General features: G+C 71.6%; 96 protein-coding genes and 2 tRNA genes (1 of these 98 running past the window's edge). 59 read left to right on the top strand and 39 right to left on the bottom strand.

The annotated features are described in order from the left end of the window. Nucleotides 1-216: the end of a tetratricopeptide repeat protein gene (locus AB0P24_RS02760; RefSeq protein ID WP_365790343.1), read on the top strand. Its footprint begins 2,337 nt before the window's first position; 216 of the gene's 2,553 nt are visible here — the last part of the coding sequence; its start codon lies beyond the left edge, outside the window; the stop codon is at nt 214-216. Nucleotides 217-360: 144 nt separating this feature from the next. Here the strand turns inward: AB0P24_RS02760 and AB0P24_RS02755 are convergent, their stop codons facing one another. Continuing rightward, nucleotides 361-675: a hypothetical protein gene (locus AB0P24_RS02755; RefSeq protein ID WP_365790665.1), complete on the bottom strand. Its 315-nt coding sequence runs from the start codon at nt 673-675 to the stop codon at nt 361-363. A gap of 593 nt (nt 676-1,268) precedes the next feature. After that, the gene (locus AB0P24_RS02750) at nt 1,269-1,547 is read right to left on the bottom strand and encodes a hypothetical protein (protein WP_365790342.1); all 279 of its coding nucleotides are present in this window, start codon (nt 1,545-1,547) and stop codon (nt 1,269-1,271) included. Between the two features lie 78 nt (nt 1,548-1,625). On the opposite strand from AB0P24_RS02750, the gene AB0P24_RS02745 reads away from it, so the two are divergent. The 4 genes from AB0P24_RS02745 to AB0P24_RS02730 all read left to right on the top strand — a co-directional run bounded on the left by AB0P24_RS02745 (nt 1,626) and on the right by AB0P24_RS02730 (nt 5,719). Then, nucleotides 1,626-2,381, top strand: a complete 756-nt coding sequence (locus AB0P24_RS02745) for a GntR family transcriptional regulator (protein WP_365790340.1) — start codon at nt 1,626-1,628, stop codon at nt 2,379-2,381. Nucleotides 2,382-2,969: 588 nt separating this feature from the next. Beyond that, nucleotides 2,970-4,634, top strand: coding sequence for an energy-dependent translational throttle protein EttA (gene ettA, locus AB0P24_RS02740; protein ID WP_365790338.1), 1,665 nt, complete (start codon nt 2,970-2,972; stop codon nt 4,632-4,634). Between the two features lie 6 nt (nt 4,635-4,640). Beyond that, nucleotides 4,641-5,054, top strand: coding sequence for a thioesterase family protein (locus AB0P24_RS02735; RefSeq protein WP_365790336.1), 414 nt, complete (start codon nt 4,641-4,643; stop codon nt 5,052-5,054). Beyond that, complete coding sequence (locus tag AB0P24_RS02730) at nt 5,051-5,719, top strand: hypothetical protein (protein WP_365790334.1); 669 nt, start codon at nt 5,051-5,053, stop codon at nt 5,717-5,719. Before AB0P24_RS02735 ends, AB0P24_RS02730 begins: the two co-directional genes overlap by 4 nt. Nucleotides 5,720-5,732: 13 nt before the next feature. Here the strand turns inward: AB0P24_RS02730 and AB0P24_RS02725 are convergent, their stop codons facing one another. Continuing rightward, on the bottom strand, nt 5,733-6,137 hold the full coding sequence (locus AB0P24_RS02725; RefSeq protein ID WP_365790332.1) for a globin: 405 nt from the start codon (nt 6,135-6,137) through the stop codon (nt 5,733-5,735). Between the two features lie 83 nt (nt 6,138-6,220). Here AB0P24_RS02725 and AB0P24_RS02720 point away from each other — a divergent pair, with 83 nt between their 5' ends. Next, complete coding sequence (locus tag AB0P24_RS02720; RefSeq protein WP_365790330.1) at nt 6,221-7,198, top strand: methyltransferase domain-containing protein; 978 nt, start codon at nt 6,221-6,223, stop codon at nt 7,196-7,198. Nucleotides 7,199-7,314: 116 nt separating this feature from the next. Here AB0P24_RS02720 and AB0P24_RS02715 read toward each other — a convergent pair whose 3' ends face one another. The 15 genes from AB0P24_RS02715 to AB0P24_RS02645 all read right to left on the bottom strand — a co-directional run bounded on the left by AB0P24_RS02715 (nt 7,315) and on the right by AB0P24_RS02645 (nt 27,553). Continuing rightward, nucleotides 7,315-8,952, bottom strand: a complete 1,638-nt coding sequence (locus tag AB0P24_RS02715) for an FHA domain-containing protein (protein WP_365790328.1) — start codon at nt 8,950-8,952, stop codon at nt 7,315-7,317. A 68-nt stretch (nt 8,953-9,020) separates the two neighbouring features. Beyond that, entirely contained in the window at nt 9,021-10,361 is a 1,341-nt protein-coding gene (locus tag AB0P24_RS02710) for a VWA domain-containing protein (RefSeq protein WP_365790326.1), read from the bottom strand. 168 nt (nt 10,362-10,529) lie between these two features. Continuing rightward, nucleotides 10,530-11,933, bottom strand: a complete 1,404-nt coding sequence (locus tag AB0P24_RS02705) for a protein phosphatase 2C domain-containing protein (RefSeq protein WP_365790324.1) — start codon at nt 11,931-11,933, stop codon at nt 10,530-10,532. A 3-nt stretch (nt 11,934-11,936) separates the two neighbouring features. Further along, nucleotides 11,937-14,456, bottom strand: a complete 2,520-nt coding sequence (locus AB0P24_RS02700; protein WP_365790322.1) for a tetratricopeptide repeat protein — start codon at nt 14,454-14,456, stop codon at nt 11,937-11,939. A gap of 2 nt (nt 14,457-14,458) precedes the next feature. After that, complete coding sequence (locus tag AB0P24_RS02695) at nt 14,459-15,784, bottom strand: hypothetical protein (protein ID WP_365790320.1); 1,326 nt, start codon at nt 15,782-15,784, stop codon at nt 14,459-14,461. Nucleotides 15,785-15,830: 46 nt separating this feature from the next. Beyond that, nucleotides 15,831-16,871: a glutamate ABC transporter substrate-binding protein gene (locus tag AB0P24_RS02690; protein ID WP_365790318.1), complete on the bottom strand. Its 1,041-nt coding sequence runs from the start codon at nt 16,869-16,871 to the stop codon at nt 15,831-15,833. A 14-nt stretch (nt 16,872-16,885) separates the two neighbouring features. Next, nucleotides 16,886-18,241 (bottom strand): hypothetical protein, encoded by a 1,356-nt coding sequence (locus AB0P24_RS02685; RefSeq protein ID WP_365790664.1) that lies wholly within the window; start codon nt 18,239-18,241, stop codon nt 16,886-16,888. Between the two features lie 459 nt (nt 18,242-18,700). Continuing rightward, entirely contained in the window at nt 18,701-19,672 is a 972-nt protein-coding gene (locus AB0P24_RS02680) for a BadF/BadG/BcrA/BcrD ATPase family protein (protein ID WP_365790316.1), read from the bottom strand. Continuing rightward, nucleotides 19,663-20,931, bottom strand: coding sequence for a 6-phospho-beta-glucosidase (locus AB0P24_RS02675; protein WP_365790314.1), 1,269 nt, complete (start codon nt 20,929-20,931; stop codon nt 19,663-19,665). The genes AB0P24_RS02680 and AB0P24_RS02675 overlap by 10 nt, the downstream gene beginning before the upstream one ends. Nucleotides 20,932-21,045: 114 nt before the next feature. Further along, on the bottom strand, nt 21,046-21,939 hold the full coding sequence (locus AB0P24_RS02670) for a carbohydrate ABC transporter permease (protein WP_365790312.1): 894 nt from the start codon (nt 21,937-21,939) through the stop codon (nt 21,046-21,048). Between the two features lie 2 nt (nt 21,940-21,941). Then, nucleotides 21,942-22,883, bottom strand: coding sequence for a sugar ABC transporter permease (locus tag AB0P24_RS02665; protein WP_365790310.1), 942 nt, complete (start codon nt 22,881-22,883; stop codon nt 21,942-21,944). Nucleotides 22,884-22,890: 7 nt separating this feature from the next. After that, nucleotides 22,891-24,234: an ABC transporter substrate-binding protein gene (locus AB0P24_RS02660; RefSeq protein ID WP_365790308.1), complete on the bottom strand. Its 1,344-nt coding sequence runs from the start codon at nt 24,232-24,234 to the stop codon at nt 22,891-22,893. 66 nt (nt 24,235-24,300) lie between these two features. Next, a complete protein-coding gene (locus tag AB0P24_RS02655) occupies nt 24,301-25,512 on the bottom strand; it encodes an ROK family transcriptional regulator (protein WP_365790306.1) in 1,212 nt (403 codons plus the stop codon). Nucleotides 25,513-25,970: 458 nt separating this feature from the next. After that, nucleotides 25,971-26,312, bottom strand: coding sequence for a hypothetical protein (locus tag AB0P24_RS02650; protein WP_365790304.1), 342 nt, complete (start codon nt 26,310-26,312; stop codon nt 25,971-25,973). Between the two features lie 137 nt (nt 26,313-26,449). Next, entirely contained in the window at nt 26,450-27,553 is a 1,104-nt protein-coding gene (locus AB0P24_RS02645; protein WP_365790302.1) for a mechanosensitive ion channel family protein, read from the bottom strand. Nucleotides 27,554-27,931: 378 nt separating this feature from the next. On the opposite strand from AB0P24_RS02645, the gene AB0P24_RS02640 reads away from it, so the two are divergent. Then, on the top strand, nt 27,932-28,468 hold the full coding sequence (locus AB0P24_RS02640) for an HNH endonuclease (RefSeq protein WP_181805740.1): 537 nt from the start codon (nt 27,932-27,934) through the stop codon (nt 28,466-28,468). Nucleotides 28,469-28,667: 199 nt separating this feature from the next. On the opposite strand, the gene AB0P24_RS02635 is transcribed toward AB0P24_RS02640, so the two are convergent. Continuing rightward, nucleotides 28,668-29,366 (bottom strand): TetR/AcrR family transcriptional regulator, encoded by a 699-nt coding sequence (locus AB0P24_RS02635; protein WP_365790300.1) that lies wholly within the window; start codon nt 29,364-29,366, stop codon nt 28,668-28,670. A 119-nt stretch (nt 29,367-29,485) separates the two neighbouring features. Between AB0P24_RS02635 and AB0P24_RS02630 the strand changes: the two genes are divergently transcribed. Continuing rightward, nucleotides 29,486-30,052, top strand: a complete 567-nt coding sequence (locus tag AB0P24_RS02630; RefSeq protein WP_365790298.1) for a hypothetical protein — start codon at nt 29,486-29,488, stop codon at nt 30,050-30,052. Between the two features lie 358 nt (nt 30,053-30,410). Here AB0P24_RS02630 and AB0P24_RS02625 read toward each other — a convergent pair whose 3' ends face one another. The 5 genes from AB0P24_RS02625 to AB0P24_RS02605 are packed head-to-tail and all read right to left on the bottom strand — an operon-like array spanning nt 30,411 to nt 34,555. After that, nucleotides 30,411-31,025, bottom strand: a complete 615-nt coding sequence (locus tag AB0P24_RS02625; protein ID WP_365790296.1) for a hypothetical protein — start codon at nt 31,023-31,025, stop codon at nt 30,411-30,413. Then, entirely contained in the window at nt 31,022-32,320 is a 1,299-nt protein-coding gene (locus tag AB0P24_RS02620) for a hypothetical protein (protein ID WP_365790294.1), read from the bottom strand. Before AB0P24_RS02620 ends, AB0P24_RS02625 begins: the two co-directional genes overlap by 4 nt. After that, a complete protein-coding gene (locus AB0P24_RS02615; protein ID WP_365790663.1) occupies nt 32,317-33,066 on the bottom strand; it encodes an ABC transporter ATP-binding protein in 750 nt (249 codons plus the stop codon). The genes AB0P24_RS02620 and AB0P24_RS02615 overlap by 4 nt, the downstream gene beginning before the upstream one ends. Nucleotides 33,067-33,074: 8 nt before the next feature. After that, complete coding sequence (locus AB0P24_RS02610; protein WP_365790292.1) at nt 33,075-33,977, bottom strand: zf-HC2 domain-containing protein; 903 nt, start codon at nt 33,975-33,977, stop codon at nt 33,075-33,077. Continuing rightward, nucleotides 33,974-34,555 carry an RNA polymerase sigma factor gene (locus AB0P24_RS02605; RefSeq protein ID WP_365790662.1) on the bottom strand — a complete coding sequence of 194 codons (582 nt, stop codon included), beginning with the start codon at nt 34,553-34,555 and terminating at the stop codon, nt 33,974-33,976. Before AB0P24_RS02605 ends, AB0P24_RS02610 begins: the two co-directional genes overlap by 4 nt. A 180-nt stretch (nt 34,556-34,735) precedes the next feature. Here AB0P24_RS02605 and AB0P24_RS02600 point away from each other — a divergent pair, with 180 nt between their 5' ends. From AB0P24_RS02600 to AB0P24_RS02590, 3 genes are all read left to right on the top strand, one after another. Continuing rightward, nucleotides 34,736-34,921 carry a hypothetical protein gene (locus AB0P24_RS02600; protein ID WP_365790661.1) on the top strand — a complete coding sequence of 62 codons (186 nt, stop codon included), beginning with the start codon at nt 34,736-34,738 and terminating at the stop codon, nt 34,919-34,921. Further along, entirely contained in the window at nt 34,922-36,967 is a 2,046-nt protein-coding gene (malQ, locus tag AB0P24_RS02595) for a 4-alpha-glucanotransferase (protein ID WP_365790290.1), read from the top strand. 346 nt (nt 36,968-37,313) lie between these two features. Then, nucleotides 37,314-38,354, top strand: coding sequence for a WYL domain-containing protein (locus AB0P24_RS02590; protein WP_365790288.1), 1,041 nt, complete (start codon nt 37,314-37,316; stop codon nt 38,352-38,354). Here the strand turns inward: AB0P24_RS02590 and AB0P24_RS02585 are convergent. Further along, a complete protein-coding gene (locus AB0P24_RS02585; protein ID WP_365790286.1) occupies nt 38,345-39,379 on the bottom strand; it encodes an SDR family oxidoreductase in 1,035 nt (344 codons plus the stop codon). The genes AB0P24_RS02590 and AB0P24_RS02585 overlap by 10 nt on opposite strands. 133 nt (nt 39,380-39,512) lie before the next feature. Here AB0P24_RS02585 and AB0P24_RS02580 point away from each other — a divergent pair, with 133 nt between their 5' ends. Next, nucleotides 39,513-39,764 carry a hypothetical protein gene (locus tag AB0P24_RS02580; RefSeq protein WP_181808968.1) on the top strand — a complete coding sequence of 84 codons (252 nt, stop codon included), beginning with the start codon at nt 39,513-39,515 and terminating at the stop codon, nt 39,762-39,764. Nucleotides 39,765-39,853: 89 nt separating this feature from the next. Here AB0P24_RS02580 and AB0P24_RS02575 read toward each other — a convergent pair whose 3' ends face one another. Continuing rightward, complete coding sequence (locus AB0P24_RS02575; protein WP_365790284.1) at nt 39,854-40,453, bottom strand: TetR family transcriptional regulator; 600 nt, start codon at nt 40,451-40,453, stop codon at nt 39,854-39,856. Between the two features lie 187 nt (nt 40,454-40,640). Between AB0P24_RS02575 and AB0P24_RS02570 the strand changes: the two genes are divergently transcribed. Next, the gene (locus AB0P24_RS02570) at nt 40,641-42,164 is read left to right on the top strand and encodes an FAD-dependent monooxygenase (RefSeq protein WP_365790282.1); all 1,524 of its coding nucleotides are present in this window, start codon (nt 40,641-40,643) and stop codon (nt 42,162-42,164) included. A gap of 5 nt (nt 42,165-42,169) precedes the next feature. On the opposite strand, the gene AB0P24_RS02565 is transcribed toward AB0P24_RS02570, so the two are convergent. From AB0P24_RS02565 to AB0P24_RS02550, 4 genes are all read right to left on the bottom strand, one after another. Beyond that, complete coding sequence (locus AB0P24_RS02565; protein WP_365790280.1) at nt 42,170-42,628, bottom strand: DUF5707 domain-containing protein; 459 nt, start codon at nt 42,626-42,628, stop codon at nt 42,170-42,172. Between the two features lie 234 nt (nt 42,629-42,862). Beyond that, nucleotides 42,863-45,436: an aminopeptidase N gene (gene pepN, locus AB0P24_RS02560; RefSeq protein WP_365790278.1), complete on the bottom strand. Its 2,574-nt coding sequence runs from the start codon at nt 45,434-45,436 to the stop codon at nt 42,863-42,865. Between the two features lie 98 nt (nt 45,437-45,534). Continuing rightward, nucleotides 45,535-46,323, bottom strand: a complete 789-nt coding sequence (locus AB0P24_RS02555) for a glucose 1-dehydrogenase (protein WP_365790276.1) — start codon at nt 46,321-46,323, stop codon at nt 45,535-45,537. A 113-nt stretch (nt 46,324-46,436) separates the two neighbouring features. Then, nucleotides 46,437-47,456 (bottom strand): aspartate-semialdehyde dehydrogenase, encoded by a 1,020-nt coding sequence (locus tag AB0P24_RS02550; protein WP_365790274.1) that lies wholly within the window; start codon nt 47,454-47,456, stop codon nt 46,437-46,439. A gap of 307 nt (nt 47,457-47,763) precedes the next feature. On the opposite strand from AB0P24_RS02550, the gene AB0P24_RS02545 reads away from it, so the two are divergent. Together AB0P24_RS02545 and AB0P24_RS02540 are read left to right on the top strand one after the other, a co-directional pair. Further along, nucleotides 47,764-48,291: a sigma-70 family RNA polymerase sigma factor gene (locus AB0P24_RS02545; protein ID WP_365790660.1), complete on the top strand. Its 528-nt coding sequence runs from the start codon at nt 47,764-47,766 to the stop codon at nt 48,289-48,291. A 1-nt stretch (nt 48,292) separates the two neighbouring features. After that, on the top strand, nt 48,293-49,183 hold the full coding sequence (locus AB0P24_RS02540) for a hypothetical protein (RefSeq protein WP_365790272.1): 891 nt from the start codon (nt 48,293-48,295) through the stop codon (nt 49,181-49,183). A gap of 46 nt (nt 49,184-49,229) precedes the next feature. On the opposite strand, the gene AB0P24_RS02535 is transcribed toward AB0P24_RS02540, so the two are convergent. Continuing rightward, nucleotides 49,230-52,544 carry a S8 family serine peptidase gene (locus tag AB0P24_RS02535; protein ID WP_365790270.1) on the bottom strand — a complete coding sequence of 1,105 codons (3,315 nt, stop codon included), beginning with the start codon at nt 52,542-52,544 and terminating at the stop codon, nt 49,230-49,232. A 240-nt stretch (nt 52,545-52,784) separates the two neighbouring features. Between AB0P24_RS02535 and AB0P24_RS02530 the strand changes: the two genes are divergently transcribed. The 5 genes from AB0P24_RS02530 (at nt 52,785) to AB0P24_RS02510 (ending at nt 58,508) form a co-directional block, all read left to right on the top strand. Next, nucleotides 52,785-53,249, top strand: a complete 465-nt coding sequence (locus AB0P24_RS02530; RefSeq protein WP_365790268.1) for an NUDIX hydrolase — start codon at nt 52,785-52,787, stop codon at nt 53,247-53,249. A 244-nt stretch (nt 53,250-53,493) separates the two neighbouring features. Next, nucleotides 53,494-55,272 carry a TIGR03767 family metallophosphoesterase gene (locus AB0P24_RS02525; protein ID WP_365790266.1) on the top strand — a complete coding sequence of 593 codons (1,779 nt, stop codon included), beginning with the start codon at nt 53,494-53,496 and terminating at the stop codon, nt 55,270-55,272. A gap of 144 nt (nt 55,273-55,416) precedes the next feature. Next, entirely contained in the window at nt 55,417-55,839 is a 423-nt protein-coding gene (locus AB0P24_RS02520) for a YciI family protein (RefSeq protein ID WP_365790264.1), read from the top strand. Continuing rightward, nucleotides 55,832-56,977, top strand: coding sequence for a DUF6596 domain-containing protein (locus AB0P24_RS02515; protein ID WP_365790262.1), 1,146 nt, complete (start codon nt 55,832-55,834; stop codon nt 56,975-56,977). Before AB0P24_RS02520 ends, AB0P24_RS02515 begins: the two co-directional genes overlap by 8 nt. A 310-nt stretch (nt 56,978-57,287) precedes the next feature. Next, nucleotides 57,288-58,508, top strand: a complete 1,221-nt coding sequence (locus AB0P24_RS02510) for a glycosyltransferase (protein WP_365790659.1) — start codon at nt 57,288-57,290, stop codon at nt 58,506-58,508. 123 nt (nt 58,509-58,631) lie between these two features. On the opposite strand, the gene AB0P24_RS02505 is transcribed toward AB0P24_RS02510, so the two are convergent. Then, a complete protein-coding gene (locus tag AB0P24_RS02505; RefSeq protein WP_365790260.1) occupies nt 58,632-59,681 on the bottom strand; it encodes a hypothetical protein in 1,050 nt (349 codons plus the stop codon). A gap of 207 nt (nt 59,682-59,888) precedes the next feature. Continuing rightward, complete coding sequence (pepN, locus tag AB0P24_RS02500) at nt 59,889-62,474, bottom strand: aminopeptidase N (RefSeq protein ID WP_365790258.1); 2,586 nt, start codon at nt 62,472-62,474, stop codon at nt 59,889-59,891. Nucleotides 62,475-62,622: 148 nt separating this feature from the next. Between pepN (AB0P24_RS02500) and AB0P24_RS02495 the strand changes: the two genes are divergently transcribed. From AB0P24_RS02495 to AB0P24_RS02480, 4 genes are all read left to right on the top strand, one after another. Then, on the top strand, nt 62,623-63,285 hold the full coding sequence (locus AB0P24_RS02495) for a DsbA family protein (protein WP_365790256.1): 663 nt from the start codon (nt 62,623-62,625) through the stop codon (nt 63,283-63,285). A 441-nt stretch (nt 63,286-63,726) separates the two neighbouring features. After that, a complete protein-coding gene (locus tag AB0P24_RS02490) occupies nt 63,727-64,305 on the top strand; it encodes a biotin transporter BioY (RefSeq protein ID WP_365790254.1) in 579 nt (192 codons plus the stop codon). 446 nt (nt 64,306-64,751) lie between these two features. Then, entirely contained in the window at nt 64,752-65,246 is a 495-nt protein-coding gene (locus tag AB0P24_RS02485) for a ribose-5-phosphate isomerase (protein ID WP_365790252.1), read from the top strand. A 151-nt stretch (nt 65,247-65,397) separates the two neighbouring features. Further along, nucleotides 65,398-66,201, top strand: a complete 804-nt coding sequence (locus AB0P24_RS02480) for a DNA-formamidopyrimidine glycosylase family protein (protein ID WP_365790250.1) — start codon at nt 65,398-65,400, stop codon at nt 66,199-66,201. A gap of 12 nt (nt 66,202-66,213) precedes the next feature. Here the strand turns inward: AB0P24_RS02480 and AB0P24_RS02475 are convergent, their stop codons facing one another. Continuing rightward, nucleotides 66,214-67,455 (bottom strand): GNAT family N-acetyltransferase, encoded by a 1,242-nt coding sequence (locus AB0P24_RS02475; protein WP_365790248.1) that lies wholly within the window; start codon nt 67,453-67,455, stop codon nt 66,214-66,216. A gap of 175 nt (nt 67,456-67,630) precedes the next feature. Between AB0P24_RS02475 and AB0P24_RS02470 the strand changes: the two genes are divergently transcribed. Further along, a complete protein-coding gene (locus tag AB0P24_RS02470) occupies nt 67,631-68,794 on the top strand; it encodes a PP2C family protein-serine/threonine phosphatase (protein WP_365790246.1) in 1,164 nt (387 codons plus the stop codon). A 321-nt stretch (nt 68,795-69,115) separates the two neighbouring features. Then, nucleotides 69,116-69,571 carry an HD domain-containing protein gene (locus tag AB0P24_RS02465; RefSeq protein ID WP_365790244.1) on the top strand — a complete coding sequence of 152 codons (456 nt, stop codon included), beginning with the start codon at nt 69,116-69,118 and terminating at the stop codon, nt 69,569-69,571. A gap of 15 nt (nt 69,572-69,586) precedes the next feature. Here AB0P24_RS02465 and AB0P24_RS02460 read toward each other — a convergent pair whose 3' ends face one another. Beyond that, complete coding sequence (locus AB0P24_RS02460) at nt 69,587-70,711, bottom strand: acyltransferase family protein (protein ID WP_365790242.1); 1,125 nt, start codon at nt 70,709-70,711, stop codon at nt 69,587-69,589. Nucleotides 70,712-71,171: 460 nt separating this feature from the next. Here AB0P24_RS02460 and AB0P24_RS02455 point away from each other — a divergent pair, with 460 nt between their 5' ends. Continuing rightward, nucleotides 71,172-71,366: a hypothetical protein gene (locus AB0P24_RS02455; RefSeq protein WP_093503029.1), complete on the top strand. Its 195-nt coding sequence runs from the start codon at nt 71,172-71,174 to the stop codon at nt 71,364-71,366. Between the two features lie 111 nt (nt 71,367-71,477). Here AB0P24_RS02455 and AB0P24_RS02450 read toward each other — a convergent pair. Further along, nucleotides 71,478-71,548: transfer RNA gene (locus tag AB0P24_RS02450), tRNA-Gly, on the bottom strand. A 174-nt stretch (nt 71,549-71,722) separates the two neighbouring features. Between AB0P24_RS02450 and AB0P24_RS02445 the strand changes: the two genes are divergently transcribed. The 5 genes from AB0P24_RS02445 to clpX all read left to right on the top strand — a co-directional run bounded on the left by AB0P24_RS02445 (nt 71,723) and on the right by clpX (nt 76,583). Beyond that, a tRNA-Pro gene (locus AB0P24_RS02445) sits at nt 71,723-71,799 on the top strand. 187 nt (nt 71,800-71,986) lie between these two features. Then, a complete protein-coding gene (tig, locus tag AB0P24_RS02440; protein WP_365790240.1) occupies nt 71,987-73,381 on the top strand; it encodes a trigger factor in 1,395 nt (464 codons plus the stop codon). A gap of 368 nt (nt 73,382-73,749) precedes the next feature. Beyond that, a complete protein-coding gene (locus tag AB0P24_RS02435; protein WP_365790658.1) occupies nt 73,750-74,355 on the top strand; it encodes an ATP-dependent Clp protease proteolytic subunit in 606 nt (201 codons plus the stop codon). A gap of 73 nt (nt 74,356-74,428) precedes the next feature. Continuing rightward, nucleotides 74,429-75,094: an ATP-dependent Clp protease proteolytic subunit gene (locus AB0P24_RS02430; RefSeq protein ID WP_365790237.1), complete on the top strand. Its 666-nt coding sequence runs from the start codon at nt 74,429-74,431 to the stop codon at nt 75,092-75,094. A 202-nt stretch (nt 75,095-75,296) separates the two neighbouring features. After that, complete coding sequence (gene clpX / locus AB0P24_RS02425) at nt 75,297-76,583, top strand: ATP-dependent Clp protease ATP-binding subunit ClpX (protein WP_234535950.1); 1,287 nt, start codon at nt 75,297-75,299, stop codon at nt 76,581-76,583. Nucleotides 76,584-76,674: 91 nt separating this feature from the next. Here clpX and AB0P24_RS02420 read toward each other — a convergent pair whose 3' ends face one another. After that, nucleotides 76,675-77,673, bottom strand: a complete 999-nt coding sequence (locus tag AB0P24_RS02420) for a hypothetical protein (protein WP_365790235.1) — start codon at nt 77,671-77,673, stop codon at nt 76,675-76,677. 137 nt (nt 77,674-77,810) lie between these two features. Between AB0P24_RS02420 and AB0P24_RS02415 the strand changes: the two genes are divergently transcribed. The 12 genes from AB0P24_RS02415 to AB0P24_RS02360 all read left to right on the top strand — a co-directional run bounded on the left by AB0P24_RS02415 (nt 77,811) and on the right by AB0P24_RS02360 (nt 96,035). Beyond that, complete coding sequence (locus AB0P24_RS02415; protein WP_365790233.1) at nt 77,811-80,441, top strand: valine--tRNA ligase; 2,631 nt, start codon at nt 77,811-77,813, stop codon at nt 80,439-80,441. Nucleotides 80,442-80,609: 168 nt separating this feature from the next. Next, on the top strand, nt 80,610-83,108 hold the full coding sequence (locus AB0P24_RS02410; protein WP_365790230.1) for a SpoIIE family protein phosphatase: 2,499 nt from the start codon (nt 80,610-80,612) through the stop codon (nt 83,106-83,108). A 49-nt stretch (nt 83,109-83,157) separates the two neighbouring features. Then, the gene (locus tag AB0P24_RS02405) at nt 83,158-84,639 is read left to right on the top strand and encodes a folylpolyglutamate synthase/dihydrofolate synthase family protein (protein ID WP_365790657.1); all 1,482 of its coding nucleotides are present in this window, start codon (nt 83,158-83,160) and stop codon (nt 84,637-84,639) included. A 2-nt stretch (nt 84,640-84,641) separates the two neighbouring features. Continuing rightward, nucleotides 84,642-85,001: a DUF4233 domain-containing protein gene (locus AB0P24_RS02400; protein ID WP_365790228.1), complete on the top strand. Its 360-nt coding sequence runs from the start codon at nt 84,642-84,644 to the stop codon at nt 84,999-85,001. A 151-nt stretch (nt 85,002-85,152) separates the two neighbouring features. Further along, nucleotides 85,153-85,566: a nucleoside-diphosphate kinase gene (gene ndk / locus AB0P24_RS02395; protein WP_181802096.1), complete on the top strand. Its 414-nt coding sequence runs from the start codon at nt 85,153-85,155 to the stop codon at nt 85,564-85,566. Nucleotides 85,567-85,896: 330 nt separating this feature from the next. After that, the gene (locus tag AB0P24_RS02390) at nt 85,897-86,916 is read left to right on the top strand and encodes a rod shape-determining protein (protein ID WP_046734341.1); all 1,020 of its coding nucleotides are present in this window, start codon (nt 85,897-85,899) and stop codon (nt 86,914-86,916) included. 183 nt (nt 86,917-87,099) lie between these two features. Then, nucleotides 87,100-88,059: a rod shape-determining protein MreC gene (gene mreC / locus AB0P24_RS02385; RefSeq protein ID WP_365790225.1), complete on the top strand. Its 960-nt coding sequence runs from the start codon at nt 87,100-87,102 to the stop codon at nt 88,057-88,059. 13 nt (nt 88,060-88,072) lie between these two features. After that, nucleotides 88,073-88,750, top strand: a complete 678-nt coding sequence (gene mreD / locus AB0P24_RS02380) for a rod shape-determining protein MreD (RefSeq protein ID WP_365790223.1) — start codon at nt 88,073-88,075, stop codon at nt 88,748-88,750. Between the two features lie 115 nt (nt 88,751-88,865). Then, nucleotides 88,866-91,121, top strand: a complete 2,256-nt coding sequence (gene mrdA / locus AB0P24_RS02375) for a penicillin-binding protein 2 (protein WP_365790221.1) — start codon at nt 88,866-88,868, stop codon at nt 91,119-91,121. Then, nucleotides 91,118-92,317, top strand: a complete 1,200-nt coding sequence (gene rodA / locus AB0P24_RS02370) for a rod shape-determining protein RodA (protein ID WP_365790219.1) — start codon at nt 91,118-91,120, stop codon at nt 92,315-92,317. The genes mrdA and rodA overlap by 4 nt, the downstream gene beginning before the upstream one ends. 134 nt (nt 92,318-92,451) lie before the next feature. Continuing rightward, entirely contained in the window at nt 92,452-93,957 is a 1,506-nt protein-coding gene (locus AB0P24_RS02365) for a CYTH and CHAD domain-containing protein (protein ID WP_365790217.1), read from the top strand. 104 nt (nt 93,958-94,061) lie between these two features. Further along, nucleotides 94,062-96,035 (top strand): TIGR03960 family B12-binding radical SAM protein, encoded by a 1,974-nt coding sequence (locus tag AB0P24_RS02360; RefSeq protein ID WP_365790215.1) that lies wholly within the window; start codon nt 94,062-94,064, stop codon nt 96,033-96,035. 300 nt (nt 96,036-96,335) lie between these two features. Here AB0P24_RS02360 and AB0P24_RS02355 read toward each other — a convergent pair whose 3' ends face one another. Further along, complete coding sequence (locus tag AB0P24_RS02355; RefSeq protein WP_365790213.1) at nt 96,336-97,013, bottom strand: GAP family protein; 678 nt, start codon at nt 97,011-97,013, stop codon at nt 96,336-96,338. A gap of 900 nt (nt 97,014-97,913) precedes the next feature. On the opposite strand from AB0P24_RS02355, the gene AB0P24_RS02350 reads away from it, so the two are divergent. The 9 genes from AB0P24_RS02350 to AB0P24_RS02310 all read left to right on the top strand — a co-directional run bounded on the left by AB0P24_RS02350 (nt 97,914) and on the right by AB0P24_RS02310 (nt 105,971). Continuing rightward, nucleotides 97,914-98,504: a hypothetical protein gene (locus AB0P24_RS02350; protein WP_365790211.1), complete on the top strand. Its 591-nt coding sequence runs from the start codon at nt 97,914-97,916 to the stop codon at nt 98,502-98,504. A gap of 117 nt (nt 98,505-98,621) precedes the next feature. Beyond that, a complete protein-coding gene (locus AB0P24_RS02345; protein ID WP_365790208.1) occupies nt 98,622-99,974 on the top strand; it encodes a Dyp-type peroxidase in 1,353 nt (450 codons plus the stop codon). 55 nt (nt 99,975-100,029) lie between these two features. After that, nucleotides 100,030-101,160, top strand: a complete 1,131-nt coding sequence (locus AB0P24_RS02340) for a catalase family protein (RefSeq protein ID WP_365790206.1) — start codon at nt 100,030-100,032, stop codon at nt 101,158-101,160. Nucleotides 101,161-101,965: 805 nt separating this feature from the next. Then, complete coding sequence (locus AB0P24_RS02335; protein WP_365790204.1) at nt 101,966-102,661, top strand: alpha/beta hydrolase; 696 nt, start codon at nt 101,966-101,968, stop codon at nt 102,659-102,661. A 212-nt stretch (nt 102,662-102,873) separates the two neighbouring features. Further along, nucleotides 102,874-103,521 carry an isochorismatase family cysteine hydrolase gene (locus AB0P24_RS02330; RefSeq protein WP_365790202.1) on the top strand — a complete coding sequence of 216 codons (648 nt, stop codon included), beginning with the start codon at nt 102,874-102,876 and terminating at the stop codon, nt 103,519-103,521. A 51-nt stretch (nt 103,522-103,572) separates the two neighbouring features. Next, nucleotides 103,573-104,322: an SDR family oxidoreductase gene (locus tag AB0P24_RS02325; RefSeq protein WP_365790200.1), complete on the top strand. Its 750-nt coding sequence runs from the start codon at nt 103,573-103,575 to the stop codon at nt 104,320-104,322. A gap of 44 nt (nt 104,323-104,366) precedes the next feature. Then, on the top strand, nt 104,367-104,969 hold the full coding sequence (locus AB0P24_RS02320) for a VOC family protein (protein ID WP_365790198.1): 603 nt from the start codon (nt 104,367-104,369) through the stop codon (nt 104,967-104,969). A gap of 95 nt (nt 104,970-105,064) precedes the next feature. After that, entirely contained in the window at nt 105,065-105,328 is a 264-nt protein-coding gene (locus AB0P24_RS02315; RefSeq protein WP_365790196.1) for a DUF6400 family protein, read from the top strand. A gap of 175 nt (nt 105,329-105,503) precedes the next feature. Further along, nucleotides 105,504-105,971: a hypothetical protein gene (locus AB0P24_RS02310; protein WP_365790194.1), complete on the top strand. Its 468-nt coding sequence runs from the start codon at nt 105,504-105,506 to the stop codon at nt 105,969-105,971. 117 nt (nt 105,972-106,088) lie between these two features. On the opposite strand, the gene AB0P24_RS02305 is transcribed toward AB0P24_RS02310, so the two are convergent. Continuing rightward, the gene (locus AB0P24_RS02305; RefSeq protein ID WP_365790191.1) at nt 106,089-106,442 is read right to left on the bottom strand and encodes a DUF805 domain-containing protein; all 354 of its coding nucleotides are present in this window, start codon (nt 106,440-106,442) and stop codon (nt 106,089-106,091) included. 177 nt (nt 106,443-106,619) lie between these two features. Between AB0P24_RS02305 and AB0P24_RS02300 the strand changes: the two genes are divergently transcribed. From AB0P24_RS02300 to obgE, 6 genes are all read left to right on the top strand, one after another. Then, nucleotides 106,620-107,483 (top strand): hypothetical protein, encoded by an 864-nt coding sequence (locus AB0P24_RS02300; RefSeq protein WP_365790656.1) that lies wholly within the window; start codon nt 106,620-106,622, stop codon nt 107,481-107,483. A gap of 167 nt (nt 107,484-107,650) precedes the next feature. Then, nucleotides 107,651-108,415, top strand: a complete 765-nt coding sequence (locus AB0P24_RS02295) for a TIGR03936 family radical SAM-associated protein (RefSeq protein WP_365790189.1) — start codon at nt 107,651-107,653, stop codon at nt 108,413-108,415. Between the two features lie 276 nt (nt 108,416-108,691). Next, complete coding sequence (locus AB0P24_RS02290; protein ID WP_365790187.1) at nt 108,692-112,813, top strand: Rne/Rng family ribonuclease; 4,122 nt, start codon at nt 108,692-108,694, stop codon at nt 112,811-112,813. A 269-nt stretch (nt 112,814-113,082) separates the two neighbouring features. Then, nucleotides 113,083-113,403 carry a 50S ribosomal protein L21 gene (gene rplU / locus AB0P24_RS02285; RefSeq protein ID WP_004931419.1) on the top strand — a complete coding sequence of 107 codons (321 nt, stop codon included), beginning with the start codon at nt 113,083-113,085 and terminating at the stop codon, nt 113,401-113,403. Nucleotides 113,404-113,417: 14 nt separating this feature from the next. Further along, the gene (gene rpmA, locus AB0P24_RS02280; RefSeq protein ID WP_010041940.1) at nt 113,418-113,672 is read left to right on the top strand and encodes a 50S ribosomal protein L27; all 255 of its coding nucleotides are present in this window, start codon (nt 113,418-113,420) and stop codon (nt 113,670-113,672) included. A 137-nt stretch (nt 113,673-113,809) separates the two neighbouring features. Then, on the top strand, nt 113,810-115,249 hold the full coding sequence (obgE, locus tag AB0P24_RS02275) for a GTPase ObgE (protein ID WP_365790185.1): 1,440 nt from the start codon (nt 113,810-113,812) through the stop codon (nt 115,247-115,249). Nucleotides 115,250-115,343: the final 94 nt, after the last annotated feature.

Raw genomic sequence — 115,343 nt, 5'->3', positions numbered from 1 at the left:
TACAGCGATGCCGGGCGGGTCCAGGATGCCCTCGACCTGCGCGAGCGGGTCCTGGCCGACCGGGAGCGCATCCTGGGCGACGACCACCCCATGACCATCGACGCGCGCCACAACCTCGCCCGCGCCCGTGATGCTGCGGCGGCTGTACAGCAACTCGATACAGCAACCCCAGCAACCGCCGCCGACCTTCAACCCCCTTCAGACGCTCCCGAGTAACCGGTATGCCCCTCCCCGACCGATCTCTGCAGAGCTACGGATCAAAAGCTGTGCTGAGCGCGACGCCCCAGCCTCTTACGAGTCGTCGCGCTCAGCTCCCAGTTCTGTCTGTCCGGTCAGCGATAGGGCCTCTACGCTGCTGTACTACAGGCCGAAGTCCGCATCCGTTTCCAGTCCCTCCGGGTGACAGTGTCCGCGGCTGGTAGCTACACCGAGCACGTCCCGCAAGGCGCCGGCCAACTGCGCGGCGAGAAGGCGCAACTCCTCCCCGTTCGCGGTCTCATCGTCGAGTGCCGGTGCCGCCTGCTCCAGAAGTTGGGACGCCATGCCGAGCTGAATCGACTCGATATGGTCCGCGAGGCGGGACATGAAGCCTTCCGGGTCATCGGTGTTCAGGTAGCAGGGCTTACCCCCCGGCCCCGCCCACGGCAGAAGCCTCAGCCCGCTGTGTGCCGTCATCTCTGCGCCCGCCTCTCGATAATCCATGTTGGCTACCGGCCGACCGCCGGAGTCCCGGACGCTCACTGCTTCAACGCCCCGGGAGTCGTGGCGGCAGACGCTGAGTGGCACGAGCAGTCGCACGCCTCGTAGATCAGCGGGACGTCGATCGGTGCCGAAGCAGGAGAAGACTCCGCGCACGCGTGGTGCGTGCCGACGCGGCAGGCAGTTGACCGGTATGGGGCGGCCGACGCGCCCAGGTCGCCCGGTTGCTGTTGTGGGGACATCAGCCGACCCCCAGAAGGAAGGACCTCGCGTCGGCCCGCGCGTCACCGGCCACGACATCCACCGAGTGCTGTCGTACGCGCCTCTCCCATGCCAGCAAGTAGGGGCGGACAAGCGGGGTGTACTTGCCTCTGAGCAAGTCGCGGTGGCCCGTCCGATCGGAGACCACTCCGAGAGCGACCGTCGACCCGTCAACAGGCGCGGAGGACGCACAAGCAGCTGGCAGCCGAGGCGGCGCTAAGCAGCGGCGGTGCCTGCCTCTGGGGACGTACCGCGCCCTGGTGCGGGCGACGGCGCGGCGGATACGGTTGAGCACGCTGAATCAGCTCCTATCGCTGATGGCTCGGTCCCCCGGCATCGCCCGCCGTGGGGACCGCTTTGCGTACGACCGCCCAGAGGGTGCGGCCGTTCAGGCTGGTGGCGTGGAGCCCGAACCGGTCGGCCTCGGCCACCACATCCAGGACCTCCCTCCACGACTCGGTGGAGAGCGATTCCGGTAACTCCGCTTCGACCGACGTGAAGCCGGCGCGTTCCTCCACGCGCGTGGGGAGCCCGACGGCGGACAGCCGGGCGGCGATGGCCGCCGCGCTAACTCCCGAAGCGGGCACAGGGCAGCCTCCGTCACCAGCGCTCACTTTCAGTGAAGCTAGTTAACTAAATTAGAGCTAGTGGACTAGATTTTCCACATGTCTGAGCAGCCGCCTTACCTCCGCATCGCCGACGAACTCCGGCGGCGGATCGCGGAGCACGTGTGGGAGCCGGGGGACCGCCTTCCCTCCCGGGCGCAGATCGGCCAGGAGTACGGCGTGGGGGAGAACGTCGTCCGTCGCGCGCAGGAACTGCTGATCTCACAAGGTGTGCTGGAGGGGCGAGCCGGATCGGGCACGTATGTCGCCGAGCCACGGCAACGCGTGCGGGTCGTCCGGTCCTCGGCGCGCGAGCAACCCCACGGGTCGCCGTTCCGCGCGGACATGAAGGCCCTTGGCAAGCAAGGGGAGTGGGAGAGCCGGACCGACGCCAAGGTGCCCGCCCCCGCCGATATCGCCGCGCGGCTGGGCATCGCCGAAGGCGGCCTGTGCGTGCGGACCGCGTACGAGTTCCTGGCCGACGGCAGGCCCGTGCAGCTCTCCACGAGCTGGGAGCCCTACGACCTCACCGCCGGCACCCTCGTCGTCCTCCCCGAGGGAGGCCCGCACGCTGGGACGGGCGTCGTGAACCGCATGGCCGCCATCGGGATCACTGTCAGCCATGCCGTGGAGCAGCCGGAGCCCCGGCAGGCGACCGCCGAGGAAGCCTCACTCCTCGGCATCCAGAAGGCCGCTCTCGTCACCCACATCCGGCGGACCTACTACAGCGACCAGGGACGGCCCGTGGAGACCGCGGACATCATCGTGCCCGCCGCCCACTGCGAGATCGTCTACGAGATTCCCATCAACCGGTAGGCGACAGCCCCCTCAGGCCATGATCCAAGGCCCAGACGCCGTGCCCCGGTCGTGCCCCTCGCGTGCCCGATAGAGCGGGAAACCAGGGGGAACAGCGGTGCCCCACGGGCACCTCACACGCCAACGGCCCCCGACCGTCTTGCCTGGTCAGGGGCCGTCCACGTCACCCGGTGGGTGTGGGAATCGAACACGCGATGACTCGCGCCACGACGGTTTTCAGGATTGTTCGTGTGGCGGTCCCTGACTTCCCCGCTTCCACAACACCGTGCCCGATGTCCGCCTCCGCCGGGGAGACGCCAGCTGGAGGAGCAAGGCATCCTCGCCAGGAACCGCCACAGTCCCGACGATATCGAACAGGCCCCGTCACCTGGCCCACGAGTCGGCTGGCTCCTGGGCCGTCCCTGGGCCGTCCGAGGCTCCCCGAGGTCACTCAACAGCGACCGGCACTGACAGACTGGCTGTCGCGACCACCAGCGAAACCCCAGGTCACAGCCCCCCAGTCAAACGGGTTAACACCCAAGGCTGGACGTCAGGCAAGATGGGGTGTATCTGCTCACTGCCAGATTTCAAGCTGCCGGACGGTTTCTCTTGGCTGAGTTCATTTACACCATGCGCAAGGCGCGCAAGGCGCACGGCGACAAGGTGATTCTCGACGACGTCACCCTGAACTTCCTGCCGGGTGCCAAGATCGGCGTCGTCGGTCCGAACGGTGCCGGTAAGTCGACCGTGCTGAAGATCATGGCGGGGATCGAGCAGCCGTCCAACGGCGACGCCTTCATCTCGCCCGGTTACAGCGTCGGCATCCTCATGCAGGAGCCCGAGCTCGACGAGGAGAAGACCGTCCTGGAGAACGTCCAGGAGGGTGTCGCCGAGATCAAGGGCAAGCTCGACCGGTTCAACGAGATCGCCGAGCTGATGGCCACGGACTACTCCGACGCCCTGCTCGACGAGATGGGCAAGCTTCAGGAGGAGCTCGACCACGCCAACGCGTGGGACCTCGACGCTCAGCTGGAGCAGGCCATGGACGCCCTCGGCTGCCCGCCCGGCGACTGGCCCGTCACCACCCTCTCCGGTGGCGAGAAGCGCCGTGTCGCGCTCTGCAAGCTGCTGCTCGAAGCCCCCGACCTGCTGCTGCTCGACGAGCCCACCAACCACCTCGACGCCGAGTCGGTGAACTGGCTGGAGCAGCACCTCGCCAAGTACGAGGGAACCGTCGTGGCCATCACCCACGACCGGTACTTCCTCGACAACGTGGCCCAGTGGATCCTTGAGCTCGACCGCGGGCGCGCGTACCCGTACGAGGGCAACTACTCCACCTACCTGGAGACCAAGGCCACCCGCCTCAAGGTCGAGGGCCAGAAGGACGCCAAGCGGCAGAAGCGGCTCAAGGAAGAGCTGGAGTGGGTGCGGTCGAACGCCAAGGGGCGCCAGGCCAAGTCCAAGGCCCGTCTCGCGCGGTACGAGGAGATGGCCGCGGAAGCCGACAAGATGCGGAAGCTGGACTTCGAGGAGATCCAGATCCCGCCGGGCCCCCGGCTCGGCAACGTCGTCGTCGAGGTCGACAAGCTGAACAAGGCCTTCGGGGAGAAGGTTCTCGTCGACGGGCTGTCGTTCACGCTGCCGCGGAACGGGATCGTCGGGGTCATCGGGCCGAACGGTGCCGGCAAGACCACCCTGTTCAAGATGATCCAGGGGCTGGAGGCGCCGGACTCCGGCGACATCAAGGTCGGCGAGACCGTCAAGATCTCGTACGTCGACCAGGGGCGCGCCAACATCGACCCCAAGAAGACGCTCTGGGAGGTCGTGTCCGACGGGCTCGACTACATCAACGTCGGCCAGGTCGAGATGCCGAGCCGGGCGTACGTGTCCGCGTTCGGGTTCAAGGGGCCGGACCAGCAGAAGCCGGCCGGTGTCCTCTCCGGCGGTGAGCGCAACCGCCTCAACCTCGCGCTCACCCTCAAGCAGGGCGGCAACCTGCTGCTCCTCGACGAGCCGACCAACGACCTGGACGTGGAGACCCTCTCCAGCCTGGAGAACGCGCTGCTGGAGTTCCCCGGCTGCGCCGTCGTCGTCTCCCACGACCGGTGGTTCCTCGACCGGGTCGCCACGCACATCCTCGCCTACGAGGGCGAGTCCAAGTGGTTCTGGTTCGAGGGCAACTTCGAGTCGTACGAGAAGAACAAGATCGAGCGGCTGGGTGCGGACGCCGCGCGCCCGCACCGTGCCACCTACAAGAAGCTGACCCGGGGCTGATCGATCTTGCGCCATCTCTACCGCTGCCCCCTGCGCTGGTCCGACATGGACGCGTACGGCCATGTCAACAACGTGGTCTTCATCCGCTACCTGGAGGAAGCCCGCATCGACTTCCTGTTCCGCCCGGACAAGGAGTTCAAGCAGGGGTCCGTGGTGGCGCGCCACGAGATCGACTACAAGCGGCAGCTCGTCCACCGGCACCACCCGGTCGACATCGAGCTGTGGATCACCGAGATCAGGGCCGCGTCCTTCACCATCACCTATGAGGTGAAGGACGACGACCTGATCTACGTGCGGGCCTCCACGGTGGTCGTGCCGTTCGACTTCGAGACCGGCCGGCCGCGCCGGATCACCGCCGAGGAGCGGGACTTCCTGGAGGAGTACCGCGACGACGACAAGGAGGAGGCCGTCGCCGCATGACGGTGCTCCACCTCGCTGACGACGGGGAGGCGGCGGATCTCGCGGCCTTCCTCTCCCGGCTGCTCCACTACGACCGCTCGGCCGCGGTGCGGCTCCAGGCGGCCGGTACCGCGCTCGCCGTCTTCGGGCGGCCGCCGTCCTTCGAGGTGCTGGCGATCCGCACGGTGCGGCTCGCCAAGCCGTACGAGGACGGCCTGGACGTCACCCTCGACGTGACCGTGTCGGCGGGGGAGCTGCTGGAGTCGGTGGACGAGCGGGCCGCCACGGCCGCCGTACCGATGCCGGTGACCGGCCCGCCGTGGGCCGGGGTGCTCCCGCCGCGGGGCGGCTGGCAGGCCGAGCCCGGACTGCCCGCGCCGCGCGCACTGCGGGCCATGGTCGCCGCCGCGGTCGGTGAATTCCGGTCCCGTACCGAGGAACTGGCCCCGGACGGCCGTACCCGGGCCGAACTCGACCGGATCGGGCGGGACATCTGGTCCCGGACGGTCGGCGGCACCCCGCTGCCGGTCCGGGCCGTCCACGCGGCGCAGTCACTGGGCTTCCTGCGACCGAGCGACGAGGCCGTGCTGTTCTCGGCGGGGGCATGGCTGCGGCTGCGGACCCCGTTCGGGTCGATCGCCGTACGACGGGCGGGACTCGGGGCCCTGAACGTCAGCGTCCGCTGAGCGCCGACGGCGGTCAGTCAGGGGTGTTGATCATCGAGGCGGCTGCGTAGGTGAGATAGTTCCAGAGCTGTTCGCGGTGCTCCTCGGTCAGGCCGAGCTCGTCCACGGCCACCCGCATGTGCCGCAGCCAGGCGTCGTGCGCCGCCCGGTCCACGGTGAACGGGGCGTGCCGCATCCGCAGCCGGGGGTGGCCGCGGTTGTCGCTGTACGTCGTGGGACCGCCCCAGTACTGGATGAGGAACAGGGTGAGCCGCTCCTCGGCCGGTCCCAGGTCCTCCTCCGGGTACATCGCCCGCAGGACCGGGTCCTCGGCGACGCCCTCGTAGAAACGGTGGACCAGTCGGCGGAAGGTCTCCTCCCCGCCGACCTGCTCGTAGAAGGTCTTCTCCTGCAGCGTGCCGCGCCGAATCTCTCTCACCCGTACATGGTCTCAGACGGGGCGACCCAGGACTCAAGGCCTAGGACCCGGGCTGCGGCACGGCACGCGCCTAGGGTGGGGACATGGGCGCCTACGACAGCGAGACCGAGGGGATCGCCGCCATGGCACGGGCCGCGCTGGTGCGGGAGATCGACGCCGAGGGGGTCTGGGCGGCGGAGCCGGTGTGGCGGGAGGCGTTCGCACAGGTGCCCCGGCACCTGTTCGTGCCCTACTACGTCGCCGGGGCGCGCGGCTATGAGCGCCGGTGGGGCGAGAGCCCGGATCCGGCGGCCCGGGAACGGTGGGTGCGCGGCGCCTACGAGGACGTACCGCTGGCCACCCGGCTGCGCGACGGCGAGCTGATCTCCTCCAGCAGCCAGCCCTCGCTGATGGCGCGGATGCTGGTCGCGCTGGGGGTCGCGGATGGCGACCGGGTCCTTGAGATCGGCGCGGGGACCGGCTACAACGCGGCGCTGCTGGCGCATCGGCTGGGCGACGACGACCTGGTCACCACCGTCGACCTGGAGCCGGAGATCACCGAGTCCGCGCGGTGCCACCTGGCCGCGGCGGGGTACCGGCCGGCCGTGGTCACGGGGGACGGAGCGCGCGGGGTGCCGGAGCGGGCACCGTACGACCGGATCATCGCGACGTGTGCGCTGCCGAGCGTGCCGCGGGCGTGGGTCGCGCAGTGCACGGAGGGGGCGCGGATCCTGACGCCGGTGGCCACGGGGCTGCTGACGCTGACCGTGCGGGGCGGGGGGTGCGCCGAGGGGAGGTTCCTGCCGTCCGCGGCGTTCTTCGTGCCGTTGCGGGGCGTGGCGAGGGCGGGGGTGGGGGCGGGGGAGCTGGGCGGGGTGCCGTCCCAGGCTCTTGAGGACGAGCTGTTCCAGTTCCTGGTCGAGCTGACCCGGGGGGTGCTCAGTCCGCGGGAGGCGTATGAGGTGTGGGCGCGGGAGGGGATGCCCGGGCGGGAGCGGTTCGGGGTGAGCGTCGAGAAGGACAGGGAGTGGGTGTGGCTGGACGACCGGGAGGGGCCGTTCGCCTGGCCTCTCCCGGTCTGAGCGGTACGCGTGTTCGGGTGTGCGTGTTCGGGTGCGGGTGATTCGTGCTGGTCGCGTCCACGCGGCCAAGCCGCGCAGCGATACGGGACCGCGCCCCCGGAGGGGCGCGCTACGCCTCAGCCCCGTCGGACAGTGATCGTCGTCCAGGCCCCGACGTGCACCCGGTCCCCGTCCTGTAGCGGCACCGGGACGAACGGCTGGATCGGCTCCTCGCCGCCGTTGACCGTGGTCCCGTTGGTCGAGTTCTGGTCGACGATCGCCCAGCCGCCGTCCGGCTGCTGGACCAGGACCGCGTGCTGGTGGGAGACGCCCGGGTCCTCCGGCGGCACCGACAGGTCGATGTCGGGGGTGTCGCCGGTGGAGTGCCGGCGGCGGCCGATGGTGACCTGGTTGCCGGTGAGCGTGCGCTGCTGCTCCGGGGAGTACGCCGGCAGGTTGAGGCCGGCCGCCTCCGGGCCCGAGCGCTGCATCATCGCCATGAAGTACTCGCGGTCCGGGCCGATCGTCGCCGTCCAGGTCGCCGGGGCCTGCGGGGCCTGCGGGAAGGCGGGACCGGGCGGGGCCTGGGTGGAGCCGGGCTGCGGGTAGCCGTAACCGCCGGGGCGGGCGGGCGCGCCGGGGCCGGCGGCCTGCCCCGGAGGGGAGATCACCCAGTCGTCGTCCCCGCCGCCGAAGGACGGGCCGCCGGCCGGCGGTCGGGTCTCCTGCGGGAAGCCGGGCGGCGCGGTCGGCGCCGACTGCTGGAAGGCTCCGGGCGCGCCACCGCTGGTCGCGCCGGGGCCGCCGGGCGACGGCGGGACGGGCGGCCGGGACGGGTCCGAGCCGCCGAAGGGACCGGCGGCGGGGCCGCCGGACGGATCACGGGTGTAGGGACCGGAGGCCTGGCCGGCACCGGGCGGGACGCCGAAAGCGGACGCGCCGCCGGCGTTCTGGCCCGGGGCACCGCCGTACGGCGGAGGCGGCGCGGCGGGACCGCGCTCACCACCGAAGGGCGCGGGACCGGACTGGCCGCGGTCGCCGCCGAAGGCTGGCGGACCCGACTGCTGGCCGCGGTCGCCGCCGCCGAACGCGGGCGGACCCGACTGCTGGCTGCGGTCGCCGCCGCCGAACGCGGGCGGACCCGACTGCTGGCTGCGGTCGCCGCCGCCGAACGCCGGCGGACCGGACTGCTGGCCACGGTCAGCGCCGCCGAACCCCGACGGGCCGGGCTGGCCGGGTCGTCCGCGGTCGGTGCCGAACGCGGCCGGACCGCCGCCGCGCTCGCCCGCGAACGGTGTCGGGCCCGAGGGCTCGCTGCCGAAGGACGGGATCGGCTCGGCCGGGCGGTTCACCTGCGAGGGGCGCGAACCCTGGTACTCGAACGAGTCGCCGCCGCCGAACGACGGCGGGGCCGGCGGCCGGAAGGTGGGCGCGGCCGGGCCGCCGCCCGCCGGCGGGCGCGGGGCGGCCGGGGTGTACGAGGTGGCCGTGTTGGTCAGGAAGTTCCACCGGCACTCCTCGCAGAACGGCGCACCGCCCTCACGGGGCGTACGGCACTGCGGGCACAGCTCCGGCTCGGGCCCGTTCGGCACGGCCGACAGGTGGCGGCCGCCGCCCATCGGGCCGCCGGCCGGGGCGCCGGGCGCGGGCGGCGGGAAGCCGTAGCCGCCGGCGGTCGGCGGGGGCGGCGGAGGTACGGCACCGGCCATGCGGTGACCGCACACCTCGCACCAGTCGTCGGAACCCGACTGGTGTCCGTTCGGGCAGGTCGGCATGGCGGGCTTCCCTCTCTGTCAGGTTCGTCCTGAGCCTGTCTGGGTGATCCTGCGTGTGGACTGTCAGGTCACTTCTTTACACGAACAGTCTTTGTGGACCGTGTCTCGAGAGTCATCTCGTCGGCCTCCTCGACCTTCGCCTTCAGTCGCACAGTACCTGTCGTGGCATCGACCACGTCCACCACCTTCGCAAGCAGTTTCGCAGTATCCGCGTTCCCGGAAGCGCTTGCCAACTGAACGGCCCGACCCAGTTTGGCCGTTGCCCCATCCATATCGCCCGCTTTGCGGAGATCGAGACCCTGCTGGATGGCCTGAGCCAGTTCGGCCTGACCCGTGTAGTGGGCGACCTGGGGGTTGATGGAGGTCGAGGCGACCATGTCGTCCGTCCAGACCGCCCTGATCAGCCCCTGTGCGCCGAGGTTCTGGACGCTGCCGTCGGGCTGCGGGACGACCAATGAGACACGCGCGGCGAGCATTTCCTGGCCGAGGCCGGCCGCGGGGACCTCCACGCAGACGTGGTAGTCGCGGGACTCGTCGCCCCAGGAGCCGGTCGGGTAGTCCCCGGCGCGCGGCCCCGTCTCGGTGCGCCGTTCGGTCAACTCCTCGACGGTGGGCGCCACTTGCTTGACGAACTTGATGGTCGTGCCGACCGGGGTCCACAGCCGCAGCGCGACGTCCGCGACCTCCTTGCCCATCGCCGTCTCCATCATCTGCGTGAAGTCGGCGGCCAGACCCGTGGGATCGGCGACTATGTCGGCGGTGCCGAGGAGCGCGGAGGCGATCCCTGTGACTTCTTTCACTTCCCAGTCGGTGCCGACCCCGCGCGCGTCACAGGTGAACCGTCCCGCGCAGGAGTCCAGGGCGGCCTTGAGGTCCTGCGGCGACTCGTGCTCGTTGCGGCCGTCGGTGAGCAGGATGCCGTGCCGGATGGTGACGTCCGCGGAGGACAGGAGACGGTCGGCGAGCCGGAGCCACGTGCCGATCGCCGTCCCGCCGCCCGCGCTGAGTCTGCGCAGTGCCTGCCTGGCCTGCTCCCGGGTGGCGCGGTCGGCCACCGCGAGCCGGCCGCCGCCCGGATAGACCTCCTTGGCGACGTGCGTGCCGCCGATCACCGCGAAGTGGGTGCCGTCGCGCAGGGTGTCGATGGCGGCCGCCGTGGCGTCCCGGGCGTTGCGCATCTTGGTGGGCGGGTAGTCCATGGAGCCCGAGCAGTCGACCATGATCGCCACGCCGGCCGACGGCCCCTGCCCGGGGGCGTACGACGCCCCGACCGCGGTCCCGACGGTGCCGCCGCCGGTCGCCGTCACCGTGACGATCGCGTTGACCTCACGGCCGCCGTCCGGCAGGTACTCGTTCTGGTACACGTCCACCGAGAACTGCGGCACGCTCGACTTCGAGAAATTGGCCATGACTGCTCTGCTCCCCCTCCACCCCACGCGTGGTGGGTGCTGACGGTGTGCGGACCGGTCCCCTCCGGTCCGCCGGTGCTTCCCCGTACGTCTGTCGCCGTACGCCCTGTCGCCGTACGCCTCGTCCCCGTACGTCTCTCTCCCGTTTGCGGCCGTTTTGCGGTGGCCTCAGGCGGATCCTGCCCCCTGCGGCGGTTCCGGGAACGGCAGCAGCGCCACTGTTACGTTGTCGTGGCCCCCGCCGTCCAGGGCGTGGCCGACCAGCACCCGGGCCGCGTGCAGCGGCCGCTGGGCCGCGTCGGCGGGCACGACCTCGGACATCTCCTCGGCCGTCTCCGCGTAGTTCCACAGGCCGTCCGTGCACACCACCACCACACCGGACCGGTCCGGCTTGAAGGAAGCGGTGTGCGGCTCCAGCTCGTAGGCGTCCGCGCCGAGCCAGCCGGTGATCGCGTGGGCGCGCTCGTCGGCGTACGCCTCCGCCTCGCTCATCAGGCCCGCGGCGACCATCTGCGCCGCCCAGGAGTCGTCCTCGGTGAGGCGGGCCGTCGGCGCGCTCCGGTCCACCGGCACCCAGTAGACGCGGCTGTCGCCGACCCAGCCGACCACCAGCAGGCCCGAGGCCACGACCGAGCCGACGATCGTGCACGCCGGGGCGTTCTGGTGCGGGGCGTGCTCACGGGCCGAGGGGGGTTCCTCCGCGAGGGCGTTGACGGCCTGGGAGGCGGCGACGATCGCGTCGTGCATCGCCTGCTGCGGATGGGTGCCCTGCTCCAGCGCGGCCAGCAGCGACTCGATCGCGGCCCGGGAGGCGGCCATGGAGGCCTCGTCGGGGCGGGTCGCCGAGGAGACGCCGTCGCAGACGACCGCCACCGAGGCCGGGGTGCCGTCGGGCAGCGCGGTGTGGCCGACGGCGAACGCGTCCTCGTTGCGGTGGTGGCGCAGCCCGCGGTCGCTGACGGCGGCCACCGGGCCCGCCTCCTGCTCCATGTGGTCGCGTTCGCGGGGCTGGGCGTGCCCGCAGTTCTCGCAGTAGCCGTCGTCGTCGACCCGGCCCGCGCGGCAGGCCACGCACACCTTGGGCAGCTCGGCGGTCTCACTGTTCTCGGCGGTCTCGGCCGTCTCGGCGGAAGAAGCGGAGGCGGCCACCCGCGGGTCCGGCGCCTGGAGCGGGTACTCCTCTGGCTCCGGCGGCCGGTCGAACCGCACCCCGGAGGCCGGCGACACCGGCGAGCCGTGCGCCGGTGAACCGTGCGGCGCCGGAGAGGCCGGCGAGCCGTGCGGCGGCGTCGACCCCGGCAGCGGCTTGCCGCCCGAGTCGGTGCCGGCCAGGTCGGTCGGCAGATGCGGGGCAGCGGGGTTGCCGGAGCCCTCCGGCTCGGGCGGTGGCCATTCCACACCCGAGGGTCCCACACCGGCGGCGCCCATGGTGAGGGTCGGGTGGTCCGGCGGCGCGGCGGGCACGGCCGACAGGTCGTACCCGCACGCACCACAGAACAGGTCGCCCGATTCGAGCGGCTCCGCGCAGCTCGGGCACTTCGCCGGTGCGGCCTGCTGGGGCATCTGCGACATCAACTACACCCACGTCCGGGGGCGGTAACGGTTGGCCCGTTCCACCAGGTCGATCCTCTCCTCACCGCCGGTCGCCAGCCTGGCCAGCGTGCGGTACGAGCGTTCCAGGCCGAAGCGGAGGCCCCGCTCGTCCAGACCGCTGCCGAGCAGCACCCGGCCGCCGACGGCGGGCTGGGAGCCCTGGCCCCCGGAGAGTATCCAGTCCAGCGCGCAGCCGAGGACTTCCGCCGACAACTGCTCGCGCCGGGCCGGATCCAGACCGTACGCGTCCAGCGCCTCGATCTGCCCGGCGGCGGCCGTCAGATCGTCCAGGAACGGCGTGTCGTCGGCCGCGGCGGTCCGGTGCCGCAGCCGCGCCCGTACGGCCGCCACCCGGGCCGCCGTGTAGTGGATCGAGGCCTCCGGCACCGACTCCAGCGTCCGTACGGCACCCCGCCGGTCCCCGGCCGCCAGCTGCACCCGGGCCAGGCCGAACGCGGAGCTGACGAAGCCCGGGTCGGTCGCCCACACCAGCCGGTAGTACTCGGCCGCGTTGTCCAGCTGGCCGAGCACCTCCGCGCACAGGCCGAGCGCCAGCTTGGGCGCGGTCTCGCCGGGGAAGGCGTCGTAGACCGCGTCGAAGGACAGCGCCGCGCCCTCGTGGTCGCCGGTGACCAGGGCGGCCACGCCCCGGTACCAGACCACCCGCCAGTCGTCGGGCCGCTCGTCCTCCAGCCGGCCGAGGCCCACCAGCGCGGCCTCGAAGTCGCCGTTCTCCAGCCGGGCGCGGATCTGCCGCAGCTGGGTCTCGACCGTCTGGGCCGGCGCCGCGGCCAGCGCGCTGAGCAGGCTGACCTCGCCGACCAGCGAGGTCGACAGGCCGGCCAGGAACCCGGCGTTCGGGTCGTTCTGGTCGACCAGCGGGACCGGCAGGGCGAGCGCGGCGGCCGGGACGGCGATGGGCTTGACCAGGGCCGGGCCGGCCGGAGCCGCTCCCGACGGCTCCAGGGCGAGCGTTCGGGACGCCACCCTCCGCGCCCCCAGCCGGGACACGTCCCCGTCCAGCTTCGGGAACAGCTCGGTGTCCGTGACCTTCACCTCGGGCCCGAAGAGCGTCGACAGGGCGGGCCGGGCGGTGCCGGTCTGCACCGAGACGACCTCGCGCAGAACGCCGGTCAGCTGCTCGGCCATCTCCTGCGCGGAGGCGAACCGGCGGGCCGGATCGGGGTCGGTGGCCCGGACCAGCAGCCGGTAGAACGACTCGTACTGCCGGAAGACCTCGATGGTGTCCGGGTCGGGCAGCGAGTCCACGAAGACGGTCGTGTAGCCCTGGAAGTCGAACGTGAGGACGGCGAGGGTCCGGCCGACCGTGTACAGGTCGGAGGCGACGGACGGGCCGGCCTCGGCGACCTCCGGCGCCTGGTAGCCGACCGTGCCGTAGATGGCCGACTCCTCGTCGTCCATCCGGCGCACCGCGCCCATGTCGATCAGCTTGAGCTGGTCCTCGCTCTGGATGGCGTTGTCGACCTTGAAGTCGCAGTACAGCAGGTTGCGGCTGTGCAGGTGGCCGAGGGCCTCAAGAGCCTCGATGCCATAGGCACAGGCCTGCTCCACCGGGAGCGGGTCGCGGCGCCCCTCCGGCGTACGGCGGGCGTTGGCGATCTCCTTCAGGGACTTGCCGCCGACGTACTCCATGACGATGTAGCCGTCGAGGGAGCCGGTGCGCTGGTCCAGGTGCTCGACGAAGTTGTAGATCCGCACGATGTTGGCGTGCTCGATCTCCGCGAGGAACCGCCGCTCGGAGATCGCGGCCGCCATCGCGTCCTGGTCGCCGGTGTCCAGCAGACCCTTGAGGACCACCCAGCGGTCGGAGACGGCCCGGTCCACCGCGAGGTAGATCCAGCCCAGGCCGCCGTGCGCCAGACAGCCCACGACCTCGTACTGGCCGTGCACCACGTCGCCGCCCTTGAGCTTGGGCATGAACGAGTACGGGTTGCCGCACTTGGTGCAGAACCCCTCGGTCCGCCCCGGCCGCTCCCCGCGGGCCCGGCCCACCGGCGCCCCGCAGTCCGACCGCGAGCAGAACCGCTTCCGCTCCGGGACCTCGGGGTTCTCCAGGACCATCTCGCGCGGGTCCGGCTTGGGCACCCGCTCCACCGTGACCAGGCCCGCGCCCAGCCGGCTGCGCCCGGACGTGCTCGTCGACGAACCGGAGCTGCGCACCGACACCGAACGGCCCGACGACCTGCCCGACACGGACCGCGACAGCCGCCCGGAGACCGACCGCCGCGACTTCGACGACTGGGACGACGTACGCGAACTGCTCCGGCTGCCCGTCCCCGAACTCCCGCTGTCCGCCGAGCCCTTGCCGCCGGCCGTGATCCCGGTGGGCGGCGAGCCGAGCATCCCTCCCGCGGCGGGGGCACCCCCGGCCGCGACGACCGGCGCCAGACCGCAGGTGTCGCAGTACAGCTCACCGCCGCCCACGTCCTCGTACGACCCCTCGCAGCCCGGCCGCTGGCAGGTCTGTCCCGCCTGACTCACGACTACTCCCCCCTCCGGTCCTCGGGCCCGCCCTGCCGCGGCACCCGAGGCGCCCCCAGCGCCTCGGCCACCGACTGCTGATAGCGCAGCACCGCCTGCTCCGCGACCCGGAGATCGCAGGGCGCACTCCACAGCATCCGCCGGGCCGCGTCGTACCGCTCGGTCAGGAACGGGTCCTCCGCCAGCCCGTGCCGGGCCACCTTCGCCTTGTACGCGTCCAGCCGGCCGCGCAGCTCCGCACGCACCGCGAGCGGCGCGGTGACCGCCGTCAACGACTCGCGGGCGCGCAGCAGTTCGTCCTCCGCCTTCTGCTCCAGCGATTCGAGCAGCGGCGACAGACGGTGCCACTGGGCCCCTCTGCGGTACTCGGCCGCCGTCGCCAGCTGCTCCTGCAACGCGGTCGGCGGGCCGCTGACCACCGGCACCTCGGTCGCCGCGATCTTCGCCAGCACCTCACCCCGTGCCGTGCGCGCCTCGGCGAGGGTGCGGTCCGCGCGGGACAGCACGTCCCGCAGCCTGATCAGCCGGGCCTCGGCGTCCTGCCGTACCGTCAGCACGGCGTCGATCTCCCGCCGCACCTCCTCCAGCGCCCGCGCCTCCCGGTCGTACACCGTGGTGTCGGGACGGCCGCCGCCCGGCGCCGAACTCCCCTGCGCGGGAACCCAGAAGGCCAGCGGGTCCGAGACGACGTCCGCGCGGAGCCTCGTCAGCGTCCGGGTGATCCGCTCCAGGTCGTCGCCCGCCGGGTGCTCGCCGGGGCGCACGCCCACGGAGTGCGCCAGCTTGCGGGTGCGCTGCAACTCGGCGGCGAGTAAATCGATCCGCGCGGGCAGCGCCGACCACACCGCGTCGGCGGTGACGACCATGTCCAGCGAGGTCGCGTACAGCTCGTTCATCCGGTCGACCAGGGCCGCCAGCGAGAACCGCTCGCTGAGCCGGCCGGCCGCCGACAGCAGGGTCGGCGCGTTCGCCGTGGCGGTCGCGCTGCCCGCCACCGTCACCGACTCGCCGCGCAGCAGCTCGGTCAGCTCCGCCAGGTCCTCACGGCTGGACCAGCGGCGCCGGGCCCGGATCTCCCGGGCGGAGCGCAGCGCGTCCGTGTAGGCGTCGAAATAGGCCCACAGCAGGGTGATCGAGGCCTCGGTGGCCGTCCACCGCTCCCGGGTGGTCCCGGTCAGCTCGGCGCCTTCGAGGAGTCTGCGGCCCGCGTGGTCCTGCAGGGCGAGCAGCGAGGTCTCGATCGCCTCGTGCTCCGCGCCGAGCCGCGCCAGCGCACGGTCCACCTCGTCCCGGTCCATCACCGGCCCGGCGGGGTCCGTGACGCCCATCGATCACCTCTCGCTTGCTAGTCGGGGCTGGGCCGGCGGATGCGGGTCAGCTCTTGCGCAGGTACTGCGGCGCGGGCGGTTCCGACGCCGACGAGTCCGCTCCCAGTGTCGCCGACAACCACTTGCCGTACGACGCCTGCCAGCCGTCGGACCGGTACTCCACCAGGATCTGGTTGACCCGGCGCACCAGATCGGTCGCGTCCTTCTTCATCGCCACCCCGTAGTACTCGGTAGTGAAGGCGGCACCCTTGAGCTCGACCGTCGGGTCCTGGGCGGCCTGGCTGGCGGCCAGCGCGCCGTCGGTGACCACCGCGTCGACCTCACCGAGCTGCAACCGCACCAGGCAGTCGAGCTGGTTGGGGACGGTGGTGGAGATGTCCGCCGAGGCGGCGAGCTTCCCGGACTTCCTGTCGGCGTCCAGCTTGGTGTACGCCGTCGAACCGGCCGCCGTGCAGATCCTCTTGTGCGCCAGCGTGCCGTTGTACCCGGTGATCGACGACGACTTGGGGGCGAGGACCTGCTGCCCGGTCTTGAAGTACGGCGCGGAGAACGCGACGTCCTTCAGCCGGTCGCAGTTGATGGTCATCGTGCGCACCACCATGTCGACGCGGCCGTCCTGGATCGCCGGTATCCGCTGGCTCGTCGGAATCGCCTTGAACTGCACCGCGTTCGGGTCGCCGAGGATGTCCTGGGCGATCCGGTGCACGAGGTCGATGTCGAAGCCCTCCAGCTCCGCGTCCGAGGTGTTCGGGTTGCGGTAGCCCCAGCGGTAGCTGTTCTGGTCGACGCCGACGACCAGCTTCCGCTTGGCGCCCGTACGGGACTTGATGGCCGCTATGGTCGGGCCGTCCACGCTCGACGGCGACCAGGTCTCGTCCTGCGCCTGGGAGTCGACGCAGGTGTCGGCCTTGGCCGGGCTGCCGGTGGCCAGCCCCGGGCCGCCGAGCCCCTCGCCGTGCCCGCCCGCGCCGCCGGACTGGGTGAGCGGCAGCAGCAGGACGAACGCCAGCGCCAGGACGCAGCCGACCGCCATCGCGCCCACTCCGCCCCAGCCGCGCAGGGAGGCCCGCATCTTCCGCACGAACATCGCCGCGCCCCCTCTCACCGGTACTCCGAAAGCCTGCGCCCGATGCCGAACAGCGCGCCGGCCGCCGCCGCGACCCCCAGCATGGCGGCACCGATCGGCAGTCCGGACATGGCGTCCCGGCCATGGGTGGCCTGCTCCTTGAACTCGGCCTCTTCATGGGCCAAGGCGTTCTTCAAGTTCGTGTCGACGCTGTCGAAGCACTCGGCGGTCGCGTCCTTCGTGCCGATCACCTTGTCCAGCGCCGCCTGGTAGTCGCCGTTCTCGTCCGCGGCGCGGGCGTCGGCGTGCCACTCCTTCCACACCTTCATGTTCCCCTCGGCCGCCACGACGGGCTTGCTGCCCGCCGAGTCGTCCGCGAGCGCCGCGGCGTCGGTGAGGCTCTTGCCGAGCGCGGTCATGTCCTTGTCGAAGTCGTAGTAGTACGCGTCGTACGTCTGCCCGCCGACCGTGACCGTCTCCGCGCCGCGCGCCACCAGGCTCAGGTTCTCGTTGCCCCGCGCCTTCAGGGAGGCGATCCGCGCGTCGTGCAGCACGTTCAGCGAGCGGACGCCGTGGTCGTAGGAGCCGTCCAGGCCGGCCCGGGCGACGGTGTGGCCGACCACCAGCCACAGCAGCGTGACGACGGTGGCCGCCGAGGCCGCGACCAGGCCGCGGTTCAGCAGGCGGTTCGTCCGGCGGTAGTGGCGCAGCTGGGCCCAGGCGAGCGCGGCGAGCGCGAGGAGACCGAGGACGATCGCCGCCCACGGGTACGGCGTCGCGTCCGAGTAGTCGGAGGCGAGGCGCGCGTTCTCCTTCGTGTAGAGATCCTCCGCGGCCGGGAGCATCTCCTGCTGCATCTTCTCGTTCGCGTACCGCAGATACGCGCCGCCGACCGGGTAACCCTGCCGGTTGTACACGCGGGCCCGCTCCACCAGCCCCTTGTACTCCGGCAGCAGCGTGTTCAGCTTCGCCACGGCCGCCTCCGAGGGCGAACCGGGCTCGGAGTTGGCGGCGGCGGTGACCAGCTTGGCGGCGGCGGTCCGGATGTCCTTCTCGTACCGCGCGCGGGAGGCGGCCGTCTCCTGACCGCCCGCCAGGAAGCCGCTGGAGGCGGCGGTGTTGGCGTCCGCCAGCGAGCGGTAGATGTCGGCGGCGCCCGAACTCAGCGGCTGGCTGCGGTGCAGCACGTCGTCGGCGGCGGCCGCGCGGTCGGTCATCTGCCAGGCGGTGACGGCGCCGAACGCGACGATCAGCACGGCCAGGACGGCGCCGATGAGGCGGAGCCGGCCGGGTTCGGTGGTGGCGGCGGCGCGGAGCCGGTCGGCGCCCTCGGCGAACGCGGTGCGGCGGGAAGGCGTGGGGGTGCCGGGCCGTGTCCGCTGCGCGGGCAGAGCGGTGCCTGTGCCTGGCGGTGCCGCGCTCTTCGTCGGCGGGTGTGTCACTTGACCTCCCCCATGGTCATCCGGTCGCCGCCCAGTATCGCCGCCTGGACTGACATTGGGCACCGGCCTTCACTGGATCTTGATCGGATCGCAGCGGAACCCCTGCTCATGAATACGCCGGGGGGATCGGTTCGGTTCCGGAGGGGTGGTGACGGTGCGTTTTCGGGGCGCGGGCCGGCGGGGGGGCTGCTCGCGCAGTTCCCCGCGCCCCTGAAGGGGCGCTCCAGCCAGCGCCCCTTTCCAGCCGCGGGCAGTCGTGCCGCTGGGGCGATGGGGGTCCCCCCGCGCGAGCGAAGCCGAGCGTGGGGGAGGGTGGGCGCTGGGGGTCCCCCCGGCCGAAGGCTGGGGGAGGCACCCTGCAAGCGCCGGTGAGCGTCCCCACCCCCGGCCCCAGCCCCCAACCCACCGTCACCCTTCGAAGTACCGCCGCACCCTCTCCTGCACTCCCGCCCCCGCCCCCACCCCGTCCAGCCCCAGCAACGCCGCCCCCAGCACCGGCCGCGCCGTCACCACCCTCGGCACCGCCTTCGGCGCCCGCGCGGCCAGCAGCTCCCGTACCCCGTCGTCCAGTTGCGGATGCCCGCCCGCCAGCACCCCGCCCCCCAGCACCACCGGCGTCTCCTCCTCCAGCAGCTCAAGGCGCGTCAGCGCGACCACCGCCATGGCCACCACCTCCTGTGCCAGCCGGTCCACGACCGCCCGCGCCACCGGGTCGCCGTCGGCCGCCGTCGCGAACAGCACCGGCGTCAACTCGTGCCGGCGGGCGGGCTCGACCTCCTCCCGGTGCAGTGCCTCGATCAGCGCGAGCATGCTGCCGTAGCCGAAGTACGCCGGAAGCGCGCGGGCCAGGGCGGTCCGCTCCCCGCGGCCGTCCTCGGCCCGTGCCGCGTGCCACAGTGCCTCCTCCGCCAGCCCCCAACCGCCGCCCCAGTCACCGGAGATGCGGCCGAGGGCGGGGAAGCGGGCGGTGCGGCCGTCGGGGCGCATGCCGACGCAGTTGATGCCGGCGCCGCACACGACGGCGACCCCGCGCGGCTCGGTGACGCCGGCCCGGAGGATCGCGAAGGTGTCGTTGCGGACCGCCACCGTCGTCCCCCACGCGCGCGTGGCCAGCGCGGCGGCCAGCTGCTCCTCCTCGAAGGGGAAGTCGGCGTTGGCCAGGCACGCCGAGACGTGGGCGGCCGAGGTGACCCCGGCGGCGCCGTACGCCTCGGCGACCGCCGTGGCCACCTCGTCCACGGCCTGCTCCACACCCACCACCGGCGGCCGGAAGCCGCCGGCCCGGGCCGTGGCGAGGATCTCGCCGTCCGCCGCCACCACCGCGACGTCGGTCTTGCTGTTGCCCGCGTCGATGGCGAGGACACTTGCTGTCAGGCCCACGCGAGGTGCTCCCGGTTGTGCGCGACCAGTCGGTCGGTCAGGGCGTCGGCGTACTCGTACTGGCCGATCAGGGGGTGGGCCAGGAGGGCCCGGAAGACGCGGTCCCGGCCGCCGCGCAGGGCCGCCTCCAGGGCCAGCTCCTCGTATGCCGTCACGTTCGCGACGAGCCCGGCGAACAGCGGGTCGACGTCCGGGATCGGCAGCGGCCTCGGCCCGGCCGGGCCCACCGCCGCCTGGACCTCGATCACCGCGTCGTCGGGGAGGAAGGGCAGCGTGCCGCCGTTGTAGGTGTTCACCACCTGGTAGGGGTTGCCGGCGCTGCCCAGCAGCGCCGCCGCCAGGTCCACGGCCGCCTCCGAGTAGTAGGCGCCGCCCCGCCTGGAGAGCAGCTCCGGCTTCTCGTCCAGGGCCGGGTCGCCGTACATCTCCAGCAACTGCTTCTCCATCGCGGCCACTTCGGCCGCCCTCGACGGCTTGGTGCGCAGCTCCCGCACCACCTCGTCGTGCGCGTAGTAGTAGCGCAGGTAGTAGGAGGGGATGACGCCGCCGAGGCGGTCGAGGAGCGCGGGGGGCAGTTTCAGGTCGGCGGCGATGGTGTCGCCGTGCTCCCCGAGCAGCTTGGGCAGGACGTTCTCGCCCTCGGGGCCGCCGAGGCGCACGGCCGTCTCCCAGGTGAGGTGGTTGAGGCCGAGGTGGTCCAGGTGGATCTCGGACGGCGTGACATCCAGCAGGTGCGCGAACTTCCGCTGGAAGCCGATCGCCACGTTGCACAGCCCGACCGCCTTGTGGCCGGCCTGGAGCAGGGCGCGGGTCACGATCCCCACCGGGTTGGTGAAGTCGATGATCCAGGCGTTCGGGTTGGTACGGCGGACGCGCTCGGCGATGTCCAGGACGACGGGCACCGTGCGCAGGGCCTTGGCCAGGCCGCCGGCGCCGGTGGTCTCCTGGCCGACGCAGCCGCACTCCAGGGGCCAGGTCTCGTCCTGCTGCCGGGCCGCCTGGCCGCCGACGCGCAGCTGGAGCAGCACCGCGTCGGCGCCCTCGACGCCCGCGTCCAGGTCCGAGGTGGTGACGATACGGCCGCCGTGTCCCTGCCTGGCGAAGATCCGGCGGGCCAGTCCGCCCACCAGTTCCAGGCGCTCGGCGGCCGGGTCCACCAGCACCAGTTCCTCGACGGGCAGGGTGTCCCGCAGGCGTGCGAAGCCGTCGATGAGTTCGGGGGTGTAGGTCGAGCCTCCACCGACCACGGTGAGTTTCACTGGAGAGTGCCTCGCTTCCGAATGCCGGAGACGTTGATCAACGGTTGGGGGTCCGGCCCGCCGCACAGCGGCGATCGGGAACCGCGCTCCCCGGGGAGATGCTGCATAAAAGGGTTAACCCTTCACTCCGGTGAGCGTGACGCCCTCGACGAACGCCTTCTGGGCGAAAAAGAAGACGAGGATCACGGGCGCCATGACCAGCACGGTCGCGGCCATGGTCAGGTTCCAGTCGGTGTGGTGCATGCCCTTGAACGACTCCAGGCCGTAGGAGAGGGTCCAGGCGCCCGGGTTCTCCGAGGCGTAGATCTGGGGGCCGAAGTAGTCGTTCCAGGCGTAGAAGAACTGGAACAACGCCACCGCGGCGATGCCCGGTCGCGCCATCGGGACGACCACCCTGAGCAGGGTTCTCAGGTCGCCGCAGCCGTCCACCCTGGCCGCGTCCAGGTACTCGTTGGGGATCGTCATCAGGAACTGGCGCAGCAGGAAGATGGAGAACGCGTCGCCGAACGCCATCGGCACGATCAGCGGCCACAGGGTGCCGGAGAGGTCCAGCTGTTTCGCCCAGAAGAGGTACATCGGGATGATGACGACCTGCGGTGGCAGCATCATCATCGAGATCACCAGCATCAGGGACAGACTGCGGCCGCGGAAGCGGAACTTGGCGAGCGCGTACGCCACCGGGAGCGACGACACGACGGTCAGGACGGTGCCGAGGCCCGCGTAGACCAGGGTGTTCCTCCACCACGTCAGGAAGCCCGGGGTGTCGAACACCTTCCGGTAGTTGCCCCACTCCCAGGTGTGCGGGATCAGGTCCCGGCTCAGTGCCTGGCTGTCGCTCATCAGCGAGGTCAGGAACACGAAGACGAAGGGGAGGGTGAAGAACAGGGCGGCGGCGACGCCGAGGGAGTGGACCGCCACCCAGTTCAGCAACTCCTTCCGGCGGGCGGTGCGTTCGGCCTCCGACACCGGGGCCTTCAGCTCCGCCGGCCGGTCCAGCACTTGGGTCATCGTCAGTCACCTGCCTGGATGAGACCGCCCCGGCGCCGCATCAGGAACGCGGTGAACACCATGGACAGGGCGAAGAGCACGAGGGCGACGACACACGCGGAGCCGTAGTCGAAGCGCTGGAAACCGAGGTTGTAGACGAGCTGGGGGAGGGTGAGCGTCGACTTCTCCGGATAGCCGGGCTCGAACTGCGTGCCCGCGCCCTGGATGACACCCGAGGCGACTTTTCCGGCGATGAGCGGCTGCGTGTAGTACTGCATCGTCTGGATGACGCCCGTGACGACCGCGAACATCACGATCGGTGAGATGTTCGGCAGCGTCACGTACCTGAACCGCTGCCACGCGGAGGCGCCGTCCAGTTCCGCCGCCTCGTACTGCTCCGTCGGCACGTCGAGCAGCGCGGCCATGAAGATGACCATCAGGTCGCCGACGCCCCACAGGGCCAGCAGGGTCAGGGCCGGCTTGGACCAGGCCGGGTCGTTGAACCAGCCCGGGGCCGGGATGCCGGCCTTTTCGAGGATCGAGTTGACCGGGCCCGTACCGGGGTTGAGGAGGAACGCGAAGGCCATGGTCGCCGCGACCGGCGGGGCCAGGTAGGGCAGGTAGAAGAGGGTGCGGAAGACCCCCGTACCCGTCCTGATCTTCGTGATGAGCATGCCGACGCCGAGTCCGAAGACGACCCGGAGCGACACCATCACGAGCACCAGCCACAGGGTGTTGCGCAGCGCCGGCCAGAAGTACGGGTAGTGCTCGAAGACGTACGTCCAGTTCTTCGTGCCGCTCCACGTCGGCGCCTTGAAGCCGTCGTAGTGCATGAAGGAGAAATAGACCGTGGAGATCAGCGGGTAGGCGAAGAACACCGCGAAACCGATCAGCCAGGGCGACATGAAAGCGACCGTGCGCAGTGCCGACCTGCGGCGTTTCGAAGCCAGCGTGAGGGTGCTCATCGCGGTCCTACTTCGCCTGCGCGATGTCGGTGTCGATCTGCTTGGCCGTGGCCTCCAGACCGGACTTGAGATCCTTGACCTTGCCGCTCTCGTAGTCGTACCCGAAGTTCTGGATCGTCGTCAGGTACACACCGCCGTTGATGGAGGCCGGAGACGTCGTGGAATCCGGGTCGGCGGCGATGTCCAGGAAGGTCTTGAAACGCGGGTCGTACATCAGCTTCGGCGACTTCAGGGCGGCCAGCGTGGAGGGCACGTTGTGGATGGCGTTGGAGAAGTTCACCACCGCGTCCGTGTCCGTGGTGATGTACTTGACGAACTCCCAGGCCGCGTTCTGCTTCTTGCTGGTCGCGGCGATACCGGCGATGGTGCCGGTGATGTAGCCCTTGCCGTACTGGGCGACCTGGTCGTCGGGTACGGGCAGCGGGGCGACGCCGATGTCGAACTTCGGCTTGGTGGCAAGGGCCATGCCGAGCCGCCACTCGCCGTCGAGCTGCATGGCGACCTGACCGGTCTGGAAGGGGTGCTTGTCGCCCCACTCGTCGCCGAGGGTCGCCCGGTACTTCTCCAGCTTCTGGAATCCGCCGAGTTCGTCGACGAGGTCCTTCTGTAGCGTGAACGCCTCGGTGAAAGCGGGGTCCTTGGCGATGTTCGACTTTCCGTCGGCGGTGAAGTACGTCGGCGAGAACTGGGCCGCGTAGTGCTCGGTCGTGGTCTCCCAGCCGTGGTAGTCCGGCATGAAACCGAGCTGCTTGTAGCCGTCGCCCTGGGTGATCGTCAGTTTCTTCGCGTCCGCCTTGAATTCGGTCCACGTCTTCGGCGGACTGGTGATACCGGCCTTCTTGAACGCCGTCTTGTTGTAGTAGAGGCCGTACGCGTCACCGAGCAGCGGAGCCGTGCAGCGGTTGCCGTCGTACTCGGTGTACTGGTTCATCGCCTTCGGGAACGTCGTCTCCGGGTCGATGCCGGACTTCTTGAAGAACGGGTTCAGGTCGACCAGCGCGCCCGAGGAGCAGAACTTGCCCACGTTGTTGGTGGTGAACGACGAGATGACGTCCGGGGCCTTGTCGCCGCCGCTGCGCAGCGCCTGGTTGATCTTGTCGTCGGTCATGTTGCTGACGACGTTGACGTGGATGTTGGGGTGTGCCTTCTCGAAGCCGGCGATCAGCGCGTTGACCGCCTTCACCTCGTTCGGGGCGCTCCAGGCGTGCCAGAAGTTGATGGTGGTGTTCGCGGAGGCGTCGTCGTCGGCTCCGGAGGAGGACTGGCCGGTACAGGCGGTGAGCAGGGCCAGCGAACTGGCTGCCGCGGTCAGGGCGAAAGCCGTCTTTCGGGCAGCGGAGGGTATGCGCATGGCGAGATCTCCCGGGGGCGGGCGGTGAGCGAGGAAAGGTGTGGCTGTGCGGGGGTCTGCGGGGGCTCAGCGCGAGGTGTCGAAGACCTCGTCGCGGGTGGTCGCGAGCGCGCTCTCCAGCGCGCCGCGCAGCACGGGGTGTTCACGGACGTCGCCGACGACGAGCCGCGGCCGGGCGGCCGCCAGCTCCTCCAGCTCGGCCTGGACGAGGGCGCGCAGCACCTCGCCGCCGGCGGTCAGGACGGTGCCGCTGAGGACGACGAGTTCGGGGTCGAGGACGGAGACGAGGGAGGCCAGACCGGTGGCGAGCCGGGTCGCGTAGGTCCGCAGCAACTGGTGGTAGGGCCCGGTGGCGTGGTCGGCGGCGCGGGCGACGAGTTCGGCGGCCGCCGCGTCGTACGGCCCGTCCGGCAGGTCCTCGATGCCGAGCTCGCGGGCCAGCCGGGGCACGGCCTGCGAACCGGCGAGTTCCTGGTAGCCACCGCTGTTGGCCCTGGTGACCTGGCGGACCAGCGGGGTCCCCGGCACCGGCAGGAAGCCGACCTCGCCGGCGCCGCCGGTCCAGCCCCGGTGCAGCCGGCCGCCGAGGACCAGGGCGGCGCCGAGGCCCTCCTGGTTCCACAGCAGCACGAAGTCGCCGTGGCCGCGGGCCGCGCCGAGCCGCTGTTCGGCGATGGCGGCGAGGTTGACGTCGTTCTCGTACTCGACGGGCATCGGCAGCGCGGCGGCGAGGTCGTCGAGCAGCGCGGGGGAGTGCCAGCCGGGCAGGTGCGAGGCGTACCGCAGCCGGCCGGTGTTGGGGTCGAAGGCGCCGGGCGTGCCGATGACGACCCGGTGGACGTCGTCCCGGGCCAGCCCGGCTGCCTTCACGGCGCCGTCCAGGGCGTCGGTGACCTGCCGTACGACGGACTGCGCGGAGCGCCGGCCGGGGGTCGGCAGTTCGTACTCGCCGACGGTACGGCCGGTGACGTCCGCGACGGCGGCCCGGATCCGGCCCGGGTTGACGTCCAGTCCGGCGGCGTGGGCGGCGGCCGGATTCACCGAGTACAGCTGGGCGTTGGGGCCCGGCCGGCCCTCGCTGGTGCCGGTCGCCAGCACCAGCCCGGCCGCCTCCAGACGGGCCAGCAGCTGGGAGGCGGTCGGCTTGGAGAGGCCGGTGAGCTTGCCGATCCTGGTGCGCGACAGCGGGCCGTGCTCCAGCAGCAGGTCCAGTGCGGCGCGGTCGTTCATGGCGCGGAGCACGCGCGGGGTGCCCGGCGTACCGGCGGTTCCTGCCATGGGGTTCGACACCTGCCTTTCCAGCCGCTCAGTTTCCCAGTGACCTGGGCGATCGGTCCACCCGGGTGACCTACTTGAGGCGTCACCTTGATCACTGTTAGGAAAGTTTCCTGTTGGCTGGAAAACGTAGGCCGCCGGAAGGGGAGCGTCAATAGCCCGCCGGGGCGGCAACCCAGTCGTTACCTGGGCTCGGCCATGCGAAGGGGCATGTGAGGGGTCATGCGAGGGGCATGCAAAGGGCCCGCCCGGAAGATCCGAGGATCCGGGCGGGCCCTGCCGGGTCACGCGGTGGCGATGTGCCGTCACTCCACCTTGACGTGGTCACCGGTGGCCGTCGCCGCCGCGGTGGTCGTCGTACCCGCGAAGACGTACCGGTAGTAGCCGCTCCTCGACGCCTTCACCGTGGTGGACAGGGCGCCGCCGGTGCCGGAGGTGATGCGCCCGCGCCCGCTCCGGGATCACGGCACCGGCCGCTCAGTCGCCGCGGAAGGGGGCCGTGTCGAGGTGCGGCGGCAGACGTAGAAGTCCGGGACGACCAGAGCCATCGTCCGACCGTCTGGGTGGGGCACTCGGAAGCCGTCGTTCACCCCAGCCGTGTCCAGTCCGGCCAGGTGAAACTGGACGATGATCTTCACGGCACCCGCGTTGTGCTGGTGTTCTGGCCGAGGTGGCACGTAGCCCGTCCCCTCGACGAACTCCGCTCGAATTGGCATCGGCGACGCTGCCTTTTCGAGTGCGATCAACAGGTCGATGGGGTCCACCTGCGGCCTGACCGGTTCCATGATCGGCTCCGCGCTCATCGCTGGGTCTCCTTGTCGCACTGGTGCCAGGCTAAAGCCCGCGCCGGGCGCCCCGGGAGAACGACGGGGCACCCCGCGCGCGCCCGGCGCCGGAATGCCCCGCCCGTTCACCCGAACGAGTGTGCTGAACCGTTCCGCTACCGTCCGCCCGTGGCCGACCGCTGCGGAGCGATCGGGGTCGTCGCCGCCACCTGCGGGGAGTCCGAGTCGGAGAACGCCGACGGCGCCGTCACCTGGGCCGCGCGGTCGGTGGTCTCCTCGTCCAGGAGTACGGCCGTCTCGCCGCCCACGATGCGGATGTGCGCCGCGTCGAACGCGCGCTTGATCCGCCAGCGCAGCTCGCGTTCCACGGTCAGGGCCTTGCCCGGCATGGTCTTCGCGGAGACGCGGACCACCATGGAGTCGATGAGCACGGAGTCCAGGCCGAGCACCTCGATGGGGCTCCACAGGACCTCGTTCCAGGGCTCTTCCTTGGCCATCTTCTCGGCGACCTCGCCGAGGGTGGCCCGGACCTTGTCCAGGTCCTCGCTGGCCCGCACGGTGACGTCGACGCCCGCCGTGGCCCAGCCCTGCGAGAGGTTGCCGATGCGCTTGATCTCGCCGTTGCGGACGTACCAGATCTCGCCGCTCGCGCCGCGCAGCTTGGTCACCCGCAGACCGACCTCGACCACCTCGCCGGAGGCCACCCCCGAGTCGATGGTGTCACCGACGCCGTACTGGTCCTCCAGGATCATGAACACGCCCGACAGGAAGTCCGTGACCAGGTTCCGGGCGCCGAAACCGATCGCGACACCCGCGACACCGGCGGAGGCCAGCAGCGGCGCCAGGTCGATCTGGAAGCTGCTCAGCACCATCAGCGCGGCCGTGCCGAGGATCAGGAAGCTCGCCACCGACCGCAGCACCGACCCGATCGCCTGCGAGCGCTGCCGCCGCCGCTCGGCGTTGACCAGCAGCCCGCCGAGGGTGGTGCCCTCCGCCGACTCCACGGTCCGGTTCATCCGGTCGATGAACTTGGTTATCGCCCGCAGCACGATCTTTCTGAGCACCACGGCGATCACCACGACCAGCAGGACCTTCAGCCCGATCGCCAGCCACGTCGACCAGTTCTGCTCGACCCAGCTGGCCGTGTGCACGGCGCTCTCCTGGGCGTCCTGGAGCGTGGGGACGGTCGTGGTCGCCGACTCCGAGGGGGTCGGCGACGGCGACGAACCGGCGGCCGTGAGGACGGCGGGCAAGGACACGGCGGGTACCTCCAGGTGGTGCGCTACTGCCCTCCGGTACGGCTGACAAGGTCGGGTACGGCGTTCAAGGTCACGGGAAGGTCACCGGACGGGCAGGAACACCACACTAACGGGGCATTGTGTGTGGGCCCGGCCGTTGGGAGAAGGAGAGACCGTGCTCACGCCTGTTTCTCACCACCGGTTCTCGCCGCCCCGGAACAGGCCTGCTGGAACAGGCCCGCTTGAAAAGGGGGGCGACCGGGGGATGAATGCCGTGTGGTCGAAAACACTCCCAGCCCGTTACCGGGAGATGGTGGCGCGTCCACCAGGCATGAGGGGAGACTGGCCACAGATCGTCCCGGCGCGAGCCACGCGCCGCCGACGCCCAAGGAGGCACCCGTGCCGCATGTCCTGGTCCTCAACGCGTCGTACGAGCCGCTCGGCGTCGTACCGCTCCGCCGCGCGCTCGTCCTCGTCCTGGAGAACAAGGCAGTCGCCTTGGAGGAATCCGGCGCCTATATGCACAGCGCAACCGTCACAGTCCCCGCACCCAGCGTGGTCCGGCTCAAGCGATTCGTACGGGTTCCCTACCGGGGGCCCGTTCCTCTCACCCGAAGGGCGCTCTTCGCGCGCGACGGGGGCCGGTGCATGTACTGCGGTGGCGTCGCAACCAGCGTCGACCACGTCATCCCGCGCAGTCGCGGGGGTCAGCACGTCTGGGACAACGTGGTGGCGTCCTGCCGCCGCTGCAACCACGTCAAGGCCGACCGCCATCTCTTCGAGATCGGCTGGCGGCTGCGGCACAAACCAGCCCCGCCCACCGGCCTGGCCTGGCGCATCATCGGGACCGGCCATCGGGACCCGCGCTGGCTGCCGTACTTGCAGCCGTACGGCGCGGACGACGCCCTGGCCCGGATCGACGGCATCTCCGCCTGACGATCCGGGCCTTCGCATACCCCGTGGCTGCCGGTTCGGCCACGGGGCCCTTCGCCGTGCACGGGGTGCCCCGGCCGGGCCTGCTCACCTGGACGATCGCGACGCGCTCACCTCGGACGCGGGCGGACAGGCCGGCATCGGCGGGCCCCGGCTCTCGCCGCCCGGCGCGTGACCGCGGCCGGTCGCGCCTCGGCCGCGGTCAGGTGCCGGGCGGCGAGCACTCGATGCCGGAGATCGCAGTGGCCGCCGGGGAGGCCTGGCCGGGCGCGGGGGCGGCGTGCTCGTCGAGCCCCCGTGCGGTGTGGATCCGCAGCAGTCCCTCGATGCCGCGCAGCAGGGTCTCGCCGGCCAGGACGGGGTCGCCGAGGTAGCCGGCGCTCATCGCGCCGTCGCGGAGCATGACGAAGTGCCGCCCGGCGTGGTCGGCCTGGGCGGCCGAGATCTCGGCGAACAGTCCGGTGATCGTTTGCAGGAACCATGCGCGGTGCTGCACGACGGCACGGTGGACCGGGTGGTCGGGGTCGGGGAACTCCGCCGCCGCGTTGAGGAAGGCGCATCCGCGGTAACCGGGGGAGCGGATCTGCTCCACCAGGGACGCGCCTATGCCCCGCAGGATGCCGTCGGGCGGCGTGTCCGTGGCCGTCAGGGAGCCGATCTGGGCGCGGATCGCCTGGTCGACGCTGCCGAGGTAGGCGACGGCGAGGTCTTCCTTGCTGCGGAAGTGGCGGTAGAAGGTGGCGTTGGTGACCTTCGACTCGGCGACCAGGCGGTCGACGCCCACCGTGTGGATGCCCTCCGCGTAGAAGAGCCGCCCGGCGGTCCTCAGGAGCCGTTCCCGGGCCTCGGAGACCCGCCTGCCGGTGCCTGTGCCGGCTTCCGTCCTTGTCATGTCACCCATGGTAGCGGGTAGAACGCTCTCTCTTGTCTTCGTGGAGAAGGTGTGCCAGGGTCGGACAGGAAAGAAGAAAGAGCGTTCTATCTATCCCCTCTTTCCGTCCACAGTCACTGGAGAACCCCATGGCATCCCCCGCATCCACCGCATCCGCCGAGTCCGTCGGCGCCACGCCCGCCCTGCGCCGGCTGTACGTCATCCGCTTCGTCTTCGCCGTCGCGTGGGCCGCGCTCCTGCTGGTGTCCGGCTCCGGGCTCACCGCCGGGGCCAGGCTGCTGCTGTTCCTCTATCCCGCCTTCGACGTGGCCGCGGCCGTCGTCGACGCCAGGTCGGCGCGCGCCGCCGGGCCGCTCAAGGGCCTGTACGCCAACATGGCCGTCAGCGTGCTCGCCGCCGTCGGCGTCGCGGTCGCCGGCACCTCGGGCGTCGCCGACGTGCTGCGTGTCTGGGGCGCGTGGGCGGTCGTCTCCGGCCTCATCCAGCTCCTCGTGGGCGTCGCGCGCCGGCCGATGGGCGGCCAGTGGGCCATGATCCTCAGCGGCGGCATCTCCGTCCTCGCCGGCGCGTCCTTCATCCGGAGCGCCGCCCAGGACGACCCCTCGCTGACCGCCCTCGCCGGCTACGCCGCCTTCGGCGGGATCTTCTTCCTCGTCTCGGCGGTCCGCCTGTCCCGCCCGGCCTCCCGGAGCTGACCCGTAACGACCGGGGACCGAGGCGACCAGGCGCGGCGCGCGAGTCGTCACGTGGCCGCCGAGGCCCGCCTCGGCGACAGACCGGTGCCGCGGACGGCGCTCGGTGCCATGAAGCCGGATGGGCCGGGGATCGCGTCGGTGATCGCATCGACAGACCTGCGCAAGGACACCTGCCCCGGTTCGAGTTCCGCAGGTCCGGCCACGGCGACGCTGCGAACGACTGCCACGAAGCCGTCGGCGGCATCCCATCCCCCACACCGTCGTCGTCCGCGCCCCCGCCCCCGTCCCCCCGACCGCCCGGTACTCCGGTTCGCCCCGAGAGCCGGGGCGCGGTGCGCCGCGTCGCGTCACCGATCGGTCAGCCGCCGCTGCGGGGGCCCTCAGGACGCGCGCCGTGTACGACGTACAGCGCGCCGCCCACCGCGAACGCGCTCAGCGCCGCCGCCCAGGCGGCCGGCTGTGCCCACGGTTGCACGGGCCACGCCCACAGCGCCGTCCAGCGACCGTGCGGCCCCGCCGAAGCCAGGTACACGGCACTGACGTAACCGAAGGCCGGCAGCCAGCTCGGCCGGGCGCCCAGCAGGACGGCCGCCGCCGCCGTGACACCCGTGCAGCCCAGGGTGTTGCGGATCACGGCCGGTGGTCCGAAGATCTCCGGATGCCCCAGCACGGCCAGCGGCAGCAGTGCCGCCGCCAGGGCGGTGAGCCCGGCCAGCTGCGCCAGCCGGCGCGGCCACCACGGGCGTACCGCGGTACGGTCCAGTTCCTCGGACGGGGAGGACAGGCCCACCCCGATCACCGCGGCCGCCAGCAACGGGGCCAGCGCGACGACCGGCACGCGCCGCCAGGGGTCCAGGTAGCTGTCCAGGCGGGCCGCCGCCCAGACGGCGAGGACGGTCGTACCGGCGAGCGCGACGAGAGTGCCGGGGACCGCGCGGGAGCGGGCGTACAGAAACAGGCGGCTCGTGGTCACAGGGCCGGCACCCCGCTCGGGTCGCAGGCCGCCCAGGCGGCGAAGTACGCCGACAGCCAGGTCCGGCGCCGCTGCTCGCCCATCGCCGCCAGCCGGGCCCGGGCGGCGCGGCGGTCGGCCGTCTCGGCGCGGCGTCGCGCGTCCCCCTGGGCATCCGCACCGTCGAACCCGTGCCGCGCGGGACGGGGTGCGAGGTAGTCCTGCACCGCGTCGTCGGCCACGCCCACCCGGTCGTCCGGACAGTCACCGCGCACCATCAGCGCCCCCGCCGCCTCCCGCGCGAACTCCTCCGGGTCGGTCAGCCGCCCCCGCACGAACGACCAGCCGAGCGGCGTCAGCGACGGCAGCTCCGCCTCGTCGTCGCGCGGCCCGCCGGCCCGGTCCTCCCAGCGCGACGGCAGATTCCGTACGCCCTTCAGCCTGCCCGTGACACCCGACAGCGCCTCGGTGATCTGCGGGAGCGCACCCGCGTACCGGGCGTTGACACACACGGCCGGGGTGACGGACGTCTCGCACACCTGCCGCCGGGCCAGCGGGTCGGTGTGCCACAGCCCGTCCCCGGTCTGCGCGAGCAGCGCGCCCGCGGCGGTCGCGGCGGCCAGGGGCAGCAGGGCCGTCCACCGGCGCCGGGCCGCGTACGCCAGGACGGCCGCTCCCGCCAGGCCCCCGACCCACACCGCCATCGCCATCGGCTGCCACCACACCGGCACCGAGGTCTCCGTGACCGGGAACGCCGGGTCGAGATGGCTCCCGGCCCCCTCGTGCGCGGCCGCCGTCACCCCCAGCCCCGCGTACCCGGCCATCGCCAGCAGCGGAGCCGCGAGCCGGGACGGCACCAGCCGCCCCACCGCATGGCCGGCGAGCACCGCGGCCCCCGACACGAACGCGTCCGTCGGCACCAGCGCCGGACGCGGTCCGTCCCCCGGGGCGTACGGCCAGGTCGCGAGCAGCGCCAGTCCCGCCGCGCCCGCGTACCCGGCGGCCACCCACAGGGCCGTCGGCAGCGCGGACACCAGGAACCGGGCCAACGGCGGCCGTACGACCGTCCCCCACAGCTCCTCCGTTCCGCGCCGCCGCTCCCGTCCGCCCTGCCAGCAGCCCGCCGCCGCGGCCGCCGGAACCGTGATCAGCACGGCGTTGTGCAGCCGCGCGGCCGTCTCCGCCCAGCCGCCCTGCCACCTGTCGGCCGACGCGGCGAGCAGCACCCCGAGCGTCAGCAGCACGGTGAGCCCGGCCCAGGGGGCGAATCCCCGGCGGGCCTCGGTGACCAGCGGGGTCCGTGTCACGACGCTCATCGCGGCGCCTCCGTCGCGCGGTGGGCGCGCAGGGCCGCCGTGTAGCCGCGTTCGATGGGGTGGTCGCCGGGGCCGTCGGAGGTCTCGCCGAGGGCGGCGAGCGCGTCGGGTGTACCCCGGTAGGCGACCCGGCCCGCGTCGAGGAGGGTGACCTCCGTGCAGGCCGCCGCCACGTCCTCCACCAGATGGGTGGAGACCATCACGGTCGCCGAGGCGCCCAACTCGCGCAGCAACTCCCGGAACTGCACGCGCTGTTCGGGATCCAGCCCGGCGGTCGGTTCGTCGAGCAGCAGGAGGTCCGGTTCGTTGACGATCGCCTGCGCGACACCGAGCCGGCGGACCATGCCGCCGGACAGCGTCCGGACCTTCGCGTCGGCGCGGTCGGCGAGCCCCACCCGGGCCACCGCCCGCTCGACGGCGGCGGGGGCCTCGGCCGCGGGCAGCTCCTTGAGCCAGGCCACATACGCCACGAACTCCCGCACGGTGAACCCCGGGTAGTAGCCGAACTCCTGCGGCAGGTACCCCAGGTGAGCGCGGATCTCGCCGAGGGCGCGCCGCCCGGCGGTGTCCCGGCCGAGCAGCTCCACCCGGCCGGCGGACGGCCGGGCGACGGTCGCCAGCACCCTGATCAGCGAGGTCTTCCCGGCGCCGTTGGGGCCCAGCAGTCCGTGCACCCCGGTGCCGAGCGCGAGATCGACCGAGTCGAGGGCGACGGTCCTGCGGTGCCGGACGCGCAGACCGGTCACTCGTATGCTCAACGGTTCTCCAGATGGTCGTAGGCGCTGCGGCGGGCGGCCAGCAGCGCGGCGCAGACGGCGGCGGCCGCGGCCCAGCCGGGCTGGGCGCCGTCGAAACAGGTGGTCAGCTGTCCGGCCAGCCGTGTGGTGAGCGGCCCGCCGTGGGCGGCGAGGGCCGGGACGAGGACGGCGGCCAGCCAGCCGCCGGCGACCACGGCGGTCGCGGTGCGGCAGCCGACGCAGGACGCGAGCGTCAGGGAGCCGAGGGTCAGCGCCAGCCCCGGCAGCAGCCAGGCGGCGGCGCCGGGCGCGCCCGAGGCGGGCAGGGCGGCGCCGGTGAGGGTCAGGGCGGGCAGGCTGACGCCGAGGACGGCGGCGGTGCGGGTGAGGGCGAGGCGCAGGCCGCCGGAGGGGGTGGCCGCGGTGATCTCGTGCAGGGGGTCGGCCTGCGGGCCGTAGGAGAGGGCGACGCCGGACACCGGGATGACCGGGGCGATGGTGAGGAGGAGGGTGCGGGTCGACGCGTAGCCCGCGGCGCGATCGAGGAGGAGGGCGCCGAGGGTCACGGAGAGGAGGGCGAGGAGCCAGGTGCCTCGCAGGGCGGGGCCGAAGGACCAGAGGGCGGGTCTGAGGCGGGGGGTTCGCCGCGCGCCGGTGGGGGCCGGTCGCGCCCCCGCGGCGGAGCCGCACAGGCCGGAGCCCCGCGCCTCTGAGGTGCGCGGCGCGGCCGTCAGCACCACGTCACGTACCTCGTCGAGCACGGCTCCCGCCCATGTGTTCCGTACCGCCGCCGACACCCGGGTCGCGCAGGCGGTGCAGGTCTCCAGGTGTTTCTCCAGGGACCAGGCGTCAGCTTCCGGCAGGGAGCCGTCGGCGTAGCGCAGGGCCAGGTCCTCGGAGGCGTGCCAGGCCGTCGTCATGCCGGGCCTCCCGTCGGTGAGGGGTTCAGCCGGGCCAGGGCGGCGCGGAGTTCGGCCCTCGCGCGGACGGCGCGGGACTTGACCGTGCCTTCGGGTATGCCGAGCAGACGGGCGGCCTCGCGGGTGGTCAGGCCGTCCACGACGGTGGCCCGGAGCACCTCGCGGAGTTCGGGGGAGATGCGGTCCAGGGCGGTGCCGACGTCGCCGTACTCCAGGGCGGCCAGGACCCGGTCCTCCGCCGAGGGCGCCACGGCGGGCGGGGCGGGCAGCGTCTGCGCGCGGGCCGCGCGCTCCTGGACCCGGCCGGCGTCCACCAGGCGGCGGGCCGCGATCGTCCAGAGCCAGCCGCCGGCCTCCTGCCCGCGGTGCCCGGCCGCCGACCGCCACACCGTGACGAAGGTGTCCTGGAGCACCTCCCGCACCACCTCGGGGTCGGCACAGCGCCGGCTCAGCCGGGCGTGCAGCCAGCCCGCGTGCCGGTCGTAGAGGACGGCCAGCGCCGAGGCGTCCCCGGCCGCGACCGAGCGCAGCAGTGCCGCGTCCCCGTCCGCGTCGTCGTTCTCGCGGTGGCCCCCCATGGGGCGGAACAGTCTCACACCGTCTCTATCGATCACCCGGACGCGGTCGGTTCGCGGGGCGGGGCCGGCCGCCACGCGTGCCCTCGCGACGACGGGGTAGGGCTCCTCTGACCCGGCATTCGCCGCCGTACCCGACGACATGACGAGGAGGCCGCCGTGGCCGCAACGGTTCATCATCCGATCCCGGCCCAGTTCAAACCCCCGGTGCGGACCGAGGAGGAGCCCCGCCTGTACGTGTTCAGCGCCGAGAGCGCGGCCGCCGAGGCCCCGCTGACCAGTGAGCCGCCGCTGCCCGACGCCGAGCCCCTCACCAGCGAACCGCCGCTGGCCGACGCGGTCCCGCTGACCAGCGAGCCGGGGTTGTAGATGAACGAAGCCCTGGACCCGGGGCTGTGCCGGCTCGCGGAGCTGCACGGCGTCGCCACCTCCTACAGCCCCGCCCCGGACCGTACGGTCGCCGCCTCCGCCGGTGCCGTGACCGCCGCGCTGGGCGCCCTGGGCGTCGACGCGAGCGGCCCGGAGGCCGTCCGCGCCGCCCTCGCCGACCGGGAGCGGGAACTCGCCGGACGGCTGCTGCCGCCGACGGTCGTCCACTGGGCGGGCACCGGCGAGATCGCCCTCGGCCTGCCCGACGGCACCCGCCTTCAGGTGCGGACGGAGGACGGGGAGAGCCGGGACACCGTGCGGGACCTGCCGCCCGGGGTGCATCTGCTGACCGCAGCCGCGCCCGACGGCCGCACCGCCCGCGCCCACCTGATCGTCGCCCCCGACCGGCTGCCCACCCCCGCCACCCGCTCGTACGGCATCCTCGTCCAGCTCTACTCGCTGCTGTCCCGCCGCTCCTGGGGCATGGGCGACCTCGGGGACCTCGCCGAGCTGGCCGACTGGGCCGGACGCACGGCCGGAGCGGGGTTCGTGCAGGTCAACCCCTTGCACGCGGCCGTACCCGGAGCCCCGACCGACCCCTCCCCCTACCGCCCCTCCTCCCGCCGGTTCCCCGACCCGGTGCACCTGCGGCCGGAGGCCGTCCCCGAGTACACCGCCGCCCCTTCCGTCACGGACCGTGCCGGGCGGCTGCGCTCCGCCGTCCTCGACCAGGGCGCCCTCATCGACCGGGACGCGGTGTGGGAGCTGAAGCGCGAGGCGCTGGAGACGGCGGCCGCCGCACCGCTGCCCCCCGATCGGCAGGCCGCCTACGACGCGTTCCGCGCCGCGGAGGGGCAGGCCCTGGAGGACCACGCCACCTGGTACGCGCTCGCCGAGCGGCACGGCTCCGACTGGCACCGGTGGCCCGAGGCCCTGCGCGACCCCCGCTCGCCGCAGACCGCCCGCGCCCGCGCCGAGCTGGCCGACCGCGTCGGCTTCCACGCCCGCCTCGCCTGGCTCACCGTCACCCAGCTCACCGCGGCCCAGCACGCCGCCCGCGAGGCCGGCATGCCGGTCGGGATCGTGCACGACCTCGCCGTCGGCGTGCACCCCGCCGGCGCCGACGCCTGGGCCCAGCAGGACCACTTCGCCGCCGGGATGTCCGTCGGCGCCCCGCCCGACGCCTTCAACGCCCGCGGCCAGGACTGGGGCCTGCCGCCCTGGCGCCCCGACCGCCTCGCCGCCTCCGGCCACGCGCCCTTCCGGGAGCTCCTGCGCGCCCTCTTCCGCTACGCCGGCGCCCTGCGCATCGACCACGTGATGGGCCTGTTCCGGCTCTGGTGGGTGCCGCAGGGCAGCCCGCCCACCGAGGGCACCTACGTCCGCTACGACGCCGAGGCCATGCTGGCCCTGCTGGCCCTGGAGGCGACCCGGGCCGGGGCGGTGGTGATCGGGGAGGACCTGGGCACGGTGGAGCCGGGGGTGCGCGAGACGCTCCAGCGGCACGGGGTGCTCGGCACGTCCGTGCTCTGGTTCGAACGGGACTGGGCGGGCGACGGCCGCCCCCTGCCCCCGGACCGCTGGCGTGCCGACTGCCTCGCCACCGCCACCACCCACGACCTGCCGCCCACTGCCGCCCGCCTCACCGGCGAACACGTCGAACTCCGCGACCGCCTCGGCCTGCTCACCCGACCGCTCGCGGTGGAACGGGCCGAAGCGGCGGCCGACACCGCGGAGTGGCTGGCCCTGCTGACCCGCCTCGGCCTGCTCGCCGCGTCCGACTCCGGCGACGAGGAGGCCGAGATCCGTGCCGTCCACCGCTTCCTGCTGCGCACCCCGGCCCGCATGATCGGCGTCTGGCTCCCGGACACCGTCGGCGACCGCCGCCCCCAGAACCTCCCCGGCACCTGGGACCAGTACCCGAACTGGCGCCTCCCCGTCGCCGACACGAAGGGCCGCCCGGTGACCCTGGAGGAGCTGACGGCCTCGGAGCGGGTACGGGCGCTGTTCCGGACCCTGCACACGGACAGCCCGTCCACGGCGTGACGACCACCGCCCGGCCCGTGACCGCCCGGCCCGTGACCGCCCGCCGCGGCCGGGCGGACCTGGATCGGGCCGACCTGGGACTGGGTGGACCTGGGGCCGGGCGGACCTGGACCGGCAGACCTCGACCGGGCTGGCGCGGGGCGGTCCGTCGCCGCGGACTAGCGGACCTGGGATCGGGCGGACGCGGGCGGGTCCGTCGCCGCGGACGGGCGGACCTGGATCGGGCGGACCTGGATCGGGCGGACCTCGGCCGGGCGGACCTCGGCCGGGCGGGTGCGGGCGGGTCCGTGACTCCGGGAAGGTGGCCGGGAGCCGTGCCGGGGCGCCGGTCCGCGATCCTTGGGTCATGCGTGCCGCCCGTCTGATCCGCATGGCGCTTCTCGTCCAGTCGAGCCCAGGGATGACCGCCGACGCCCTCGCCCGCGAGCTGGACGTCTCCAGGCGCACGGTGATCCGCGACGCCCAGGCCCTCCAGGAGGCGGGCGTCCCCCTCCGCGCCGAGCGCGGCCGGGCGGGCGGCTACCGGCTGGCGCCGGGCCACCGGACCCGGCTCACCACGCTCCACCCCACCGAGGCGGAGACGCTCTACCTCTCCGGTCTGCCCACGGCCCTGCGCGATCTGGGACTGTCCGACGCGGCGGACACGGCCCGGCTGAAGCTGTCGGCCACCCTGCTCCCCTCGCTGCGCGCGGCCGCCGAGTCGTCGGCGCGCCGCTTCCACCTGGACGCCCCGGCCTGGTTCCGCGAACCGTCGGCCCCGGAACTGCTCCCGGAGCTGGCCCGCGCCGTCTGGTCCGACCGCACCGTCGAGCTGGACTACGCGCGGCCGGCCCGCGACGGCGCGCCGCCCCGCACGGTGACCCGCCTGCTGGAGCCGTACGGACTCGTTCTGAAAGCAGGCGTCTGGTACGTCGTGGGCCGGATCCCGGCCGAGCGGACGACGGGCCGGGACGGCGTCTGGCGCACCTACCGCGTCGACCGCGTCACGGCCCTGTCGCCCGCGCCCGCCGGTGACCCCTTCGTCCGTGACCCGTCCTTCGACCTGGCCGCGCACTGGCAGGCCCAGGCCGCCGGGTTCGCCCGGGCGCTGCTGCGCACGACCGTCACCGTTCGGCTGACCGGCCGCGGCCTGCGGCGCCTGCCCTCCGTGATGGACCCGGCGGGGGTGGCGGAGACCCTGGCGTCCGCGACGGCGACCGCGCCGGACGCCGCCGGGCGGGTCACGCTCGACCTGCCGGCGGAGTCGGAGGAGGTCGCCTTCGGCCAGCTGACCGCCCTCGGCGCGGACGTCGAGGTGCTGGCCCCGGCGGGCCTGCGCGCCCGCTTCCGCGAGCACGCGCGGGCCCTGGCCGCGCTGTACGACGCGGCGCCGGAGGATCAGCGGTAGTCGTCCGGCGAGCCGGCCCTCCCGCCGAACCTGACCTCCTCGAAGTACGCCAGGGCGTCCGGCCGGCTGCCGTCCACGTCCCGTACGCCGTAGGCCCTGGCGAGCTCCGCGCTGGAGGTGGACCTGCCGTTCCAGCGGGCGGCCCGGTCCGGGTCGGCCGCGAGCGCGGCGACCCCGCGGGCGAGGTAGTACGGCGACTCGGCGACCGCGAAGTCCGGTTCCCGGGCGACGGCGTCCCGCCAGTTCTCCTCTCGCACGCCGAAATGGGTGAGCATCTGCTCCGAGCGCAGGTAGCCCGGCGTGACGGCGACCGCCGTGCCGCCGTACTCCGCCAGCTCCTCGCCCAGCCCGAACGCGATGCGGATCGGGGCGGTCTTCGCGAGGTCGTAGTAGAGGTTCTCGCGGTAGCGGCGGTTGAAGGCCGCCGTGCCGTCGGTGACCTCCACGTGCAGCGGCGCGTCCGAGCGGACCAGGAGCGGGAGGGCGAGTGCCGCGGTGATGACGTGCGAGCGCACCCCGAGGTCCAGGATGCGCAGGCCGTCGGCGAGCGGGGTCTCCCAGCTCTTCTTGCCGAAGACGGAGCCGACGAGCAGGTGCTCGCCGCCCCAGAGGTCGTTGACGAGGATGTCGAGCCGCCCCTGTTCCCGGCCGATCCGCTCGACGAGGACCCGGACCCGGTCCGGGTCCAGATGGTCGGTGGGGACGGCGACACCGGTGCCGCCGGCCGCTGTGACCAGCTCCGCGGTCTCCTCGATGGTCTCCGTGGTCCGGCCGACCTCGCTGGCGTGGTCGCGGGTGGTGCGGCCGGTGACGTAGACGGTGGCGCCGGCCCGGCCGAGTTCGACGGCGAGGGCACGTCCGGCGCCGCGGGTGGCCCCGGCGACGAGCGCGATCCGGCCGGCGAGCCGCGTGCCGGTGCCCGGGGAGCCGATGCCATGGGTGCTGGGGTCTTGGTCGCTGGGGTCGCCTTGGTTGCTGGGGTCGCCTTGGTTGCTGAGGTCCTGGTTGCAGGTGTCCTGGTCCATGGCACCACGGTGCCCGCCAAAGGTGACAATTCCCGTCACCTTTTTACGGGGATCCTCCCGGGTGGGGGGTGATGGCGGCTTACGGGTACCCCCGGACGCGCGCCCCCCAGGTCGGCCCGCTAACTTTGGCTTCGTGGACAAGAAGAACGCCCTGCGCGCCGGCGCCCTGGCTGCCGGTACGACGCTGATGATGCTGCTCATGTCGTCGCCCGCCCTCGCGCTCGCGCGTGACGACGGTGACGACCCCGGCAAGGGCCTGAGCGTCATTCAGACGCTGGGCCTCTACGTCCTGATCCCGCTCGTGCTGTTCGCGGTCATCGCCGGTCTCGTGATGGTGCTGGACAGGTCCAAGGTCCGGGTCACCAAGCCGAAGGCCAAGGCGTAGGACCGGGGCCTTCCGATCCACCGAGGGCGCCGGCCGGCCTCCGTACGTGCCGCACGTACGGGAGCCGACCGGCGCCCTCGGCGTGTCTCTCAGGGGATCGGCGCGGTCAGATACCGCTGCACGGTCGGCCCGAGCCACGCCACGATCTCGGCGCGCGCCAGCGCCACCACCGGCGGCAGCCGCAGCACGTAACGGGTCAGGGCGAACCCCATCAGCTGCGCCGCGCACAGCCCGGCCCGCGTCGCCACCTGCTCGGGGTCCGGGCACACCTGCTGCGCCACCGGCACCACCTGCTCCCGGAAGATGCCCTGAAGGCGCTCGGCTCCCGCCGTGTTGGTGACGGCGACCCGCAGCATCGCGGTGAGCTCTTCGTTCGCCTCCCAGATGTCGAGGAAGTGGCCCGTCAGCGCCTGCCCGACCTCGGTGCGCGGTACCTGGGACACGTCGGGCATCCGCAGGTCGAGCGTGACGGCGGCCGCGAAGAGGCCGTCCTTGCTGCCGAAGTAGCGCATGACCATCGAGGGGTCGATACGGGCGTCCTTGGCGATGGCGCGGATGGTGGCGCGCTCGAAGCCGTCGGCGGCGAAGCGTTCGCGGGCGGCGGCCAGGATGGCGGAGCGGCTGGCGTCCGAGCGGCGAGCCGCCGGGCCGTTCGCGGACTCTGTGCTTCTACTGGGGGTGCCGGTCATGCCAACGAGCGTAGGCCAACAAGTGTGGGCCAACAAGTGTTGACTGCGAAATGGGCCCGACCTAGGGTGAGGTCAACAGGCGTTGGCCAACGAGTGTTGGTCAACAGGTGTGGGTCAACGGATGTTGGTCAACGCCTGTAGGTCAACAAGTGTTGGCAGGCATGGCACAGGCATCCAGGAGGCCACCATGAACAGCACGACCGGCACCCCCGGCTCCCCTTCCGGCTCCGCCCCCGACACCGCCCGTGTGATCGTCGTGGGCTCCGGCCCCACCGGCCTGCTCCTCGCCGGTGACCTGGCCGCCGCCGGCATCCCGGTCACCCTCCTCGAAAAGCGCCCCCACAAGATCAGCAACCTCTCCCGGGCCTTCGTCCTGCACGCCCGCGCGCTGGAGCAGCTCGACGCCCGGGGCCTGGCCGACCAGCTCGAAGCCGTCGGCCGGCCCCTCGGCCGGCTCAACCTCTTCGACGGGCTCACCCTCGACCTCGGCACCCTGCCCTCCCGCTTCCGGCACGTCCTCGTCCTGCCGCAGTACGAGGTAGAGAAGGTGCTGGAGCGCCGGGCGGCCGAGGCGGGCGTCGACTTCCGCAACGAGTGCGAGGTGACCGGCCTGACCCAGGACGCGGCCGGGGTCACCGTGCACGTCGAGGGCGCCGAGAGCCTGCGCGCCGCGTACGTGGTCGGCACCGACGGCATGCGCAGTGTGGTGCGGGAGGCGGTCGGTCTGCCGTTCCCGGGCAGGTCGGCGATCCGGTCGGTCGTCCTCGCCGACGTACTGCTCGCCGAGAAGCCCGAGGCGCTGCTGACGGCCGCCGCGGTCGGCGACGCGTTCGCGTTCCTGGCGCCCTTCGGCGACGGCTACCACCGGGTCATCTGCTGGCACCGCGGCCGCGACGTCCCCGACCACGAGCCGGTCGGCCTCGACGAGGTCAGGGAGATCACCCGGCTGGCCCTGGGCAAGGACTACGGGATGCACGACGCCCGCTGGATGTCCCGCTTCCACAGCGACGAGCGGCAGGTGCCCAGCTACCGGGTCGGCCGGGTCTTCCTGGCCGGTGACGCGGCGCATGTGCACACCCCGGCCGGCGGCCAGGGCATGAACACCGGCCTGCAGGACGCGGCCAACCTGAGCTGGAAGCTCGCCGCCGTGCTGCACGGCCACGCCGACCCCGCCCTGCTCGACACCTACCACAGCGAACGGCACCCGGTCGGCAGGTCGGTCCTGCGCAGCAGCGGCGCCATCGTCCGCCTCGCGATGGCCAAGGGCCCCGTGCTGGCCGCGCGCAACGTACTGATCCGCGCGCTCGGCCACGCCGGCCCGGTCCGCCGCAGGATCATGGCCCAGGTCACCGGCGTCGGCTACCGCTACCCCGCCCCGCGGGGCGCCCACCGCCTCACCGGCACCCGGGTCCCCGACCTCGCGCTGGCCCGCGTCTCGGACGGCGCCCCGGACGGCGCGACGGCGGCCGACGGCGGCCGCCTGTACGAGGCCCTGCGCGGCGGCCGGTTCGTCCTGGTCACCCCCGCCCCGGGCCCGTACGGCACGGGCACGGGCACGGCCGCGCGGTACGGCGACCGGCTGGCCGTGGCGCACTGGCGAAGCGACCGCCGTACGACCGTCCTGGTGCGCCCCGACGGCTACGTGGCCTGGGCGGCCGAGGACGCCCAGGCGCCCGGCATCGAGCAGGCGCTGGCCACCCACCTCGGGTGACCGGTTCAGGCGAGGGTGAAGTCCGCGGCCCTGGTGTCGAGGGTGGTGCGGCCGTCCCCCGCCGTGGCGAGGACGGCGATGTGCCAGGCGCCGTGCGCGGACGACGCGGCGTCGGCGGCGGACACCGGAGTCCGGTACACGCACCGGACGGTGTGGCCGCCGACCGGGGTGCAGGTCGCCGACTCGACCGCGGCCATGTCCTTGGCGGTCAGCGGCTTCTTCGCGAACGACGACTTCTCCGGCCAGGCCAGCACCCGCAGGTTCTTCACCCCGGAGGGCGCGCTGACCTCGGTGGTGAAGGAGAGCGAGCCGTCCCGGCCGCCGTCGGGAGCGGTGTGGTGGACGGTGCTGTGCGCGAGGGTGGGGGCGGGGTCCTGGCCGTCGGCGTAGGCGAGGGCGAAGGCCCCGGCGCCCGCGAGCACGACGGCGGTGGCGACCACGGACAGGGCGATACGACGGGACATGGCGAGTTCTCCGTGACTGGCTCGGACCGGCCCGGTCTGTCCGAGCCGTATGGACCGGCGCTCGCTGCCGCGCCGTTGCCTCGATCCTCGCAACGCGCGGCCGACCCGGACGTGAGCACGGATACTCAACTCGTCCTGGGTGATGGGTACTTCGCGACTGAGGCGGGGCGCCCGGTGTCCGTCACACCGGGCGCCCCGCCGCCGTACCGTCTGCTTCCCGTCTGCTTCCGCCGCCTACTGGGCGGCCGCGTCCGCCGCCTGGGCCCTCAGGGCGCGCTCGACACCCGCGCGGGACTCCGAGACGAGCCGGGCCAGGGCCGCGTTCGGCTGGGCCGAGGCCAGCCAGGCGTCCGTCTTGGCGAGGGTCTCCTGGGAGACCTGGAGGGACGGGTAGAGGCCGACCGCGATCTGCTGGGCGATCTCGTGCGAGCGGGAGTCCCACACCGACTTCAGGATCTCGAAGTACCTGTCGGTGTACGGCGCCAGCAGCTCGCGCTGGTCGGTCTGGACGAAGCCGCCGATGACCGCCTCCTGCACCGCGTTGGGCAGCTTGTCGGAGTCGATGACCGACGCCCACGCCTCGGCCTTGGCCTCCTCGGTCGGGCGGGCGGCGCGGGCGGTGGCCGCGTGGCGCTCGCCGGCGGCGGTCCTGTCCCGCTCGTACTCGCCCGCGATCTCCGCCTCGTCGAAGCGGCCGACCGCCGCCAGCCGCTCCACGAACGCCCAGCGCAGCTCGGTGTCGACGGCCAGGCCCTCGATGGTGTGGGTGCCCTCCAGCAGGCTGTCCAGGAGGTCCAGCTGCTCGGGGGTGCGGGCGGTGGCCGCGAAGGCGCGGGCCCAGGCCAGCTGGTGGTCGCTCGCCGGCGCGGCGGACCGCAGGTGGGCCAGCGTGGCGTCGGTCCAGCGGGTGAGCAGGGCCTCCCGGGCGGTCGGGTCGGCGTACAGCTCGATGGCCAGCTTCACCTGGCGGTGCAGGGACTGGACGACACCGATGTCCGACTCCTTGCCGATGCCGGACAGCACGAGGGACAGGTACGCGCGGGTGGGCAGTTCGGCGTCCCGGGTCATGTCCCAGGCCGACGCCCAGCACAGCGCGCGGGGCAGCGAGGACTCGAAGTCGCCGAGGTGCTCGGTGACGAAGCGCAGGGACTCCTCGTCCAGGCGGACCTTGGCGTACGACAGGTCGTCGTCGTTGAGCAGGAACACCGCCGGGCGGCGGCGGCCGGCCAGCTGCGGTACGGCCGTCAGCTCGCCGTCCACGTCCAGCTCGATCCGGTCGGTGCGGACCAGCTTGCCGGTCGCCTCGTCGAGGTCGTACAGGCCGACCGCGATCCGGTGCGGGCGCAGGACCGGCTCGCCCTTGGCGCCGGCCGGCAGCGCGGGGGCCTCCTGGCGGATGGCGAAGGAGGTGACGACCCCGTTGGAGTCCGTCTCCACCTCCGGACGCAGGATGTTGATGCCGGCCGTCTGCAGCCACTTTTGCGACCAGGTGCTCAGGTCGCGCCCGGAGGTCTCCTCCAGGGCGCCCAGCAGGTCGGACAGGCGCGTGTTGCCGAACGCGTGCCGCTTGAAGTACGCCTGCACGCCCTTGAAGAACTCGTCCATGCCGACGTACGCGACGAGCTGCTTGAGGACCGAGGCGCCCTTGGCGTACGTGATGCCGTCGAAGTTGACGAGCACGTCGTCCAGGTCGCGGATCTCGGCCATGATCGGGTGCGTGGAGGGCAGCTGGTCCTGCCGGTACGCCCAGGTCTTCATCTGGTTGGCGAACGTTGTCCACGAGTGCGGCCACCGCGACCCGGGGGCGTACGCCTGGCAGGCGATGGAGGTGTAGGTGGCGAACGACTCGTTCAGCCACAGGTCGTTCCACCACTCCATGGTGACCAGGTCGCCGAACCACATGTGGGCCAGCTCGTGCAGGATGGTCTCGGCGCGCGTCTCGTACGCCGCGTCCGTCACCTTGGACCGGAAGACGTACTGGTCGCGGATGGTCACCGCGCCCGCGTTCTCCATCGCGCCCGCGTTGAACTCCGGCACGAACAGCTGGTCGTACTTGGTGAACGGGTACGCGTAGTCGAACTTCTCCTGGAACCAGTCGAAGCCCTGCCGGGTCACCTCGAAGATCGCGTCCGAGTCGAGGAACTCCGCGAGGGACGGCCGGCAGTAGATGCCGAGCGGGACGCTCTGGCCGTCCTTCTCGTACACGCTGTGCACCGAGTGGTACGGGCCCGCGATCAGCGCGGTGATGTACGACGAGATGCGCGGCGTCGGCTCGAAGACCCAGAGGTCGTCCTTGGGCTCGGGCGTCGGCGAGTTCGAGACGACCGTCCAGCCGCTCGGCGCCTTCACGGTGAACTGGAAGGTCGCCTTCAGGTCCGGCTGCTCGAAGGAGGCGAAGACCCGGCGGGCGTCCGGCACCTCGAACTGGGTGTAGAGGTACGCCTGCTCGTCGACCGGGTCGACGAACCGGTGCAGGCCCTCACCCGTGTTGGTGTACGCGCAGTCGGCGGTCACCCGGAGGATGTTGCGGCCCGCCAGCAGGCCGGGCAGCGCGATCCGGGAGTCCGCGAAGACCTCGGCGGGGTCGAGGGCGTCACCGTTCAGGGTGACCTCGTGGACCGCGGGGGCCACCAGGTCGATGAAGGACGCGGCGCCGGATTCGGCGACGTCGAAGCGCACCGTGGTCACGGACCGGTAGGTACCGCCCTCCTGCGCGCCGGAGAGGTCGAGATCGATCTCGTACGAGTCAACGGTGAGCAGCTTCGCCCGCTGCCGCGCCTCTTCGCGAGTCAGGTTTGTGCCAGGCACGCGTTCATCTCCTCGTTATGTGTGGGTTGCGCCATCCTTCCACGGGACGGGGCCCGGGGCGTCTAGGGAAAACCCCAGAGATCCCTTGGTCAGCGCTGTCAGGCCGCCGTCGTGCCGCCGTCGACCGGCATCGCCGCGCCGGTGACGAAGGAGGCGCGGTCGCCGCACAGCCACAGCGCGGCCTCGGCGACCTCGGCGGGCCCGGCCATGCGCTTCTGGAGCGTCTCGCCCTCGAACCGCTCCCGCAGCTGCGGCAGTTGGTCAAGGGCCCGGTCCATCATCTCGGTGCGGGTGCTGCCGACCACCAGCGCGTTGACCCGGATGCCGCGCTCGGCGTACTCGGCAGCGGCCGCCCGGGTGATCCCGAGGACCGCGTGCTTGGCGGCCACGTACGCCGCGGACGCGCCGGTGGCCCGCTGCCCCGCGACGCTGGAGGTGTTGACGATCGAGCCGCCGCCGCTCCCGAGCATCTCGGGGATCTGGAAGCGCAGGCAGTTCCAGACACCGCGCACATTGACGTCCATGGTCCGCTCGTAGACGTCCTGGCCGGTCTCGTGCAGGTCGGTGCCCGCGGTGCCGTACCCGGCGTTGTTGAAGGCGCAGTCGAGGCGGCCGAAGGTGTCGACGGCGGCCCGGACCACCCGCTCGACGTGCCCGGCGGACACGATGTCCCCCGGCACAGCCAGGGCCCGGCCGCCGTCGGCGCCGATCTCCTCGACCAGCGCGGCCAGCCGCTCCGCCCGCCGGGCCGTCAGCACGACGGCCGCCCCCTCCCGGGCGAACAGCCGCGCGGCGGCCGCCCCTATCCCACTGGACGCGCCGGTGATCATGGCGACCTTGCCGTCGAGAACGTGTGAGCTGTCGCAGACCTGCTGGGTGTTCGTCATGGTGTGGTGCCTCCCCCGATCAGGGCTCCCCATGCTCAAGGGGCGCTCTACACGCGGAAGGGGCGGTCCCGGCGCGTGGCGCATCCGGGTGACCGCCCCTTCGAAGGCCGGACCTACTTCGCCGACAGCTCCGCCGCCACCAGCTCCGCGATCTGCACGGCGTTGAGCGCGGCGCCCTTGCGGAGGTTGTCGTTGGAGACGAACAGCGCGAGGCCGTTCTCCACCGTCTCGTCGCGGCGGATCCGGCCGACGTACGACGGGTCCCGGCCGGCCGCCTGGAGCGGGGTGGGGATGTCGGACAGCTCGACGCCCGGGGCGGTCGCGAGCAGCTCCGTCGCCCGCTCGGGGGAGATCGGGCGGGCGAACCGGGCGTTGACCTGGAGGGAGTGCCCGGAGAACACCGGGACGCGGACACAGGTGCCGGAGACCTTGAGGTCCGGAAGCTCCAGGATCTTGCGGGACTCGTTGCGCAGCTTCTGCTCCTCGTCGGTCTCGTTCAGACCGTCGTCGACGAGGTTGCCGGCGAAGGGCAGCACGTTGAAGGCGATGGGCCGCTTGTAGACCTGCGGCTCGGGGAAGTCGACCGCGCCGCCGTCGTGGGTGAGCTTGTCCGCGTCGGCGGCGACCTTCTGCACCTGCCCGTGCAGCTCCGCGACGCCCGCGAGGCCGGAGCCGGACACCGCCTGGTAGGTGGTGGCGACCAGCGCCTCGAGGCCCGCCTCCGCGTCCAGCACCTTCAGGACCGGCATCGCGGCCATGGTCGTGCAGTTCGGGTTGGCGATGATGCCCTTCGGGCGGTCGGCGATCGCGTGCGGGTTCACCTCGGAGACGACCAGCGGGACCGCGGGGTCCCGGCGCCAGGCGGAGGAGTTGTCGATCACGACGGCACCCTGGGCGGCGACCTTCTCCGCGAGCGCCTTCGAGGTGGCCCCGCCCGCCGAGAACAGCACGATGTCCAGGCCGGAGTAGTCGGCGGTCGCCGCGTCCTCCACCGTCACGCCGTCGAGCACGGTCCCGGCCGAGCGGGCCGAGGCGAACAGGCGCAGTTCCGTGGTCGGGAAGTTCCGCTCCTTGAGGATCCTGCGCATGACCGTGCCGACCTGACCGGTGGCTCCGACGATTCCGACCCTCACAGCGACTCCCTCTGTATACGTTGACGTGTGTCTGCGGCCTTTCCATCATGCGGCCGACCCGGGTCAGCCTGTCCAATTCTTTGTGTTCTTTGCGCGCCACGCCCACCTGCTGGACCACCCGCCCCGTGGAACTCCCGCCCCCACCCCCGCTGAGCTGCAGAAATTACCTCCACCTGGCCGTCGTACCGCAAGCTGTGCTGCGCCGCGCGCCGGTGTGACGTACGCCTCGGAAAAGGTTTCCGGGGAGCCGGGCGAACGTTTCCGGGGGCTCGGGCGTCGTAGGAGAAACGCGGTGAGGGGGTGGGTTGTGCTGCGCAGAAAGGCCCGCCGCGCCCAGGGGGACCAGCACGGGGATCCTCTGGACGCGGACCAGGAGCGCCGGGTGCGGGCGGTGCTCGCGCTGGGCGGCGTACCGCAGGCGGACCTGCCGGACGGGGTGCAGCAGGTACGTCTGCGGCTGCTGGAGCGGGCCGCGAGCGGCCAGGAGGCGCCGCGGGACGTGTCGGCGTGGGCGGCGGTCGTCGCCTCCCGGCTCGCCATGGACTGGCACCGCGCCAAGCGCCGCCAGGAACGCCTCGGCGAACGGCTCGCCTCCCTCCGCCAGCCCGACCACGCCTCGGGTGAGGACAACCGGCTGCTCTCCGTCGCCGTCGCCCGCGGCCTGGACGAGTTGCCGGACGCCCAGCGCCAGATCCTCGTCCTGCGCTTCTACGCCGATCTGCCGGTACGCGGGATAGCCGAGGAACTGGGCATTCCCGAGGGCACGGTCAAGAGCCGGCTGCACACGGCGGTACGGGCCCTGCGCGCCCGCCTGCACGAGGACGAGGTGGTGTGACATGCCCGCCGACCACGAGCGGTACGACGACCGGGGCGGACCCGCCGACCACGAGCGGCATGACGACCGGGGCGGACCCGCCGACCACGAGCGGCATGACGACCGGGGCGGACCTGCCGACCAGGAACGGTATGACGACCGGGGCGGACCCGCCGACCAGGACGGGGTGGAGACCGACGCGCTGTTCGCCGTTCTCATGGACGAGCCGCTCTCCGCCGGACAGCGCGCCGACCCCGCCTTCATGGCCGAGCACCGCGCCGCCACCGCCGACCTGGCGCTTCTGCGCGCGCACCTCACCGACATCGGCGACGCCCTCGCGGGGCCCGGCCCCCGGCCGGCGCCCCGGCCCCGCCCGGCCGAGCGCCGCAGGCTCCGGGCGCACCCCGGCGTCCGTGCCCTCGGTCTCGCCGGTGCCCTCGCGGCCGCGTTCACCGGGGCCGTGTTCGGCATCGGCTGGCTGGCGGCGGGCGGCGGTTCGGGAGCGATGTCGAACGGTGCCAGTGCGGACAAGGCCGCCGGCAGCGCGGCGGGCTCCGCGGGCCAGGGCGGCAAGGAGCAGGGCGGCGGGCCCGGCTACCTCGCCTGCGCCCGGCTGGTCGTCGAGGGCACGGTCACCGGAGTGCGGCAGCTCGCGGGCTCCGGCGAGGAACGCGTCACGCTGCGCGTGACCCGCGCCTACAAACCGGCGAGGACCGCCGCGGAGGTGGAGTTCCTCTTCGGATCCGGCACCGACGCCCGGGTCCGCACGGGCGCCCGCCTCCTGGTCGGCATCACGGACGGGCGGCAGGTGCCCGACCGGTACGCGGTCGGGGAGGCGGAGATCGCCCCGGAGCGGACCTGGATCGTCCGCGACCTGCCCGAGTCGCGGACCACCTCGTGCCAGGACGGCTGACGGGGCGGGCGTCCCGCAGGACGCCCGCCCCCAGCAGCGGACTTGCTTACTGCGTGACCTTCTCGATCTTCACGCTGCCGACGCCCGCGGCCGTGCCGCGCGCGTTGACCAGCTGGACCTGCCCGAAGAACTCACGTCCCTCCGGGGCCGCCGCGGCCGCCGTGACCTGGCCGGTCACCGTGGCCGAGGCGCCTGTGCCGAGCTTCACCGGCGTCGAGCCGTCGACCGTGACGGAACCGAGCGCGGTGGAGAAGAACACGTCCCGGTAGTCGTAGTCGGTCGAACCGGACGGGACCGAGTAGCCCACGACCTCGATCGTGTAAGTCCCGGCGGCCGGCGAGGCGATGGAGACCGCCTCCTCCGAGTCGCCGTCGGCGGACTGCGCGACCTGCTTGCCGGACGCGTCGTACACGGTCAGGTCCAGGTCGGCCGAGGCGTCCGACACGTTGCCGATCGCCACGTCCAGGGACGTCGCGCCCTCCGGCACGGTCACCGTCGTCGCCTGCGTCTCGCCCTCCTTGATGGCCGGGCGGGTCGTCTTCGAGGAGCCGAGCGGGCCGCCGACCAGCTTGCCGTCGAGGGCGGCGAACTCGTTGGTCACCTTCCAGGAGGCGGTGACCGGGGTGCCGGCCTTCGCCTCGGGAACGGTCACGGTCTCCGGGTCGAAGGCCGCGCCGAGCACGGTGACGTCCAGCTTGTACGGGTTGTCGAGCAGCGGCGAGGTGCGGCGCGCCTCGACCTCGATCTCCCAGACCCCGGCCTGCGGATCGGCGTACGAACGCACGTCCGGTGCGCAGCCGTTGCCGTTCAGGTAGTTGTTGTAGCAGTACGGGGTGCCGGTGTTGTCGACCGGGACGCCGTAGGGGTGGATGGCGATGAACCGTGTCTGGCTCTTGCCGGCGAGCCCGCTCATCGCGACCTCGAGGGACCTGGCGCCCTCCGGCACGGTCACGAAGTACGACGTGGAGCTGTTGCGCTGCACCGAACCCGACGCCGAGTACGTGTAGCCGACCGGAGTCGACACCACGACGGTGGTCAGGATCTGCTTGTCGACGCCCTCGGTCCGCGGGTCGTCGACGTCGAGGATCGCCGACTTGATGCCCGCGCTCTTCGCCCTCGCCTGCACCTTGACCGTCACCGGCTGGTTCAGCGGCAGCTTCACCTCGTCGGAGCCGAGGATCTTGAAGGTGTGACCGGCGTTGTTCTCGAAGTGCAGCTCGTGCCGGATCGCCTGGTCGGCGCCGGAGGTCCGGGTGATCGTGATGTCGTACGTCTTCTTCTGCCCGGCCTTCAGGCCGCCCTCGCGGTCGTAGAGCCCGGTGCCGTAGCCCGGGGTCTTCAGCGCGGAGTCGATCGCGGTGTCGACCGGCGCCCTGACCGAGTAGTCGTGCGCGGTGGCGTGGTCGCGGATCGACTCCCACGCGTCGACGATGTCGATCCGGCCCGCGCCCTCCTCGTAGGCCTGGACACCCTTGATGTGGTCGGCGGTCGAGGTCAGCGCGGTGCGCAGGTCGGCGGGGGAGAGGGCGATGCCCTTCTCCTTGGCCGCGCTGAGCAGCAGCGCCGAGGCGCCCGCGGCCTGCGGGGAGGCCATCGAGGTGCCCTGGAGCATGGAGTAGCCGGCCGGCAGCGAGTAGCCCGCCTCGGCGACCGGGGCGCCCGGCAGCCAGGTCTGGGTGGTGTTGATCGCGGCGCCGGGAGCGACCAGGGTCGGCGTGAAGCCGCCGTCCTCCCGCGGGCCGCGCGAGGAGAAGGGGAGCAGCTGGTACTTGGTGGTCACCTGGGAGCCGTAGTCGGCGGCCCAGGTCGCCTTGGAGATGGCCGCGCCGACCGAGATGACCTTGTCGGCGAGACCGGGGTCGCCGATGGTGTTGGCGCCCGGACCGGAGTTTCCTGCCGAGATCACGAGCTGCACGCCGTAGGTGTCGATGAGCCGCGTGTACAGCTCGGCGCGGGCGTTGTTGCCGTCGTTCAGCGCCGGGAGGCCGCCGATCGACATGTTGACGATGTCGACGCCCCGGTTCGCGACCAGGTCGATCATGCCCTCGGTGAGGGCGACATTGGTGCAGCCGCCGGTCCAGGTGCAGGCCCGCGACGAGACGATCTTCGCCCCGGGGGCCGCGCCGTTCATCCTGCCGCCGAACAGGCCGTTGGCGGCGGTGATGCCGGCGACGTGGGTGCCGTGCTCGGACTCGATGACCCCGATGTTGACGAAGTCGGCCGTCTTGCCGACCCAGTCCCCGCCGTACGGGTCCATGGGGACGTCCTTGCGGATCTGCACGACGAACGGCTGCCGCTCGACGACGTCGGTCGCCGGGTTGTCGGTGCCGAAGTATCCGATCTGGTAGCCGTCCTTGTACGGCTTCATCGGCGTGTCGTCGGAGAAGTCGTTGTTGTTGTTCAGGTCGACGGTGACCGTGCCGGCCGCCGGGTCGTAGAGCACGCCCCAGCTGTCGGTGGTGTCCCCGTCCCGGTTGGCGTCACCGGCCGCGTCGCCGCCCGCGGTGTACGACTCCTTGAAGGTGCTGATCCGGTACGACCCGGCGGGCGCCGTCCAGTTCCTGCCCCCGTAGCTGAAGCTCGGACCGGAGACCGAGGTGACCATCGGCCGCCAGGTCTGGTCGCTGTCCACGATCGGGTCGGTCGCCGTCACCCAGTCGACGATCTTCCGCTCGCCGGTGGTGGTCCTTTGCAGCGCCGGGTGGCCGAGGTCCACGCCGGAGTCCAGGATGCCGATGGTGATGCCCCGGCCGTCCGCCTTCGGGTGCTCCTTGACGAAGTCGACGGCGCCCGTCTCGAAGGAGGGGTTGTACGGGTTCTCGGCGGGGGTGTTCCGGTCCGGACCCGAGTAACCCGAGGAAGTGGACCTGGCGGCTTCGGAGTTGCCGCTGCTCGCCGTCGGGTCGTCGAGTCTGACCTCCTGACGCAGGTCGATCGCGTGCACCGAGGACAGCTTCGCGGCGGCGGCGATCGCCGAGTCCGCCCGCCCCGTGGGGACGGTGGCCCGGACGTAACCGAGCCTGTCGTACGTACGGCCCACCGAGCCGCCCCTGACCGCGTCCAGCTCCCGGGCGACCTGCTCGGTCTGCCCCGGCGCGGTCGCGATCATCATCGTGACGTTCTTGGCGTTGGTCGCCTTGGCCTCGGCGAGCAGTTCGGCGTCGTCCGAACCGAGCTTGTCGTGGGCCGACTTGACGCCGGGGTCGGCGGTGGCGGCGGACGTGGCGGAGGCCTGGGCCGCGGCGGCGGCCAGGGGCACCGGCCCGGCGGCGGCGAGCGCGGCCACCACACCGACGGCGACGGCCAACCGGCCCAGACGTCTGTGGCCCGGTATCGGGTCGTGCTGGGGGGTGAGGGTCATCTGCATCCCTTGTAGGTAAAGGAACGAGCGTTGAGTGACCGGACACGGTCATGTCCGGCGCGTAGGCGCACAGCTTTTCCCAAGGGCACGGCCTTTTGGGAACGTTGACCGAATCGATATGAACGTATGGGGAAAACCCCCGGTCGTCCCCTCGTCGCCCCCCGGTGTATCCGCGGTCGTCCCGCGGTCTCGTCGCGGAAACCGGTGGCCGCCGCGCGTCGCACGCCCTACCGTGCCGACGTGCGCCAGAAGCTCAGGGTGGCGGCCTACGCCGTGTGCGTCCGTGACGGTCAGATCCTGCTCGCCCGGTCACCGGCCGACGACGGCACCCCCGAGTGGGTCCTGCCCGGCGGCGGCATGGAGCACGGCGAGGACCCGTACGACACGGTCCGCCGCGAACTCATGGAGGAGACCGGCTACCGCATCGAGGTGACCGGCCTGCTGGGCATCGACTCCCACCGCCTCAGCCATCCGCGCGCGGGACTGCGGCGACCCGCCACCGACCACCACGGCGTGCGGATCATCTACAGCGGCGAGATCGTCGGCGGCGAGCTCAGGAACGAGGTCGACGGCTCCACCGACATGGCCGCCTGGCAGGACCTGGACGCCGTACCGTCCCTGAGGCACATCCGGCTGATCGACGTCGCCCTGCGGCTGTGGCGGGAGCGGCCGGCGGCGGGACGGTTCGCACAGGAGCAGCAGTGAGCGCCGAAGGCCCCCCACTACCCCGGCAGATGAACGCGCAGTAACCGGCTTCCGGACGCCCGCGATCCGCTCCATGACCGGTCCCCACCTGACCTGATCCACGTACGGTGATCGGCGCTGCGCGTTGCCGCCGCGTTCACGCACAGGTCACCCCCGGTGCCAACGATCCGAAGTGAGCGGGAAGTTCGCGGAAGCGATCGCCCGCGACCACTGCCGACGCGTTCGTACTCGGGGAGATCGCGCCATGTCGCGCATACGCTCAGTCGCCACCTCCGCGGCCCACAAGGGCCGTGAGGCACTGGAGATCAACCGCCGTACCGTGCTCGCCGCCACCGGAGCCGTCTCGCTCTCCGCAGGCGTCGGTTACGCCCTGCGCCCCACCGACAGCGAGGCCGCCCCCGCCGTGGCCGCGGCGCAGCAGCCGGTCGCCGAGGGCCGCCGGGCCGCCGCGGCCCCCCTCGCCCCCTACACCAAGGGCACCACCCTCGCCTCCGTCGCGGCGCCCCGGAACAGCTCCGGCTACCGGCGGCTCGGCGACGGCGCCGGCTGGGCGCGCGTGCTGCGCTCCGACCTGGCCGCCGCCAAGTCCGGCCGGGCCGGCCGCCGTACCGCGCTCGCCGCGTTCGTGCAGTTCACCGACCTGCATCTGATGGACGTTCAGCACCCGCTGCGCCTTGAGTTCCTGCGCGCCCACGACCCGCACGCCTGGCGCCCGCACGAGTCGCTCACCGTGCCCGGCGCCATCTCGCTCGTGGAGCGGGTCAACGCGCTGCGCGGCGCCCCGGTCACCGGCTCACCGCTGCACTTCGTGATGACGACCGGCGACAACACCGACAACAACGCCCACTCCGAACTGGAGTGGTTCATGAAGGTGATGAGCGGCGGCCGGATCACCCCCAACACCGGTGACCCCAAGCACTACGAGGGCGTCCAGAACAGCGGCCTCAAGCTGTACTGGCAGGCGTCCGCCACCGTCCGCGACCACGACAAGGCGCTCGGCTTCCCGCACCTCGCCGGCTTCCTGGCCGCCGCGATCCGCGAGGTGCGAAGCCCCGGCCTCAACCTCCCCTGGTACTCCACGGTCGGCAACCACGACGCCCTGCCGCTCGGCTGCTTCGGCTCGCACGCCGACCCCTACCTCGCCGCGGCCGCGATCGGCGGCAAGAAGCTGATGACGGTCACCGACGCCGAGGCCAAGAAGCTCCAGGACTCCATCCGGGGCGCCCAGGACCCCAAGGGCAGCGGCTACCGCGACTTCCTCAAGGCCCACGCCCGGTCGATGCGCTCGGTCACCGCGGACGACAAGCGCGCCCCCTACACGGCCGCGGACTACCTCAAGGCCCACCTGGACCCGGCCTACCAGGGCCTCGGCCCGGTCGGCCACGGCTACTCGACCGCCAACGTGGCCGCGGGCACCCAGTACTACGCCTTCCGCATCTCCGACGACGTCATCGGCATCAGCCTCGACACGACGGACGCGGGCGGCCACTACGACGGATCGATCGGAACGGCCCAGCTGGCCTGGCTGGAGAAGACCCTGAAGGAGAACAAGGACTCCTACGCGGTCGTCTTCAGCCACCACACCAGCCAGACGATGACCAACACCCGCCCCGACCCGGCCCACCCGAGCGACGGCCGCCACACGGGCGCCGAGCTGGTCACCCTGCTCAACCGCCACGCGGGCGTGCTGGCCTGGGTCAACGGCCACATCCACCGCAACCTCATCACCCCGCACAAGGCCTCCAACGGCAACTCCTTCTGGGAGATCACCACCGCCTCGCACGTCGACCACCCGCAGCTCGCCCGGGTCGTCGAGCTGGCGGACAACAAGGACGGCACGATCTCCCTGTTCACCACCCTGATCGAGTCGGCCGCCCCGCACCGCACCGACTTCTCCGACCTGTCCCAGACCGGCCTCGCCGCCCTCTACCGCGAACTGGCCTTCAACGCGCCCGGCGCCAGCAAGGTCCTCGGCGGCAGCACGACGGACCGGAACACGGAGCTGGTCCTGAAGAAGGGCTGACACCCGTTCGGCCGGCCGCGGGGAAAACGAACTCCGGCACGACGTCGAAAGAACTTCGGCGGCGATGTCGAGAACCCGTGACCGGCTCCGTCCCCGGGGTGAAGGCGACCACAATGGGTCGCATCAGTACCGAGGAGAACCACGATGGCCAAGTACCTGCTTCTGAAGCACTACCGCGGTGCCCCGGCCCCGGTCAACAACGTGTCCATGGACCAATGGACGCCCGAGGAGATCTCGGCCCACGTGCAGTACATGAACGACTTCGCGGCCAGGCTGGAGAAGACCGGCGAGTTCGTCGACGGCCAGGCCGTCGCCCCGGAGGGGCTGTGGGTCCGGTACGACGGCGAGGGGCGCCCGCCGGTCACCGACGGCCCGTTCGCCGAGACCAAGGACCTGATCGCCGGCTGGATGGTGATCGACGTCGACAGCCAGGAGCGTGCCGTCGAGCTGGCCGGTGAACTGTCGGCGGCTCCCGGAGCGGGCGGCAGGCCGATCCACGAGTGGCTGGAGGTGCGCCCGTTCCTCACCGCGGCACCCACCGGCATGGAGTGCCACTCCGGTGGATGAGGCACTGCTCAGAAGCCTCACACCGAGCGTGCTCACCGTCCTCGTCCGCCGCGGAGCCGACTTCGCGGCGGCCGAGGACGCCGTCCAGGACGCCCTGGTCGAGGCGATCCGGGTCTGGCCGGCGGATCCGCCACGGGACCCGAAGGGCTGGCTGGTCACCGTGGCCTGGCGGCGGTTCCTCGACGCGACCCGCGCGGACACCGCCCGCCGCCGCCGTGAGGACCGCGTGGACGAGGAGCCGCCACCCGGCCCCGTCCCCGCCGCGGACGACACCCTCCAACTCTACTTCCTCTGCGCCCACCCCTCCCTCACCCCCTCCTCCGCGGTCGCGCTCACCCTGCGCGCGGTCGGCGGACTCACCACCCGGCAGATCGCCCAGGCCTACCTGGTGCCCGAGGCGACCATGGCCCAGCGCATCAGCCGGGCCAAGCGGACCGTGGCCGGCGTGCGGTTCGACCAGCCCGGCGACGTGGCCACCGTGCTGCGCGTCCTCTACCTGGTCTTCAACGAGGGCTACTCCGGTGACGTCGACCTCGCCGCCGAGGCCGTCCGGCTCACCCGGCAGCTCGCGGCCCGGGTCGACCACCCCGAGGCGGCCGGGCTGCTCGCCCTCATGCTGCTCCACCACGCCCGGCGGGCCGCCCGGACCGCGCCCGACGGCAGCCTGGTCCCGCTCGCGGAGCAGGACCGCGGCCGGTGGGACACCCGCCTGATCACCGAGGGCGTCGGGATCCTCCAGGCGGCCCTCGCCCGCGACCGCCTCGGCGAGTTCCAGGCGCAGGCCGCCATCGCCGCCCTGCACGCGGACGCGCCCACCGCCGCGGAGACCGACTGGGTGCAGATCGTCGAGTGGTACGACGAGCTCGCCCGTCTGACCGACAGCCCGGTCGTCCGGCTCAACCGCGCGGTCGCCGTCGGAGAGGCCGACGGCCCCCGCGCCGGCCTCGCCGCACTCGCCGAGCTGGACGCCGCCCTGCCCCGGTACCCCGCGGTCGCCGCCTACCTGCACGAACGCGACGGCGATCTGCCGACCGCGGCACGGCTGTACGCCGAGGCGGCCCGCAAGGCCACCAACCTCGCCGAACGGGATCATCTGACCCGCCGGGCCGCGCGCCTCAACACCCCCCGCCGCCGCTGACATCGTCGCGCGTCCGGACGTCTCGCTTGCCGATTTTTTGCCGTCGGCCGCGCTCGTCCGGAGGGCGCGGGGGAGTCGGCCGCCCTGGAGAAATCCCAGGTCAGGAGGGTGGTGGCGAGGTAAGCGGAACGATGTCGGCGACCTGGGATCCGGCGCTCGCCGTGTAAACGCAGCCGACTCCGGGACGAGACGCTCCGTTCATCCGAATGAAACGTCCGTACCGCCTGATATCGGCTAACCCGCGGATCCCGGGGATGGCTCGATCTGGTGCAAGGCTGGTGGTCGTGTGAGCGCTCGGCTCGGACTTCGTGTGCTCTCGGTCTACGAGGGTTTTTTCTCCGGGGGAGCCCGGATCGTGCACAGTGATGTGCTGCTGGGCCTGGTGGAGGGCGGACAGCAGTGGCACCGGGTGCTGAGTCTGCACGGTGAGGTCCACCGAGAAGCCACCGCGCAGCGCATGGAGGACGACGCCTGTTACCGGGCCCTTACGGCCGGTGGCATCGAGGTCACCTCCCTCGGCCGCAGCGCCGGGCTCGTCGACGGCACCGTCGCGGCGTCGGTTTTCAGCGGGCCCGAGCTGGCCGACACGGCGCGGGCCATGGCCGACGCCGACGTCATCCTGTCGCTGAAGGAGCAGCCGCTCGCCCTGCTCAACCAGACCGGGCTGCCCCGCCGTCCCGTCGTCGTCTGCCTGCACCGGTCCGACCCGGAGAACCAGGGCCCGGCGCTGGACGAACTGAAGGCCGCCATCGCGGACGGGACCGTCGTGGCGTGCGTGTGCTGCGCCGAGTCCACCCGGGACGCGTACGAGGCCGCCGGGATCCCCGGTGAGCTGCTGCACGTCATCCCGAACGGCGTCGACCTGCTCCGCTTCCGGCCGGACGCCGCGGCACGGCTCGCCTTCCGCGAGTCCCTCGGCATCTCCGCCACCGCTCCCGGCGCCCCCGACGCCCCCGTCGTGGTGTTCGCCGCCCGGTACGCCGGCATGAAGAACGTGCCGCTCTTCCTGCGGGCGGCGAGGGCCTGGCTGGCCCGCGAGGGCGGCGGGCACGTCGTCATGTGCGGGGCCGGGATGACCGAGGACAACCCCGCTCTCTGGGCCGACATCGAGGTCGCGTTCGGCGCCGACCGGGCGGCCCTCGGCGACCGCGTGCACCTGCTCGGGGTACGCCACGACATGGAGACCGTCTACGCCGGTTCCGACGTCGTCGCCCTCACCTCCGCCTCCGGCGAGGCTGCGCCGCTCTGCCTGATCGAGGGCATGATGTGCGGAGCCGTCCCGGTCACGACGGACGTCGGCGACAGCGCGTCGATCGTCGAGGGACACGGGTTCGTGACGCCCTTCGACCCCGAGGCGATCGCCTTCGCCTGGTCGGCGGCGGTGGCCGACAGGGAGCTCTTCGCTCCCGCGCTGGCGGCGAGCCGCGAGCGGTTCAGCCGGACCCGGATGATCGCCGCCTACGCCGACCTGCTCGCCCATGTCGTCGGCGACGTGCGCGACGAACTGCGCCCGGGCGTCGGCGGGCAGTAGCACCCCGCCGCCCACGGACCCCCCTCGCGCAGCCCGCCCCGCCACATGCGAAGAGGCCGCCGGTCCCCCCTCCGGACCGGCGGCCTCTCCCTGTCCCGGACGCCGCGTCCGGCAGGGCCGCGCCTAGCGAGGCAGCACCACCACGTACGCGGCCGGATCGCGGTCGCCGGCCGCCATCAGGGCCGTGCGGACCACCGCCGCCTGCTGTTCCATCGCGGAGCGGAGCTTCTTCGGGGTGAGGTACACGACGGTGATGCCGAGGCGCTCCAGGTGTTCCCGCTTGCGGGCGTACTCGGACCACAGGGCGTCGTCGTCCTTCCGATGGCCTTGGCGCGGTGCACGGGTGTCCAGCTCGACGGCGACCGCCTGCTCGGGCCAGTAGGCGTCGAAGCCGCCCAGATGGGGGCCGCCCGGCAGCCTCAGGTCCACGTTCCAGACCGGGGCGGGCAGGCCGTACTCGCGGACCATCCGGTAGAGGCGGTCCTCCGCGATGGCCCGGCCCTCGGCGACGAGCGACTCCACGGCCTCCACCACATGCGGGCGGGTGAGCAGCTTGGCCTGGGTCAACTCCTTCACCACAGCCGCCGGTTCGCAGTGGCCGCCGCGCACCGCCTCGGTCAGCAGCAGCCGTACCGCCTCCGCCTCGGTCAGGTCCGCCACCGCGTCCGCGAGGGCGCGCGGGACCGGGGCGACCGGGAGGCCCGTCACCTGCTCGGGGGCCGGCAGGGCCGGGGTGCGGAGCACTCGGACGTAGGAGGTGGAGCGCAGCCGGCGCATCCGCGGGACCAGGACGTCCACATGGTCCAGGGAGAGCAGCGGCGGGGTCGCGGAGAAGCCGTGCAGGGTCAGCGCCGCCAGGCCCGTGATCACCGCGTCCGCGTAGACCGGCCGGTGCGGGGAGTCGGGGGTCGGCTGCGCCGGGACGCCCTGGGCCGGTTCGCGCGCGCTGAACAGGAGGGCGCCGTGCAGGCGTTCCTCGCTGGTCGGCGGCCCGGGGTGGAGCAGGACCACGCCCGGGAGCAGTTGCCGCCAGGGGCCGCCGGGACGGCACTGCTCGGCGATCTCGGTGGCCGGGACGCCGTGCGAGCGGAGCTGAGCCGTCGTCAGCACCCGGCGGTGGACGTCGGACAGGTGGCGGAGGGGGCGGGGGGAGAGCGGGGTGTTGTGGGTCATGGCCTGGGGATTCCCAGGGCCGGCCGGGTCCTTAACCGGTGTTACGTGTTCGTCGAAGAATACGGACAACACGGGACTAAAGGACGGGTGTTCGGATGCCGAGTAGGGACCTGAAACCCCTGGTCCGGATGGGTGGGGACCAGGGGTTACGGCCACGATTGACTGAATTGCGTAACGGTCACCCGGCGAGCGACCTTTGGCCAAAGATCAGTCGGCGGAGGCGGCCCCGGCCAGCGCGTCGCACTCCTGTCCGCGCAGCGTCCGCGCCAGGTCGTCCCGGGCCTCCAGGACCAGCCGGCGCAGCGCCGGGGGCGCGTCGGCATGGGCCGTCAGCCACGCGTCCGTCGCCTCCAGGGTCTTCGGGCTGTCCTGCAGGGACGGGTACAGACCGCGGACCACGTCCATGCCGATCTGGATCGAGCGCTCCGCCCAGATCCGGGCGATGACCTCGAAGTACTTCTCCGCGTACGGCGCCAGCAGCTCCCGCTGCGACGGCTGGGCGAAGCCCGCGATCGTCGCCTCCACCAGCGCGTTGGACAGCGCCTGCGACTCCACGACCTGCGCCCACGCCTGCGCCTTCACGGCCGCCGACGGGCGGGCGGCCAGGCAGCGCACCTGGTGGCGCTTGCCGGACGCCGTGTCGTCCCGGGCCAGTTCGGCCGCGAGGACGGACTCGTCGGCGGCGCCGTGCGCGGCGAGGGGTTCGAGGAACGCCCAGCGCAGCTCCTGGTCGACGTCCAGACCGTCGATCGTCGTCGTGCCCGCCAGCAGTTCCTTGAGCAGCCGGAGGTCGGCGTCGGCCGCCGCCGTCGACGCGAAGAACCGCGCCCAGGCCAGCTGGTGCTCGCTGCCCGGCGCCGCCTGCCGCAGCTCCCGCAGGGCGCCCTCGGCGAGCAGCCGCCCGGCCGTCTCCCGCCACCGCGGCGCCACATAGTGCACCAGCGCCGACTCCGCCCACGCGTGGAGCATCTGGAGCACGCCGATGTCCGACTCGCGGTTCGCGAACCGCAGCACCAGGTCGACGAAGTCCCGGGCGGGCAGCAGCGCGTCCCGGGTCAGGTTCCACAGCGCCGACCAGCACAGCGCCCGGGCCAGCGGGTCGGTGAGCGAGCCGAGGTGGCCGCGCAGGGTCGCCAGCGACGTCTCGTCGAAACGGATCTTGCAGTAGGTCAGGTCGTCGTCGTTGACCAGGACCAGCTCCGGGGCCTCGGCACCGGCCAGCTCCGCGAGCACCGTGCGCGGGCCGTCGACGTCCGCCTCGGCGCGCGCGTACCGCACCAGCTCGCCGCCCTCCAGCCGGTAGAGGCCGATCGCGACCCGGTGCGGGCGCAGCTCGGGGTGGGACTCGGCGGCCTCCTGCACCACGGCCAGCTCGTCGATCCGGCCCTCGGCGTCCAGCAGCACCTGCGGGGTCAGCGAGTTCACCCCCGCCGTCTGCAGCCACTTCCCGGCCCAGGCGCTCATGTCCCGGCCGCTGGTCTCCTCAAGGACCGACAGCAGGTCGCCGAGCCGGGTGTTGCCGTACGCGTTGCGCTTGAAGTAGCGCCGGGCGCCGTCCAGGAACGCGTCCTGGCCGACGTACGCCACCAGCTGCTTGAGGACGGAGGCGCCCTTGGCGTAGGTGATGCCGTCGAAGTTGAGCTTGGCGTCCTGGAGGTCGCGGATGTCGGCTGTGACCGGGTGCGTGGAGGGCAGCTGGTCGGCGCGGTACGCCCAGGCCTTGCGGCGGTTGGCGAAGGTGGTCCACGCGTTCTCGAAACGGGTCGCGCCGACGTTCGCGAACGTGCCCATGAAGTCCGCGAAGGACTCCTTCAGCCACAGGTCGTCCCACCACACCATGGTGACCAGGTCGCCGAACCACATGTGCGCCATCTCGTGCAGGATCACGTTGGCGCGCGCCTCGTACGACGCCTGCGTCACCTTGCCCCGGAAGATGTACTCCTCCCGGAAGGTCACCAGACCCGGGTTCTCCATCGCGCCGAGGTTGTACTCGGGCACGAACGCCTGGTCGTACTTCCCGAACGGGTACGGGTAGTCGAAGTGGTCGTGGAAGAAGTCCAGGCCCTGCCGGGTGATGAGGAAGACGTCATCGGCGTCGAAGTAGGGGGCGAGGCCCTTGCGGCACATCGCGCCGAGGGGGATCTCCAGCGTCGAGCCGTCCGGCAGGGCGCGGGAGTACGAGTCCGTCACGTAGTGGTAGGGCCCGGCCACCACGCACGTGATGTACGTCGAGATCGGCTTCGTCTCCGTGAACCGCCAGACGCCGTCGGCGAGTTCACCCGTCCCGTTGCTCCACACCGTCCACTGCTCGGGCGCCCGCACCTCGAAGCGGAACGGCGCCTTCAGGTCCGGCTGCTCGAAGTTCGCGAAGACCCGGCGGGAGTCGGCCGGCTCGTACTGCGTGTAGAGGTAGACCTCGCCGTCCTCGGGGTCGACGAAGCGGTGCAGGCCCTCGCCGGTGCGGGAGTAGGCGCACCGGGCGTCCACCACCAGCTCGTTCTCCGCGGCCAGGTCCTCCAGGGCGATCCGGGTGCCGTCGAAGACCTCGCCGGGGTCGAGGTCCTTGCCGTTCAGGGTCACGGCGGTCACGCTCGGCGCGATCAGGTCGGCGAAGCTGGCGGCTCCCGGCTCGTTGCAGCGGAAGCGGATCGTGGTCACCGAGCGGAAGGTGCGCGGCTCGTCCTGGCCCTCCCCGACCGCGGACCGTACATCCAGCGACACGTCGTATCCGTCGACCGACAGCAGGGCGGCCCGCTCCCGGGCCTCGTCGCGGGACAGGTTCTCACCGGGCACGGGCGGCACTCCTTCGGGTCGGTACACATCGTTGTCGGTACGCCGGAACAGCACCGATCCTCCCACGCGTCCCTGACGGCGGACACCGGGAATGGGGTGGCCGGTGAGGGTGTTGCCGCTGGAAAAGGACCGTATTCCGAGGAGAAGCATGTCCGAGACCGTGACCAGCTCCGGCAAGACCCCCGTCGACTTCTGGTTCGACCCGCTGTGCCCCTGGGCCTGGATGACCTCCCGGTGGGTCCTGGAGGTGGAGAAGGTCCGCGACATCGAGGTCCGTTGGCACATCATGAGCCTCGCCGTGCTCAACGAGCCCAAGCTCGACGAGCTGCCCGAGGAGTACCGCGAGCTGCTGGAGACCAAGGCCTGGAAGCCGATCCGGGTGGTCACCGCCGCCTGGCAGAAGCACGGCGCCGACATCCTCGGCCCGCTGTACACCGCGCTCGGCACCCGCATCCACAACAACGGCGAGGGCCCGACCGTGGAGGCCGTCGCGGGCGCCCTCGCGGACGTCGGTCTGCCGGCCGACCTGATCGACTACGCCGACCAGGAGGACTTCGAGTTCGACGCCCAGCTGCGCGCCTCCCACAAGGAGGGCATCGAGAAGGTCGGTCAGGACGTCGGCACCCCGGTGATCGCGGTCCCCGGCCCCGACGGCGAGCAGATCGCCTTCTTCGGCCCGGTCGTCACCCCCGCCCCCAAGGGCGAGGAGGCGGCACGCCTTTGGGACGGCACCCTCGCGGTCGCCTCCGTCCCCGGCTTCTACGAGATCAAGCGGACGCGCACCAAGGGCCCCGACTTCAGCAACCTGTAGGTCACCGTCGTCCGGAAGCCCGCCGGGCCCGGACGGGGAACCTGCGGTTCCCCGTCCGGGCCCGGCGGCCGTCTGCGTGGATGCGTCCGCGGGGGCGGGAGGTCCAGTCCGCCGCGCTCCGGCCGGACTTCCGTGTTCGTCCCGGACCGGTCTCCCCGCCGCCGCGCGGCCTCGGGCCGGGAACCCTGAACCCCATCAGACCGCCAGGGCTCGATTGGTGGAATCCCACAGGGCTGTTCCGTGCCGTTGGCGTGAGCGAAACATCTCTGCCTCAGTGATCGACGTCACCCCGAACCGCGTGTAACCCGCACCCTTTGTGGGGAGCCCACCAACGGGCACTTCCGCCCTTTGTCGACCGCTGACGTGTTCGGCTCAGATGGGCCGGGATAGCGTCACGGTGTCCCCTGCTTGCCTGTCCACCCTCACCCCGCGGAGTCCCCCATGAGCACCGCCACCGCGTCCGCCCGCCCCGGCACCGTCCTCGCCGACCTCCTGCCCGCGTCCCGGGTGCGCGACGTGGCCCTCGTGGCCGGCGGCGCCGCGCTCACCGGCCTCGCCGCCCAGATCGCCGTCCCGGTGCCCGGCTCCCCGGTCCCGGTGACCGGCCAGACCTTCGCGGCCCTGCTCGTCGGCACCGCCCTCGGCGCCCGCCGCGGCCTGCTCTCCCTCGCCCTGTACGCGCTGGCCGGTCTCGCGGGCGTGCCGTGGTTCGCGAGCGGCACCTCCGGCGTCTCCGTCTCCTTCGGCTACATCCTCGGCATGATGCTCGCCTCCGCCGTCGTCGGTGCCCTGGCCCGGCGCGGCGCCGACCGCGGAGTGCTGCGCATGGCGGGCACGATGCTCCTCGGCGAGGCGCTCATCTACGCGGTCGGCGTGCCGTACCTGGCCTACGCCGCCGACATGTCCGCGTCCGCGGCGATCGCCGCCGGCCTGACCCCGTTCCTGATCGGCGACGCGGTGAAGGCGGTCCTGGCGATGGGCGCTGTGCCGGCGGCATGGAAGCTCGTCGACAAGCGCTGACCCGGCCGACCCCGGCGGGGGGCCCCATGGGTGAGCGGCTACCCGACCACCACCGCGAACTGGGAGGGGAGGGAAAACGCGCCGCCCGCGGGGGGGGGCGGTAGCGTGGGGGTGCGGGGGTTGGGGGGGTGGGGGGGGGCATTGTATGCTGGTCCACACGCGCCCCCCCGCCCCCCCCGGGGGGGCCGGGGTTGCCCCCGCCACCCGGGCCCCCGCCACGGTACGAGGTGTCACGGCTGCTGCCGCGGCCGGCCGGCGGGCACCTTGCCGGGCGGGGTCCGAGACCGGTACCGCCGCGCCGCCCACGGCGGCGACGGCGCAGGTCAGCCCTGTCCCTCGCACGGGTGGACGGGGCCGCTTCCCGTGAGGTCCCGCGGTGTCACTCCCCGTTTCCGGGGTCCGGCCCCGCCCCTGCCGCGCGCTCACACCCGTGTCACACTCATCCCATGCGCGTGTATCTCGGCTCCGACCATGCGGGCTTCGAACTCAAGAACCACCTCGTCGAGTGGCTGAAGGCGGCGGGCCACGACCCCGTCGACTGCGGCCCCCACATCTACGACGCCCAGGACGACTACCCGCCCTTCTGCCTCCGCGCGGCCGAGCGGACGGCGGCCGACCCGGAGTCCCTCGGCATCGTGATCGGCGGCTCCGGCAACGGCGAGCAGATCGCCGCGAACAAGGTGAAGGGCGTGCGGGCGGCGCTCGCCTGGAGCGAGGAGACCGCGTCGCTCGGCCGGCAGCACAACAACGCGAACGTCGTGGCGGTGGGCGCGCGCATGCACACCCGGGAAGAGGCGACCAAGTTCGTCGAGACCTTCGTCAACACGCCCTTCTCCCAGGACGAGCGCCACATCCGCCGCATCGACATGCTGACGGCCTACGAGACGACCGGCGACCTCCCGCCGATCCCGGCGCACCACCCCTCCGGGGACGGCCGGTAGGCGTTCGGGGGGACCCCCCACGCGGCGGAGCCGCAAGACCGACAGAGCCCCGCGCCCCTTTGCGGGGCGCTGCGGTCGGGCCCCTTTGACCTTCGCCTCTCCACTGACCGAGTCCGGTGGGTGGGTGGGAGGTGGGAAAGGAATCACCTCAGTGCCAGAAGGGCACACGATCCACCGGCTCGCGCTGGACTACCGCCGGCTCACCGGACCCGTGAGGGTCACCAGCCCGCAGGGCAAGTTCTCCGACGCGGCGAGCCTTCTCGACGGCGCCGAACTCACCCGCACGGAAGCCCACGGCAAGCATCTCTTCCTCGGCTTCCGCGACAGCGCCTGGGTGCATGTGCACCTCGGACTCTTCGGCAAGGTCACCTTCGGCGACGCCCCCGCGCCCCCGGCCACCGACACCGTCCGCCTGCGCCTGGCCGGCCCCACCGCCTACGTCGACCTGCGCGGCCCCACCACCTGCGCCCTGATCACCGACGACGAGAAGAACGCCGTACACGCCCGCCTCGGCCCGGATCCGCTCCGTGCCGACGCCGACCCGGACGCGGCGTACCGCAGGATCTCCCGCAGTCGTACGACGATCGCCGCCCTGCTGATGGACCAGAAGATCATCGCGGGCGTCGGGAACGTCTACCGCGCCGAGGTGCTCTTCCGGCACGGGATCGACCCGTACCGCGCGGGCAGGGACCTCACCCCCGCCGAATGGGACGCCGTCTGGGCCGACCTCGTCGCGCTGATGCGCGAGGGCGTCCGCACCAACCGCATCGACACCGTCCGGCCCGAGCACACCCCGGAGGCGATGGGCCGCCCGCCACGCGTGGACGACCACGGCGGCGAGGTGTACGTCTACCGCCGGGCCACCCTGCCCTGCCACCTCTGCGGCACCGAGATCCGCACCGCCGGCCTCGCCGCCCGCAACCTCTTCTGGTGCCCCGGCTGTCAGAAACGCTGACCGCGGGGAGGGTCAGAAACCGTGCGGCAGCCAGGGCGGGACCGGGGAGCCGAACGCCACCGACGCCTCCGCCAGTGCCCCCGGCCGCGGTTCGCCCACCCGGCCGGCCCGCGCCAGCGACAGCAGGGACACGCCACCGAGGTACGCCGCCGCCAACTCCCGTACCGACAGCGTGAGCTCGGCCGGGTCCGTCGTACGCTCGCAGGACGCCCCCTTGGCGTCCCCGGTCAGCCGCCAACGCCCCGCGTTCCAGGGGCAGAAGGCGTCCGCCACCTCCAGCACCACGTCCACCGGCGTCTGATAGGTGCGCGCCGCGAGCGCCGCACCGACGTCGACGAGACGGACGTACCCCATGTCCCGCACCCGCGTCAGGCAGCGCCGGATGTCGGAGACCTGGTACTGCCAGGCGTCGTCGACCGGCCGCCCCCGTACCGTCAGCTTCGACATCAGGTCGATGCCGAACAGGAACCGCCACAGCGCCGCGTCGCTCGCCGGATCGAGCGCGGCGAGGTCCTCCAGTGACACCGTGCCGTCGTGCCCGCTCGGCGACCAGCCCAGCCTGGTACGGAACCGGGCGTACCCGGTGATCTTCCCGTCCCGCTCCGCGACCACGCACTGCAGCGCCGACGCCCCGTCCCGCCCGATCTCCGGGTCGAACACCCCGACCCGCTCCCATCCCGGCTGCCGGGCCAGCATCCCGGGCCGCAGCCCCACCAGTTCCGCGTAGACCTCCTCGCACGCGCCGAGCACGTCGGCCGGGGCGGCGTACCGCACGCGTACGTCACCGGTGCCGGCCGGCACGTCCAGCGTCACCCGGCTCGTGTCGATCTCGGCGTGCAGCTGGAAGGCCGCGGCGCCGTACCCGAAGCGGCCGTAGATCGCCGGCTCGGAGGCGGTCAGCACGGCCAGCGGCTCGCCCCACTCCCGGATGTCGTCCAGCTGGCGGCGCATCATCGACGTCAGTACCCCGCGCCGCCGGTGCGTCGCGGCCACGCTCACCATGGTGATCCCCGCGGTGGGCAGCACGGCACCGCCCGGCACCGTCATCCGGAACCGGAACGCCCCCGCCGTCCCGACCAGTTCGGAGCCCTCCCAGACGGCCAGCGAACGCTCGGACTCCGTGAGCGACCGGTCCAGATCGCGCTCCTCGGGCGGCGTCGGCACCGCGCCGAAGGCCCGCACCAGGTGCTCCCACCACCCGTCGAACTCCTCGGGACGCAGTACCTTCACCTCGGTCGCACGTTCGGTCGCCATGAGCCATGCCTACCAAGCGCGTTGCAGGACGAGCCAGCGAATTTCTCCCGGACGGCGACGCGGGGGCTTCCGGTGAAGTTCACTGTGAAGTCGCACCCGAAGGCGAGCCTCGGACGGGGGACAAGTGGGACCTCCCGTGCCAAGCGGCTGGTCCGATGGATAGGGTCCCGAACTAATGGCAGTAGACCGAGAGCGGCGCGCGAAGGCCGAGACGCTTCCGGCCCGGTGGAAAGTGCAGTGGCACCGGGCCCGCGTCGGCGTGCGCAGAAGCGCCGTGGACTACTTCCGGGGCGACGGCTCCGACTGGATCGCCCTCATCGGGCTGCTCCTGACCGTCCCCGTCCTCGCGGCCATGACCCTCGCCAACCCGGTCTGGTTTTCCCCCGCCGCGCTGGTCCTGCCGATCGTCGCGGGCGGCCTGCTGCTGCGCCCGGCGAGCCTGCTCGGCCTGTACGCGGCGGCGGCCACCGCGCTGATCGTGGAGTCGGTACGGCTCGGGCCCTACACCGAGGGCCCCTCCCGGGTCACCCCGGGCGTGGTCCTGGTCGTGGCCGCCTGCGGTTTCTTCGGTCTGCTCACCGCCCAGTTCCGCAGCCGGGTCGGCGTCCCCTGGCGGCGCGGCGGCACCATGCTCTTCGACCTGCGCGAACGCATCCGGGTGCAGAGCAAGCTGCCGAAGCTGCCGCCGGGCTGGCACCGCGAGATGGCCCTGCGGCCGGCCGGCGGGCAGTCCTTCTCCGGCGACTTCGTGGTCGCGGCCCGTACGAACAACGGCCGCACGATGGAGGTCGTCCTCACGGACGTCTCCGGCAAGGGCATGGACGCGGCGTCCCGCGCCCTCCTCCTCTCCGGCGCCTTCGGCGGCCTCCTCGGCTCCCTCCCGCCGCACGCCTTCCTCCCCGCCGCCAACGGCTACCTGCTCCGCCAGGACTGGGACGAGGGCTTCGCGACCTCCATACACCTGGTCCTGGACCTGGACTCCGGCGACTACGAGCTGTACTCCGCGGGCCACCCGCCCGGCCTCCAGCTCAGCGCAGGCAGCGGCCGCTGGGAGGAGAAGGCCGCCGAGGGCCCCCTCCTCGGGGTGTACGACGGCGCCCAGTTCGACCCGGTGAAGGGCTCCCTGCGCCCCGGCGACGTCCTGATGATCTTCACGGACGGCCTGGTGGAGACGTCCGAGCGGGACATCGTGGAGGGCATAGACCGCCTGACGGGAGAGGCCGACCGCTACGTGGCCGGCGGCTTCCACGGCGCCGCCTGGCACCTGATCGAGGCGGTGGCGAAGGACGTCAACGACGACAGGGCGCTCCTGCTGATCTGCCGGGAGGCAGCGAGATAAACACGGCAGGCGCCTGCCGCCGCAGACCGGAGGGGGGGCGGGCGGGGGCCGTCGGCGGCTGCGGGTGCGCGGGGGCTGAGCGCGCAGTTCCCCGCGCCCCTGAAGGGGCGCTCCAGCCGCCGCTTGTTCCCAGCAGCGGGCCTCATCCAGCCGCAGGCCTCATCCAGCGGCGGGGCTCATCCAGCTCCAGGCCTCATCCAGCCGCGGGGCTCATCCAGCCGCGGGCAGTCGTGCCGCTGGGGCGGCACGGGTGGGCGCGGGCGGTGCCCTGCAAGCGCCGGTAAGTGACACCCCCCACCCCGGCCACGACATACTCGCACCGTGACCACCCCGAACCCCCTCACCCTCCCCGAGGTCGAGCAGCTCGCCCGAGCCGCTCACGCGGCGCAGACCGACAAGGCCGGCCGCCCCTACGCCGAGCACCTCGCCGCCGTGGCCGCCGGCGTCCGTGCCCGCGGCGGCGACCCGGACCAGATCGCCGCCGCCTGGCTGCACGACGCCGTAGAGGATCACGCCCTGAGCGAGGAGTGGCTGGACACGGCCGCCCTGAGCCCCCGCACGAAGGCCGTCGTCCTCGCCCTCACCAAGCACCCCGGCGAGCCCCCCGAGTCGTACGCCCACCGCATCCTCGCCACCCCCGGCGCCCTGCTCGTCAAGGAAGCCGACCTCGCGCACAACGCCGACCCCGCCCGCCTCGCCGTCCTGGACGCGGACACCCGCGACCGGCTGATCCAGAAGTACGCCCGGATGCGCGCCCTCCTCGGTCTCCCCGCGTAAGCGGAACACGCGGCGTCAGGCGCCGGCCATCTCCCGGCTCCGCGAACTCCGCGCCCGCTCCCGGGCCAGTTCCGCCGCGTCCCGCCGGAACGCCCACTCCATGCCCGGCTCCATGGCGAACCGGAACACCCGCCGCACGGGCCGGGTGCACAGCAGCGTCACGCAGGCGCCCGCGAGCGCGGTGACGAGGATCTCGCCGAGCGGCCCGTGCAGCCACGCCGGATCGAACCAGCCCTCGTGGACGCCGTACTTCACGGCGAAGCCGTGCAGGAGGTAGCCGTACAGCGTGCCGGCGCCCAGCGCCGTGAACCATGTCCGCCGCCCCGGTACCCAGGAGAAGAAGCCGGCCGTCAGCACCATCGAGCAGCCGAACACCGCGAGCACCATCACCGGCCCGCACCACCACGGCGCGCCCAGTTCCTGCGCGGAGTCCCGGTGGTAGAACCACGCGGTGTTCATCCGCGGCACCGACCACCACGCGAACACCAGCGCGAGGGCGAACACCGGCACCGCGGCGATCCGCACCGGCCACCGGCGCACCAGCCGGAAGTGCTCGGGCCGCAGGCACAGGCCGAGCACGAAGTACGGCAGGAACTGCAGGACCCGCTGGAGGTCGAGGTCGTCACCGATGGACGGGGACACGGACGCCAGCATCGCGATGCCGAAGGCGACCGGCAGGGGACGGCGGACCGCCTTCCACAGGGGCGTGGTCAGGCGCCAGACGAACAGCGCGCACAGGAACCAGGTCAGGTACCAGGGGTCGAGCAGGCTGATGTCCTGGCCGGGGGCGCCGACGACGAAGCGCTGGAAGAGCGAGTAGGCGGTCTCGAACAGGACATAGGGGACGACGACCCCGGTGACCAGCCGCCTCAGCCGGTCCGGGCGCATGTCGAAGGTCCGGGAGAAGTAGCCGGAGACGACGATGAACGCCGGCATGTGGAAGGCGTACACGACGCGGTACGCCGCTTCCAGAGCGCGGCTGTCGCCCTTCAGCGGCTCCCATGAGTGACCCATCGCGACGAGCACGATCGCCAGGTACTTGGCGTTGTCGAAGAACGCGTCGCGCTGTCCGTCCGCCGGCGGACGGGCCGGGGGACGCGGTGTTCGGTTCTGGCCGGGGGACGTGGCGGCGTCGGACATTTGAGGAACCCTAGCGTCGCCTGTGGGATTCCGTGAAACCGTCGATGTGAATCCCCGTAATCGGCGAGGGCGGCCTGTGAAGCGCCGGGTGATTTACCGGAGTAGATGCCTGCGCCTATGCGGTTCCATGCGGCACTTACATGAGTGATGTCCCCTTTCATCCCGAATAATTGGCGCATAACGCCCACCGCTGATCGTCTCTTGCCGTGCCTGTGTCGGTAATTCGAATTAGCTGCGCGCCAGTTGTGTGGACACCGAAACCATGTCTGTCAATTGCCGTGGATCCACCGGCGGGTGGGCTCTCGAATTGCAGTGCGGACGGTTGTCGGTGCGGGGCGTGATGTCGACGTTGTGTCACGAACCGCATAGTGCGGCCGGGTTGGTGGCACGATGGATCTGGCGGGGGTGCGGGGCCGTACCCCAGGGCCGGAGAGCGGACCGACCGAGGGTGTGATCAGTTGTGGCCATTTCACTGTCTGTGGTGTTGCTGTTGGCGATCATCCTTGTGGTGATGATGAGAGGGGGGAGCATCAAGGCGGGCCCCGCCATCGTCGCCGTCCTCTTCGGCTTCTTCCTCGCCTCGACCGGGATGGCCCCGTCCATCCAGCGCTTCCTCGACTCGCTGGCGCAGACCATAAACTCGATCAACTTCTGACCGCGCCGGCGAGCGCGGCGCGGCCGGCGTCCGCGCCTCAGGGCCCCGCAGACGCGCGAAAGGCCCAGGAAGAGGAGGTCCGCAACCTCTCACCTGGGCCTTCGCCATCAGAGCGGGCGACGGGAATCGAACCCGCGTAGTCAGTTTGGAAGACTGAAGCTCTACCATTGAGCTACGCCCGCACCACATGTGCCGCAGATCGGTGACCGCGGCACAGAAGGCATCGTAGCGGGTCGTCCGCCGAGGAGGCCAACACGTTGGTCTGCGCGGACGGGATGCCGACGCGATGCGGACGCGGGTGAACAAAGCGGCCGACGTGGGCGGCCCGGGCATGTACCCTACGTGTCGCACCGGAACGGGGTGTGGCGCAGCTTGGTAGCGCGTCCGCTTTGGGAGCGGAAGGCCGTGGGTTCAAATCCCGCCACCCCGACCACCACCTGACGGCGTCCGTCTTGATCGCCTTTTGGGGCCCTGAGCCGCTGCGGTTACTATGCAAGCTGCGCGCCCGTGTGTCCCGGCCCCCAGACGGCGGCCTACGAACTCCTCCGGGCGGCGAAACTCCGCCGGGCCCCTTCTGGCCCCGGCAGAACCCGAGAAGTCAGCCACAAGGAGACCGAACCGTGAAGAGCGCCGTGGAGACCCTGAACCCGACCCGGGTTCGGCTCACTGTCGAGGTGCCCTTCGAGGAGCTCAAGGACAGCCTCGACGCGGCGTACAAGAAGATCAACCAGCAGGTCACGGTGAAGGGCTTCCGCAAGGGCAAGATCCCGGCCCGCGTCATCGACCAGCGGTTCGGCCGCGGTGCGGTCCTGGAGGAGGCCGTCAACGACGCGCTGCCGAAGTTCTACACCGAGGCGGTCAACGAGGCCGAGCTGAACCCGCTGGGCCAGCCCGAGGTCGACATCACCGAGCTGAAGGACGGCGAGACGCTGAACTTCACCGCGGAGGTCGACGTCCGCCCGACCCTGGAGATCCCGGACTACTCCGGCATCGAGGTCGAGGTCGACGCCGTCGAGGTCAGCGACGAGGACGTCGAGAAGTCGGTCGAGCAGCTCCGCGAGCGCTTCGCCTCGACCTCCCCGGTCGAGCGCGCCGCCGAGGACGGCGACGTCGTCACCATCGACCTGGAGGCCAAGGTCGACGGCGAGGTCCTGGAGGACGGCATCGCCAGCGGTGTCTCCTACACCATCGGCTCCGGCGAGCTCCTCGACGGCATCGACGACGCCGTCAAGGGCCTGGAGGCCGGTGGCGAGGCCACCTTCACCTCCGAGCTCAAGGGCGGCTCGGCGGCCGGCCGGGAGGCCGAGGTCACCGTCAAGGTCACCCAGGTCGCCGCCCGCGAGCTGCCCGAGCTGGACGACGAGTTCGCGCAGCTCGCCTCCGAGTTCGACACCCTGGACGAGCTGAAGGCCGACAGCCGCAAGCGTCTCGCCAACATGAAGACGTACGACCAGGCCACCCAGGCCCAGGAGCGCGTCCTGGAGAAGCTGCTGGAACTGGTCGAGGTGCCGGTCCCCGAGAAGCTGCTCGAGGACGAGATCAACACCCGCAAGCACAACCTGGAGCACCACCAGCTCGCCCAGATGGGCCTGGACCTCGACAAGTACCTGGAGATCCAGGGCAAGACCGCCGAGGAGTTCGAGGCCGAGACCAAGGAAGCCGCGGTCAAGGGCATCAAGACCCAGTTCGTCCTCGACGAGCTGGTCAAGCAGGAGAAGCTCAACGTCAACCAGGAGGAGCTCACCGAGCACCTCATGCGGCGCGCGGCCTCCTCCGGCATGTCCCCCGACCAGTTCGCCCAGGCCGTCGTCGAGGGCGGCCAGGTCCCGCTCCTGGTCGGCGAGGTCGCCCGCGGCAAGGCCCTGGCCGTCGTGGTCGAGGCCGCCACGGTGAAGGACACCAACGGCGAGATCGTCGACCTGGACGACGAGGACGAGGACGAGGCCGGGACGGAGGCCCCTGAGGCCGCCGCCGAGGCCGCGGACGAGCCCGCCGAGGACAAGACCGAGGACTGAGCTCCACGGCACCCGTAACAGCGCACAGGGGCTCCTGGGACCATCCCGGGGGCCCCTTTGCCATCCCCCTGGGCTGCGGTGCCCCGTAGGGGCGCGGGGCTGTGTCGGATCTGGGCCACCGCGGCGTGGGCGCGAGCGGCCAACCACGCACCCGCCCGCGCCCGCGCAGCCCCACAACCACGGCGAGTAGCCGTCGGCCCACCGCCGTGGGCACTACGCCCCCGGCGAACAGCCCTGTTACCGGGATTCTCCGAAGGGACCATCGCGTTAGGGTCCATGAGTACGAGGGCAGCCAAGCCCCCGGCTAAGGAAACGTGAGACGGCCCGGCGCCGTCGTAAGACGAGCAGGTGGATACGTGACGAATCTGATGCCCTCAGCCGCCGGCGACCCTTCCATCGGTGGTGGCCTCGGCGACCAGGTCTACAACCGGCTGCTCGGCGAGCGGATCGTCTTCCTCGGCCAGCAGGTCGACGACGACATCGCCAACAAGATCACCGCGCAGCTGCTGCTCCTCGCGGCTGACCCCGACAAGGACATCTACCTCTACATCAACAGCCCCGGCGGCTCGGTGACGGCCGGCATGGCGATCTACGACACCATGCAGTTCATCCCGAACGACGTGGTGACGATCGGCATGGGCATGGCGGCCTCGATGGGCCAGTTCCTGCTCACCGGCGGCACCGCCGGCAAGCGCTTCGCCCTGCCGCACACGGACATCATGATGCACCAGGGCTCCGCGGGCCTCGGCGGTACGGTCTCGGACATCAAGATCCAGGCCCAGTACCTGCTGCGGACCAAGAAGACCATGACCGAGCTGACCGCCCTCCACTCGGGCCAGTCGGTCGAGACGATCCTCCGCGACGCCGACCGCGACCGCTGGTTCACCCCGGACGAGGCCAAGGAGTACGGTCTCATCGACGAGATCATCAGGAACGCCTCGGGTGTTCCGGGAGGCGGTGGCACCGGCGCCTGACGCCAGGCCCGGCCATGCCACGCACCGCCGATACCCCAGCCCCCCGAACGCCACCAGGACGGTGAACACCCTCATGAGCAACTTCCCCGGCGCCGCCGACGCCCGTTACGACGGTCCCCGGCCCGACGCCCGCTATGTCATCCCGCGTTTCGTGGAGCGCACCTCCCAGGGCATCCGCGAGTACGACCCGTACGCGAAGCTCTTCGAGGAGCGGGTGATCTTCCTCGGCGTCCAGATCGACGACGCCTCCGCCAACGACGTCATGGCACAGCTGCTGTGCCTGGAGTCGATGGACCCGGACCGGGACATCTCGATCTACATCAACAGCCCGGGCGGCGACATGACCGCCCTCACGGCGATCTACGACACGATGCAGTTCGTGAAGCCCGACATCCAGACGGTCTGCATGGGCCAGGCGGCCTCCGCCGCGGCCATCCTGCTGGCCGCCGGCACGCCCGGCAAGCGCATGGCGCTGCCGAACTCCCGCGTGCTGATCCACCAGCCGGCCGGTTCCACCGGCCGCGGTCAGCTCTCCGACCTGGAGATCATCGCCAACGAGTTCACCCGGATGCGTGAGCAGCTGGAGAACATGCTGGCCAAGCACTCCAACCGGTCGCTCGAACAGGTCCGCGAGGACATCGAGCGCGACAAGATCCTCACGGCCGAGGAAGCGCTTGAGTACGGCATCGTGGACCAGATCATCTCCACCCGGAAGATGAACAACGCTGAGGTCCGCTGACAGCGGCCGTCGGCAGAGAATGTGTTCTCTGCCGCCCTTGGCACGGTTTGACCGCGCGCACGGCAAGGCGCACGTCAAAGTGAACCGTGCCAAGGGGGGCCCGTACGAGGGGCCCGGCAAGGTACCGTCGACATAAGGCAGCACCAGGAGCCGCTGGACTCGAAAGCGTCCAGGCGTCTCCCAGGCGAAGGGGAAGCACACCGTGGCACGCATCGGTGACGGCGGCGATCTGCTCAAGTGCTCGTTCTGCGGCAAGAGCCAGAAGCAGGTCAAGAAGCTCATCGCAGGGCCCGGTGTGTACATCTGCGACGAGTGCATCGATCTCTGCAACGAGATCATCGAGGAGGAGCTCGCCGAGACGAGCGAGGTCCGCTGGGAGGAACTCCCCAAGCCCCGCGAGATCTACGAGTTCCTCGAGGGCTACGTGGTGGGCCAGGAACCCGCCAAGAAGGCCCTCTCGGTCGCGGTGTACAACCACTACAAGCGCGTCCAGGCAGGGGAGAACGGCGGCGCCCAAGGCCGCGACGACGCCATCGAGTTGGCGAAGTCCAACATCCTCCTGCTGGGCCCCACCGGCTCCGGCAAGACGCTCCTGGCGCAGACCCTGGCCCGCATGCTGAACGTCCCGTTCGCGATCGCCGACGCCACCGCGCTGACGGAGGCCGGCTACGTGGGCGAGGACGTGGAGAACATCCTCCTCAAGCTGATCCAGGCCGCCGACTACGACGTCAAGAAGGCCGAGACCGGGATCATCTACATCGACGAGATCGACAAGGTCGCCCGTAAGAGCGAGAATCCCTCGATCACGCGAGACGTCTCCGGCGAGGGCGTGCAGCAGGCCCTGCTGAAGATCCTGGAGGGCACCACGGCCTCCGTCCCGCCGCAGGGCGGCCGCAAGCACCCGCACCAGGAGTTCATCCAGATCGACACGACGAACGTGCTGTTCATCGTGGGCGGTGCCTTCGCCGGTCTGGAGAAGATCATCGAGTCCCGGGCGGGCGCCAAGGGCATCGGCTTCGGCGCGACCATCCGCTCCAAGCGGGAGCTGGAGGCCAAGGACCAGTTCGAGGACGTCATGCCCGAGGACCTGGTCAAGTTCGGCATGATCCCGGAGTTCATCGGCCGCCTCCCCGTCATCACGAGCGTCCACAACCTCGACCGGGAAGCCCTCCTCCAGATCCTCGTCGAGCCGCGCAACGCGCTCGTCAAGCAGTACCAGCGCCTCTTCGAACTCGACGGCGTGGAGCTGGACTTCGAGCGCGAGGCCCTGGAGGCCATCGCCGACCAGGCCATCCTGAGGCAGACCGGCGCCCGCGGCCTGCGCGCCATCATGGAGGAAGTCCTCATGTCCGTGATGTACGAGGTCCCGTCCCGCAAGGACGTGGCCCGCGTCGTCGTCACGGCCGACGTCGTCCACTCCAACGTCAACCCGACCCTGATCCCGCGCGACGCGCGCGGCCGCGGCTCGGGCGAGCAGAAGTCGGCGTAACCCCCGTCAACACCGAAGCGCCGGGCCCTCCTGGGAGGAGGGCCCGGCGCTTTCGCGTGCGTGAGCGTGCGCCCGTCAGCGCCGGCGGCGGTTACCGGGCGACGCGCACGTCACCGCGCACATCGGCCGCGATCTTCGCCGACTCGTCCAGGGTGTACGTCTTCACACCCGCCGTCGGTTCCACGATGCCGATGGTGCTGTAGTCCGCCCAGATGCACATGTACGCCGTCTGGTCCTTGCCGGTGAGCCGGCTCTTGCCCTTCGCCTGCTGGCACTTCATCACCGCGCCGTCCAGACCGTCGGGCGAGACGGACTGCGCGTCGCCGACCAGCTTCACGTCGTCGTCGGAGGAACTGTTCGCCTTCATCTGCGTGAAGGTGGCGTCCAGCGCCGCCTGCGGGTCCTTCACCGAGCCGTAGACGCCGAAGAAGGTGAAGTTCTCGGCGGTCTGCGCCTTGGCCACACTGGTCGGATCGGTGGCGTCGAGGGAGTTCAGGTCGATGGTCGAGTAGACCGCGCCGACCGAGGTGGCGTCGGTGACGCCGGCCTTGGCGAGGTCCTTCGCATCGCTCGAACTGGCCTTCTCCTGGGAGGAGTCGCCGTACCGCTGGTACTTGCCGGACAGGACCGAGGCCGGCGCGGTCAGCTTGTGCGGCCCGTCGTCCTTCAGCGTGCCGGATCCGGTCCCGCCGAGCACGAAGTACGCCCCCACGCCGATCGCCGCCACCACGGCGACCGCCCCGATGATCAGCCCCGTCCTCTTCTTCCCGCCACCCGGCGCCGGCGGCTGCGGAACGCCGTAGGGAGGCTGGCCGTACGGCGGCTGCTGGCCGTACGGGGGTTGCTGGCCGTACGGGTTCGGCTGCGGGGGAACGCCCTGCTGCGGGTAGCCGTAGCCCGGCTGCGGGGGCTGGGGTGGCTGACCGTAGGGCCCCGGCTGCGGCGGGGCCGCCGGCGGAGCCTGCTGCGGGTAGCCGTAGCCGGGCTGGGGCGCCTGCGGCGGCTGACCGTACGGACCCGGCTGCGGCCCGTAGGGTCCCGGCTGCTGCGGCGGCGGCCCGCCGTACGGGCCCGGCTGGTTGTGGCTCATCTCTGGGTTCCCCTCCAGATGCTTATGTGTTCCTGACATCCTGACCCAGTCACAGGGGACTCACGGCAAGGGGCTGCCCACCGTTACAGAACAAACGCGTTTCGGGACAGTGCCGGGACACCTCTAAACTGAGCCCCGTGACCGAGAACGCTCAGCAGCAGCCCACAGCGCCCAGCACCGAACTGCCGACCCAGTACGCGCCGGCCGACGTGGAGGGGCCGCTGTACGAGAGCTGGGTGGAGCGCGGTTACTTCGGGGCCGACGCCAAGAGCGACAAGCCCGCGTACACCATCGTCATCCCCCCGCCCAACGTCACCGGCTCGCTGCACCTGGGCCACGCCTTCCAGCACACGCTGATGGACGCGCTGACCCGCCGCAAGCGCATGCAGGGCTTCGAGTCGCTGTGGCTGCCCGGCATGGACCACGCCGGCATCGCCACCCAGAACAAGGTCGAGCAGCAGCTCGCCGAGGAGGGCAAGTCCCGTCAGGACCTCGGCCGGGAGGCGTTCGTCGAGCGCGTCTGGCAGTGGAAGGAAGAGTACGGCGGCAAGATCCTCGGCCAGATGCGCCGGCTCGGCGACGGCGTCGACTGGGACCGTGAGCGCTTCACCATGGACGAGGGCCTGTCCAAGGCCGTCCAGACCATCTTCAAGAAGCTGTACGAGGACGAGCTGATCTACCGCGCCGAGCGCATCATCAACTGGTGCCCGCGCTGTCTGACGGCCATCTCGGACATCGAGGTGGAGTACCAGGAGGACGACGGCGAGCTGGTCTCCATCAAGTACGGCGAGGGCGAGGAGACCCTGGTCGTCGCCACCACGCGTGCGGAGACGATGCTCGGCGACACCGCCGTCGCCGTCCACCCCGACGACGAGCGCTACAGGCACCTCGTCGGCAAGCGCATCAAGCTCCCGCTGACCGACCGCACCATCCCCGTCGTCGCGGACACGCACGTCGACCCGGAGTTCGGCACGGGTGCCGTCAAGGTCACCCCGGCCCACGACCCGAACGACTTCGCGATCGGCCAGCGGCACGGCCTGGAGTCCATCACCGTCATGGACGAGCGGGCGGTCATCACCGTCCACGGCCCGTTCGCGGGCCTGGACCGGTTCGAGGCGCGCTCCGCCATCGTCGCGGCGCTGCGCTCGCAGGGCCGGATCGTCGCCGAGAAGCGGCCGTACGTCCACAGCGTCGGCCACTGCTCGCGCTGCGGCACCACCATCGAGCCGCGGCTGTCCATGCAGTGGTGGGTCAAGGTCGGCCCGCTGGCGAAGGCCGCCGGTGACGCGGTCCGCGACGGGCGGGTCAGGATCCACCCCGAGGACATGTCGAAGCGGTACTTCGACTGGGTCGACAACATGCACGACTGGTGCATCTCGCGCCAGCTGTGGTGGGGCCACCGGATCCCCGTCTGGTACGGCCCCGAGGGCGAGGTCGTCTGCGTCGGCCCCGACGAGGAGCCGCCCGGCACCGAGGCGGAGGGCTGGAAGCAGGACACCGACGTCCTGGACACCTGGTTTTCCTCCGGCCTGTGGCCGTTCTCCACCCTCGGCTGGCCCGAACAGACCGCGGACCTGCGGAAGTTCTACCCGACCGACGTCCTGCTCACCGGCCACGACATCATCTTCTTCTGGGTCGCCCGGATGATGATGTTCGGCCTCTACGCCATGGACGGCGAGGTCCCCTTCAAGACCATCGCGCTGACCGGCCTGGTCCGCGACGAACGCGGCAAGAAGATGTCGAAGTCCTTCGGCAACGTCGTCGACCCGCTGGACTGGATGGACAAGTACGGCTCCGACGCCGTCCGCTTCACCCTGGCCCGCGGCGCCAACCCCGGCACCGACGTGCCGATCGGCGAGGACTGGGTCCAGGCGTCCCGGAACTTCGCCAACAAGATCTGGAACGCGACCCGCTTCGCGCTGATGAACGGCGCGACGGTCGAGGGCCCGCTCCCGGATGCGTCCGAGATGTCGGCGACGGACCGCTGGATCCTCTCCCGCCTGAACAAGACGGTCGCCGAAGTCGACGCGTTCTACGACGACTTCCAGTTCGCGAGGCTCTCCGACGCCCTCTACCACTTCGCGTGGGACGAGGTCTTCGACTGGTACGTCGAGCTGTCCAAGACCACGTTCCAGGCGGGCGGCCGCGGCGCCGAGGTCTCCCAGCGCGTCCTCGGCGAGGTCCTCGACGTCACCCTGAAGCTGCTGCACCCGGTCGTCCCGTTCGTCACGGACACCCTGTGGACGACGCTGACCGGCGGCGAGTCGGTCGTGATCGCCGACTGGCCGGCCGACAGCGGTTTCCGGGACGAGGCGGCGGAGCGGGAGATCGAGAGCCTGCAGTCCGTCATCACCGAGGTCCGTCGCTTCCGCGCCGACCAGGGCCTCCAGCCCGGCCAGCGGGTCCCCGCCCGGCTGACGCTGGACGGTACGGCCCTCGTCCCGCACGAGGCGGCCATCCGCCAGCTGCTGCGCCTACAGCCCGAGGGCGACGCCTTCGCGGCGACGGCGACCCTCCCGGTCGCCGGTGCCACGGTCGCCCTGGACCTCTCCGGCACCATCGACGTGGCGGCGGAGCGCAAGCGTCTGGCCAAGGACCTCGCCGCCGCCGAGAAGGAGAAGGCCCAGGCGACGGCCAAGCTGGGCAACGAGGCGTTCCTGGCGAAGGCCCCGGACAACGTGGTGGACAAGATCCGCACGCGGCTCGCGAAGGCCGACGAGGACATCGCGCGCATCCAGGCCCAGCTGGACCGCCTCCCGCAGGCGTAGTCGAAGCGGCGCCCTCGCAGGCGTACCGAGGCGTTCCCGCAGGCGTCCGGCGGCCCCTTCCCACGGGGCTGCCGGGCGCCCGTGCGAAGAGTCCAGCCCTACAATCCAAAAGTAGGAACATGACCTCAATGTTCCGCTTTGGTGCTTTGTGGCGGAGGGAACGCCCACATGCAGCGCAGGGGCCGAACGAGGACACCTCCGCACCGGGGGCTGGTCCCCCTGACCACTGTCGCGGGCGCCCTGCTCGCCGTCCTGATGGGCCTCGTCTTCCTGATGCTGGTGCTGGCGATCCAGGACGCCCGGCACTCCCTGCTCTCCGCCCGCAGCGGCCGGCCGGCCCTGGACCAGCTCGGGGTGGTCCAGGGCATCGTCCTCGACATGGAGGGCGGGCAGCGCAGCTACGTCATCACCCGCCAGGACGAGTTCCTCGCGCCCTGGCGGGCCGCCAGAGCCGCGTTCCCCGCGCAGGCACAGCGGCTCGTGGACATCAGCACGTCCCCCGCCCAGCGGCAGCTCGCCCGGCAGATCCAGCGGGCCGGGCAGTCCTTCGTCGACGACTACTCGGTCCCGCTCGTGGCCGCGGCCCGGCGCGGCGATCGTGACGCGAGCAGCACGGCGCGGACGCTGGAGGGCAAGCAGCGGCTCGACGCGCTCCGCGGCCAGTTCTCCCGCTACCTCCACGACGAGCGCCTCGCGATCAACCGGCGCGAGAACGCGCTGGAGGCCCGGATGCGCATGCTGACGATCGCCGCGTCCGCCGGCGTCGCCGTGGCCGTCGTCCTGATCGTCGCCTTCGGCGCCTACCTGACCCGGGTGATCGTCTGGCCGGTGCGCAGGATGGCCCGCTTCGCCACCCGGCTCGCCGCCGGAGACCTCGGCGCGCGGGTACCGCTCTCCGGGCGCCGGGAGATCGGCCAGCTGGAGGCGGCGTTCAACACCATGGCCGGCTCGCTGGAGAAGAGCCACCGGCGGCTGCGGCTGCTCTACGACGCCGGCACCGCCGTCGGCAACACCCTGGACGTCGGGCAGACCGCCGACGAACTGGTGCGGGTGGCCGTGCCCCGGTTCGCCGACTTCGTCACCGTCGACCTGGAGGAGTCCCTGCTGCGGGGCGGGGAGCCGACGGCCGCCGAGACCGTCCTGCGGCGCGTGGCCCAGGGCGGCGTCCGCGACGACTCCCCGCTGGATGCGGTCGGCGCCCTGATCGCCGTGGAACCGCCGTCCAAGGCCCCCCGGCACACCGGCGTCGGCGCGGCCCTCATCGCCGATCTGCGGGTCACCCGAAGAGCGAGGTTTCCCGACGCGCCGCACACGGACCGGCTCCTCGACTACGGCATGCGCTCGCTGATCACCGTGCCGTTGTCGGCCCAGGGCGTCCTGATGGGCGTGGCGGTCTTCTGGCGCACCCGGGACTCCCCGCCGTTCGAGGAGGACGACCTGTCCGACGCGGAGGAACTCGCCGCGAAGTCCGCGACCGCCATCGACAACGCGCGGCGCTACACCCGGGAGCGCGAGACCGCGCTGGCGCTCCAGCGCAGTCTGCTGCCGCACGTCCTGCCCGACTCCCCGAGCGTCGACTTCGCCTACCGCTACCTCCCCACCGGCACCCGCGCCGGAGTCGGCGGCGACTGGCTCGACGTGATCCCGCTGTCCGGCACCCGGGTGGCCCTGGTCGTCGGGGACGTCGTCGGCCACGGCATCCAGGCCTCCGCCACCATGGGCCGGCTGCGCACGGCGGTCCGCACCCTCGCGGACGTCGACCTGCCCCCCGACGAACTCCTCACCCACCTGGACGACCTGGTCCTGCACCTCGACGACGGCGCCGGGGAACAGGCCGACGAGGTCGGTTCGACCTGCCTGTACGCCGTCTACGACCCGGTCTCGCGGCACTGCTCGCTGGCCAGCGCCGGCCATCCGCTGCCCTTCGTGATCTCTCCCGAGGGCGCGGTGGAACCGGCTCCCGGCGAGGCCGGCCCGCCGCTCGGGCTCGGCGGGCTGCCGTTCGAGACCACCGACCTCCTCCTCCCCGAGGGCGCCACCCTCGCACTGTTCAGCAACGGCCTGGTGCACTCCCGCGACCTCGACCTGGGCCACGGCCTCGACCGGCTGCGCCGCGCGCTGGCGGCGTCCGGGAAGGGGGAGTCGCTGGAGGCGGACTGCGACCGGGTGGTGGCCGCGCTGCGCACCGGCGAACCCGCCGACGACGTCACCCTGCTGCTCGCCCGGACCCGCGCCCTGCCCGGCGACCAGGTGGCCACCTGGGAGGTCCCGGCGGACCCCGAGCACGTCGCGCGGGTCCGGACCCTGACCACCGGCCAGCTCGGCGCCTGGAAACTGGACGAACTGTCGTTCACCACCGAGCTGGTGGTCAGCGAACTCGTCACGAACGCCATCCGCTACGGCGGCTCCCCGATCCGGCTGCGGCTCATCCGCGACACCGGGACGCTGATCTGCGAGGTGTCCGACGGCAGCGGCACCGCCCCCCATCTGCGGCGGGCCCGGGTCTTCGACGAGGGCGGCCGGGGCCTGCTGCTGGTGGCCCGGCTCAGCCGGCGGTGGGGGACCCGGCAGACCGCGGCGGGCAAGACGATCTGGTGCGAGCAGGCGCTGCCGGCGACCGACGCGTCCACGCGCTCGCCGGGCTCCGTAGACTGGTCCCGTGAGTGATCTGCCTCCGCACGACCCCCATGAGAGCTTCGACGAGCACTTCGACGACATCGTCGAGGCCGCGCAGACATCAGCCGCTGACGCGGCGGGGTCGCGCGACCCCGATCTCGCCGTGATCGAGGCCGGCAGCCGGACCCTGCGCACGCAGGGCGGCCCGCAGCAGGCCGGCGTCCCCGGCCGCCCCGAGGACCCCGAGGTCGACAAGGCCCTGCGCGAGGTCGAGGCGGAGCTCGCCACCCGCTGGGGCGAGACCAAGCTGGAGCCGTCGGTCACCAGGATCGCCGCCCTCATGGACGTGCTGGGCGACCCGCAGCGGTCGTACCCCTCGATCCACATCACCGGCACCAACGGCAAGACCTCCACCGCCCGCATGATCGAGGCCCTGCTCGGCGCCTTCGACCTGCGCACCGGCCGCTACACCAGCCCGCACGTGCAGTCGATCACCGAGCGCATCAGCCTCGACGGCGCCCCGGTCTCCGCCGAGCGGTTCATCGAGACGTACCAGGACATCAAGCCGTACATCGAGCTGATCGACTCCCAGCAGGAGTACCGGCTCTCCTTCTTCGAGGTGCTCACCGGGATGGCGTACGCGGCCTTCGCGGACGCCCCCGTGGACGTCGCCGTCGTCGAGGTCGGCATGGGCGGTTCCTGGGACGCCACGAACGTCATCGACGGTGACGTCGCCGTCGTCACCCCCATCGACCTCGACCACACCGACCGGCTCGGTGCGACCACCGCCGAGATCGCCGCCGAGAAGGCCGGGATCATCAAGCCGGACGCCACCGTGATCCTGGCCCAGCAGCCGGTGGACGCGGCGCAGGTGCTGCTGAAGAAGGCCGTCGAGGTGGACGCCACCGTCGCCCGTGAGGGACTCGAGTTCGGGGTCGTCGCCCGCCAGGTCGCCGTCGGCGGCCAGCTGATGACCCTGCGCGGCCTCGGCGGCGAGTACGACGAGGTCTACCTGCCCCTGCACGGCCCCTACCAGGCCCACAACGCGGCCGTCGCGCTCGCCGCGGTGGAGGCGTTCTTCGGGGTCGGCTCGCAGCACCCCGGGCCCCTGGACATCGACACGGTCCGCAAGGCCTTCGCGGCCGTCTCCTCCCCGGGCCGCCTGGAAGTCGTACGGCGCTCTCCCACCGTCGTCCTCGACGCCGCCCACAACCCGGCCGGGGCGCGGGCCACCGCCGAGGCCGTCGGCGAGGCCTTCGACTTCAGCCGGCTGATCGGCGTGGTCGGGGCCAGCGGCGACAAGAACGTCCGGGGCGTCCTGGAGGCCTTCGAGCCGATCTTCGCCGAGGTCGTGGTCACCCAGAACTCCAGCCACCGAGCCATGGACGCCGACGAGCTCGCCGCGATCGCCGTCGAGGTGTTCGGCGAGGACCGCGTCCAGGTCGAGCCGCGGCTGCCCGACGCCCTGGAGGCCGCGATCACGCTGGCCGAGGAGGAGGGCGAGTTCGCCGGCGGCGGGGTGCTCGTCACCGGCTCCGTCATCACCGTGGGCGAGGCCCGCCTGCTCCTCGGGAGGGGCTGACCGTGCGCACGCTGTGTTCCTCCACCCTGATCGGCGAGTTCTTCGTCATCGGCTTCGCCGCCCTGGTCGCCATGAAGGACCCCGGCCTGTCCGCCTCCACGGTGTGGCTGGTCAGCGGCATCGCGATGGTCCTGTGCGTGGCCCTGTGCGGGGTGATCACCCGCCCGGGCGGCGTGGCCCTCGGCTGGGCCCTGCAGATCGCCCTGGTCGCCTCGGGTGTCTTCGTGCCGACGATGTACTTCCTGGGCGCGGTCTTCGCAGGTCTGTGGTGGGCGTCGGTCCACTACGGCAAGAAGATCGACGAGGCGAAGGCCCGCTTCGCGGCGCGGGGTGCTGAAAACAACAGCCCGTCCGGCGCCTGAGGACGAGGCCGTTCAGGCCGAGGCGGGGGTCCGGGGGCGACAGCCCCAGAGGGCGGCCGCACCAGCCCACCCGCACACTGTGTAACGGAGGCTCAGACCAGCCCTGTAGCCTCTCCTCACCGCACCCGGCCAGTACCGAAGGAGCCCTCCCGTGACCCAGCGCACCCTCGTCCTGCTCAAGCCCGACGCCGTCCGTCGGGGCCTGACCGGCGAGATCATCGGCCGTATCGAGCGCAAGGCCGGCTGGCAGATCACCGCGCTGGAGCTGCGTACCCTGGAGCGCGCCACGCTGGAGCAGCACTACGCCGAGCACGTCGGCAAGCCGTTCTACGAACCGCTGGTCGAGTTCATGGCCTCCGGCCCGGTCGTCGCCCTGATCGTCGAGGGCGAGCGGGTCATCGAGGGCATCCGCGCCCTGGCCGGCCCCACCGACCCGATCGCCGCCGCGCCCGGCTCCATCCGCGGTGACTTCGGCGTCATCGTCCGCGAGAACCTGATCCACGCCTCCGACTCGGAGGAGTCCGCCGAGCGCGAGGTCAAGATCTTCTTCCCGGGCCGCGCGTAGCCCCTCCGGAGGCCCGCAGCGGGCCAGTACGGAGTTTTCGTGGACGTTTTTGACGAAGCGTCAGTCCACGGGGCTGCATGACCTGGGACGGCCGGACGATTTCGGCCGTCCCTCGGCATATGCGTGCCGATCGGGGGAACGAGTGGCCCCGTTGGCCCGTCTCCACAAGCGAGGCGGCTCCGTACGTGCTGACAATGGCGAAGACCCTCGCGCAGTGTTCGTGCAGGCGCGTCTACGATGTAAGCCTTCACGCCACAGCACCCACTTCGCCGACCTGAAATGCCCTCAAAAGCTCCCGGGAAGGCCAGACGAATCCTGATGGGGAACTCAATGTCGTTCATTGGCCGTGACATGGCTGTCGACCTCGGGACCGCCAACACGCTGGTGTACGTCAGGGGTCGCGGGATCGTACTCAACGAGCCGTCCGTTGTCGCGATCAACACGAACACCGGTGGAATCCTGGCGGTCGGCGCGGAGGCGAAGAAGATGATCGGGCGCACGCCCGGCAACATCGTCGCCGTGCGCCCGCTGAAGGACGGCGTGATCGCCGACTTCGAGATCACCGAGCGGATGCTCCGCTACTTCATCCTGAAGATCCACAAGCGGCGGTATCTGGCCCGTCCGCGTGTCGTCGTGTGCGTGCCCTCCGGTATCACCGGTGTCGAGCGCCGTGCCGTCATCGAGGCGTCCTCGCAGGCCGGTGCCCGCCAGGTGCACATCATCGAGGAACCCATGGCGGCCGCCATCGGCTCCGGCCTGCCGGTCCACGAGGCCACCGGCAACATGGTGGTGGACATCGGCGGCGGCACCACGGAGGTCGCGGTCATCTCGCTCGGCGGCATCGTCACCGCCCAGTCCATCCGCGTCGCCGGTGACGAACTGGACAACGCGATCATCCAGCACATCAAGAAGGAGTACAGCCTCCTCCTCGGCGAGCGGACGGCCGAACAGATCAAGATCACGATCGGTTCGGCGTACGAACTCGACTCCGACGAGCACACCGAGATCCGCGGCCGGGACCTGGTGTCCGGGCTGCCGAAGACCGTGGTCATCTCCGCCGCCGAGGTCCGCAAGGCGATCGAGGAACCCGTCAACGCGATCGTCGACGCCGTCAAGACGACCCTCGACAAGTGCCCGCCGGAGCTGTCCGGCGACATCATGGACAGGGGAATCGTTCTGACCGGCGGCGGAGCGCTGCTGCGCGGTCTGGACGAGCGGCTGCGCCGCGAGACCGGCATGCCGATCCACATCGCCGAGGACCCGCTGGACAGCGTGGCGCTCGGTTCCGGCAAGTGCGTCGAGGAGTTCGAGGCGCTCCAGCAGGTCCTGGACGCCCAGCCGCGCAGATGACGTAACTCTTCGATTCCGCCGTACGAGATGATCTCCCCTCGTGCGGCGGATCGCTGATATGGAGGCATAGGCTCGCACAGAGCGGGTTCCCCACACCGACAAGCCTCCGCACCCCCACATGCTTCACAAGCTTCCGCAACCAAGCCCCGCAAGTTCCTATTGAGGAAGGCACGGCCGCCGCACGTGAGGGACACGAAAGAGAGCCGGCTGCTCCTGGTGCTGCTGATCGCCATTGCGTTCGCGCTGATCACGGTGGACATCCGAGGTGGCAGGAACTCCCCGGTCGACGGCGCCCGGCAGGCCGCGGCCGCGGTCTTCGGCCCGATCGAGAACGGCATGTCGACGGTGGTGGACCCGGTCGGAAACGCCGTCTCCGCCGTCCGTGACTCCGGCGAACGGCACGACCGGCTGGCCCGGCTGGAGAAGGAGAACGCGACCCTCAAGGCGAAGCTCGGCAGCGGCGACCGCAACCGCAGCCGCCTGGCGCAGCTCGACAAGATGCTGAACATCGCCGCCGAGGGCCAGTACGGCATCAAGGGCGCCCAGGTCATCGCCATAGGGTCGGCGCAGGGCTTCTCCTGGACCATCACCATCGACGTCGGCTACAACGACGGCATCAAGCGGGACATGACCGTACTCAACGGCGACGGCCTGGTCGGCCGCGTGACCACCGTCGGCCCGGACGCCTCCACCGTGCTCCTCGCCAACGACCCCGACTTCACCGTCGGCACCCGCATGGAGGGCAGCGACGAACTCGGCTTCGCCTCCGGGCAGGGCGACCGCCCGCTGCGCGTCGAACTCCTCAACGGCAAGGCCGAGGTGAAGAAGGGCGACCGGATCGTCACCTTCGGCTCCCAGAACGACAAACCGTTCGTCCCCGGGGTCCCGGTCGGCACCGTCACCGGCGTCGACCCGTCCAACGGCGGCCTCACCCGCACCCTGTACGTCACGCCGTTCGTGTCCTTCACCAAGCTCGACGTCGTCGGCGTGGTCGTCGAGGCACCCAAGAAGGACCCACGTGACGAGGTGCTCCCGGCCAAACCCAAGCCGACCCCGACCCCGACGGTGACCGTCACGGTCACCCCGTCCGCGAGCGCGAGCGCGGGCGCGAACGGTACCGGCACCAACGACCAGCAGCAGTAGGAGCGAATCCCCCATGCGTGTCAACCGGATCCTGCTCTCCTCCGCCCTGGTCGTCGTCGCCCTGGTCATCCAGGTGAGCGTCCTCGCCCGCCTCCACCTGCCGGGCGCCGTCCCCGACCTCATGCTGCTCACCGTCCTCGGCCTGGCCATGGTGTACGGCCATGTGGGCGGCGCCCTCGTCGGGTTCGGCGCCGGACTCCTCGCCGACCTCGCCCCGCCCGCCGACCACGCGGCCGGCCGCTACGCCCTGGTGCTGTGCGTCGTCGGCTACTTCGCCGGCCTCATCAAGCCGGAGAACGGCCGCCTGAAGTCCGCGACCGGCCCGATGCTCGTCGTGGTCGCCGCCGCCATCGGCTCCACCCTGCTGTACGCGGGCGTCGGCGCCCTCGTCGGCGACACCGCCGCCCGGCACGTCGGCCTGACCAGCCTGCTGATCACGGCCGCCCTCTACGACCTGCTGCTCGCCCCGTTCGTGGTCCCCGGCGTCATGGCCCTGGCCCGCCGCGCCGACAACGACCCGCTGACGGAGGCCAACTCCGGCGGTAGGGCGGGCGACATCTCCGCGGGCTGGATCTCCTCCGGCACCGGAATGCGCATCGGCGGCCAGCGCGGCGGCCTCGGCGGCCTCAAGGCCAAGGTCCGCACCCGCACGGTCCGGGTCGGCCGCATCAAGGGGGTCAAGCGCCTGTGAACACGGGGCAGTTCACCCGAAAGGGTGCACGGGGGCGGAACGCGGCCTCACAGGTCCGTCGTTCATCATTCGTACGCGCAGGCGCATGTGTGCAGGGAGAGGGGGAGCCAGCCCAGTGACCAACATTCCCGAGACCGGTCGGACCCCACGGGTCCAGATCCGTCTCGTCGTCATCCAGATCCTCGTCCTCTCCCTGCTCGGCACCCTCGGCGGCCGCCTGTGGTATCTGCAGATCCGCGAGGGCGCCGAGTACCAGAAGGAGGCCTCCGGCAACCACGTCCAGCAGGTCGTCGACCCCGCCGTGCGCGGCTCGATCCTGGACGCCCGCGGAGTCCCCCTCGCGGACAACGAGACCCGGCTGGTCGTCTCCGCCTCCCGCACCGACCTGCTCAAGCAGAAGGACGACGGCAAGGCGGTCCTGACCAAGCTCGCGGGCGTCCTCGGGATGAGCCCCACGGAGGTCATGCAGAAGGTCCGCCTCTGCGACGCCAAGACCCCCCAGCCCTGCTGGAACGGCTCGCCGTACCAGCCGATCCCGATCACCGACGAGGCCACCGCCAAGCAGGCCCTGCAGATCCGCGAGCGCTCCGAGGACTTCCCCGGCATCACGGCCGAGCCCGAGGCGGTGCGCCGCTACCCGAGCCCCGGCAAGTCCAACACCGCCCAGGTCCTCGGCTACCTCTCCCCGGTCACCGACGACGAGATCCAGCAGGCCAAGGACACCTCCTCGCCCTACCTGCGCTCCGACATGGTCGGCCGCTCCGGCCTGGAGCGGGAGTACGACAAGGAACTGCGCGGCAAGGCCGGCGTCACCCGCTACGAGGTCGACAACCTCGGCCGCGTCATCGGCAAGGCCACGTCCGATGCCGCCGAGTCCGGTTCCAACCTGGTCACCAGCATCGACTCCCGGGTGCAGCGGGTCGCCGAGAACGAGCTGGACAAGGCGATGAAGGCCGCCCGCCAGCAGTACGACAGCATCACCCACGAGAACTACAAGGCCGACTCCGGCGCCGTCATCGTGATGGAGGCCAAGACCGGCCGGATCGTCGCCATGGCCTCCGCCCCCACCTACGACCCGAACGTGTGGGTCGGCGGCATCTCCGCCAAGGACTACAAGGCCCTCACCGGCAAGAACTCCGACTACCCGCTGCTGAACCGGGCCATACAGGGTCAGGCGGCCCCCGGTTCGACGTTCAAGGTGGTCTCCACCGCCGCCGCGGTCAACGCCGGTTACGCCTGGGACGGCGGCTACCCCTGCACCAGCTCCTACTCGGTGGGCGGCCAGGTCTTCAAGAACTTCGAGGGCGAGAACTTCGGCGACATCTCCCTGGGCCGCGCCCTGGAGGTCTCCTGCGACACGGTCTTCTACGGCCTCGCCGACCGCGAGTGGAAGAAGGACGGCGGCATCAACCCGAAGCCGGGCGAGCCGAGGGACTACTTCTTCAAGACCGCCCACCAGTTCGGCCTCGGCAAGGAGACCGGCGTCGACCTGCCCAACGAGGTCACCGGCCGCGTCCCCGACCGCCAGTGGAAGATCGACTACTGGAAGGCCAACAAGGACGCCTGGTGCAAGTCCGGGAAGAAGGACGGCACCTACGTCGAGAAGATCGAGTACGAGAACTGCCTCGAAGGCAACAAGATGCGCGAGGGCGACGAGATCAACTACTCCATCGGCCAGGGCGACACCCTCGTCACGCCGATCCAGGAGGCGATGATCTACGGCGCCGTGGCCAACGGCGGCACCGAGTATCAGCCGACCATCGGCAAGGCGATCATCAGCGCCGACGGCAAGACCGTCCAGGAGATCAAGCCCAAGGTGGTGCGCAAACTGCCGGTCACCCAGGCCACCGTCAAGGGCATGGACGAGGCCTTCGCGGGCGTCATCACGCGCGGTACGGCGGCCTGGAAGTTCGGCGGCTGGCCGCAGGACAAGATCGCCCTGCACGGCAAGACCGGCACCGCCGAGGTCTACGGCAAGCAGACCACGTCGTGGCTGGCCACCTACAGCAAGGACTACACGGTCATCATGACCATCTCCCAGGCCGGTACCGGTTCCGGTGCCTCCGGTGAGGCGGTCCGCAACATCTACAGCGCGCTGTACGGCGTGTCGGCCGACGGCTCCGTCGACAAGTCGAAGGCGCTGCTCTACACCCCGCAGAAGGGCCTGCCGAAGGTCCGCACGGACGGCACGATCGACTCCCCGAAGATCTCCAAGGACCCCGCGAAGGACTTCCAGGTCTTCTCCCAGCAGGGCGACAAGACCACCGGCAACGGGCAGACCCCGGCCGCCACCACGGCCTCACCGTCCGCGGGCAACCGCACCACCCGCAGGCGACCGCGCAAGCGGGGCAGCCGGAGGATGCTCACATGACCGGCGTCAACAGCTTCTCCGTCTCCGGGTACGGCCCGGCACGCCCCGGCTGGACCAGGGTCTTCGCCCGCGACTCGCTGGCCCGCCGGCTGGACTGGCCGATGCTGCTGGCGTCCATCGCCCTGTCCCTGCTCGGCTCGGTGCTGGTGTACTCGGCGACCCGCAACCGCACCGAGATCAACCAGGGCGACCAGTACTACTTCCTGGTCCGGCACCTGATGAACACCGGCATCGGGCTCGCCCTGATGATCGGCACCATCTGGGTCGGCCACCGCCAGCTCCGCAACGCCGTACCGATCCTCTACGGCCTCTCCCTGCTGGGCATCCTCGCGGTGCTCACCCCGCTGGGCGCCACCATCAACGGCAGCCGCAACTGGATCGTCTTCGGCGGTGGCTTCTCACTACAGCCCGCCGAGTTCGTGAAGATCACGATCATTCTGGGCATGGCGATGATACTGGCGGCGCGGGTGGACGCCGGTGACAAGAAGTACCCCGACCACCGCACCGTCCTGCAGTCCCTGGGCCTGGCCGCGGTCCCGATCCTCATCGTGCTGCTGATGCCCGACCTCGGCACGGTCCTGGTCATGGTGACCATCATCCTCGGCGTGCTGCTCGCCTCCGGCGCTTCCAACCGCTGGGTCTTCGGCCTGCTCGCCGCCGGCGTGACCGGCTGCGTCGCCATCTGGCAGCTGCACATCCTGGACGAGTACCAGATCGCCCGCTTCGCCGCCTTCGCCAACCCGAGCCTCGACCCGTCCGGCGTCGGCTACAACACCAACCAGGCCCGCATCGCGATCGGCTCCGGCGGCCTGACCGGCGCGGGCCTCTTCCACGGCTCGCAGACCACCGGCCAGTTCGTCCCCGAGCAGCAGACCGACTTCGTCTTCACGGTCGCGGGGGAGGAGCTGGGCTTCGTCGGCGCGGGCCTGATCATCCTGCTCCTCGGCGTCGTCCTGTGGCGCGCCTGCCGTATCGCCCGCGAGACGACCGAGCTGTACGGCACGGTCGTCGCGGCGGGGATCGTGGCGTGGTTCGCGTTCCAGGCGTTCGAGAACATCGGGATGACCCTCGGCATCATGCCGGTCACCGGCCTTCCGCTGCCGTTCGTGTCGTACGGCGGCTCGTCGATGTTCGCGGTGTGGGTGGCGGTGGGGCTGCTTCAGTCGATCAGGGTGCAGCGGCCGATGTCGGCATAGACGGCCGCACCCCGGGAACCCGGAGAGGTGAACACGCCCACCGGCCTGTTCACCTCTCATCCCGATCCGGTTTCCCTCTGATTTACCCTCATTGGCCCCTGCCTCTGCGGCGGCCCCGGCACTAGATTCAACTCATGGCGGATACGAAGCGTGAAATCGAGCGCAAGTACGAATCCGGTGACAGTGGCCTGCCCGATCTGACCGGCGTCGCCGGAGTCGCGAACGTCGTCGACAAGGGCACCGCCGAACTCGACGCGACCTACCACGACACCTCGGACCTGCGCCTGGCCTCGGCCAAGGTCACCCTGCGCCGCCGCAGCGGAGGCACCGACGCAGGCTGGCACCTCAAACTCCCCGTCGCCCCCGGCGTCCGGGACGAGATCCACACCCCCCTCTCCGACACGCTCCCCGGCGAACTCGCCGCCCTGACCCGCTCCCGGGTCCGCGAGGGCCGGCTGGTCCCGGTGATCCGGCTGCGCACCACCCGCGACGTCCAGCACCTCGTCGACGCCCACGGCGCCCTGCTCGCCGAGGTGAGCGTCGACCGTGTCCGGGCCGACCGGCTCTTCGGCGGCGAGGGCAGGGCACAGTGGACCGAGATCGAGGTGGAACTCGCCGACGGCGGCGACCCCGCCTTCCTCGACAAGGTGGAGAAACGACTCGGCAAAGCGGGCGTGCACCCCTCGAAGGCCGCGTCGAAACTCGCCCGCGCCCTGGCCGAGACCAAGGGCGGCAAGCCCCGCCCGCCGAAGAGCGACACGGCCCCGCCGGTCACGGCAGGCGACCACGTCATGGCCTACGTCCGCGCCCAGCGCGACGCGATCGTCGAGCTCGACCCGGCCGTCCGCCTGGACACCGAGGAGGGCGTGCACGACATGCGCGTCGCCACCCGCCGGCTGCGCAGCACCTTCCGCACCTTCCGCAAGGTCCTCGACCGCCAGGTCACCGACCCGATCGCCGACGAGCTGAAATGGCTCGCCGGCGAACTGGGCGTCGGCCGCGACCAGGAGGTCCTCGCCGAACGCCTGATGTCCGCCCTCGCCGACGTACCCCCCGCCCTCGTCCACGGCCCCGTCCACGACCGCCTGCAGCACTGGGCCGAGGCGAGCGAACGCGGCTCCCGCGCCCGGCTCCTCGGCGTCCTCGACTCAGCCCGCTACCTGACCCTCCTGGACACCCTGGACGCCCTGGCCGCCGACCCGCCCCTGCTGAAGGCGGCCGCCGGCGACCCCGCAAAGGTCCTCGCCAAGGCCGTACGCAAAGACTTCGACAAGGTCACCGACCTGATCGAGACGGCCATGGCCCAGCCCCCCGGCCACGACCGCGACCTCGGCCTGCACGAGGCCCGCAAGAAGGCCAAGCGCACCCGCTACGCGGCCGAGGCGGCCGGCCCCGCCCTCGGCAAACCGGCCAGGACGACGACCAAGTCCATGAAGTCCCTGCAAAGCATGCTCGGCGAGCACCAGGACAGCGTGATGGCCCGTGTGACGCTGCGCGAGCTGTCCGCCGTGGCGCACGCGGCCGGGGAGAGCGCGTTCACCTACGGGCTGCTGTACGGCCGCGAGGAACAGCGGGCGGCGGCGGTCGAGGCCGAGACACCGGACGCCTGGGAGAGCATCAAGGCCAAGGCGCCCGTGTGATCCGGGCGTACGGGGGAGGCCGCCGACCGGGTTAGGCTTGATGGTCACCCTCCCCCAGCCACCGGCCGGGGGTGCCCCCCAGCCACCTCACAAAGGTCCGCGCGATGCCTGCCGAAGCCGCCTCCCAGGTCGCTGAGTCTGTGTTCCCGCAGCTCGAAGCTCTGCTCCCGCATGTGCAGAAGCCGATCCAGTACGTCGGCGGAGAGCTCAACTCCACGGTCAAGCCGTGGGAGGCCTGCGACGTCCGCTGGGCGCTCATGTACCCGGACGCGTACGAGGTCGGCCTGCCCAACCAGGGCGTCATGATCCTCTACGAGGTGCTCAACGAGCAGGAGGGCGTCCTCGCCGAACGCACGTACAGCGTGTGGCCGGACCTGGAGGCGCTGATGCGCGAGCACGGCGTCCCCCAGTTCACCGTGGACAGCCACCGCCCCGTACAGGCCTTCGACGTGTTCGGCCTGTCCTTCTCCACGGAGCTCGGCTACACGAACATGCTCACGGCCCTGGACCTGGCCGGCATCCCCCTGGAGTCGCGCGAGCGCTCGATCGACGACCCCATCGTGCTGGCCGGCGGCCACGCGGCCTTCAACCCCGAGCCCATCGCCGACTTCATCGACGCGGCGATCATCGGCGACGGCGAGCAGGCCGTCCTCGACATGACGAAGATCATCCGCGAGTGGAAGGCGGAGGGCCGCCCCGGCGGCCGCGAGGAGGTCCTCTTCCGCCTCGCGAAGACCGGCTCCGTCTACATCCCGGCGTTCTACGACGTCGAATACCTCCCCGACGGCCGTATCGCCCGCGTGGTCCCCAACAAGTCGGGCGTGCCCTGGCGTGTCTCCAAGCACACCGTCATGGACCTCGACGAGTGGCCCTACCCCAAGCAGCCCCTCGTCCCGCTCGCCGAGACGGTCCACGAGCGCATGTCCGTCGAGATCTTCCGCGGCTGCACGCGCGGCTGCCGCTTCTGCCAGGCCGGCATGATCACCCGCCCGGTCCGCGAGCGCTCCATCACCGGCATCGGCGAGATGGTCGACAAGGGCCTCAAGGCCACCGGCTTCGAGGAGGTGGGCCTGCTCTCCCTCTCCTCCGCCGACCACTCCGAGATCGGCGACATCGCCAAGGGCCTGGCCGACCGCTACCAGGAAGACAAGATCGGCCTCTCCCTCCCCTCCACCCGCGTCGACGCCTTCAACATCGACCTGGCGAACGAACTGACCCGCAACGGCCGCCGCTCCGGCCTGACCTTCGCCCCCGAGGGCGGCTCGGAACGCATCCGCAAGGTCATCAACAAGATGGTCTCGGAGGACGACCTCATCCGGACCGTCGCGACGGCCTACGGCAACGGCTGGCGCCAGGTGAAGCTGTACTTCATGTGCGGCCTGCCCACCGAGACCGACGACGACGTCCTGCAGATCGCCGACATGGCGACGAAGGTCATCGCCAAGGGCCGCGAGGTCTCCCGCTCCAACGACATCCGCTGCACCGTCTCGATCGGCGGCTTCGTCCCCAAGCCCCACACCCCCTTCCAGTGGGCGCCCCAGCTCTCCGCCGAGGAGACGGACGCGCGCCTGGAGAAGCTGAGGGACAAGATCCGCGGCGACAAGAAGTACGGCCGCTCGATCGGCTTCCGCTACCACGACGGCAAGCCCGGCATCGTCGAGGGCCTCCTCTCCCGCGGCGACCGCCGCATCGGCGCCGTCATCCGCGCCGTCTACGAGGACGGCGGCCGCTTCGACGGCTGGCGCGAGCACTTCTCCTACGACCGCTGGATGGCCTGCGCCGACAAGGCCCTCGCCCCCTTCGGCGTGGACGTCGACTGGTACACCACCCGCGAGCGCACCTACGAGGAGGTCCTCCCCTGGGACCACCTCGACTCGGGCCTGGACAAGGACTGGCTCTGGGAGGACTGGCAGGACGCCCTCGACGAGGCAGAGGTCGAGGACTGCCGCTGGACCCCCTGCTTCGACTGCGGGGTGTGCCCGGCGATGGACACCACCATCCAGATCGGCCCGACCGGGAAGAAGCTGCTTCCCCTGACGGTCAAGAAGGACGCTCCGACCAGCGGACACGGGCACTGAGGTGGGCGAGGCACTCGATCGGGTGGTTGAGGCATTCGTAGGGGCGAGGACGAGGTAGTCGGTGCCTTGGCTGCTGTCGGGTGTGTCTGGTTGTCGGCAGCCGGCCCCGCAGCGCGTTCCTCGGACGCCGCTGCCGAGCCCTGGAGGAGGCGCTCCGCGGATCGTCTCCGAGGCGGCGTGGGTCTGAAGCCCGTTCTCGGTTTGTCTACCCGCGTGGCCTGTTGAGCCTCTTCCCTGATGGGGAGGGGGGTTCGTTGTCCGTGCCGGCGCTCCGGTCTGTCTCCGCCCCGTTCTAGCCCGTCAGGAGATGAGGATGCCGATGCCGTCTCCGAGCAGCTTCAGCCCGAGGACAAAGAACAGGACCGCCATCACGGCGACGTTGTGCTGGGCTGCCCAGTCTTTCCAGTTGCCGAGCGTGGTCTTGGCTCGCTCTCCTCCGAGCAGGAAAACTCCCAGTGGGGCCAGCAGACCGAGGGTGGCGATCACGACGAAGATCGCCAGCGATGCGATCTGCTGCCCGACCGGCAGTCCGGCTGAGCCGATCGCGGCGCCCGCGGCGATGGTCAGCGGAGCGTTCTTGGCGTTGAGCGCGGCGAGGGCCAGTCCGAGGGCGAAGACCTTGACCGGCGTGAGGCGGTCGATCGCGCTCATCCACTTCGGCAGCTGTGCTTCCGACGGATCCTTTGGGCGCCGGTGCCATTGCCGGGCGCCGAACAGAACGAGGAACAGGCCCAGGGCGAGCTTGAGGGCTCCCACCCAGGTAGCCGGGTGATTGTGGGCGGAGGCACCTGCGGGGGAGGCGATCGCCAGCATCACCGCGCCCAACGCCGAGAGCCCCAGGGTCCAGCCGATCGTGAAGAGGACTCCGTTGAGGCGCCCCCGAGGCGTGGCGAGTATGAGGATGATCGCGATGATCGGGAGCGGGCTGACCGCGACGCCTGCCGCAAGACCCAGTACGTCACCGAGAACCTTGCCCATGATTGCCTCCAGGTGGGGGTCAGAGCAGCTGTCAAGTTGAGCGACGTCTTACGGGAGTGGGTGCCCCGACCGTCTGAACGCGGGCCGTGGATCTGTGGTGGGCGCGTCCGGGACGTGTGAAAAGGGGTCCCGGAACCGGGTCCGCGGCCTCTCCGGGAGCGGTGCATCCGGACGGCGATCCTCAGCAGTCGGCACAGTCCCGCAGCTCGGTCGGATGCTCCGGGCTGCTAACCGTCTCGTCTCCCCATCCGTCCCACGGGGCGGACGGAGCGGCGCCGGGTGCGTGGTCGGCTCTGTGGCTGTCTTCCCCGGCCACGGGAGGAAGTCGCCGCCCCGAGAGCGTGGCGACGATGAACCCGACAGGCCCGTCTTCCATGTTCCTGCGCTCTGACGAATCTGTCCCGTGGGCCCTCTCGGAGCTTTGAGGGCCTTGGCCTGCTGGTTGCCCCCGGTGGTGCCCCCATCGTGCCGGCAGTGTGCCGGCACCTGTCGGAGTACGGGCCTTTCTCCCCAGCCAGGTACACGCGAACGTGGCCAACTGCGTGGTCGCCGCAAGGCCGGGGCCGGCCGATAGCCAGCCAGCCTCGTGACAGGGCGGACTGTCCAGGGTGGGGCAACGCCCCCTCGCGCAGCGACGCCCGAAGGGCGCCCTTGACTGGCCGTCCTGTCACGCACCCTCAGAGATCGGGCGGCCCCGGCTCTCCGGCCTCGACGTGCCCCTCCTCGGGTGGGGACGTATGTCTGTACCTCACTGGCCGTGTTCAGTTGTACGCCGACAGCACCCCTGGCCGGGGATGCGAGACGAGTCGCGTGTGGTCAGGATGAAGAGGTGAGAGCGATGGCGCCTCATGTTCGGGCGCTTGGCGACCCTCGCACCCACCGCGGCAGGAGGACGTCACGATGACCGCGACGACAGGCGCAACCCAATCGGCTCACCCCGAGCGCCCGGGCAGGTCGGATGGGGTCTGCAACGAGTTCACCGTCTTCACCAAGATCAAGCCGGGCCATGCGGATGCGCTCCGCAAGGATCTCGCCATGCTGTCCGACGCGGCGGACGACGAGAAGGTCCATGCGGCGCTGCGCCAGATCGGCACCCTGCATGACGCACGACACGTGATCTTCGACAACGACACCCGGTTCATGTTCGCCAGCGTCTTCGACGGCTCCTGGGACAACTACATCGACGACTTCGCCCAGACGGTGGTCGGAGCCCGCTTCGACAAGGTCTTCTCGCACAGCGAAGGGTTCCCCGGCGTCAAGGATCCGGGGGTGAAGGACTGGTTCGTCGCCCACCAGGAGCCCGCGGGGGTCTTCGTCAGCGCCTATCCCGACCTGACCGTTCAGCAGATCTACAAGGATCACCGCGTGGACGACGCGTTCCAGGAGGTGCTGGACACTCCCCAGTTCCGGGCGGCGCTGGACAACCCGGCGAACGCCGAGTTGCTGGCCACGCCTGCCTTCCAGAAGCTGTTGGAGGAAGCCTCGGCCTAGAACCCGGACACAGCCGGCCCCAGGAACCCACCCACCATCGTTGGACCGTATCGGCGGGCGCACACCGGCCGCTGCAGGGCTGTCCAGGCAGAGACCGATGTGGAGGCACAAGCGATCATGAACACAGCGGACAGCAGCAGTGCGGCCGGCGTGCGGGTCGAGATGGACGACGTCCAGAGCGGGGCCCTGCGTCCACGCCCTGTTCCCTATGAGGGAAAGTTCGTCTTCCTGCGCGTCGACGACCGCGGCGCCGGCCGCGCGCTGCTGCGCCTACTCCTCCCGGTGACCTCGCGTGGTCTGCCCAGCGCGGACCGGAGCCAGGGCGCCTGGGTGGCTGTGGCCCTCACCTACCAGGGACTGAGGGCCCTGGGGGTGCCCCAGGAGTCGCTGGACAGCTTTCCGCGGGCGTTTCGTGAGGGCATGGCCGCCCGGGCGGAGCTGATCGGAGACGTGGGCGAGAGCGGCCCGGCCCACTGGGAGGCACCGTTCGGAACGGGCGATGTCCATATCGCGTTGAGCGTCCTCTCCTCCGATACAGCACAACTGGACAAGGAGTTGGAGCGGGCCCGTGTCGCCTACGAGGACACCCCCGGTGTCCGGGTGATCTGGCAGCAGGAGGTCCGCCAGCTACCCACCGGGCGCACCACCTTCGGCTTCCGCGACGGCATCAGCCATCCGAACATCGAGGGCGTCGGCCTGCCCGGCTCCAACCCGCAGGAAGCCCCCATCAAGGCCGGCGAGTTCATCCTCGGCTACCCCGACGAAACCGGCAGCCTGCCGCCCATGCCCAGCCCCGATGTGCTGGGACGCAACGGAACCTACGCGGCCGTTCGCAAGATCCACACCAACGTGGCGGCATGGCGCCGGTATCTGCGCGCGAACAGCTCCGGCGCCGAGGAGGAGGCTCTCCTGGCGGCGAAGATGGTCGGGCGCTGGCCGAGCGGGGCGCCGCTGACGTTGACGCCGGAGCACGATGATCCGGAGCTGGCGGCCGATCCGCACCGCGTCAACAACTTCCTCTACCGGGAGAACGACGACCGCGGCTACCGGTGCCCCGCCGGTGCGCACATCCGGCGCACCAACCCCCGTGATTCCACCATCATCGGCGACGCACGGATGCACCGGCTCATCCGCCGCGGCACCACCTACGGCCCGCCCCTGCCCGAGGGCGTGCTGGAGGACGACGGCGTCGACCGCGGCCTGGTCGGGGTTTTCATCGGGGCCCACCTGGAACGGCAGTTCGAGTTCATCAAGGCCGAGTGGGTCAACGACGGCAACTTCATCGGCTACCCCGGCGAGCAGGACCCGGTGGCCGGACATCACGGCGGAACCGGCAGCGTCACCATCCCGGAGAAGCCGGTCCGGCGGCGCCTGCAGAATCTGCCCAGCTTCGTGGTCACCCGCGGCGGCGAGTACTGCTTCGTGCCGGGTCTGCGTGCCCTGCGCTGGCTCGCCGAGCTGGAGGACTGACGCCGATTCCCACGCCCTGGGGCCCGATCGCGCTCTCCGAGGAGAGGTCGAAGTCATGGCAGCACAGTTCGTCCGCTACACGCCTGACGTCGAAGACGACGACCCGCACTTCGACCACAACGTGCAGACGGTGATCGAAAAAACCGAGAGCTACATCGCCGAGTCGGTCACCGCCGGTGGCACCGGACGGGCCCTGCGCGACGCCCACGCCAAGGGCTACGGGCTGGTCCGAGGGGAAGTGGAGATCCTGGCCGGGCTGCCCCCCGAGTACGCCCAAGGAATCTACGCGACTCCGGGAACCCACGATGCGCTCATCCGCTTCTCCAACGGCTCGCCCCACGCCGGAGCCGACGCGCGACTGGGTGCGGCCACCGGACTGGCGCTGAAGATGTTCGACATCCCCGGCCCGACGCTGCTGGAAGACGAACCGGACACGGACACATTCGACTACGCCAACATCAACGGACCGATCTTCTTCTGCAACACGGTCGAGCACTACCTGTTCATCCAGGAATTGTTCCTGAACGCCCCGGCCTACTTCTCCCAGGGCCGCCCTGGCGCACATCGTTTCTTCACCGAATTCGTGACCGGAAAGGGAACGCTGGACCAGGACAACTGGGCGTGGGACGAGTTCCTGGCCTTCCTGCGCCTGTCAAAGACCCCTCCGGCAAACCTGCTGCTGTCGAGCTACTGGACGATGGGTGCGGTCCGGCACGGGGACTACATCGCCAAGGTACGCATCACCCCCGACCCGTCCTGCGCCGCCGCGGTGGTCCGGCGCACCATCGACCCGGCCTCCGCGGAGGAGGTCTTCCGACCGGCCCTGCAAGCCGAGTTGCAGGAGCGGCCCTACGCCTTCGACATCCAGGTCCAGCTCTGCACCGACCTGGAACGCATGCCGGTGGAGGACACCACCGTGGAGTGGCCCGAACAGCTCTCGCCGTCCTTCACCGTGGCCAAGCTGCGGCTGCCACGGCAGGACATCTCCGGCCCGGAAAACCTGGAGAAGATGGACGCACTGTCCTTCACGCCCTGGCGGGTCACCGCCGAGCACGCACCCCTGGGCAACATCATGCGTGCCCGCAAGGAGGTCTACCGGCGATCCTCCCTCGCGCGCCACCAGCTCAACCAACAGTCGCGCACAGAGCCGCGCAGCGCCGACGAGGTACTCGGCCCGGTCCGGTGAGGCGGCCCGTGTGGTTGTGAATGGCTCACTGCCCGGCCATGGACACGCGGATCCAGGCCGGCCCGACGGGAAGGAAGCTCCTGCTTCTGACCGTGGTCAACAAGGAGCGGAGTGGACGGACGGTGCCGCCGTTCGGTGCGTGTCGGCGGCCTCGATGGTCAGTGTGTCGTGCGCGATGTCCGTGCCGTCCCGTACTGTCACGTGGACGGTGTACTGCTCACCCGCACGCTCAAGACGCCCGGTGACCGTCACCCTGTGGCCCTTCACGTTGACTTGCAGATCTGACCCGGCGGGTGCGGACGCGCTCACGACGTGCCGCGGACCCGCGGGCCACACGGCCACGGACGAAGTGAACTCCTCTCCGGCTGCGACCCTGACCTGTGACGGAGTGAGGATCATGAAGCCTTTCAGGTGCCATGACCCGTTGCCTGGAGGTATCTGATTGACTGTCATGATGCCAGCGTGCGCTGATGCCACAGGTTGGACGAGATGACGGTCGGCCCGTGCAGAGGGCCGATCGCGGCAGCCCCGGGGCCATTCGGCCCCTCTCCACCCGGGTACGCGGTGGAGGGGCCCCGTCGGCGTGTGCCCGCAGATGGACACCCGTATCCAGATCGGCCCGACCGGCAGGAAGTTGCCTCCGCTGACGGTCAAGAACGCGGGCCCGGCGCCGGCTTCGAGTGGGCACGCGCGCCCAGGACGATGCCTGTCCGTCCGTGAATGTCGGGCGACAGACAAAAGTCGCGCGTTCTGCTGTCGGCCAATACTGTCGCGGCTCTGATGACATGGCCGACAGGGTCGTCCCATGCAGCCGATCTTCGTTCTCGTGCACAGTCCGTCCGTAGGCCCCTCGACCTGGCGTCCCGTGGCCGAACACCTGACGGCGGCGGGACATCAGGTACGGGTGCCGTCCCTGCTGCACATCGGCACCGGTGCTCCGCCTTTCTGGCCCCGCATCGTCAGTGCCGTACGCGACGATCTCCGGCAGGTCCCGGCCGGCAGCCCCGTCACGTTGGTGGGACACAGCAACGCAGGCTTGTTCCTCCCGGCGATCCGCTCGGGCCTCGACCATCCGGTGACCGGCTCGGTCTTCGTCGATGCCGCGCTGCCGGCCCGCATCGGGCCGACCCCTGTCGCCGCACCCGAGTTGCTGGAGTTCCTCGGCCCGATGGCCGTGAACGGCAGGCTGCCACGCTGGACCGACTGGTGGGACGAGGCGGACGTCGCACCCATGTTCTCCGATCCGGCGATGCGACAGACGATCATCGAAGAGCAGCCCACCCTGCCGCTGTCCTACTACGAGCAGCGCATCCCGGTCCCTGACGGCTGGGACGACCATCCCTGCTCGTACTTGCTGTTCGGCCCTCCGTATGACGCCCTTGCCGCCGAGGCGCGCGAACGCGGCTGGCGTGTGGCACACCTGCCCGGCGCGCATCTCCATCAGATCGTCGATCCCGCCGGCACGGCCCGGCACCTCGTCGAACTTGCCACCACGAGGTGATCCACCTTCGCCACGCCCGAATGCGTCGCTCCGCCCGCCTGGCGACGGCAGGTTCTGCATGGGCATGGGCATGGGTCACCTCCGGTGCCGGGGCGCCCTGGCGGCCCCGGTGCCCGGATGCCGTTCCGCCGGGTGGGTGACAGACTGAGGTTTCTGAGTCGGGTGGCCGTGGCGGGGAGCACGGTCCCCTCGCCGGCCAGTCGGGACCTTCCATGACCTGTGAAGCGCGGTACTTCCCGGAGGAAACCGCTCTGCTGATCGTCGACCCGTACAACGACTTCCTGTCCGACGGCGGAAAACTGTGGCCCCGGGCGAAGGCGGTGGCGGAACGCATCGGGCTGCTCGACCACATGCGTGTCGTGCTGGCCACGGCCCGTGACCGGGGGCTCCGCGTCTTCGTCGTGCCGCACCACCGCACGACACCGGGCGACTACCGCACCTGGGAGCACCTGTCGCCGACCCAGCGGCGCATCGCTGCCGACCAGACGTTCGCCGAGGGCAGCTGGGGGGCCGAGTGGCACCCCGACTTCCGGCCGCGCGAGGACGAGATCGTCGTACGGCAGCACTGGGCCTCCAGCGGTTTCGCCAACACCGACCTCGACTTCATGCTCAAGCAGCACGGCGTCCGGAAGATCACGCTCATCGGCATGCGGGCCAACACCTGCGTCGACACCACCGCCCGCTTCGGGCAGGAGCTGGGCTACCACGTGACCCTCGTCCGGGACGCCATCGGTTCCTTCGGATGGGAGGAGATGACAGCGACGTTCGACCTCAACGCGCCCCTGTACGCCCACGCCGTGCTCACCACCGACGAGTTCGTCGGCCTCGTGGACGGCGGGGACGGCGAGGGCTCCCGGTAACGGCCGGCCGGGCCCACGAGGTGGGCGGTGCCGGCGGACGTGGAGGCGGTCATGGCTGCTGAGTCGAGCGCGGCGCACGGCGAACTGGCCGGGCAGACGGTCGTCGTGGTGGGCGGCAGCGCCGGCATCGGCCTGGAGGCGGCGCGGCAGGTGCGGGCCGCCGGCGGTGACGTGGTGCTCGTGGCGCGGAACGCCGAGCGCCTGCGACGGGCCGCGGACGAACTGCGCCCGCTGGGCACGGCCGTGCTCGACGCCCAGGACACCGCGCATCTGGAGCGCTTCCTCGGGGAGCTGCCGGGGCGGGTCGACCACGTGCTGGTGACGGCGGGCAGCCCGTCGTACACCCCGCTCAGCGAACTCGATCTCACCGACGCCGCCCGGGAGTTCGGCGGGCGGATCGCGATGATGCTGGCGGTGGCGCGGGCCGGCCGGGAGAAGGTCAGGGCCGGGGGAACGCTGTTGTTCATCGGCGGCACGGGCGGCCGGCGGCCCGCCCCCGGGATGGCCGTGATGGGCGCGGTCACCGCGGCGCTGCCGGCGCTCACCGCCAACCTGGCGCTGGAGGCCGCCCCGGTCCGGGTCAACCTCATCGCGGCCGGGTTCGTGGACACCCCCCTGTCCGCCACCCTCCTCGGCGACCAGCTGGAGGCGCGGCGCGAGGAGTTGCGCAAGACGCTGCCCATCGGCAGGGTCGTCGGCCCGGCGGACGTCGCCGCTCTCGCCCTGCACATCATGGTCAACGGCGCTCTCACCGGCGCCACTTACGACATCGACGGCGGCCAGCAGCTGCTCGCGCGCTGACCGCCGCCCGCATTTCCACGAGACGGGAGGCGCAGGCAATGGACATGAAACTGGAGGTTGTCGTGGTGCCGGTGGCAGACGTCGACCGGGCCAAGGACTTCTACACCACGCTGGGCTGGCGGCTCGACGCGGACGTCGCCGGCGACGGGGACTTCCGGGTGGTGCAGGTGACCCCGCCGGGCTCCCCGGCCTCGGTCATCTTCGGCTCGTCGGTCACCGACCAGTCTCCCGGCTCGGCGCGGGGCCTGCACCTGATCGTCGACGACATCAAGGCCGCCCACGACGAACTGGCCCAGCACGGCGCCGACCCCAGCGACGTGTTCCACGACGCCGGCGGGGTCTTCCACCACGCCGGCGCCGACGCCCGGGTGCCCGGACCCGACGGCAGTTACGGCTCCTTCCTGTCGTTCAGCGACCCGGACGGCAACGGCTGGCTCCTCCAGGAGGTCACCACCCGGCTGCCGGGGCGGCTCGACCCCGTGGTCACCACGTTCTCCTCGGCCGACGACCTGGCGGCCGCCCTGCGCCGGGCCGCGGCGGCGCACGGCGAGCACGAGGCACGCACCGGCGGCGAGGACCCGGACTGGCCCGCCTGGTACGCGCGGTACCTGGTGAGCGAGCAGGCCGGCACCGAACCGCCCTTGTGACCCCGGCGCGGGCCTGCCCTCCGCCCCTTCGACCTGCTGTGACGTGTCCCACGAGCTCTTGTCGTCACCCGTTCGCCGTACCTAAATTCGGTTATATGTCCGAGAAAGATGCCTCCCGCCCCGCCGAGCCGGTCGAGTTCTCCGTCGATCTCACCGGTCACGAGATGACCCGCCGGGCGCACGTCATGGCGGCGCTCGGCGACGACTGGGACCCCGTCGAGATGGTGCGGGGCGAGGAGGAGGCGTACGACATGCTGTACTCCGGCCTCGATCCGGAACAGCAGCGGCTGTACGACTCCCTCGTCGCCGCCGGTGTCCTTCCGCGCCGCGGGGACGGTGGAACCATCCGCGAGGGGTGAGGACGTCCCGGCGGCGGTGCCGAGCGGCCCAGGTTCCGCGGACCTGACGCGCCGCGGACCGGAACGTCCGAGCGCCGTGGACGAAACCGTGACACCACCGCCATGGAAGTCGCACCGGACCGGCCGCACAATCAGAAAAACCGAACACCGGCGCACGGCGGGGGAGCTGGCGGGCATGGAACTGGAACTGGGGTACGACCTGCTCGGGGGCCGGCTGCGCAGCATCGGGGAGACCGAGATCAGCTACGGCCGGTGGGGCGGTCGTCCCCGCGCGCTCGGACCGCATCCGCTGGAGTACGACCTGCTCGGCAGCCGGCTGCGCCGGATCGGCGACATCGAGATCGGCTACGGCCGCCTCGGCAGTGTTCCCCGAACGTTCGGGACCTGGGACGTCGACTGCGCCGCCTGGTCCGGGATCCCGCGGCGCATCGGGCCGTATCCGATCGACCACCCCAGGCTGAGCGGCCGGGCGCGCGGGATCGGTCCGCTCAGCGTCGAATACGACCTGCTGGGCAGCCGGCCCCGCCGCGTCGTCCTGCCCGCCGCCCTGCACGCCCTTCCCGACGACCTGCTGCGCGTCCTCTTCCTGGTCCTGCACCTTCAGACCGAACGCAACAGGAGGAACTCGTCCTCCGCCGCATAGGCGCATAGGCGCATAGGGGCGTGGGGTGTGGGCGCACAGTCGCCCCGCCGCACAGCGAAGGCCCGCACAGCGAAGGCCCGCCGGACGGTTCCGGCGGGCCTTCGGGGTGACTGCGGGTCAGGCCGCGGCCGCGTACTTCGGGCTGACGCCGTACTTGTTCTCCTCGGGCTTGCCGTCGGAGGCCAGCCAGACGAGCACGAAGATCCAGCCGACCAGCGGGATGATGGCGACCAGGATCGACCAGCCCGAGCGGCCGGTGTCGTGCAGGCGGCGGACCGCGACACCGAGGCTGGGCAGCAGGACCGCGAGGTTGTAGATCGCGGCGAGGGCGGCGAAGTGGATGGCGCTGCCGACGACCGTGAGCACGATCGCGATGATCACGTTGATCAGCGTGAACATCCAGTATTCCTGCCGGCGCGCGCGTCCGCTGAACACCACGTACTTCTTCAGTACGTCCACGTACCAGTTCATTACTCGTCCCCCCGGGGATCAAGGCTTGATTGGTTCCCCAGCAAATCAAGCCGACGTGGCCGGTTCCATCCAGATTGGCGTGCGCGGGACAACCGTTACCTTCTCGCCGCCGTACGGTGATCAAGGGTGGCCGAACGCATCCGCGCGGTGCGCGATAACGTCCTTTCGGCCATGGACATGCAGAAGCGGCCTGAGCGGCCGACACAGTCACAACCATCGTGGGCACAGCCGCAGCCCCCCGAGGGATGCCTGGTCGTCGCGATCAGGATCCCCGTGCGGATCGTCGTGTTCCTGGTGGTGCTGCCGGTACGCCTGCTCTGGGACGCCCTCGCCGCCGTCGCACGGTTCCTGTGGCAGTACGTCCTCGCACCGATCTGCCGTGCCATCGGCCGCGCCGTCGGTCTGCTCCTGCACGCCCTCCTCGTCGTCCCGCTGACCTGGCTCCACCGCCACCTGCTGACTCCGCTCGGCCACGCCCTGCGGTGGCTTTACGCGCGCGTGCTCACCCCGATCGGCCACGCGCTCGTACGGCTCCTCACGCCCGTCGTGGCAGCGGTCGTGAAAGCCGTCGCCTGGGTGGCCGGGGGACTCGCCGTCGGCCTGTACTGGACCGCGCGCGTGCTCCTCGTTCTGCCCGCCCTCGCCCTGTGGCGCTGGATCCTCGCCCCGGTCGCCCGCGTCCTCGCCATCGTCCTGCGCGAGACCGGGGAGGCGCTCGGCCACGCCTGGCGAGCCGCCGGGTACCTCGCACGTGCCGTCGGACGGGTTCTCGGGACCCTCTTCCGGTGGATCCTCCTGGAGCCCGCCCGCTGGGTGTACCGGACCGTCCTCACCCCGGTCGGACACGTCGTACGCGACCTCGTCCTGCGCCCGGCCGCCCAGGCCGCACGCGCGGTCGGCCGAGCCGCCCGTGCGATCGGCCGAGCCGTCCGCCAGGCCCGCGCCGACCTCCGCCGCGCCCTCTTCGGCGCCCCCGCCCGGCCGGCATCCGTGGACCGACGGGAACCTGTCGGCCGCGACACACGTACTCTTGACGAATAGAGCAGTACGCAGCCGTACGGCCGACGCGCCACCACGGCTGTGCGCACGAACATCACGAGAATCGCGAAAATCGCGAGATTGACGAGATTCACGAGAACCACGAGAACCACGAAGGACTGACGACACTGGGCAAGCGACAGCCCGAAGGCCCGCCGCCCGCACCCGCGGTGCAGCGCATCCGACTGCGCTACACCAAGCGCGGCCGCCTCCGGTTCACCAGCCACCGTGACTTCCAGCGCGCCTTCGAGCGGGCGCTGCGCCGCGCCGAGGTGCCGATGGCGTACTCGGCGGGGTTCACACCGCACCCGAAGGTGTCGTACGCCAATGCCGCACCCACCGGCACGGGCAGCGAGGCGGAGTATCTGGAGATCGCGCTCACCGCACGCCGCGACCCGGAGCGGCTGCGCGCCCTCCTCGACGAGTCCCTGCCCGCCGGGCTCGACATCGTCGACGCGGTCGAGGCACACACGTCCGGACTGGCCGACCGGCTCACCGCCTCCGTGTGGGAGCTGCGGCTGACCGGACAGGACCCCGCGGAGGCCGAGAAGGCCGTCGCGGTGTTCAACGCCGCCGAGTCCGTCGAGGTCCAGCGCACCACCAAGAACGGCGTCCGCACCTTCGACGCCCGCCCCGCCGTCGTACGACTTGAAACACAGAGTGAAACTGCTGATAGGCCGACCGACCAGCCCTGTGCGATACTGCGGCTGGTTGTTCGGCACGTGACGCCTGCCGTACGACCCGACGACGTCCTGTCCGGTCTCCGCGCCGTGGCCGACCTGGCGCCGCCGGTCCCCGCAGCGGTGACCAGGCTGGCGCAGGGGCTGCTCGATGAAGAGACCGGCACGGTGACCGACCCGCTCGCGCCCGACCGCGAGGCAGCGGAGGCCCTCTCGAAGGCCGAACCGACTGCCGCCGCGACGGTGCCGGCGTAGGGAAGGTCCCGCGAAGGACGTACGTCGTAGCGCCGCCCTCGTACTCGGGAGCCACCTGGGTCGGGCAGCGCACTGACCAGAAGACTTTCGCCAGGCCGTACGCGACAAGGCGTACGGAACCGGCGAGACAGGACACAGAGAGCTCCTGTGCGGCGCCCGCGCCCCACACGGCGGCACCGCGCACCGCGCGAGCCGCGGACGTCACCGGCGGTCGCTCGAACCGATCGACGCCGGACCAGGCGCGGCGCCCGGGAGCCTGACGGGAGAAACGCCCGCATGCTCGAACCGACCGAGCCCATCGAGGGCTCCGAACCGACCACCCCCAGCGACACCCTGCCGCCGCGCAGGCGTCGCCGTGCCGCGTCCCGGCCCGCGGGACCGCCCGCCGGAACCGAGGCCGTGGCCGAGACCACCGCGCCGGCCATACCGGCCGCCGAGACCTTCGATTCCGCCGCCGAGGCGACGGACGAGGCCGCCGAGACCCCTGAGACGGTCGAGGCCGTCGAGGTGGTTGAGGAGGCCGCGCCCGCTCCGCGTGCGCGTCGCCGTGCCACCCGCCGGGTGTCCGCGCCCGCCGGTGCCCCGGCGGACACCGGGGCCGAGGCGGCCGCGACGACGGTGCCCGCCGCCGACGTCGCCGCACTCGCCGAGACCACGGCCGCGGCCGAGACCGCCGTCGAGAGCGGCGAGGAGGCCACCCCGCCCCGTACGCGTCGCCGTGCCACCCGCCGCGCCTCCGCGCCCTCCGGTGCCCCGGCGGCTGCCGAGGTTTCCGACACGCCTGAGACGGTCGAGGCCGCCGAGACGGTCGAGGCTGTCGAGGAGGCCGTGCCCGCTTCGCGTGCGCGTCGCCGTGCCACCCGTCGGGTGTCCGCGCCCTCCGGTGCCCCGGCACCGGCCGAGGCCGTCGAGGAGGCCGCGGCCGCCGCGGCCGTGGAGACGACGCCCGAGACGGTCGAGGCCGCCGAGACGGTCGAGGCTGTCGAGGAGGCCGTGCCCGCTTCGCGTACGCGTCGCCGTGCCACCCGCCGGGCGTCCGCGCCCGCCGGTGCACCCGAGACCGCTGCCGCCGAGGCGGCCGTGACCGAGGTCCCCGCCGCCGAGGAGCCGCAGGCCCAGGCCGTCCAGACCCCGGTCGCCGAAACCGCCGAGGTTCCCGAGGCGCCGCGCCGTAGGCGTCGTGTCGCGCGGCAGGCCGCCACCGGGTTCTCCGAGCCCGCCGCCCCGGCCGTCGCCGTCGAGGAGGAGTCGCAGCGTCGCCCGGCCCGGCCCGCCGTCGCCGTCTTCCAGGCGCCCGTGTTCGCCGAGCCGAAGTTCCAGACCCCGCAGCGCGCCGCCGCCGAGGCGGCCGCCTCGGCCGCGGGCGCCGAGGAGCACGAGGAGTTCGAGGAGCCCGCGGTGGGCACGGCTGCCCCCGCACCCTCCGCCGCCACGGCGTTCGCCGCCGAACCGGCCGAGCAGGCCGACGCCGGTTCGCGCCGTCGGCGCCGCCGCCGGGGTGCCGTCGAGGAGGCCCCGGTCGCCGAGGCACCCGCCGAGCCCGAGGACGAGGCCGAGGAGCCGGAGGAGTCCGTCGAGGACGCCGCCGACGACGACGAGGCCGAGGAGGCCGGCTCCCGCCGGCGCCGCCGCCGTGGTGGCCGTCGCCGCCGCCGCGGTGACGCCGCTGACGGCGAGGGTGCCGACGACGGCACCGACGAACTCGCCGCCGAGCAGGCCGAGCAGGATGCCGAGGACACCGCCGAGCAGGAGGACGAGGACGACGAGGAGGCCCACGACGAGGCCGGCCTGTCCTCCTCCAGCAGCCGCCGTCGCCGCCGGCGTCGCAGGCGCGCCGGGGACACCCCCGACACCGAGCCCGGCGACGGCGACCCGGAGCGCACGGTCGTCAAGGTCCGCGAGCCCCGCAAACCCTCCGAGCCGTCCGACGAGGTCCAGTCCATCAAGGGCTCGACCCGTCTGGAGGCGAAGAAGCAGCGCCGCCGCGAAGGCCGCGAGCAGGGCCGCCGGCGCGTCCCGATCATCACCGAGGCCGAGTTCCTCGCCCGCCGCGAGGCCGTCGAGCGCGTGATGGTCGTACGCCAGCACGGCGACCGCACCCAGATCGGCGTCCTGGAGGACGGCGTGCTCGTCGAGCACTACGTCAACAAGGAGCAGTCGACCTCGTACGTCGGCAACGTCTACCTGGGCAAGGTCCAGAACGTGCTGCCGTCGATGGAGGCCGCCTTCATCGACATCGGCAAGGGCCGCAACGCCGTGCTCTACGCCGGTGAGGTCAACTTCGAGGCGCTGGGCATGGCCAACGGCCCGCGCCGTATCGAGGCCGCCCTGAAGTCCGGCCAGTCCGTCCTCGTCCAGGTGACCAAGGACCCGATCGGCCACAAGGGCGCCCGGCTGACCAGCCAGGTCTCCCTCCCGGGCCGTTACCTCGTGTACGTCCCCGAGGGCTCGATGACCGGCATCAGCCGCAAGCTGCCCGACACCGAGCGCGCGCGTCTGAAGACCATCCTCAAGAAGATCGTCCCCGAGGACGCGGGCGTCATCGTGCGCACCGCCGCCGAGGGCGCGAGCGAGGACGAACTGCGCCGCGACGTCGAGCGGCTCCAGGCGCAGTGGGAGGACATCCAGAAGAAGTCGAAGAACGGCAACGCCCCGACGCTGCTGTACGGCGAGCCGGACATGACCGTCCGGGTCGTCCGCGACATCTTCAACGAGGACTTCTCCAAGGTCACCGTCAGCGGTGACGAGGCCTGGGAGACCGTCCACGGATACGTCGCGCACGTCGCCCCCGACCTCGCTGGCCGGCTGTCGAAGTGGACCTCCGAGGTCGACGTCTTCGCCACCTACCGGATCGACGAGCAGCTCGCCAAGGCCCTGGACCGCAAGGTCTGGCTGCCCAGCGGCGGTTCGCTGGTCATCGACCGGACCGAGGCGATGGTCGTCATCGACGTCAACACCGGCAAGTTCACCGGTCAGGGCGGCAACCTCGAGGAGACCGTCACCAGGAACAACCTGGAGGCGGCCGAGGAGATCGTCCGCCAGCTGCGGCTGCGCGACCTCGGCGGCATCATCGTCATCGACTTCATCGACATGGTCCTGGAGTCCAACCGGGACCTGGTGCTGCGGCGCCTGCTCGAATGCCTCGGGCGGGACCGTACGAAGCACCAGGTGGCCGAGGTGACCTCGCTGGGGCTCGTCCAGATGACCCGCAAGCGCGTCGGGCAGGGCCTGCTGGAGTCCTTCTCCGAGACCTGCGTGCACTGCAACGGCCGTGGCGTCATCGTCCACATGGAGCAGCCCAGCTCCGGCGGCGGCGGTGGCGGCGGCAAGCGGAAGAAGCGCGGGCGGGGCGGCGACGGGCACGAGCACGACCACGAGGCGCACGAGATCCACGAGGTCGTCCCCGACGGGGCCCTGGAGCACGCCGAGGCCGTCCACGCGGTCGAGACGGCGGCGGAGATCGCGGCCGAGGCCGCCGAGCCCGTGGCGCTTCCCGCGCCCGACTTCGCGCCGGACGAGGAGCTGTACAGCAGCGTCGCCGAGGCGGAGGCCGCGGCCGGCCGCGGCCGTACCCGCCGCCGGGCGAGCCGCCGGGCCTCGGCTCCGGCCGGCGCGCCCAAGGGCCGTGCGGCACGCACCGAGACCGCGGGGACGGCCGTCGGGGCTGCCGGGGCCGAGGCGCCGACCGCGCAGGACGTCCCGGCCGCCGTCGAGGCCGAGCGCCCGGTGCTGCCGGAGCCGGCCGCCGCGGCGCTCGCCGAGCCGGCCGCCGCGGAGGACCTGGTGGTCGAGGCCCCCGGGGCCCCGGCCGTCGAGGAGGCCGAGGAGACCGCGCCCAAGGGCCGTACGCGCCGGCGGGCCACCCGGAAGGTGTCGGCGCCCGCCGGTTCCCCGGCCGGGGCCGAGGCGACCGTGGTGACGGTCGCCGCCGAGAGCGCCCCTGCGGCGGACACGTCGGCCGGGACACCGGCGGAGACGGCGCCGGAACCGGTCGCGGAGCCCGAGGCGGCCGCGGCCGCCGAGAGCGCCGCTCCGGCCCGCCCGCGCCGCCGTGCGGTGCGCAAGGCCACCGCGCCGACCGCGTCCGAGGAGGCGGCCGTCGTGGTCGTGCCGTCCGCGGAGACGCCGACGGCGGCCGAGGCCCCCGTCGGGGCTGCTGAGGCTCCCGCCGAGGCTGCTGAGGCGGCCGGGGAGACCGTCGAGGAGGCCGCCCCGGCCAAGAAGACGGCCCGCAAGACGGCCGCCAAGAAGACCGCGGCGAAGAAGACGGCCGCCAAGAAGACCGCTGCCAAGAAGACGGCCGCGAAGAAGACGACGGCCAAGACCGCAAAGACGGCCGCCGCCAAGTCGACGGCGAAGAAGACCACCACGGTCGCCACCGCCTCCGACGAGGGCTGACGCCCGGGCGCGGGGCCGGTCCACGTGACCGGCCCCGCGCTCTGCGGGACCCGGACCGAGTGACCGGCCCCACACCCCCTGGGCCCGGTTTGACCCCCTCGGCCACCGCCCCGTAACCTTGACCGTCGGCGTGTCCATGGATATGAGGACGCGCCACATCCCCGTAAACCTCTTCCTCCGGAGCACAGGGTGTTCCGGAGAGGCGGCCCGCGTTCGCCGGGCTGCTGGACTGCGGGGGTGCCGTTCCCGAGCGAGAGAGTGAGATCCGCGTGTACGCCATCGTGCGCAGCGGTGGTCGCCAGCACAAGGTTGCTGTCGGCGACATCGTTGAGGTTGACAAGATTTCCACCGCCAAGGTTGGCGACACGGTCGAGCTCTCGACCCTGCTCGTTGTCGACGGCGACGCTGTGACCAGCGACCCGTGGGTGCTGGCCGGCATCAAGGTCCAGGCCGAGGTCGTGGACCACCACAAGGGCCAGAAGATCGACATTCTGCGCTACAAGAACAAGACCGGCTACCGCCGTCGTCAGGGCCACCGCCAGCAGTACACGGCGATCAAGGTCACTGAGATCCCCGCGGCTGCGAAGTAAGGGACTGAGGAGAGATGGCACACAAGAAGGGCGCATCGTCCACCCGTAACGGTCGTGACTCCAACGCTCAGCGCCTCGGCGTGAAGCGCTTCGGCGGTCAGGTCGTCAACGCGGGCGAGATCCTGGTCCGTCAGCGCGGCACCCACTTCCACCCGGGTGCGGGCGTCGGCCGCGGCGGCGACGACACGCTGTTCGCGCTGCAGGCCGGCTCGGTGCAGTTCGGCACCCACCGTGGCCGCAAGGTCGTGAACATCGTTCCGGTCGCCTGAGCTTCGTCCAGGCCTTGAGCCTGGGCTTCAGACCGAACGTTTCGCGAGGCGGACCTCACTTCCCGATCGGGAAGGCGGGTCCGCCTTTCGCGTGTTGACATTGGTATTACCCCGTAAGCAAATGGAGGCACTGCACCATGACCACCTTCGTGGACCGCGTCGAGTTGCACATCGCCGCGGGTAACGGAGGCCACGGCTGCGCCTCCGTGCACCGGGAGAAGTTCAAGCCGCTCGGCGGCCCCGACGGCGGCAACGGCGGCCGCGGCGGCGACGTCATCCTGACCGTCGACCAGTCGGTGACGACTCTCCTCGACTACCACCACTCCCCGCACCGCAGGGCCACCAACGGCAAGCCCGGCGAGGGCGGCAACCGAGCCGGCAAGGACGGCCAGGACCTCGTCCTGCCGGTGCCCGACGGCACGGTGGTGCTGGACAGGGCCGGCAACGTCCTCGCCGACCTCGTCGGCCACGGCACCTCCTACGTCGCCGCCCAGGGCGGCCGCGGCGGCCTCGGCAACGCGGCCCTCGCCAGCGCCCGCCGCAAGGCCCCCGGCTTCGCGCTGCTCGGCGAGCCCGGCGACCTCCAGGACATCGTCCTGGAGCTGAAGACCGTCGCCGACGTGGCCCTGGTCGGCTACCCGAGCGCCGGCAAGTCCTCGCTGATCTCCGTGCTGTCCGCCGCCAAGCCGAAGATCGCCGACTACCCGTTCACCACCCTGGTCCCCAACCTCGGCGTGGTGACCGCCGGTTCCACCGTGTACACCATCGCCGACGTGCCCGGGCTCATCCCCGGCGCCAGCCAGGGCAGGGGCCTCGGCCTGGAGTTCCTGCGCCACGTCGAGCGGTGCAGCGTCCTCGTCCACGTCCTGGACACCGCGACCCTGGAGTCCGAGCGCGACCCGGTCTCCGACCTCGACGTCATCGAGGAGGAGCTCAAGCAGTACGGCGGTCTCGGCGACCGGCCCCGGATCATCGTCCTCAACAAGATCGACGTCCCCGACGGCAAGGACCTCGCCGAGATGGTCCGCCCCGACCTGGAGGCCCGCGGCTACCGCGTCTTCGAGGTGTCCGCGGTCGCCCACCTGGGCCTGCGCGAGCTGTCGTTCGCGCTCGGCGAGCTGGTCGGCCAGGCCCGCGCGGCCAAGCCCAAGGAAGAGGCGACCCGGATCGTCATCCGGCCCAAGGCCGTGGACGACGCCGGTTTCACCGTCACCCAGGAGGACGCCGGCCTCTTCCGGGTGCGCGGCGACAAGCCCGAACGCTGGGTCCGCCAGACCGACTTCAACAACGACGAGGCCGTCGGCTACCTCGCCGACCGCCTCAACCGCCTCGGCGTGGAGGAACAGTTGATGAAGGCGGGCGCCCGGGCCGGCGACGGCGTCGCCATCGGTCCCGAGGACAACGCCGTCGTCTTCGACTGGGAACCGTCCATGATGTCCGGCGCCGAGATGCTCGGCCGCCGCGGCGAGGACCACCGCTTCGAGGAGCAGCGGCCCGCCGTGCAGCGCCGCCGCGACCGGCAGGCCGAACGCGACGAGTCCCTGGGCGAGTACAGCGACTTCGACCCGTTCGAGTAAGAACGGCTAACACAATGAGGTACATCAGCCCTGGTGGCCGTGCCTCGTAGGCGAGTTGGGCGTTGTCCGGGCCGTGGGGACTTCACCGTGGATC

Origin of the sequence: Streptomyces sp. NPDC086519 (genome assembly GCF_040686075.1) — a bacterium.
GTDB lineage: Bacteria > Actinomycetota > Actinomycetes > Streptomycetales > Streptomycetaceae > Streptomyces > Streptomyces shenzhenensis.
The sequence above is the reverse complement of the archived record's forward strand: the minus strand, read 5'-3'. Positions and strand labels throughout refer to the sequence as shown.

Excerpts from the sequence above, each read along its gene's own strand:
- AB0P24_RS02755 (WP_365790665.1), bottom strand. The coding sequence starts at position 675 with ATGACGGCACACAGCGGGCTGAGGCTTCTGCCGTGGGCGGGGCCGGGG.
- AB0P24_RS02745 (WP_365790340.1), top strand. The coding sequence starts at position 1,626 with ATGTCTGAGCAGCCGCCTTACCTCCGCATCGCCGACGAACTCCGGCGG.
- AB0P24_RS02730 (WP_365790334.1), top strand. The coding sequence starts at position 5,051 with ATGACGGTGCTCCACCTCGCTGACGACGGGGAGGCGGCGGATCTCGCG.
- AB0P24_RS02720 (WP_365790330.1), top strand. The coding sequence starts at position 6,221 with ATGGGCGCCTACGACAGCGAGACCGAGGGGATCGCCGCCATGGCACGG.
- AB0P24_RS02715 (WP_365790328.1), bottom strand. The coding sequence starts at position 8,952 with ATGCCGACCTGCCCGAACGGACACCAGTCGGGTTCCGACGACTGGTGC.
- AB0P24_RS02710 (WP_365790326.1), bottom strand. The coding sequence starts at position 10,361 with ATGGCCAATTTCTCGAAGTCGAGCGTGCCGCAGTTCTCGGTGGACGTG.
- AB0P24_RS02705 (WP_365790324.1), bottom strand. The coding sequence starts at position 11,933 with ATGTCGCAGATGCCCCAGCAGGCCGCACCGGCGAAGTGCCCGAGCTGC.
- AB0P24_RS02695 (WP_365790320.1), bottom strand. The coding sequence starts at position 15,784 with ATGGGCGTCACGGACCCCGCCGGGCCGGTGATGGACCGGGACGAGGTG.
- AB0P24_RS02690 (WP_365790318.1), bottom strand. The coding sequence starts at position 16,871 with ATGTTCGTGCGGAAGATGCGGGCCTCCCTGCGCGGCTGGGGCGGAGTG.
- AB0P24_RS02670 (WP_365790312.1), bottom strand. The coding sequence starts at position 21,939 with ATGACCCAAGTGCTGGACCGGCCGGCGGAGCTGAAGGCCCCGGTGTCG.
- AB0P24_RS02665 (WP_365790310.1), bottom strand. The coding sequence starts at position 22,883 with ATGAGCACCCTCACGCTGGCTTCGAAACGCCGCAGGTCGGCACTGCGC.
- AB0P24_RS02660 (WP_365790308.1), bottom strand. The coding sequence starts at position 24,234 with ATGCGCATACCCTCCGCTGCCCGAAAGACGGCTTTCGCCCTGACCGCG.
- AB0P24_RS02655 (WP_365790306.1), bottom strand. The coding sequence starts at position 25,512 with ATGGCAGGAACCGCCGGTACGCCGGGCACCCCGCGCGTGCTCCGCGCC.
- AB0P24_RS02650 (WP_365790304.1), bottom strand. The coding sequence starts at position 26,312 with ATGAGCGCGGAGCCGATCATGGAACCGGTCAGGCCGCAGGTGGACCCC.
- AB0P24_RS02635 (WP_365790300.1), bottom strand. The coding sequence starts at position 29,366 with ATGGGTGACATGACAAGGACGGAAGCCGGCACAGGCACCGGCAGGCGG.
- AB0P24_RS02630 (WP_365790298.1), top strand. The coding sequence starts at position 29,486 with ATGGCATCCCCCGCATCCACCGCATCCGCCGAGTCCGTCGGCGCCACG.
- AB0P24_RS02620 (WP_365790294.1), bottom strand. The coding sequence starts at position 32,320 with ATGAGCGTCGTGACACGGACCCCGCTGGTCACCGAGGCCCGCCGGGGA.
- AB0P24_RS02610 (WP_365790292.1), bottom strand. The coding sequence starts at position 33,977 with ATGACGACGGCCTGGCACGCCTCCGAGGACCTGGCCCTGCGCTACGCC.
- AB0P24_RS02605 (WP_365790662.1), bottom strand. The coding sequence starts at position 34,555 with ATGGGGGGCCACCGCGAGAACGACGACGCGGACGGGGACGCGGCACTG.
- malQ (WP_365790290.1), top strand. The coding sequence starts at position 34,922 with ATGAACGAAGCCCTGGACCCGGGGCTGTGCCGGCTCGCGGAGCTGCAC.
- AB0P24_RS02590 (WP_365790288.1), top strand. The coding sequence starts at position 37,314 with ATGCGTGCCGCCCGTCTGATCCGCATGGCGCTTCTCGTCCAGTCGAGC.
- AB0P24_RS02585 (WP_365790286.1), bottom strand. The coding sequence starts at position 39,379 with ATGGACCAGGACACCTGCAACCAGGACCTCAGCAACCAAGGCGACCCC.
- AB0P24_RS02575 (WP_365790284.1), bottom strand. The coding sequence starts at position 40,453 with ATGACCGGCACCCCCAGTAGAAGCACAGAGTCCGCGAACGGCCCGGCG.
- AB0P24_RS02570 (WP_365790282.1), top strand. The coding sequence starts at position 40,641 with ATGAACAGCACGACCGGCACCCCCGGCTCCCCTTCCGGCTCCGCCCCC.
- AB0P24_RS02565 (WP_365790280.1), bottom strand. The coding sequence starts at position 42,628 with ATGTCCCGTCGTATCGCCCTGTCCGTGGTCGCCACCGCCGTCGTGCTC.
- AB0P24_RS02555 (WP_365790276.1), bottom strand. The coding sequence starts at position 46,323 with ATGACGAACACCCAGCAGGTCTGCGACAGCTCACACGTTCTCGACGGC.
- AB0P24_RS02540 (WP_365790272.1), top strand. The coding sequence starts at position 48,293 with ATGCCCGCCGACCACGAGCGGTACGACGACCGGGGCGGACCCGCCGAC.
- AB0P24_RS02535 (WP_365790270.1), bottom strand. The coding sequence starts at position 52,544 with ATGACCCTCACCCCCCAGCACGACCCGATACCGGGCCACAGACGTCTG.
- AB0P24_RS02525 (WP_365790266.1), top strand. The coding sequence starts at position 53,494 with ATGTCGCGCATACGCTCAGTCGCCACCTCCGCGGCCCACAAGGGCCGT.
- AB0P24_RS02520 (WP_365790264.1), top strand. The coding sequence starts at position 55,417 with ATGGCCAAGTACCTGCTTCTGAAGCACTACCGCGGTGCCCCGGCCCCG.
- AB0P24_RS02505 (WP_365790260.1), bottom strand. The coding sequence starts at position 59,681 with ATGACCCACAACACCCCGCTCTCCCCCCGCCCCCTCCGCCACCTGTCC.
- AB0P24_RS02495 (WP_365790256.1), top strand. The coding sequence starts at position 62,623 with ATGTCCGAGACCGTGACCAGCTCCGGCAAGACCCCCGTCGACTTCTGG.
- AB0P24_RS02490 (WP_365790254.1), top strand. The coding sequence starts at position 63,727 with ATGAGCACCGCCACCGCGTCCGCCCGCCCCGGCACCGTCCTCGCCGAC.
- AB0P24_RS02485 (WP_365790252.1), top strand. The coding sequence starts at position 64,752 with ATGCGCGTGTATCTCGGCTCCGACCATGCGGGCTTCGAACTCAAGAAC.
- AB0P24_RS02475 (WP_365790248.1), bottom strand. The coding sequence starts at position 67,455 with ATGGCGACCGAACGTGCGACCGAGGTGAAGGTACTGCGTCCCGAGGAG.
- AB0P24_RS02470 (WP_365790246.1), top strand. The coding sequence starts at position 67,631 with ATGGCAGTAGACCGAGAGCGGCGCGCGAAGGCCGAGACGCTTCCGGCC.
- AB0P24_RS02460 (WP_365790242.1), bottom strand. The coding sequence starts at position 70,711 with ATGTCCGACGCCGCCACGTCCCCCGGCCAGAACCGAACACCGCGTCCC.
- AB0P24_RS02435 (WP_365790658.1), top strand. The coding sequence starts at position 73,750 with ATGCCCTCAGCCGCCGGCGACCCTTCCATCGGTGGTGGCCTCGGCGAC.
- AB0P24_RS02430 (WP_365790237.1), top strand. The coding sequence starts at position 74,429 with ATGAGCAACTTCCCCGGCGCCGCCGACGCCCGTTACGACGGTCCCCGG.
- AB0P24_RS02420 (WP_365790235.1), bottom strand. The coding sequence starts at position 77,673 with ATGAGCCACAACCAGCCGGGCCCGTACGGCGGGCCGCCGCCGCAGCAG.
- AB0P24_RS02410 (WP_365790230.1), top strand. The coding sequence starts at position 80,610 with ATGCAGCGCAGGGGCCGAACGAGGACACCTCCGCACCGGGGGCTGGTC.
- AB0P24_RS02390 (WP_046734341.1), top strand. The coding sequence starts at position 85,897 with ATGTCGTTCATTGGCCGTGACATGGCTGTCGACCTCGGGACCGCCAAC.
- mreD (WP_365790223.1), top strand. The coding sequence starts at position 88,073 with ATGCGTGTCAACCGGATCCTGCTCTCCTCCGCCCTGGTCGTCGTCGCC.
- rodA (WP_365790219.1), top strand. The coding sequence starts at position 91,118 with ATGACCGGCGTCAACAGCTTCTCCGTCTCCGGGTACGGCCCGGCACGC.
- AB0P24_RS02365 (WP_365790217.1), top strand. The coding sequence starts at position 92,452 with ATGGCGGATACGAAGCGTGAAATCGAGCGCAAGTACGAATCCGGTGAC.
- AB0P24_RS02360 (WP_365790215.1), top strand. The coding sequence starts at position 94,062 with ATGCCTGCCGAAGCCGCCTCCCAGGTCGCTGAGTCTGTGTTCCCGCAG.
- AB0P24_RS02355 (WP_365790213.1), bottom strand. The coding sequence starts at position 97,013 with ATGGGCAAGGTTCTCGGTGACGTACTGGGTCTTGCGGCAGGCGTCGCG.
- AB0P24_RS02350 (WP_365790211.1), top strand. The coding sequence starts at position 97,914 with ATGACCGCGACGACAGGCGCAACCCAATCGGCTCACCCCGAGCGCCCG.
- AB0P24_RS02345 (WP_365790208.1), top strand. The coding sequence starts at position 98,622 with ATGAACACAGCGGACAGCAGCAGTGCGGCCGGCGTGCGGGTCGAGATG.
- AB0P24_RS02340 (WP_365790206.1), top strand. The coding sequence starts at position 100,030 with ATGGCAGCACAGTTCGTCCGCTACACGCCTGACGTCGAAGACGACGAC.
- AB0P24_RS02335 (WP_365790204.1), top strand. The coding sequence starts at position 101,966 with ATGCAGCCGATCTTCGTTCTCGTGCACAGTCCGTCCGTAGGCCCCTCG.
- AB0P24_RS02330 (WP_365790202.1), top strand. The coding sequence starts at position 102,874 with ATGACCTGTGAAGCGCGGTACTTCCCGGAGGAAACCGCTCTGCTGATC.
- AB0P24_RS02325 (WP_365790200.1), top strand. The coding sequence starts at position 103,573 with ATGGCTGCTGAGTCGAGCGCGGCGCACGGCGAACTGGCCGGGCAGACG.
- AB0P24_RS02320 (WP_365790198.1), top strand. The coding sequence starts at position 104,367 with ATGAAACTGGAGGTTGTCGTGGTGCCGGTGGCAGACGTCGACCGGGCC.
- AB0P24_RS02315 (WP_365790196.1), top strand. The coding sequence starts at position 105,065 with ATGTCCGAGAAAGATGCCTCCCGCCCCGCCGAGCCGGTCGAGTTCTCC.
- AB0P24_RS02310 (WP_365790194.1), top strand. The coding sequence starts at position 105,504 with ATGGAACTGGAACTGGGGTACGACCTGCTCGGGGGCCGGCTGCGCAGC.
- AB0P24_RS02305 (WP_365790191.1), bottom strand. The coding sequence starts at position 106,442 with ATGAACTGGTACGTGGACGTACTGAAGAAGTACGTGGTGTTCAGCGGA.
- AB0P24_RS02300 (WP_365790656.1), top strand. The coding sequence starts at position 106,620 with ATGCAGAAGCGGCCTGAGCGGCCGACACAGTCACAACCATCGTGGGCA.
- AB0P24_RS02290 (WP_365790187.1), top strand. The coding sequence starts at position 108,692 with ATGCTCGAACCGACCGAGCCCATCGAGGGCTCCGAACCGACCACCCCC.
- rpmA (WP_010041940.1), top strand. The coding sequence starts at position 113,418 with ATGGCACACAAGAAGGGCGCATCGTCCACCCGTAACGGTCGTGACTCC.
- obgE (WP_365790185.1), top strand. The coding sequence starts at position 113,810 with ATGACCACCTTCGTGGACCGCGTCGAGTTGCACATCGCCGCGGGTAAC.